This is a genomic window from Bacteriovorax sp. PP10 (genome assembly GCF_035013165.1).
Taxonomy (GTDB): domain Bacteria; phylum Bdellovibrionota; class Bacteriovoracia; order Bacteriovoracales; family Bacteriovoracaceae; genus Bacteriovorax; species Bacteriovorax antarcticus.
The window spans coordinates 403,701-519,043 of the sequence record NZ_JAYGJQ010000001.1; the positions used below are offsets into that span (position 1 = coordinate 403,701).

At 37.9% G+C, this 115,343-nt stretch carries 108 protein-coding genes and 1 tRNA gene (2 of these 109 cut by a window edge); 89 read left to right on the forward strand and 20 right to left on the reverse strand.

Features of this window, described 5'->3' with window-relative positions:
* From rpsQ to SHI21_RS02070, 24 genes are all read left to right on the forward strand, one after another.
* A protein-coding gene (rpsQ, locus tag SHI21_RS01955) for a 30S ribosomal protein S17 (RefSeq protein WP_323574433.1) crosses the window boundary here: on the forward strand, positions 1 to 56 show its end. The gene continues 199 nt to the left of window position 1, outside the view; only the last 56 of its 255 coding nucleotides appear in the window; its start codon lies beyond the left edge, outside the window; it ends in the stop codon at positions 54 to 56.
* Between the two features lie 11 nt (positions 57 to 67).
* Positions 68 to 436 (forward strand): 50S ribosomal protein L14, encoded by a 369-nt coding sequence (gene rplN / locus SHI21_RS01960; protein ID WP_323574434.1) that lies wholly within the window; start codon positions 68 to 70, stop codon positions 434 to 436.
* A gap of 24 nt (positions 437 to 460) precedes the next feature.
* The gene (rplX, locus tag SHI21_RS01965; RefSeq protein WP_323574435.1) at positions 461 to 772 is read left to right on the forward strand and encodes a 50S ribosomal protein L24; all 312 of its coding nucleotides are present in this window, start codon (positions 461 to 463) and stop codon (positions 770 to 772) included.
* Between the two features lie 12 nt (positions 773 to 784).
* On the forward strand, positions 785 to 1,324 hold the full coding sequence (gene rplE, locus SHI21_RS01970) for a 50S ribosomal protein L5 (protein WP_323574436.1): 540 nt from the start codon (positions 785 to 787) through the stop codon (positions 1,322 to 1,324).
* Positions 1,325 to 1,335: 11 nt separating this feature from the next.
* Complete coding sequence (locus tag SHI21_RS01975; protein WP_323574437.1) at positions 1,336 to 1,521, forward strand: type Z 30S ribosomal protein S14; 186 nt, start codon at positions 1,336 to 1,338, stop codon at positions 1,519 to 1,521.
* Between the two features lie 21 nt (positions 1,522 to 1,542).
* Positions 1,543 to 1,926 carry a 30S ribosomal protein S8 gene (gene rpsH, locus SHI21_RS01980; protein WP_323574438.1) on the forward strand — a complete coding sequence of 128 codons (384 nt, stop codon included), beginning with the start codon at positions 1,543 to 1,545 and terminating at the stop codon, positions 1,924 to 1,926.
* Positions 1,927 to 1,937: 11 nt separating this feature from the next.
* Positions 1,938 to 2,480, forward strand: a complete 543-nt coding sequence (gene rplF / locus SHI21_RS01985; protein WP_323574439.1) for a 50S ribosomal protein L6 — start codon at positions 1,938 to 1,940, stop codon at positions 2,478 to 2,480.
* A 28-nt stretch (positions 2,481 to 2,508) separates the two neighbouring features.
* Positions 2,509 to 2,883: a 50S ribosomal protein L18 gene (gene rplR, locus SHI21_RS01990; RefSeq protein ID WP_323574440.1), complete on the forward strand. Its 375-nt coding sequence runs from the start codon at positions 2,509 to 2,511 to the stop codon at positions 2,881 to 2,883.
* Between the two features lie 8 nt (positions 2,884 to 2,891).
* On the forward strand, positions 2,892 to 3,497 hold the full coding sequence (rpsE, locus tag SHI21_RS01995; protein ID WP_323574441.1) for a 30S ribosomal protein S5: 606 nt from the start codon (positions 2,892 to 2,894) through the stop codon (positions 3,495 to 3,497).
* A 12-nt stretch (positions 3,498 to 3,509) separates the two neighbouring features.
* Complete coding sequence (gene rpmD / locus SHI21_RS02000) at positions 3,510 to 3,698, forward strand: 50S ribosomal protein L30 (RefSeq protein WP_323574442.1); 189 nt, start codon at positions 3,510 to 3,512, stop codon at positions 3,696 to 3,698.
* Between the two features lie 30 nt (positions 3,699 to 3,728).
* A complete protein-coding gene (rplO, locus tag SHI21_RS02005) occupies positions 3,729 to 4,181 on the forward strand; it encodes a 50S ribosomal protein L15 (RefSeq protein WP_323574443.1) in 453 nt (150 codons plus the stop codon).
* Positions 4,182 to 4,198: 17 nt separating this feature from the next.
* Complete coding sequence (gene secY, locus SHI21_RS02010; protein ID WP_323574444.1) at positions 4,199 to 5,509, forward strand: preprotein translocase subunit SecY; 1,311 nt, start codon at positions 4,199 to 4,201, stop codon at positions 5,507 to 5,509.
* A gap of 3 nt (positions 5,510 to 5,512) precedes the next feature.
* Complete coding sequence (locus SHI21_RS02015) at positions 5,513 to 6,151, forward strand: adenylate kinase family protein (RefSeq protein WP_323574445.1); 639 nt, start codon at positions 5,513 to 5,515, stop codon at positions 6,149 to 6,151.
* Positions 6,152 to 6,227: 76 nt separating this feature from the next.
* On the forward strand, positions 6,228 to 6,446 hold the full coding sequence (gene infA, locus SHI21_RS02020; RefSeq protein ID WP_102245257.1) for a translation initiation factor IF-1: 219 nt from the start codon (positions 6,228 to 6,230) through the stop codon (positions 6,444 to 6,446).
* A gap of 20 nt (positions 6,447 to 6,466) precedes the next feature.
* Positions 6,467 to 6,583 carry a 50S ribosomal protein L36 gene (gene rpmJ / locus SHI21_RS02025; RefSeq protein WP_102245256.1) on the forward strand — a complete coding sequence of 39 codons (117 nt, stop codon included), beginning with the start codon at positions 6,467 to 6,469 and terminating at the stop codon, positions 6,581 to 6,583.
* Positions 6,584 to 6,592: 9 nt separating this feature from the next.
* Positions 6,593 to 6,976: a 30S ribosomal protein S13 gene (gene rpsM, locus SHI21_RS02030; RefSeq protein WP_323574446.1), complete on the forward strand. Its 384-nt coding sequence runs from the start codon at positions 6,593 to 6,595 to the stop codon at positions 6,974 to 6,976.
* Between the two features lie 13 nt (positions 6,977 to 6,989).
* Complete coding sequence (gene rpsK, locus SHI21_RS02035) at positions 6,990 to 7,373, forward strand: 30S ribosomal protein S11 (protein ID WP_323574447.1); 384 nt, start codon at positions 6,990 to 6,992, stop codon at positions 7,371 to 7,373.
* A 23-nt stretch (positions 7,374 to 7,396) separates the two neighbouring features.
* Complete coding sequence (locus SHI21_RS02040) at positions 7,397 to 8,425, forward strand: DNA-directed RNA polymerase subunit alpha (protein WP_323574448.1); 1,029 nt, start codon at positions 7,397 to 7,399, stop codon at positions 8,423 to 8,425.
* A 23-nt stretch (positions 8,426 to 8,448) separates the two neighbouring features.
* Positions 8,449 to 8,805, forward strand: a complete 357-nt coding sequence (gene rplQ, locus SHI21_RS02045) for a 50S ribosomal protein L17 (RefSeq protein WP_323574449.1) — start codon at positions 8,449 to 8,451, stop codon at positions 8,803 to 8,805.
* A 65-nt stretch (positions 8,806 to 8,870) separates the two neighbouring features.
* Entirely contained in the window at positions 8,871 to 9,464 is a 594-nt protein-coding gene (locus SHI21_RS02050) for a TlpA family protein disulfide reductase (RefSeq protein ID WP_323574450.1), read from the forward strand.
* Between the two features lie 290 nt (positions 9,465 to 9,754).
* The gene (locus SHI21_RS02055) at positions 9,755 to 11,320 is read left to right on the forward strand and encodes a sigma-54 interaction domain-containing protein (protein ID WP_323574451.1); all 1,566 of its coding nucleotides are present in this window, start codon (positions 9,755 to 9,757) and stop codon (positions 11,318 to 11,320) included.
* An 83-nt stretch (positions 11,321 to 11,403) separates the two neighbouring features.
* Positions 11,404 to 12,969, forward strand: a complete 1,566-nt coding sequence (locus tag SHI21_RS02060) for an acyl-CoA carboxylase subunit beta (protein ID WP_323574452.1) — start codon at positions 11,404 to 11,406, stop codon at positions 12,967 to 12,969.
* On the forward strand, positions 12,966 to 14,411 hold the full coding sequence (locus tag SHI21_RS02065) for an acetyl-CoA carboxylase biotin carboxylase subunit (RefSeq protein ID WP_323574453.1): 1,446 nt from the start codon (positions 12,966 to 12,968) through the stop codon (positions 14,409 to 14,411). The genes SHI21_RS02060 and SHI21_RS02065 overlap by 4 nt, the downstream gene beginning before the upstream one ends.
* Positions 14,411 to 14,923 carry a biotin/lipoyl-containing protein gene (locus tag SHI21_RS02070; RefSeq protein WP_323574454.1) on the forward strand — a complete coding sequence of 171 codons (513 nt, stop codon included), beginning with the start codon at positions 14,411 to 14,413 and terminating at the stop codon, positions 14,921 to 14,923. The genes SHI21_RS02065 and SHI21_RS02070 overlap by 1 nt, the downstream gene beginning before the upstream one ends.
* A 50-nt stretch (positions 14,924 to 14,973) precedes the next feature.
* Here SHI21_RS02070 and meaB read toward each other — a convergent pair whose 3' ends face one another.
* Both meaB and scpA read right to left on the reverse strand, forming a co-directional pair.
* Positions 14,974 to 15,942, reverse strand: a complete 969-nt coding sequence (meaB, locus tag SHI21_RS02075; protein ID WP_323574455.1) for a methylmalonyl Co-A mutase-associated GTPase MeaB — start codon at positions 15,940 to 15,942, stop codon at positions 14,974 to 14,976.
* On the reverse strand, positions 15,942 to 18,074 hold the full coding sequence (scpA, locus tag SHI21_RS02080) for a methylmalonyl-CoA mutase (protein WP_323574456.1): 2,133 nt from the start codon (positions 18,072 to 18,074) through the stop codon (positions 15,942 to 15,944). The genes meaB and scpA overlap by 1 nt, the downstream gene beginning before the upstream one ends.
* Positions 18,075 to 18,222: 148 nt before the next feature.
* Here scpA and SHI21_RS02085 point away from each other — a divergent pair, with 148 nt between their 5' ends.
* Genes SHI21_RS02085 through SHI21_RS02095 form a run of 3 tightly spaced genes read left to right on the forward strand, consistent with a single transcriptional unit; the run spans position 18,223 to position 22,207 of the window.
* A complete protein-coding gene (locus tag SHI21_RS02085; protein WP_323574457.1) occupies positions 18,223 to 19,887 on the forward strand; it encodes a carbamoyltransferase C-terminal domain-containing protein in 1,665 nt (554 codons plus the stop codon).
* A 39-nt stretch (positions 19,888 to 19,926) separates the two neighbouring features.
* On the forward strand, positions 19,927 to 21,234 hold the full coding sequence (locus SHI21_RS02090) for a glycosyltransferase family 4 protein (protein ID WP_323574458.1): 1,308 nt from the start codon (positions 19,927 to 19,929) through the stop codon (positions 21,232 to 21,234).
* Positions 21,224 to 22,207, forward strand: coding sequence for a hypothetical protein (locus SHI21_RS02095; RefSeq protein WP_323574459.1), 984 nt, complete (start codon positions 21,224 to 21,226; stop codon positions 22,205 to 22,207). The genes SHI21_RS02090 and SHI21_RS02095 overlap by 11 nt, the downstream gene beginning before the upstream one ends.
* Here the strand turns inward: SHI21_RS02095 and SHI21_RS02100 are convergent.
* Entirely contained in the window at positions 22,172 to 23,512 is a 1,341-nt protein-coding gene (locus SHI21_RS02100; protein ID WP_323574460.1) for a twitch domain-containing radical SAM protein, read from the reverse strand. The genes SHI21_RS02095 and SHI21_RS02100 overlap by 36 nt on opposite strands.
* Positions 23,509 to 24,303, reverse strand: coding sequence for a hypothetical protein (locus tag SHI21_RS02105; protein ID WP_323574461.1), 795 nt, complete (start codon positions 24,301 to 24,303; stop codon positions 23,509 to 23,511). The genes SHI21_RS02100 and SHI21_RS02105 overlap by 4 nt, the downstream gene beginning before the upstream one ends.
* A 448-nt stretch (positions 24,304 to 24,751) precedes the next feature.
* Between SHI21_RS02105 and SHI21_RS02110 the strand changes: the two genes are divergently transcribed.
* The 3 genes from SHI21_RS02110 to SHI21_RS02120 all read left to right on the forward strand — a co-directional run bounded on the left by SHI21_RS02110 (position 24,752) and on the right by SHI21_RS02120 (position 26,906).
* Positions 24,752 to 25,513: an ABC transporter permease gene (locus SHI21_RS02110; RefSeq protein WP_323574462.1), complete on the forward strand. Its 762-nt coding sequence runs from the start codon at positions 24,752 to 24,754 to the stop codon at positions 25,511 to 25,513.
* Entirely contained in the window at positions 25,506 to 26,267 is a 762-nt protein-coding gene (locus SHI21_RS02115; RefSeq protein WP_323574463.1) for an ABC transporter ATP-binding protein, read from the forward strand. Before SHI21_RS02110 ends, SHI21_RS02115 begins: the two co-directional genes overlap by 8 nt.
* Positions 26,268 to 26,369: 102 nt before the next feature.
* Positions 26,370 to 26,906, forward strand: a complete 537-nt coding sequence (locus SHI21_RS02120) for a hypothetical protein (RefSeq protein ID WP_323574464.1) — start codon at positions 26,370 to 26,372, stop codon at positions 26,904 to 26,906.
* Between the two features lie 22 nt (positions 26,907 to 26,928).
* On the opposite strand, the gene SHI21_RS02125 is transcribed toward SHI21_RS02120, so the two are convergent.
* Positions 26,929 to 29,493 carry a M16 family metallopeptidase gene (locus SHI21_RS02125; RefSeq protein ID WP_323574465.1) on the reverse strand — a complete coding sequence of 855 codons (2,565 nt, stop codon included), beginning with the start codon at positions 29,491 to 29,493 and terminating at the stop codon, positions 26,929 to 26,931.
* Positions 29,494 to 29,597: 104 nt separating this feature from the next.
* Between SHI21_RS02125 and SHI21_RS02130 the strand changes: the two genes are divergently transcribed.
* The gene (locus tag SHI21_RS02130; RefSeq protein WP_323574466.1) at positions 29,598 to 30,713 is read left to right on the forward strand and encodes a coproporphyrinogen-III oxidase family protein; all 1,116 of its coding nucleotides are present in this window, start codon (positions 29,598 to 29,600) and stop codon (positions 30,711 to 30,713) included.
* Here SHI21_RS02130 and SHI21_RS02135 read toward each other — a convergent pair.
* The gene (locus tag SHI21_RS02135; protein ID WP_323574467.1) at positions 30,659 to 31,660 is read right to left on the reverse strand and encodes a glycosyltransferase; all 1,002 of its coding nucleotides are present in this window, start codon (positions 31,658 to 31,660) and stop codon (positions 30,659 to 30,661) included. The genes SHI21_RS02130 and SHI21_RS02135 overlap by 55 nt on opposite strands.
* Positions 31,661 to 31,767: 107 nt before the next feature.
* Here SHI21_RS02135 and SHI21_RS02140 point away from each other — a divergent pair, with 107 nt between their 5' ends.
* Both SHI21_RS02140 and SHI21_RS02145 read left to right on the forward strand, forming a co-directional pair.
* Positions 31,768 to 33,195: an ArnT family glycosyltransferase gene (locus SHI21_RS02140; RefSeq protein ID WP_323574468.1), complete on the forward strand. Its 1,428-nt coding sequence runs from the start codon at positions 31,768 to 31,770 to the stop codon at positions 33,193 to 33,195.
* Position 33,196: 1 nt separating this feature from the next.
* On the forward strand, positions 33,197 to 34,423 hold the full coding sequence (locus SHI21_RS02145; RefSeq protein ID WP_323574469.1) for a hypothetical protein: 1,227 nt from the start codon (positions 33,197 to 33,199) through the stop codon (positions 34,421 to 34,423).
* Positions 34,424 to 34,428: 5 nt separating this feature from the next.
* Here SHI21_RS02145 and SHI21_RS02150 read toward each other — a convergent pair whose 3' ends face one another.
* Positions 34,429 to 35,733: a hypothetical protein gene (locus SHI21_RS02150; RefSeq protein ID WP_323574470.1), complete on the reverse strand. Its 1,305-nt coding sequence runs from the start codon at positions 35,731 to 35,733 to the stop codon at positions 34,429 to 34,431.
* Between the two features lie 132 nt (positions 35,734 to 35,865).
* Here SHI21_RS02150 and SHI21_RS02155 point away from each other — a divergent pair, with 132 nt between their 5' ends.
* From SHI21_RS02155 to SHI21_RS02195, 9 genes are all read left to right on the forward strand, one after another.
* On the forward strand, positions 35,866 to 37,407 hold the full coding sequence (locus tag SHI21_RS02155; protein ID WP_323574471.1) for a type II secretion system protein: 1,542 nt from the start codon (positions 35,866 to 35,868) through the stop codon (positions 37,405 to 37,407).
* Complete coding sequence (locus SHI21_RS02160; protein ID WP_323574472.1) at positions 37,407 to 38,651, forward strand: prepilin-type N-terminal cleavage/methylation domain-containing protein; 1,245 nt, start codon at positions 37,407 to 37,409, stop codon at positions 38,649 to 38,651. Before SHI21_RS02155 ends, SHI21_RS02160 begins: the two co-directional genes overlap by 1 nt.
* A 71-nt stretch (positions 38,652 to 38,722) precedes the next feature.
* Positions 38,723 to 39,733: a glycosyltransferase family 2 protein gene (locus SHI21_RS02165; RefSeq protein ID WP_323574473.1), complete on the forward strand. Its 1,011-nt coding sequence runs from the start codon at positions 38,723 to 38,725 to the stop codon at positions 39,731 to 39,733.
* Positions 39,730 to 40,965, forward strand: coding sequence for a glycosyltransferase family 2 protein (locus SHI21_RS02170; protein WP_323574474.1), 1,236 nt, complete (start codon positions 39,730 to 39,732; stop codon positions 40,963 to 40,965). The genes SHI21_RS02165 and SHI21_RS02170 overlap by 4 nt, the downstream gene beginning before the upstream one ends.
* Before the next feature lie 17 nt (positions 40,966 to 40,982).
* Positions 40,983 to 42,335, forward strand: coding sequence for a twitch domain-containing radical SAM protein (locus SHI21_RS02175; RefSeq protein ID WP_323574475.1), 1,353 nt, complete (start codon positions 40,983 to 40,985; stop codon positions 42,333 to 42,335).
* On the forward strand, positions 42,328 to 43,002 hold the full coding sequence (locus SHI21_RS02180) for a hypothetical protein (RefSeq protein WP_323574476.1): 675 nt from the start codon (positions 42,328 to 42,330) through the stop codon (positions 43,000 to 43,002). Before SHI21_RS02175 ends, SHI21_RS02180 begins: the two co-directional genes overlap by 8 nt.
* A 1-nt stretch (position 43,003) precedes the next feature.
* A complete protein-coding gene (locus tag SHI21_RS02185) occupies positions 43,004 to 44,086 on the forward strand; it encodes a radical SAM protein (protein ID WP_323574477.1) in 1,083 nt (360 codons plus the stop codon).
* Complete coding sequence (locus tag SHI21_RS02190) at positions 44,083 to 45,012, forward strand: hypothetical protein (protein ID WP_323574478.1); 930 nt, start codon at positions 44,083 to 44,085, stop codon at positions 45,010 to 45,012. Before SHI21_RS02185 ends, SHI21_RS02190 begins: the two co-directional genes overlap by 4 nt.
* Before the next feature lie 6 nt (positions 45,013 to 45,018).
* Entirely contained in the window at positions 45,019 to 46,260 is a 1,242-nt protein-coding gene (locus SHI21_RS02195) for a hypothetical protein (RefSeq protein WP_323574479.1), read from the forward strand.
* Position 46,261: 1 nt separating this feature from the next.
* Here the strand turns inward: SHI21_RS02195 and SHI21_RS02200 are convergent, their stop codons facing one another.
* The gene (locus SHI21_RS02200) at positions 46,262 to 47,680 is read right to left on the reverse strand and encodes an NAD(P)/FAD-dependent oxidoreductase (protein ID WP_323574480.1); all 1,419 of its coding nucleotides are present in this window, start codon (positions 47,678 to 47,680) and stop codon (positions 46,262 to 46,264) included.
* Between the two features lie 111 nt (positions 47,681 to 47,791).
* Between SHI21_RS02200 and SHI21_RS02205 the strand changes: the two genes are divergently transcribed.
* Positions 47,792 to 49,198 (forward strand): twitch domain-containing radical SAM protein, encoded by a 1,407-nt coding sequence (locus SHI21_RS02205; protein ID WP_323574481.1) that lies wholly within the window; start codon positions 47,792 to 47,794, stop codon positions 49,196 to 49,198.
* On the opposite strand, the gene SHI21_RS02210 is transcribed toward SHI21_RS02205, so the two are convergent.
* Positions 49,181 to 50,458: a glycosyltransferase family A protein gene (locus SHI21_RS02210; RefSeq protein WP_323574482.1), complete on the reverse strand. Its 1,278-nt coding sequence runs from the start codon at positions 50,456 to 50,458 to the stop codon at positions 49,181 to 49,183. The two genes, SHI21_RS02205 and SHI21_RS02210, sit on opposite strands and share 18 nt — an antisense overlap.
* A gap of 98 nt (positions 50,459 to 50,556) precedes the next feature.
* Here SHI21_RS02210 and SHI21_RS02215 point away from each other — a divergent pair, with 98 nt between their 5' ends.
* From SHI21_RS02215 to SHI21_RS02305, 19 genes are all read left to right on the forward strand, one after another.
* Positions 50,557 to 51,588, forward strand: a complete 1,032-nt coding sequence (locus SHI21_RS02215) for a hypothetical protein (protein WP_323574483.1) — start codon at positions 50,557 to 50,559, stop codon at positions 51,586 to 51,588.
* A 174-nt stretch (positions 51,589 to 51,762) separates the two neighbouring features.
* A complete protein-coding gene (locus SHI21_RS02220) occupies positions 51,763 to 52,299 on the forward strand; it encodes a nucleotide exchange factor GrpE (RefSeq protein ID WP_323574484.1) in 537 nt (178 codons plus the stop codon).
* Between the two features lie 34 nt (positions 52,300 to 52,333).
* A complete protein-coding gene (gene dnaK / locus SHI21_RS02225; RefSeq protein WP_323574485.1) occupies positions 52,334 to 54,262 on the forward strand; it encodes a molecular chaperone DnaK in 1,929 nt (642 codons plus the stop codon).
* Positions 54,263 to 54,342: 80 nt separating this feature from the next.
* Positions 54,343 to 55,482 carry a molecular chaperone DnaJ gene (dnaJ, locus tag SHI21_RS02230; RefSeq protein ID WP_323574486.1) on the forward strand — a complete coding sequence of 380 codons (1,140 nt, stop codon included), beginning with the start codon at positions 54,343 to 54,345 and terminating at the stop codon, positions 55,480 to 55,482.
* Positions 55,483 to 55,632: 150 nt separating this feature from the next.
* Positions 55,633 to 57,603, forward strand: a complete 1,971-nt coding sequence (locus tag SHI21_RS02235) for an ABC transporter substrate-binding protein (protein ID WP_323574487.1) — start codon at positions 55,633 to 55,635, stop codon at positions 57,601 to 57,603.
* A 330-nt stretch (positions 57,604 to 57,933) separates the two neighbouring features.
* Complete coding sequence (locus SHI21_RS02240; protein WP_323574488.1) at positions 57,934 to 58,983, forward strand: AMP nucleosidase; 1,050 nt, start codon at positions 57,934 to 57,936, stop codon at positions 58,981 to 58,983.
* A 23-nt stretch (positions 58,984 to 59,006) separates the two neighbouring features.
* Complete coding sequence (locus tag SHI21_RS02245; protein WP_323574489.1) at positions 59,007 to 60,041, forward strand: rod shape-determining protein; 1,035 nt, start codon at positions 59,007 to 59,009, stop codon at positions 60,039 to 60,041.
* Positions 60,042 to 60,059: 18 nt separating this feature from the next.
* On the forward strand, positions 60,060 to 60,941 hold the full coding sequence (locus SHI21_RS02250) for a hypothetical protein (protein WP_323574490.1): 882 nt from the start codon (positions 60,060 to 60,062) through the stop codon (positions 60,939 to 60,941).
* Entirely contained in the window at positions 60,934 to 61,740 is an 807-nt protein-coding gene (locus SHI21_RS02255; protein WP_323574491.1) for a hypothetical protein, read from the forward strand. The genes SHI21_RS02250 and SHI21_RS02255 overlap by 8 nt, the downstream gene beginning before the upstream one ends.
* Positions 61,733 to 62,644 (forward strand): ABC transporter permease, encoded by a 912-nt coding sequence (locus SHI21_RS02260; protein ID WP_323574492.1) that lies wholly within the window; start codon positions 61,733 to 61,735, stop codon positions 62,642 to 62,644. The genes SHI21_RS02255 and SHI21_RS02260 overlap by 8 nt, the downstream gene beginning before the upstream one ends.
* A 1-nt stretch (position 62,645) precedes the next feature.
* A complete protein-coding gene (locus SHI21_RS02265) occupies positions 62,646 to 63,476 on the forward strand; it encodes an ABC transporter permease (RefSeq protein ID WP_323574493.1) in 831 nt (276 codons plus the stop codon).
* Between the two features lie 2 nt (positions 63,477 to 63,478).
* Positions 63,479 to 64,561, forward strand: a complete 1,083-nt coding sequence (gene nagZ / locus SHI21_RS02270; protein WP_323574494.1) for a beta-N-acetylhexosaminidase — start codon at positions 63,479 to 63,481, stop codon at positions 64,559 to 64,561.
* A gap of 98 nt (positions 64,562 to 64,659) precedes the next feature.
* On the forward strand, positions 64,660 to 65,886 hold the full coding sequence (locus tag SHI21_RS02275) for a type II secretion system F family protein (RefSeq protein WP_323574495.1): 1,227 nt from the start codon (positions 64,660 to 64,662) through the stop codon (positions 65,884 to 65,886).
* Positions 65,876 to 66,238, forward strand: coding sequence for a DUF192 domain-containing protein (locus tag SHI21_RS02280; protein WP_323574496.1), 363 nt, complete (start codon positions 65,876 to 65,878; stop codon positions 66,236 to 66,238). The genes SHI21_RS02275 and SHI21_RS02280 overlap by 11 nt, the downstream gene beginning before the upstream one ends.
* Positions 66,226 to 67,800 (forward strand): FHA domain-containing protein, encoded by a 1,575-nt coding sequence (locus SHI21_RS02285; RefSeq protein WP_323574497.1) that lies wholly within the window; start codon positions 66,226 to 66,228, stop codon positions 67,798 to 67,800. Before SHI21_RS02280 ends, SHI21_RS02285 begins: the two co-directional genes overlap by 13 nt.
* A 9-nt stretch (positions 67,801 to 67,809) precedes the next feature.
* Positions 67,810 to 68,877 carry an FHA domain-containing protein gene (locus SHI21_RS02290; RefSeq protein WP_323574498.1) on the forward strand — a complete coding sequence of 356 codons (1,068 nt, stop codon included), beginning with the start codon at positions 67,810 to 67,812 and terminating at the stop codon, positions 68,875 to 68,877.
* Positions 68,831 to 71,116, forward strand: a complete 2,286-nt coding sequence (locus SHI21_RS02295; RefSeq protein ID WP_323574499.1) for an FHA domain-containing protein — start codon at positions 68,831 to 68,833, stop codon at positions 71,114 to 71,116. The genes SHI21_RS02290 and SHI21_RS02295 overlap by 47 nt, the downstream gene beginning before the upstream one ends.
* 3 nt (positions 71,117 to 71,119) lie before the next feature.
* Positions 71,120 to 71,860, forward strand: a complete 741-nt coding sequence (locus SHI21_RS02300) for a PP2C family protein-serine/threonine phosphatase (protein WP_323574500.1) — start codon at positions 71,120 to 71,122, stop codon at positions 71,858 to 71,860.
* An 87-nt stretch (positions 71,861 to 71,947) separates the two neighbouring features.
* The gene (locus SHI21_RS02305) at positions 71,948 to 73,108 is read left to right on the forward strand and encodes a response regulator (protein WP_323574501.1); all 1,161 of its coding nucleotides are present in this window, start codon (positions 71,948 to 71,950) and stop codon (positions 73,106 to 73,108) included.
* On the opposite strand, the gene SHI21_RS02310 is transcribed toward SHI21_RS02305, so the two are convergent.
* Positions 73,105 to 73,815 (reverse strand): biotin--[acetyl-CoA-carboxylase] ligase, encoded by a 711-nt coding sequence (locus SHI21_RS02310; RefSeq protein WP_323574502.1) that lies wholly within the window; start codon positions 73,813 to 73,815, stop codon positions 73,105 to 73,107. The genes SHI21_RS02305 and SHI21_RS02310 overlap by 4 nt on opposite strands.
* Positions 73,816 to 73,895: 80 nt before the next feature.
* Here SHI21_RS02310 and rph point away from each other — a divergent pair, with 80 nt between their 5' ends.
* From rph to SHI21_RS02325, 3 genes are all read left to right on the forward strand, one after another.
* Positions 73,896 to 74,612, forward strand: a complete 717-nt coding sequence (gene rph, locus SHI21_RS02315) for a ribonuclease PH (protein WP_323574503.1) — start codon at positions 73,896 to 73,898, stop codon at positions 74,610 to 74,612.
* Positions 74,612 to 75,196 carry a non-canonical purine NTP pyrophosphatase gene (locus SHI21_RS02320; protein WP_323574504.1) on the forward strand — a complete coding sequence of 195 codons (585 nt, stop codon included), beginning with the start codon at positions 74,612 to 74,614 and terminating at the stop codon, positions 75,194 to 75,196. The genes rph and SHI21_RS02320 overlap by 1 nt, the downstream gene beginning before the upstream one ends.
* 71 nt (positions 75,197 to 75,267) lie before the next feature.
* Positions 75,268 to 75,344 (forward strand) — tRNA-Pro (locus SHI21_RS02325).
* Between the two features lie 52 nt (positions 75,345 to 75,396).
* On the opposite strand, the gene SHI21_RS02330 is transcribed toward SHI21_RS02325, so the two are convergent.
* On the reverse strand, positions 75,397 to 78,090 hold the full coding sequence (locus tag SHI21_RS02330) for an IPT/TIG domain-containing protein (RefSeq protein ID WP_323574505.1): 2,694 nt from the start codon (positions 78,088 to 78,090) through the stop codon (positions 75,397 to 75,399).
* 150 nt (positions 78,091 to 78,240) lie between these two features.
* Here SHI21_RS02330 and SHI21_RS02335 point away from each other — a divergent pair, with 150 nt between their 5' ends.
* The 4 genes from SHI21_RS02335 to SHI21_RS02350 all read left to right on the forward strand — a co-directional run bounded on the left by SHI21_RS02335 (position 78,241) and on the right by SHI21_RS02350 (position 84,166).
* On the forward strand, positions 78,241 to 78,900 hold the full coding sequence (locus SHI21_RS02335) for a fumarylacetoacetate hydrolase family protein (protein ID WP_323574506.1): 660 nt from the start codon (positions 78,241 to 78,243) through the stop codon (positions 78,898 to 78,900).
* Positions 78,901 to 79,070: 170 nt separating this feature from the next.
* A complete protein-coding gene (gene smc, locus SHI21_RS02340) occupies positions 79,071 to 82,745 on the forward strand; it encodes a chromosome segregation protein SMC (RefSeq protein ID WP_323574507.1) in 3,675 nt (1,224 codons plus the stop codon).
* A gap of 150 nt (positions 82,746 to 82,895) precedes the next feature.
* Positions 82,896 to 83,396: a cupin domain-containing protein gene (locus SHI21_RS02345; protein WP_323574508.1), complete on the forward strand. Its 501-nt coding sequence runs from the start codon at positions 82,896 to 82,898 to the stop codon at positions 83,394 to 83,396.
* An 86-nt stretch (positions 83,397 to 83,482) separates the two neighbouring features.
* Positions 83,483 to 84,166: a VOC family protein gene (locus SHI21_RS02350; protein ID WP_323574509.1), complete on the forward strand. Its 684-nt coding sequence runs from the start codon at positions 83,483 to 83,485 to the stop codon at positions 84,164 to 84,166.
* Positions 84,167 to 84,196: 30 nt separating this feature from the next.
* Here SHI21_RS02350 and SHI21_RS02355 read toward each other — a convergent pair whose 3' ends face one another.
* The 4 genes from SHI21_RS02355 to SHI21_RS02370 all read right to left on the reverse strand — a co-directional run bounded on the left by SHI21_RS02355 (position 84,197) and on the right by SHI21_RS02370 (position 88,296).
* Positions 84,197 to 85,219 (reverse strand): SIS domain-containing protein, encoded by a 1,023-nt coding sequence (locus tag SHI21_RS02355; protein ID WP_323574510.1) that lies wholly within the window; start codon positions 85,217 to 85,219, stop codon positions 84,197 to 84,199.
* Entirely contained in the window at positions 85,209 to 86,303 is a 1,095-nt protein-coding gene (nagA, locus tag SHI21_RS02360; RefSeq protein ID WP_323574511.1) for an N-acetylglucosamine-6-phosphate deacetylase, read from the reverse strand. The genes SHI21_RS02355 and nagA overlap by 11 nt, the downstream gene beginning before the upstream one ends.
* A gap of 1 nt (position 86,304) precedes the next feature.
* The gene (locus SHI21_RS02365) at positions 86,305 to 87,213 is read right to left on the reverse strand and encodes a glucosamine kinase nucleotide-binding domain-containing protein (protein WP_323574512.1); all 909 of its coding nucleotides are present in this window, start codon (positions 87,211 to 87,213) and stop codon (positions 86,305 to 86,307) included.
* A 123-nt stretch (positions 87,214 to 87,336) separates the two neighbouring features.
* A complete protein-coding gene (locus SHI21_RS02370) occupies positions 87,337 to 88,296 on the reverse strand; it encodes a hypothetical protein (protein ID WP_323574513.1) in 960 nt (319 codons plus the stop codon).
* 203 nt (positions 88,297 to 88,499) lie between these two features.
* Between SHI21_RS02370 and SHI21_RS02375 the strand changes: the two genes are divergently transcribed.
* On the forward strand, positions 88,500 to 89,114 hold the full coding sequence (locus SHI21_RS02375; protein ID WP_323574514.1) for a LolA family protein: 615 nt from the start codon (positions 88,500 to 88,502) through the stop codon (positions 89,112 to 89,114).
* Here the strand turns inward: SHI21_RS02375 and SHI21_RS02380 are convergent.
* Positions 89,111 to 91,207: a lytic transglycosylase domain-containing protein gene (locus SHI21_RS02380; RefSeq protein ID WP_323574515.1), complete on the reverse strand. Its 2,097-nt coding sequence runs from the start codon at positions 91,205 to 91,207 to the stop codon at positions 89,111 to 89,113. The genes SHI21_RS02375 and SHI21_RS02380 overlap by 4 nt on opposite strands.
* A gap of 86 nt (positions 91,208 to 91,293) precedes the next feature.
* Here SHI21_RS02380 and rimO point away from each other — a divergent pair, with 86 nt between their 5' ends.
* The gene (gene rimO, locus SHI21_RS02385) at positions 91,294 to 92,676 is read left to right on the forward strand and encodes a 30S ribosomal protein S12 methylthiotransferase RimO (protein WP_323574516.1); all 1,383 of its coding nucleotides are present in this window, start codon (positions 91,294 to 91,296) and stop codon (positions 92,674 to 92,676) included.
* On the opposite strand, the gene SHI21_RS02390 is transcribed toward rimO, so the two are convergent.
* Positions 92,673 to 96,116, reverse strand: a complete 3,444-nt coding sequence (locus tag SHI21_RS02390; RefSeq protein ID WP_323574517.1) for a putative Ig domain-containing protein — start codon at positions 96,114 to 96,116, stop codon at positions 92,673 to 92,675. The two genes, rimO and SHI21_RS02390, sit on opposite strands and share 4 nt — an antisense overlap.
* 188 nt (positions 96,117 to 96,304) lie before the next feature.
* Here SHI21_RS02390 and SHI21_RS02395 point away from each other — a divergent pair, with 188 nt between their 5' ends.
* The 3 genes from SHI21_RS02395 (at position 96,305) to SHI21_RS02405 (ending at position 98,732) form a co-directional block, all read left to right on the forward strand.
* Positions 96,305 to 97,651: a sigma-54-dependent transcriptional regulator gene (locus tag SHI21_RS02395; RefSeq protein WP_323574518.1), complete on the forward strand. Its 1,347-nt coding sequence runs from the start codon at positions 96,305 to 96,307 to the stop codon at positions 97,649 to 97,651.
* Positions 97,635 to 97,838: a hypothetical protein gene (locus SHI21_RS02400; RefSeq protein WP_323574519.1), complete on the forward strand. Its 204-nt coding sequence runs from the start codon at positions 97,635 to 97,637 to the stop codon at positions 97,836 to 97,838. The genes SHI21_RS02395 and SHI21_RS02400 overlap by 17 nt, the downstream gene beginning before the upstream one ends.
* Positions 97,839 to 97,907: 69 nt before the next feature.
* Positions 97,908 to 98,732 (forward strand): hypothetical protein, encoded by an 825-nt coding sequence (locus tag SHI21_RS02405; protein WP_323574520.1) that lies wholly within the window; start codon positions 97,908 to 97,910, stop codon positions 98,730 to 98,732.
* Here the strand turns inward: SHI21_RS02405 and SHI21_RS02410 are convergent.
* Positions 98,729 to 99,700, reverse strand: a complete 972-nt coding sequence (locus SHI21_RS02410; RefSeq protein ID WP_323574521.1) for an amino acid--tRNA ligase-related protein — start codon at positions 99,698 to 99,700, stop codon at positions 98,729 to 98,731. The genes SHI21_RS02405 and SHI21_RS02410 overlap by 4 nt on opposite strands.
* A 108-nt stretch (positions 99,701 to 99,808) precedes the next feature.
* On the opposite strand from SHI21_RS02410, the gene ftsY reads away from it, so the two are divergent.
* The 6 genes from ftsY (at position 99,809) to SHI21_RS02440 (ending at position 104,692) form a co-directional block, all read left to right on the forward strand.
* Positions 99,809 to 100,918 (forward strand): signal recognition particle-docking protein FtsY, encoded by a 1,110-nt coding sequence (ftsY, locus tag SHI21_RS02415; protein ID WP_323574522.1) that lies wholly within the window; start codon positions 99,809 to 99,811, stop codon positions 100,916 to 100,918.
* A gap of 69 nt (positions 100,919 to 100,987) precedes the next feature.
* Positions 100,988 to 101,296 carry a hypothetical protein gene (locus tag SHI21_RS02420; RefSeq protein ID WP_323574523.1) on the forward strand — a complete coding sequence of 103 codons (309 nt, stop codon included), beginning with the start codon at positions 100,988 to 100,990 and terminating at the stop codon, positions 101,294 to 101,296.
* Between the two features lie 8 nt (positions 101,297 to 101,304).
* Complete coding sequence (locus SHI21_RS02425; protein WP_323574524.1) at positions 101,305 to 101,868, forward strand: 5-formyltetrahydrofolate cyclo-ligase; 564 nt, start codon at positions 101,305 to 101,307, stop codon at positions 101,866 to 101,868.
* 18 nt (positions 101,869 to 101,886) lie between these two features.
* A complete protein-coding gene (gene rny, locus SHI21_RS02430; RefSeq protein WP_323574525.1) occupies positions 101,887 to 103,446 on the forward strand; it encodes a ribonuclease Y in 1,560 nt (519 codons plus the stop codon).
* Positions 103,447 to 103,511: 65 nt separating this feature from the next.
* Positions 103,512 to 104,195 (forward strand): SDR family NAD(P)-dependent oxidoreductase, encoded by a 684-nt coding sequence (locus tag SHI21_RS02435; RefSeq protein ID WP_323574526.1) that lies wholly within the window; start codon positions 103,512 to 103,514, stop codon positions 104,193 to 104,195.
* Complete coding sequence (locus tag SHI21_RS02440) at positions 104,192 to 104,692, forward strand: hypothetical protein (RefSeq protein WP_323574527.1); 501 nt, start codon at positions 104,192 to 104,194, stop codon at positions 104,690 to 104,692. The genes SHI21_RS02435 and SHI21_RS02440 overlap by 4 nt, the downstream gene beginning before the upstream one ends.
* Here SHI21_RS02440 and SHI21_RS02445 read toward each other — a convergent pair.
* Positions 104,619 to 105,614 (reverse strand): tRNA dihydrouridine synthase, encoded by a 996-nt coding sequence (locus SHI21_RS02445; RefSeq protein WP_323574528.1) that lies wholly within the window; start codon positions 105,612 to 105,614, stop codon positions 104,619 to 104,621. The genes SHI21_RS02440 and SHI21_RS02445 overlap by 74 nt on opposite strands.
* A gap of 42 nt (positions 105,615 to 105,656) precedes the next feature.
* On the opposite strand from SHI21_RS02445, the gene SHI21_RS02450 reads away from it, so the two are divergent.
* From SHI21_RS02450 to SHI21_RS02480, 7 genes are all read left to right on the forward strand, one after another.
* Entirely contained in the window at positions 105,657 to 106,127 is a 471-nt protein-coding gene (locus tag SHI21_RS02450; protein WP_323574529.1) for an NUDIX hydrolase, read from the forward strand.
* Positions 106,106 to 106,885 (forward strand): hypothetical protein, encoded by a 780-nt coding sequence (locus tag SHI21_RS02455; RefSeq protein ID WP_323574530.1) that lies wholly within the window; start codon positions 106,106 to 106,108, stop codon positions 106,883 to 106,885. The genes SHI21_RS02450 and SHI21_RS02455 overlap by 22 nt, the downstream gene beginning before the upstream one ends.
* Entirely contained in the window at positions 106,882 to 107,361 is a 480-nt protein-coding gene (locus SHI21_RS02460; protein WP_323574531.1) for a hypothetical protein, read from the forward strand. The genes SHI21_RS02455 and SHI21_RS02460 overlap by 4 nt, the downstream gene beginning before the upstream one ends.
* Before the next feature lie 193 nt (positions 107,362 to 107,554).
* A complete protein-coding gene (locus SHI21_RS02465; RefSeq protein ID WP_323576255.1) occupies positions 107,555 to 108,823 on the forward strand; it encodes a hemolysin family protein in 1,269 nt (422 codons plus the stop codon).
* Positions 108,824 to 108,832: 9 nt separating this feature from the next.
* Entirely contained in the window at positions 108,833 to 109,813 is a 981-nt protein-coding gene (locus SHI21_RS02470; protein ID WP_323574532.1) for an NAD(P)/FAD-dependent oxidoreductase, read from the forward strand.
* A gap of 122 nt (positions 109,814 to 109,935) precedes the next feature.
* Positions 109,936 to 110,232 (forward strand): hypothetical protein, encoded by a 297-nt coding sequence (locus tag SHI21_RS02475; RefSeq protein ID WP_323574533.1) that lies wholly within the window; start codon positions 109,936 to 109,938, stop codon positions 110,230 to 110,232.
* 127 nt (positions 110,233 to 110,359) lie between these two features.
* Entirely contained in the window at positions 110,360 to 110,920 is a 561-nt protein-coding gene (locus SHI21_RS02480) for a hypothetical protein (RefSeq protein WP_323574534.1), read from the forward strand.
* Here SHI21_RS02480 and SHI21_RS02485 read toward each other — a convergent pair.
* Entirely contained in the window at positions 110,912 to 111,283 is a 372-nt protein-coding gene (locus SHI21_RS02485) for a 2Fe-2S iron-sulfur cluster binding domain-containing protein (RefSeq protein ID WP_323574535.1), read from the reverse strand. The genes SHI21_RS02480 and SHI21_RS02485 overlap by 9 nt on opposite strands.
* 29 nt (positions 111,284 to 111,312) lie before the next feature.
* Between SHI21_RS02485 and SHI21_RS02490 the strand changes: the two genes are divergently transcribed.
* Entirely contained in the window at positions 111,313 to 112,419 is a 1,107-nt protein-coding gene (locus SHI21_RS02490) for a Glu/Leu/Phe/Val family dehydrogenase (RefSeq protein ID WP_323574536.1), read from the forward strand.
* 112 nt (positions 112,420 to 112,531) lie between these two features.
* Positions 112,532 to 115,343, forward strand: the 5' portion of a protein-coding gene (locus tag SHI21_RS02495; protein ID WP_323574537.1) for a beta strand repeat-containing protein. 974 nt of this gene lie beyond the right edge of the window; 2,812 of the gene's 3,786 nt are visible here — the first part of the coding sequence; its start codon is at positions 112,532 to 112,534; its stop codon lies off the right edge, out of view.

Sequence of the window (115,343 nt, forward strand, 5' to 3'; positions counted from 1 at the left end):
TTGAATCGCGTCCATACTCAAAATTAAAAAAATGGGAACTGTTTAAAGTTAACTAAGGGATAAAGTTATGATCCAAATGCAAAGTAATCTAGATGTTGCTGACAACTCTGGAGCTAAAGTAGTTACATGTTTTAAAGTATTAGGTGGCTCTAAGAGAGTTTCAGCTGGTATTGGAGATATTATCGTTGTTGCAGTTCAACAAGCTGTTACTGGCGGTAAGATTAAGAAGGGTGACGTTAAAAAAGCTGTAATCGTACGTACAGTTTACCCAATTAGAAGAGAAGACGGATCATACATCCAATTCGACACTAATAGCGTAGTAATCATCAACAACGCTAATGAGCCTGTTGGGACACGTATTTTTGGGCCAGTAGCAAGAGAGTTAAGAGCAAAAAACTTTACAAAGATTTGTTCGCTAGCTCCAGAAGTTCTTTAATTGATTAAGTAGGTAAAAGAGTTTATGAAAAAGTTAAAAGTAAATGACGAAGTAATCGTAACAACTGGAAAGAGCGCTGGTAAAACTGGTAAGATCCTTTCTCTAAACAGAAAGACAAACAAACTAGTAGTTGAAGGCGTAAACGAAGTTAAGAGATCGATGAAGCCAAGTCAACAAAACCCAGAAGGCGGATTTGTAACGAAGAGTTTACCTCTTCATGCAAGTAACGTTTCACTAATCAGCCCAAAAACAAAAAAACCAACTAAGGTTAAGTTCACGGTTGGAAAAGATAATAAAAAATCTAGAGTTTCTAAAGCGTGTGGCGCTGTAATTTAATAGGGAATTTTTATGAGCAGAATGAAAGACATATATAAAGCAGAAGTTGTACCAGGTCTTGTAAAGAAATTTGGATACACTAACGTACACATGATTCCAAAGATTGAAAAAATCGTTGTTAACTGTGTAACTAAAGACGCAGTATCAAACTCTAAAGTTGTAGATACTATCGTTAACGATCTTGGGGCTATCACTGGACAAAAACCAGTTATCGCTAGAGCAAAAACTTCGATCGCATCATTTAAAGTAAGAGAAGGTATGCCTTTAGGTGCATCTGTTACTCTTCGTGGTGAAAAAATGTATGAATTTCTTGATAGATTAATTTCTATCTCTCTTCCACGTGTAAGAGACTTTAGAGGTGTATCTTCTAAAGGATTCGATGGAAAAGGTAACTACACTCTTGGATTAAAAGAGCAAATTATCTTCCCAGAAATCAACTACGATAAAGTGGATAAGATCAGAGGCTTAGGGATTTCTATCGTTACGACTGCAAAGACGAACGATGAAGGAAGAGAGCTTTTAACATTGATTGGTATGCCTTTTAGAAAATAATGGAGTTATAAATGGCTAGATTAGCTAAAATTATTGCAAATGATAAAAAACCGAAGTTCCAAGTAAGACACAGAAATAGATGCGAAAACTGTGGAAGACCAAGAGCTTTCATTAGAATGTTTAAACTGTGCAGAGTATGCTTCAGAAATCTATCTCTTAAAGGGATGGTTCCTGGTGTAACTAAGTCTAGCTGGTAATTTAGGGATATAGAGGAATATATGATAACAGATCCAATTTCAAACATGCTTACATCTATCAGAAATGGTAACAGTGCTGGTCACGAGAAAGTAGAATTTCCGGCAAGCAAAATTAAAGCTGCTATCTGTAAAGTTTTAAAAGACGAAGGTTATATCAAGTCTTTCAAAATCGTTGCAAAGGCACCAAACGATATCAAAATCAAAGTTGCTCTTAAAGAAGGTGCAATCGTTGGTCTAAGTAGAGTTTCAAGACCTGGATTAAGAAGATATAACAGCTACGATTCATTCGCGAGAGTAATGAGTGGTCTGGGTATTTCAGTTGTTTCTACTTCAAAAGGTGTTATGTCATCTAGAGAAGCTAAGAAAAATAAAGTTGGCGGAGAAGTTCTCTGCAACGTTTGGTAGGAGTTTAAATCATGTCACGTATTGGTAAACATCCAGTAAATATTCCTGAGAAAGTAGAAGTAACTATTAAAGACGGCCTAGTAACTGTAAAAGGTGCAAAAGGTACTCTTACTCATAAGCTTAACAGCAATGTAGTAGTAACAATGGAAGGAAAGTCTATTACGGTAGCACCTAAAGATGAATCTGCAGAAGCAAGATCTCAATGGGGAACAGCTCGTACTCTTGTTAACAACATGGTTGTTGGTGTTAGTACTGGTTTCGTAAAGTCACTTGAATTCACAGGTGTTGGATATAAAGCAGCAGTTAACGGTCAAATGTTAAACCTAAGCTTAGGTTATTCTCACCCTATCGATTTTCCACTTCCTGCAGGAATTACTGCAAAAGTAACGAAAAACCAAATCGATATCGAAGGATCAAATAAAGAATTAGTAGGTCAAGTAGCTGCTAAAGTTAGATCTTTCAGAGAGCCAGAGCCGTACAAAGGTAAAGGTGTTAAGTACACGACTGAGACAATTATTAGAAAGGCTGGTAAGGCCGGCGGTAAAGGTAAGTAATAAATTAATTATCTAGTGGGATTATTATATGAGAAAGCAGTACGGTAAAATAGCAAACAAGAAAAACCAACAAAGACAGAAGAGAAGACTGAGCATTAGAAATAAAATCAGTGGAACTTCTGAAAGACCTCGTATTTGTGCAATGAGATCGAATAAGCACATTACTGTTCAAGTTATTGATGATACAAAATCAGTATCTTTATTCACAGTAAGTACATTCGGTAAATCTGCAGCAGCTGATAGCTGTAATGTCGAAGGTGCAAAAAAGGTTGGGGCTAAAGTTGCTGCGGTAATGAAGTCAAAAAATCTTAGCACTGCTGTATTTGATAGAGCAGGTTATAGATACACAGGTGTGGTAGCTGCACTTGTTCAGAGTATTAGAGAAAGCGGAATCCAGGTTTAGGAGATCATATGTCTGAAGAAATTTCGGTAATTGAAGAATTAGAAACTGAAGGTGGCGATAACAAAAAAGGTCCACGCGGTAAAAGAGGCCAAGGCGCTCCGGCTCCTAAGAAAAAGGCACCTGGTGCAGGAACAGAACTTGAAGAAAGAGTTGTTGCTGTAAATCGTGTAGCTAAAGTTGTAAAGGGTGGTAGAAGATTTTCTTTCTCTGCACTTATGATCGTTGGTGATAAAAAAGGTAAAGTTGGATACGGTTTAGGAAAGGCGAAAGAAGTTCCTGAAGCTATCAGAAAAGCAACTCAAGAAGCTTACAAAAATATGATTACTGTTCCTCTTGATAACGGAACTATCCCACACGAAATCCTTGGGGAATTCGATGCAGGAAAGATTCTTTTCAAGCCAGCTGCAAACGGTACAGGGGTAAAGGCTGCGGGAGCATGTCGTTCAATCCTTGAACTTGCAGGGGTGCATAACATTTTAACTAAGTCTTTACGTGGAAATAACCCACATAACGTAGTTAAGGCAACTTTCAAAGCTCTTAGAGAGTTAAGATCAGTTGAAGCAATTGCAAAAGCTAGAGATAAAGACCCTAAAGGTCTTAGATCGAAAAACTAATTAGGGAATTTTATGGCTAAAACATCAGCAAAAATATCAGTAAAACTTGTTAAAGGACTACCTGGGACAACTAAGGGAGTTCAAGCTAACGTACGCGGATTAGGATTAAGAAAAATCGGTCAAACGGTTGAACTTGAAAATACTCCAAGTGTTAGAGGAATGATCAAAAAGATCATCTACATGTTAGAAATTAAAGAATAGTCATTCGTAAAGAATATAGAGGAATTTGTTATGTTAACTTTAAATAATTTATCGAGCCCAAAAGGTGCTAATAAAAATACAAAAAGACTTGGTCGTGGACAAGCTTCTGGTCAAGGTACTCAAGCTGGTAAAGGACATAAAGGTCAAAAAGCTAGAAAAAGTGGTCACGTAAGATCAGGGTTTGAAGGTAACAACCTTCCTCTATACATGAGACTACCAAAACGTGGATTCAGTAACGTTAGATTTGCGGATCCGTTCGCAGTAGTAACGCTTGAAAACATCGAAACTAAGTTTGCTAAATCTGAAACTGTTAATAGAGAGTCATTGATCGCGAAAGGTCTTCTTTCTGGGATCAATAAATCTCTAAAAATTAAAGTTATCGGCAATATTGCATTGACTAAGGCTCTAAACTTTGAGGAAATTACTAAGTTTTCAAAGAAAGCTTTAGAATCAATCCAAAACAGTTCTGGAACTGTTAAATAGTTTAGGAAAAACTAAAAATGTCGACATCTCAAGGAAAAATAGAGGATCTTAAGAAACGAATATTTTATACATTCCTTCTGCTGCTAGTTTATAGACTAGCAGCACAAGTACCTGTAGCAGGTGTTAACGCTTCGGCTTTAGCATCATACTTCTCTGAAGGTGGCGGAGGTCTTTTCGACCTTGTTAACACTTTCAGCGGTGGTGCATTCAAGAGATTCTCAGTGCTAGCACTTGGGATCATGCCTTATATCACTACATCAATCATCTTCAGCTTATTAGGTGAAGTTGTTCCACAAATCCAAGAAATGCAAGAAGACAGTGAAGGGAATAAGAAGATCCAGAAATGGACTCGTTATGCCTCAGTACTTCTTTGTTGTATTCAAGGTTACGGTATGGCCGCTGTGTTCGAAGGCTTCAGAAGCCCAACAGGTGTTCCACTTATCAATGAACCAGGGATGCTTTTCAGATTAACTACAATGATTACTCTAGCTGGTGGGACAATGTTCCTTCTTTGGTTAGGGGAAAGAATTACTGAATTCGGTCTAGAGAACGGTGTTTCACTTATTATCTTTACAGGGATTGCAGTAGAGCTTCCAGCTGAATTCTTCCAAAAAGTAACTCTATTTAGAAATGGAGAACTTTCAGGGTGGAACTTGGCGATCGGTGTAGCGATCATTATTGTCTCTCTTTATATTGTTTCTTATATTGAAAGTGCGTTTAGAAATATTCCAGTTCAATATGCTAAAAAAGTAGTTAATAACAAAGTGTATGGTGGAGCTCAGAATCTTCCATTAAGACTAGATACTGGTGGGGTAATGCCTCCAATTCTTGCTTCTTCACTTTTAGCGGCTCCGGCGACTTTAGCGAACTTTGTTCCAGCTACTAGTCCACTTAAGCCATATGTTGATACGATTCACCAATCGTTAATGCCAGGACAACTTCTGTTTAACCTAGTATTTGCATTGTTGATTTTTTACATGTCATTTTTCTATGCTCCAATTCAGTTTAAAACTAAAAAAGTTGCTGAAATGCTTCAGAAGAATAACGCTTTTATTCCAGGGATTAGACCAGGGGATAAGACTAAAGATTATTTAGACTTTGTTTTAAATAGAGTGACATTTTTCGGTGCAATGTTCTTGATCGTGGTTTGTATTCTTCCATCGGTTATCACTGGAAGCCATAGTAGATTTGAAGGGACTTCTCTTTTGATCATGGTTTCAGTTGCGATGAGAGTTATGCTAAACGTTCAAACATTTATGTATTCTGATAAGTACGAGACCGCCTTTAAGAGTAAAGGAAAATACAACGGTCCAAATAGAAGGTTTTAGATAATGAAACCTCATTTGATCATCCTTGGAGCTCCAGGTTCTGGAAAAGGAACGCAGGCGGCGAAATTAATCGATAAAGGCTTTAAGCACGTATCGACAGGTGATCTTTTAAGAAGTGAAATTGCAAAAGGTAGTGAACTAGGCCAGAAAGTTTCGGGAATTATATCTCGAGGTGATTTGGTAGACGATAAAACCGTAATGGCCCTCCTAAAAGCTAATTGTGACGTAGACAAAGTTAGCTATATTTTTGATGGGTTCCCACGTAATATTGCACAGGCAGAAATGCTTGAGGCTGAACTGCTACAGGGAAGAAAAACCTTAGCTGTTTATTTTAAAATTGACTTGAGCATCCTTATTTCACGAGTTGTTAACAGAAGAACTTGTAGCAATTGTGGGGAGATTTATAATCTTCAAACAAAAGCTCCGAAAGTTGCAGATGTTTGCGATAAGTGTGGTTCGGTTGGAACTCTTAAGCAGAGAAAAGATGATACTGAAGAAGTAGTCTCGAATCGCTTACAGATTTTCAAAGACACAGTTGATCCAATGTTAGCTTTTTATAAATCAAAAGGCGTATTGGTAGAGATTGATGCATCAATGCAAGAAAAAGAAGTCTTTAGTGCACTTGAAAAAGTAATTAGTTAACAAATTAGAATAGCCTAAAAATATAGAACTTGCATAATGGGATTATTTTAGGATATACAACCTGTTTTAGGGGAATATGAGCGATAAAGATATCATTGAAGTGGAAGGCGAAGTTACTGAACTTTTACCTAACACAAAATTTCGTGTGAAATTACCTAATGGGCATATTATTATTGCTCACATTAGCGGGAAGATGCGCATGCACTTTATCAAAATTTTGCCTGGAGATAAGGTTCTAGTTGAAATTAGTAAGTACGATTTAACTAAAGGTAGAATTACTTACAGAAGTAAGTAGTAAGTTGTAGCGGGGATGTTATGAAAGTTAGAGCTTCGGTAAAAGTAATCTGTAAAGATTGCAAAGTTATTAAAAGAAAAGGTGTATTAAGAGTTGTTTGTAAAGCAAGTCCAAAGCATAAACAGAGACAAGGTTAAGAGGAATATATGGCAAGAATTTTAGGGGTAGACATTCCAAGAAACAAAGCAATGAAAATCGCACTTCAATCTCTTTACGGAGTTGGACCAAAAGTAGCGATGGACGTTTTAACTGCAGCTGGTATCAGCCCAGATAAAAGTTCAAATGATATTTCTGAAGAAGAAGTTCAAACAATCAGAAAGCACCTTGAAGAAGGTCACGTGGTTGAAGGGGATCTTCGTCGTGAAATCGGCCTTAACATTAAAAGACTAAAGGATATGGCATGCTATAGAGGCGTTCGTCATAGAAGAAGTCTTCCTGTTAGAGGACAAAGAACGCATACAAACGCAAGAACGAGAAAAGGTCCTGCGGTTGCAATTGCTGGTAAGAAATCGATTAAATCACTTAAATAATTAAGGTAATTTTATGGTAAAAAAAGTTGTTAAGAAAAAAGTAAAAAAGAACGTATCGCACGGGATTTGTCATATCCAAGCGTCTTTCAATAATACAATTGTTACTTTCACTGATCCTCAAGGGAACGCTCTTGCTTGGGCAAGTGCTGGTCAATTAGGATTCAGAGGATCTAAAAAGTCGACTCCGTTCGCTGCTCAAACTGCTTCTCTTGAAGCTGCAAAAAGAGCTGTTGAACATGGATTAAACTCAGTAGAAGTAAGAGTAAAAGGTCCAGGAGCTGGAAGAGAAAATGCTATTAGAGCACTTCTTGGCGCTGGTATCAGAATTATTTCTGTTTCTGACAGAAGCCCTATTCCACACAATGGATGTAGAGCACCTAAGAGAAGAAGAGTTTAATTTCTATTTAAGGAGACTTCAGAATGGATAATTTTACAGCTAAAAACTGGAATAGCATGATTAGACCGGTAGCTCTGGAAGCAGAAAGCGAAAGCCTAAGAAACGATTACGGAAAATTCGTAGCGAAGCCACTTGAGAGAGGTTACGGCCAGACTCTTGGGAACTCTCTAAGACGTGTACTACTTTCTTCTCTTCAGGGAGCAGGAATTGTAGCGATTAGAGTTGAAGGTGTTGAGCATGAATTCGGTACAATCAATAACGTTAAAGAAGAAGTTTCAGAAATCATTCTTAACTTAAAAGAAGTTAGATTTAAAATTTCTGGAAGAGAAGATACTGTTCTAGTTCTTGAGAAATCAGGAGAAGGTCCAGTAAGAGCTTCTGACATCGTAACAAACGCTAACGTAGAAATTCTTAACCCGAATCACGTTATCGCTAACATCTCTTCTGGTGGATCACTTAAAGTTGAACTTAAAGTGGCACGCGGAAAAGGTTATGTTACTGCTGTAGATAACAAAGATGAATATGAGCTACCTGTTGGGTGGATCTATTTAGATACACTTTTCTCGCCTGTTTACCGTGTTAACTACTCTGTTACAAACACTCGTGTTGGTAAGAGAACTGACTTCGATAAACTTACGCTTGAAGTGTGGACGAACTCAGGGATTAACCCTGCTGATTCGATCGCTTTCGCTGCAAAAATCTTAAGAGACCAGTTAGCTGTGTTCTTAACTTTTGAAGACGAAGAGCAAGTTGTTAAACACGATTCTAAACCAATCGCAGTTTCTTCACCTACAAACAATGCGCTTCTTAAGCCAGTATCTGAACTTGAACTTTCAGTTCGTTCAGCAAACTGTTTACAGAATGCTAACATTAAGTATATCTACGAACTAGTTTCGAAGACAGAAGGTGAAATGCTAAGAACTAAGAACTTTGGTAGAAAGTCTTTAAATGAAATTAAAGAAATTCTAACAAGCATGGGTCTTGGACTTGGGATGAAAGTCGACAGTTTAATGAAAGATATGCAAGACGGTAAAACTTTAGGTAAAAACTAAGAAATTAATTATTAGGTGGAATTATGAGACACGGGAATCACAAATATACTTTAGGCGTAAAGCCAGCTCACAGAGTAGCAATCATTAAAAACCTTGCTATCGAAGTATTCGAGCACGGAAAAATTAAGACAACTCATGCTAGATGTATGGCCCTAAGATCATATGTTGAAAAGCTAATCACACTTGCAAAAGTTGATACAGTTCACAACAGAAGAATTGCATACTCTAAATTGAACTCTGATAAAGCAGTAACATTCTTATTCAATGATGTTGCTCCAAAGTTCAAAACTAGAAATGGTGGATACACTAGAGTTATCAAAATCGCTGAAGGGCGTGTTGGTGATAACGCTAAGATGAGTTACTTCGCTTTAGTTGAATAGTTAGATCGATTTTTAAATATTAAAGCCTCCTTTACGGGAGGCTTTTTTTTGCCTATTTTTTCAATATGAAATTAAATTTTTTCCAAAAGATTCTTCTGATTGCAGCTCTGTTAGGGCTTACTTTTTTATATGGTAGCTATGAGAGAAAGGTGTTCTACGGAAGTAGTGCTGATAACTCTGCGCCGGTTTTAAAAGTGCTTCCGGAATTTAATGTGACCAATGTAAGCTCGATGGCCGTTATTAAGTCTAATGACTTTTTAGCTGGGTCTACGGGAGTGTTTGTTCATATCTGGGGGACGTGGTGTGCGCCTTGTGAGAAGGAGATGCCGGAGTTTTTATCTTATGCTGCTAAAGTACAGGATTCTGGGGTTAAGTTTCTTTTGATCGCGGTTAACGATGAAGAGATGAAGATTAAGAAGTTTCTGACTCGATTTCCGAATATTCCAAAGAATGTGACTTTTGCTATCGATAAAGAAAATAGAGTAATGGACCAATTGGGTACACTAAAGGTTCCGGAGACGTTTCTCTTTAATAGTACGGGGAAACATATTAATAAATTTATTGGGCCCCAGGATTGGTTGGCCGAATCGTACGTTACCCGTCTAAGTTTTTGGCTAAATGACCAAAAAGTCGAAGAACGTAAAATAGAAACACACTGATAGTCGAAAAAGATTGTCGAAAAAATGCGCAACATTTTTACTAGTTTAAGTTAAATAAAGAGGCGAATTGCCTTTTTTAAGAGATCTGGCAATCCAGCGGACTACTTTTGTAGCATTTTTATTCGCTTAAGATTCCGAAAGTCTGAACTGTCTTTTTTTAATAGATGGGTAAATCCTTTACCTGTTAATTCTTTTATCAATTTATTTAAGATTTTCGTGAAAGTGCCGAAAAGTTTTACAACTTAGATGTTTTTATACTGAAACATCGAAACTCGATTTAGGAGAGTTGTATGATTAATTGGCAAGACATGGGAAAACTTCACGTTATTTCTAAACTAGAAGGAATTCTAGGGAAGTGGTTTGATGTGGAAATGTTTTATACAGATGCTCACGGAAAACTTTGGTCAGATCATACGAGTAAAACTCACGCATTCAAAAGTCATTTCATGAAAGTTCAGATGCAAGCAGCATATGGGCATGACTTCTTAGCAGAAGATATTGAGAAAGTTGTTGAAGCGATGGCATCTGGTAAAGATGAGATCGTGGTTTATGAATCATATTTCAAGAACGTAAAGGGAGTTGCTTTTCCTGTAAAGATGGAAGGGGAATTTGCTGGAGCGGTGTTTGTTTATCCATTCGTTTTGGATACGGCAACGTCTGGAGATATTGAAGCACTTAAGGCGCAAATGATTGAGTGTGGATCGACACCGGCGGACGCAGCTTCTGCATGTGAGAAGATTAAGAAGATGTGGCCTCGTGAATTAGATTACGTAAAAGAACTTACAGGATTAGTAGCGGAAGAGATGGTTTCATTTCATGATGAGATCACGAAACGTGAAGAGCATATTCATGCACTATCATCTGAAGTTGGTGAGAAATACAGATACCATGCGATGATTGGTAAATCGAAGAAGATGCAACAAATTTATTCTCTTCTTGAGAAGATTTCTTCATCTGAATCGTCTGTACTTATTCAAGGGGAAAACGGGACTGGTAAGGAGCTTGTTGCTAAGGCCATCCACTTTTATTCTCCAAGAAAAGATAAAATGTTTTTAGCTGTTAACTGCTCAGCGTTTAACGATAACCTTCTTGACTCGGAATTATTCGGGCATATGAAAGGGTCGTTTACTGGAGCGGTGAAAGATAAGAAAGGTCTATTTGAAACGGCTAACGGTGGGACACTGTTCCTGGATGAGATCGGGGATACAACTCTATCAATGCAGGTTAAGTTACTACGCGTTCTTCAGGAAGGGACTTATCTTCCGGTAGGAGCGACGGCGCCTAAGAAAGTTGACGTGAGAATTGTTGCGGCAACGAATAAGAATCTTAAAGAGATGATGGCGAAAGGTGAGTTCAGAGAAGATTTATATTACAGAATTAACGTAATCAACGTTGGTCTTCCACCTCTTCGTGACCGTGGAGAAGACGTTCCAGTACTTATGGATTTCTTCCTTAAGAAGCGATGTGATGAGTCAGGAAAAGCGTTAAAAACTTTTGCTAAAAAATGTATGGAAAAAATGTTGGATTATCCATGGCCAGGGAACGTTCGTGAGCTAGAAAACGAAGTTGAAAGACTTGTGGTTTTAGCTGGGGACGAGAAAATGATTGGGCCGGAAAATCTTTCACCGCGAATCATTGATTGGGGAGCTTCGGCAGAACCAGCGTTCAAAGGCGTTGATACTGAAGGGACTTTAAGAGAAGCGCTTGAGCAGTTAGAGATTATGATGATCCGTGAAGGATTGAAGCGCTGCAATTTCAATAAATCTAAGTTAGCTAAAGAGCTAGATATCTCTAGAGCGAGCTTAATTATGAAAGTAGATAAGTACGGACTTGATAAGAGAGTTAAGGCCGCGTAAATTTTAAGTATTTTTTGACGCAGTATAAGTAGCCTCCTAAGGAATGACAGTATAAAATGCCGTCTTCTTTAGGAGGTTTTTTTATGTCTCAGACCCAAACCCTGGAAGGGAAGCGCGAGCTATTGCTTAAACTCAGACAAGAATCTGAAGTAGGTGGTGGTGAAGCCAGAATCAAAAAACAACATGAACAAGGTAAGTTCACGGCGAGAGAAAGAATTGAGCGTCTGGTAGATCCAGGTTCATTTCTTGAATTCGATCGTTTTGTTATTAGTAAAACAGCGGCCATGGGAAAAGGAGAGTCTTTTCTTGGTGACGGTGTTGTTACTGGTGTAGCAACAATCAACGGACAAAAAATCGCATTATATTCTCAAGACTTCACATGTTTTGGTGGATCTCTTGGAGCGGCACACGCTAAGAAAATTTGTAAGATCATGGATTTCGCTCTTGAAAATAGAATTCCAATGATCGGTATGAATGATTCAGGTGGAGCTCGTATTCAAGAAGGTGTTGAAGGGCTAGCGGGATACGGAGAAATTTTCTACAGAAACGTAAAGTGCTCTGGAGTTATTCCTCAAATCTCATTAATCTTGGGGCCATGTGCTGGTGGAGCGGTTTATTCTCCTGCTCTAACAGATTTCATTTTCATGGTTGATAAATCTTCATACATGTTCGTTACTGGTCCAGATGTTATCAAGACTGTAACTCACGAAGAAGTAACAAAAGATCAATTAGGTGGAGCTACTGCTCACTCTGAAAAATCTGGTGTAGCTCAATTTAAAGTTGCAAGCGAAGATGAATGTTTCGAAAGAGTGCGCGAGCTTCTTTCTTATATTCCTTCAGCTAACTTTACGAAAGCGACTCCAAAATACACGTCGGATACAATTTATCGCGACAACGTAAAAATTAAAGAAACTGTTCCTGCTAATCCGAAAAAACCATACGACATGAAAGAAATCATCTTCGACATCGTTGATGACTCTCAATTCTTAGAAGTTCATAAAGACTACGCTAAGAACATTATCGTAGGGTTTGCTTCAATTGGTGGAATTAAGATCGGGATCGTTGCTAATCAGCCTGCTGTATTAGCTGGGGTACTTGATATTTCTTCTTCTGAAAAAGCTGCAAGATTCGTTAGATTCTGTGACGCTTTTGATATTCCTATTTTAACTTTAGTAGACGTTCCAGGATTCCTTCCAGGAACTAACCAAGAGTTTGGTGGGATCATTAAGCACGGATCAAAACTTCTTTATGCTTACTCTGAAGCAACTGTTCCTCTTATCTCAATCATCACTCGTAAATCTTACGGTGGTGCTTACCTGGTTATGGCATCTAAGCACATTAAGACTGACGTAAACCTGGCTTACCCAACTGCAGAAATTGCGGTTATGGGAGCTGAAGGTGCAGTTAACATTATTAATCGTGCTGATATGGAAGGATTAACTGGAAAAGCTTTCGACGATAAAAAAGCTCAGTTGATTGCTGATTATGAAGAGAAGTTTGCTAATCCTTATAGAGCGGCTGAACTTGGATTCATGGATGCAATTATTCTTCCGGAAGAAACTCGCAAGAGAGTTTATGAGTATTTGGTTGCTCTTAAAAATAAGAAGCAAGAAAAGCCGAAACGTAAACACGGGAACATCCAACTATGAGTAAGATTACTTCAGGAAACAAAAGAATTCTTATCATTAACCGTGGAGAGATTGCCGCTCGTATCGCAAAAGCGTGTCGCGAGTTAGGTCACACTGCTGTGGGAGTTTGGACGGATAATGAAGTTCAAGCAAAACACTTAGAAGTTTGTGATGAATGGGTACGTCTTCCAGGTTCTACTAATGCTGAGACTTATTTAAATATTCCAAATATTTTAGAAGTTTGTAAAAAATACCAAATTGATGGTGTTCACCCAGGATACGGATTCTTATCAGAGAACACTGAGTTTTCTCAGGCGCTAGTTGATAATGGAATCGTTTGGATTGGACCGCACCCAGAAGCTGTAAGAGTAATGGGTGATAAAGCTGTTTCAAAAGAATTTGCTAAGAAAGTTGGGATGCCGGTTGTTCCGGGTTCTACTGGGCCAGTAAAAACTATTGAAGAAGCCATCAAGATTGCTAACGAAATTAAATATCCTATTCTACTAAAAGCTGTTGCTGGTGGTGGTGGACGTGGGATGCGTACATGTTTCAATGAGCAAGACGTTAGAAATAACTTCGAAGCTGTTGGAAGAGAAGCTGCATCTGCATTTAAAAACGGTGATCTTCTTGTTGAGAAGTTCATTGTTAATCCACACCATATTGAAGTTCAGATTTTAGCTGATAGAAAAGGCAACGTATTTCACTTTTTCGAAAGAGAATGCTCGATTCAACGTCGCCACCAGAAGATCGTAGAAGAAGCACCGTCGCCATTCATTGGTGATGATGAAGAACTACGTCAGAGAGTTTGTAATTCGGCCGTAAAATTAGCTAAAGCTATTAATTACGATTCAGCAGGAACTGTTGAATTAATTATGGGTGAAGATAAAGAATTTTACTTCTTAGAGATGAACACTCGTATTCAGGTAGAGCATCCGATTACTGAAGAAATCACGGGAATCGATTTGATCGTATGTATGATCCAGTCTGCTTTCGGTGAAGATCTTGGGATTCCTTCACAGGAATGGATTAAGAGAACAGGTCACGCGATTGAATGTCGTATCTGTGCTGAAGATCCAATCACAATGCTTCCAGCTCCAGGAACTGTAACAGGTTGTGAAACGAACTTCCCTCAAGGAACTCGTTTTGATAACTGTCTTTATAAAGGTCTTCAAGTAACTCCAGACTTCGATCCAATGGTTGGAAAGCTGGTTGTTAAAGGGATTTTAAGAGAAGTTGCAATCAGAAAAATGAGAGCTGCTCTTGATGGATTACTTCTGGAAGGGTTGAAGACTAACATTCCTCTTCATAAAGTTATTATGAGAAATGAAGTTTTCATTAACGGTAAATATTCAACTAACTTCATTGCAACTGAGAAACCTCAAGAGCAAGTTGTTACTGATATGAACTTCACTTCAATCTACAAGCAAATTGCCGGGATTGAAGCTAGAAGAATGGGGTTATAATGAGAACGTATTTAATTGATAACGATAAGAATGAATATATCGTAGATTTAACGAAAACAATCACTCACTCTGCTGAGATGGTTGAATTCGAATTCAGAACGATTAAGGATCAAAAAGAACTTAACAAAGAAACGATCTTTGTTAGAAAACTTGCTGATCAATACTTTGCATCTACTGATGGAACTAGATGGAATAAGCTAGCTCGTCAGGATTCACCGGGGATTATGCTAAACGTGGATAGAGTTTTTAAACTTTACCGCGGTTATAAGCCTTCTTCGCTTGGTGGTGGAGATGAAGGTGGACTATTTACTCAAATGCCTGGAAAAGTTGTTAAAATCGACTGTAAAGTTGGTGACAAAGTTTCTAAGGGACAAGCACTGTTAATTTTAGAAGCTATGAAAATGGAAAACGAAATTAAGTGTGGAACTGATGGGATTGTTAAAGCTATTCACGTTAAGGTCGGAGACGCTCTTGATAATGGTGTTTTAATGATTGAAGTTGAAGCTGAGTAATTAGATTTTGATAATTTTGTTTTAATTAAAGGCTCCTTCGGGAGCCTTTTTTATTTTTCTTTGAATAAAATAGTGTCGACTAGTTTATGAGCAGCTTTTAGTGGTGACGTTTTTGATGTGGCCACGTCTTTTTCTAAATCAGCTTTTTGTTTTTTGAATTCTAGTTTTGAATTAATTTTTAATTCGATGAGTTCATGGATTAGTTTATTGAACCAGTCCTTGTTTTGATCTGAGCGCTTCTCTTTTATCTGATCTACGATATTAGAAGTATTTTTATACTCAGTCAGGATGTCGTAGATTTCGCTGATTCCAATCTTTTCGACAGATGAGCTTGTTACAACTTTGGGTTTCCATAGGGAAACTGATGTTAATAATTCAAGAGCGCCTGAGTATTGTTGAACAGCGGCCTTTGCCATCTGTTTCATATTTCCGTCTGCTTTATTGACGATGATGAGGTCTGCGAGTTCGAGAATTCCGCGTTTGATTCCTTGAAGTTCGTCTCCGGCATTTGGAAGCATAAGAATGGCGAAAAAATCGACCATACTATGGACTTCGTATTCTGATTGTCCGACACCGACAGTTTCGATGAGGATGAAATCAAATCCAGCTGCTTCACATAGAAGAGCAGCTTCTCTGGTTTTATGTGAAACTCCGCCAAGGGATCCTGATGTAGGAGAGGGGCGGATGAATGCGTTTGGTTCTTGAGAGAGTTTTTCCATGCGTGTTTTATCACCCATGATGCTTCCACCGTTTATTGGTGAACTTGGGTCTACAGCAAGAACTGCGACCTTGTGGCCTTTTGCGATTAGGAATTGTCCGAAGGCCTCGATGAAGCTTGATTTACCTACACCTGGGACACCTGTGATGCCGAGACGGAAGCTCTTACCTGTGTGAGGTAAGGCCTGATCTAATAATTCACTCGCTTCGATTCGATCACTATCTTTTGTTGATTCAAGAAGTGTGATGGCCTTTGCTAAGGTTCTTCTATCGCCTTTAATAAGATTGTTGATGTCGATCATTATTTTTTATCCGTAAGGTTAGCTTCGATTGCTGCTAGAACATCTCTTGCTGCAACTGGGATAACTGTTCCTGGTCCGAAAATTCCTTTTACGCCTGCTTTTGTAAGGAAGTCGTAATCTGTTTTTGGAATAACTCCACCAGCAACTACGATGATATCGTCAGCGCCTAGTTTTTTTAGTTCTGCCATTAATTCAGGAATTAACGTTTTATGTCCTGCTGCTTGAGATGAAACTCCGACAACGTGAACGTCGTTTTCTACAGCTTGTTTTGCAACTTCTGCTGGTGTTGAAAATAGAGGAGCAAGGTCGATGTCGAAACCTACGTCAGCAAAAGCTGTCGCGATAACTTTAGCTCCGCGGTCGTGTCCATCTTGTCCCATTTTAGCAACGAGCATTCTTGGTCTGCGTCCGTGTCTTTCAACAAATGATTTAATGTCTTCAGTGATTTTCATCCAGTTCTCATCCTTTTCAAAAGATTTACCATATACGCCTGTTACTGTTTGCGAGTTAGCATTGTAGCGGCCCCATACTCTTTCAAGTGCGTATGTGATTTCTCCGATGCTGGCGCGAAGTCTTGCTGCTTTGATCGCTAGATCTAGTCCGTTACCGTTTCCAGTTCTTGCGTAGTCAGTTAGGTCTTCCAGAGCTTGCATAACTGCATGGTCATCTCTGTGAGTGCGTAAGTGATTTAGTCGCTCAATTTGTGAATCACGAACAGCATGATTATCGATTTCTAATGTTTCAATTGAGTCTTCTGTTTGAAGACGGTGCTTGTTTACACCAACGATAACATCTAAACCTTTATCAATTCTTGCTTGTTTAATGGCTGCTGATTTTTCAATGTTAAGTTTTGGAAGACCAGTCTCGATAGCTTTTGCCATTCCACCAGCTTGTTCCACTTCGGCCATGATTTCTTCAGCACGATTAATCATCTCTTGAGTAAGAGACTCCATCATGTACGAACCACCCCAAGGATCAACTACATTTGTGATGTGAGTTTCTTCCTGGATAATGATTTGAGTGTTGCGGGCAATTCTAGCAGAAAATTCTGTTGGAAGAGCGATGGCTTCATCAAAAGCATTAGTGTGAAGAGATTGGGTTCCACCAAAAACTGCGGCCATAGCTTCAATCGTTGTTCTGATAACGTTGTTGTATGGGTCTTGCTCTGTTAGTGACCAACCAGATGTCTGGCAGTGAGTGCGGAGCATTTTTGAGTCTTCTTTTGTTGGATTGTATTTTGAAACAACTTTATTCCATAGGAATCGAGCAGCTCTAAGTTTTGCAATTTCCATGTAGAAGTTCATTCCGATACCGAAGAAGAATGAAAGTCTTGGAGCGAAGTCGTCGATGTTCATTCCAGACTTGATTGCTGTTTCGATATACTCTTTTCCATCGGCGATTGTGTAAGCAAGCTCAAGAGCTGCGTCTGCTCCGGCCTCTTGCATATGATAACCCGAGATAGAAATTGAATTGAATTTTGGCATATTCTTCGCTGTGTAGCTGAAGATATCTGCGATTGCTCGCATTGATGGAGCTGGTGGGAAGATGTAAGTATTTCTTACCATGAACTCTTTTAAGATATCGTTTTGGATTGTTCCAGAAAGTTTATCTTGAGTTACACCTTGCTCTTCTGCTGCAACGATATAGTTTGCGAGAATTGGAAGGACGGCCCCATTCATTGTCATTGAAACTGAAACTTTATCTAATGGAATTCCATCAAAAAGAATTTTCATATCTTCAACAGAATCGATAGCAACACCAGCTTTACCAACGTCACCAGAAACTCTTGGGTGATCTGAATCATATCCTCTGTGAGTCGCTAAATCGAAAGCAACAGAAACACCTTGTGCTCCGGCAGCTAAAGCTTTGCGGTAAAAGTTGTTTGATTCTTCTGCAGTTGAAAATCCTGCGTACTGTCTGATTGTCCAAGGACGTCCAGCGTACATTGTTGCTTTTGGGCCACGGATGAATGGCTCAATTCCAGGCATTGTATCTGTGTATTGTAATTTCTCTATATCTGCTTTTGAGTAGAAAGCTTTAACAGGAATTCCTTCCGGAGAGTTCCATGTTAGGTCAGAAGGCTTTTTGCCTTTTGTTTCTTTTTCTACGAGTTTTTCCCAATCTTTCAGCATAGTGCTTCCTTAAAAATTTGATTACAACTTACTCTACCAAATAGTTAGCAGGCCGTGAAATATTACTCGATTCAATGACGTCATGGCCCATTTCACTTCTTAGTTTTTTAGTTTATAGTTAATATTCATCAAAGCTAAGGCGTAAATTATGCAGAATGACGACTCAAAGAAAGACAATTTGCAGTTTTTGGGCCTTGGAAAAACAAAGTTTAATTCATCGATCTGCTTGATTGATGAAAACAGTACCGAACTCATACTTACCGAAAGACTCAATAGAAAAAAGAACTCTGGTTTATGGCCGGAATTACCTCTGAAATCAGTTTATTCAAGATTAAATATTCAAACATTAAAGATGGCCGAAAATAGAGATGTGCATAGGCCTTCTACTATTGAGGACATTCAAAATACTCTATTTCCTTTTTATGATTATCTTCAGAAAAACGAATTGGGGATTTTTACAAAACATTTTAATCCTGATCTTCCTTATGTTCCTCATCATCTTTGTCATGCTTATGCGGCACTGACGCTTTCACCTTTTGAAAAGTCGGTGATTGTTGTTATGGATGGAGCAGGGACTGATGTTGGTGGTGGAGAGTTTGAAGAGTGTACAGTTTACTTGCAGAATGGTGTGAATCTCACTCAAGTGTTTCAGCAGTTAGTGCGGTTTACGACAAATTCAACTCGTAGTTTTGCCAATAGAATTGGTGGGAGTTATGAGACGGCGTCTGAATTTATTTTTAATTCACCTAACTCTTCTGGAAAAGTTATGGGGCTTGCTTCATTTGGTACGCCGATGGAGTATGAAGAGCATTTACAGTTTCAAGAGAATTTAAATTGGGATTATTCTTTTAAAGGAAAGAGTAAAAAGGATTGGGAGGATTTAGATCATACGCTGTTTAAAAACATAGCGGCTTCGGTTCAGCAGAAACTGGAAAGTGATTATGATAAAATCATTCAATTGATAAAAATGAAGTATCCGGATTATGAGAATTTAATTCTTACTGGTGGATGTGCACTCAACTGTACTAATAATGCCAAATTAATGTACCAAAAACTATTCAGCAAAATTTTTGTTCCTCCATTTCCTGGAGATGAATGTATTGGATTTGGTCTTGCTCATTATTTAAAGTATCAAAATAATCGAGGTAGCTGGATGCCAGTTCCTTTTGAGAATCAGTCTGCCTATTTTGGCGCGAAGGCCTCTATTCCACAAGATGCTGCTATTGAAAGAGAATTTCCTCTGGATCGTTTTGAAATTAAGAAGTGTAACGACATCATTGAAGAAACAGCTAGGCTACTTAATGAAAAATATATCGTGGCCTGGTTTCAAGGAAGAAGTGAATCTGGACCTCGTGCATTGGGAAATAGGAGTATTTTAGCTCGCCCGGATGTAGCTGGGCTCAAAGATAAATTGAATCAAAGTATCAAATTCAGGGAAAGTTTTAGACCTTATGGATGTTCAATTATCCAGGAAAAGGCCCATGTTTATTTTGATATAGATCAAAATTTCAATAATCCCTACATGTCTTTTGCAATTAAGGTTCGTGATGAGCATGCTGAACTACTTAAGGAAGTCAGCCATATTGATGGAACTTCCCGAATGCAAACGGTAAAAATTGGGCAGAATGAAAAATTTTATAAACTTCTTGAGAGATTTGGACAAAAGTCAGGACTGCCATGTCTCTTGAATACTTCGTTGAATGTCATGGATGAGCCTATTGTGGAAACTATTCAGGATGTCAGACGTTTTATGGAAAATACGCCTACGGACTATCTCGTCATAAATGACTATCTGATTAAAAGAAAATCCTAATTTTTGCCAGAAAGTTTTTACTAGGTCATAATTTCTTTAATGAAATATCAAAAGATCTTACTCATTTCTAAGGACGAAATCTCTGCGTGGGAGAGCTGTAAGCATATTACCAGCAATCTTGCTGAGAGCTATTTTCAGGCCTTCAAAGATCAGGAAGTTGTCACTTTAAAAGTGGCGGAAGATCTTTCACTTTTTCAAGCCTACGCACATGCTGAAGACATTAAAAAAAATAAGTTCGATCTGATTGTATGGCTGGATCATAAGCCTAATGCGGCCTTAATGGTTGAGGCCTTGGATATAACTTTTGCTCAGTATGAATATGAGCAAAAACCTAAATTCCTTGTTCACCTGTTTGGTGATTTTGTTCTGGATTGTAATGGGTGGGAAGCGGTTGAGAAATCTATTCAAAGATACCCTGTGCATTTTATTGCTGCTTCAGAACGACAAAAAAAATTAGTGGAAACATTCTGTGTAACTAGTTCATCTGTATGTTCCGTTATTCCGTTTCCAGTTAGTGAGCAAAAATTTAATGTGGATAACCTTGTTGGTAATCGCAAAGAATATCGTGAAAAATTAAATGCTGTAGATGATTTTGTTATCATTTACACTGGCAGAATTTCTTATCAAAAAAATGTAGATAAACTTATAAAGATTTTTAAAAGTCTGGAGAGTGCTTTAAATAAAAAGGCCCAGCTTTGGATCATTGGACCATGGGACGATATTCTTTTGCCATACGCTGGTATTGAAGGCCTACCTGGATCATATTATTTACAATTTAGTAGTGCGAATCCACTAACTGAAGCTGATAATCAAAAAATAAAATTTATCGGTCAGTTAAATTCAAGTGAACTACTAAAAGCGTATCATGCTGCTGATTTATTTATGAGCTTGAGTACGTTTAACGATGAAGATTATGGAATGTCAGTGGCAGAGTCTCTTGCTACTGGACTACCATGTTTATTAAGTGACTGGGCAGGGTTTGCATCCTTTAAGACTTATTCAAAAGATGTAGATCTGGTTAAAGTTGAATTAACTAATGATGGTCCACAACTCAATATTGATGAGGCCAGAAAAAAGCTAATGAAAACTCTTTTGATGTCTGAAAGTAATCTTGAAAAGAGAGCACAGACTTCTAAAGAAGCTTTTACTGAACTGTCGGTTGGTGCTTGTAGTGAAAAAATAAAACGTACTGTGAATGACATTAATTTTTCAGGGTTTGAAAAATTTGACCCTGTCTTTTATAAGATGTGTGCTCTTTTTAAAGTGAATCCACTAGCGCCTTTTAGAGCAAAAGTGGCCCAGTTCTTAGATATATATAAGGAGATTTATAAAGCTTATGTCTCTTGAAAAGATCCATGAATTAATTGAAAAGAATAAAACGTCTTCTATTTTTTCTTATGAAAAAATATGGACGCATCCGACTCCTATGCATAGGAAGTTTTGGACCTATCTTCTGCCTGATTCACACGCTTATCATTCTACGATTAATCCTATTTTTAGTTTTGAGCTGGAAGAAGGAAACTTTAAAGGGTTTCGGATTTTTCCTCTACTTTCGCTTAGAGATGGCGTTTATCCGTTGATGAAGTATTTTGCGGTTAATCCAGTTCCTCATGAAATTGATCCGGTTCTAATCGTTGATTCAAAGTTTTCGATGCTGGTTCCAAAGGCCTGGAGAGAGAAGGTTGTGTTGAGAGATCTTTTTGTGAATGAAAAGATTCTGGATATTCAAGCAAAAGAATTATTACTTCTGATTTCTCCTGATAAAGATTCAACACCTAAAGAAGTATTTGAAAAAGAGATGGATAGAGTCGCTTCTCAAATGTCAGCATTTGATAATGTAACAGTCCTGTTATCTAGCTGTGCGTTTTTAGGAGAAGAAGGTCACAACGAAGATTTTTCGTGGGGACATAAACTTCTGAAAATTGTTTTCGATAAACTTTCTGGAAAAAACATCAATATTATTGATTATAAAGAATTCCTAAAAAAGAATGTTTCTGAACTTAAGTTTCATTTTTTAAATCCTCTACAGTTTTATTTTTCAGATTCATCGCTCCTGCATGATCTTCTAAGGAGGGGAGCACTTCCTCTTGAAAAAATCGGCGAGAAGAAAGAAGGGGATTTATATGTTAATATTTCTATGAAACATGGATTCGTTTTGCATAAGAATTTTTCTGAAGATGAAATTGTAATGACTGAGACTCTTAAAGAGAAAATTTTTAAGGGAAGTATTTATGCTAGTAGCGAAGAGAACTTACTATCTACTAAAGAGTTTAAAGACTGGACCTTATTTGTTGCCCAAAGAATAAATCTTCTTCCATAAGTAACTTTTCATGCATGATCTATAGAATTTTTTATGGCCGGGAAATAAGGCCGAAAAATTTGACTTAAATCTCTTATCAAATTCATTTATAAAAGTGTAGAAATCAGCCTGATAGACAAATTTGAACGGATCAGCAGTTTTAGTGTTAACCCAGCTGACAATTCTGTCGTACTTATTGATCTCGTATTGTGAAAACTGCTTTAGTGTTTTCATATATTCTAAATCATCATTCATTTTACTTTTAAGTGAGTCGTCCGCAAGATTTGCGCGTAAGTATTCTGGCTCTTTTAGGTAAGAAATATCCAGAGTGATTCTTTTACCGGCATTCTTTTGTTCAACAATCCAGTCGAGTAGATCCTTAAATGAAGTAATTGATAGAATGTTATAGGTACACATTAAAATAATTTCGGATTCTGGTAATGAGTCAGTAATTAGTGAGATATTAGCTTTAAATTTATTTAAATCGAGCCCTTTGCGAATATAAGATGCTTGATCGTCGAAACCATCAAGGCTGGTATAAATTGAAAAAGCTTTGATCGCCTTGTGTGCGAATAAAACTTTTACCTGTGATATTAATTTTTGTAATTGGGTTGAGGAATAACTTAAATTAGTATTTATTGCAAGAGAGAGATTGGGAGCTGGATGATCTATTAAATAATCCAGAACTTTAAAAGTCTCTTTAGATAGAAGAGGTTCTCCACCAGTAATTCGGAAAACTCTTAAAGTCTTGACCATCTCTGGAAACCATAACCAGAAAGCTGTTACATAGGGATTATTTTCTTTAATGGCCTTTTCTCTGGGCATACGATGTTGATTAGAAGTCACCGGATATGGACCAAATTTTTGCATTTCGCTTTCAATGGACGAGCTAACATCGGCCATGCAGTAAGCACAATTTAAATTGCAATCTGAGCTGAAAATAACTTCGACATAAGTTGGAGATATTTTTTTATCCCATGGTGACTTGAGGGTTTCATCTAAGAGATCATAGGCCCAATTATCGGTAGATTTAATAAATCTGTCAGACAAGTGATCGCCTGCTGTGTCTTCAATTTTCCAACAATAGTCACACTCTGGTGGACGAATACCATCGAGCATTAATTTTCTTTGGAGCATTTTGAAGTGTGTATTATGAAGAGCAGATGGGTCTTTAATAATTTCTTCAACAGGAATTTTGTGTCTCATTGGATGATGACAACTGTGGGTATAACCACGACTCAGGTCAATTGTAACCTGATACCACTTTGCCAAGCAGAATCCATTAGGCGCATTTTTAATTGAATCAAGTTTCTGTTTGTTAATCATTCTTCAAGTAGACCTAATTGTTTTGCAAGACTTTGACTGTGATTGCTAAATTCTTCACTAGCAAGCGTATCAAGTCCACCTATTAGTCTTTTTAGGTGTTCCTGTAAGTTAGTAAAATCGACTGAGCCCTGATAACTGTAGCATCCCCATAGTTCCCACAAAACAGTTTTTTCTAATATATTTTTCTCATTGAGATCAAGAGGTCTATTCATTTTTAGATAACAGAGTTTGTTATAAAAAAGGGCGTAGATAACAGCAGGGAAGTCTATTTCAAGGGGAGCTTCTTCAAGTTCCATCAGTTTTATATAATGTTTTTTGAATTCGACCTGATCGACACCTAATAAAGATCCTAAATCGTCTATAAGATCCATGAATGGTTTTGGAGGCCCAAGTTCAATTTGCTCCATGTAATAAGCTGTTTTTTTTGGTCTTTCTTTTTTGAACCAATTAGCGACCAGGAATTTATGAAGAAAAATAATTTTTTCATAATGATCTGGTTTTTTAATGAGTTCGTATTTTTCGATAAGAAACGGATCTCTTCCTAGTTCGTATGTATTGACACACTCCAAGAGAGGCTGCTTAAGATCTTCGCTATAAATTAAGAGTTCACCAATAATAGGAAAAAACCTGCGGAAGACAGAGTGAGTATAGCTGATTTCTTTTATGAGATGCTTTTTAGACTTTTCAAAGACGATAGTGATGTCGATATCACTTTTTAAAAATTTCCAATAATCAAAACAGAACGAGTTCCTGTACCAGATGTCTTTTATCTCTGGATGGCTCGCTTTCACAATAATTTTGTAAAAGAGATAACAAGAATAATAGATTACTTTCTGAAAAAATCTCATTATCTAATTTAACTCTATTATATTCGCTCTTTCCAATGATAAAATTTCATAAAACAATGGGCTTGTCACGGTGAGTAGTTATGGAGACCAAATACAGAGTCGTCTCTGGTTCGATGGAGCCATTAATTCAGATTGGAGCGGAGCTGATACTTGAAAGTGTCAAACTTGAGGACCTTAAGAGGTTTGATATTTTGGTATTTAAAGAAACTCCGGTTTATATGTGTCACTATGTCTGGCATGTGAATAAAACCTTTAATAAGGGAGACATTATAACCCGTAGCTTAAAAGAAGGGCATTGTGATGATGCGTTCGGCTTCGACAAAGTTTTAGGCAGAGTTGTTAACTATAAAATTGGATTTTTTACGAAGTGTAGAATACTTCTTGGTTTGACATGAGTTATTTAAGAAAAATTTTAACATTAACTTATTATCAGATGAGATCCAGGTATCGTAAAACGCTTGCTGGATTTATCTGGGTTATCGCTAATCCGATTATCAATTTTTCAGTTCAGGCACTGGTTTTCAAACTTATATTAAAAATTAACATTGATCAGTATCCTGCCTTTTTATTGTCGGGTCTTCTACCTTGGTTTTTTATTTCTCAATCTGTAACTGCCTTGTCGGGAAGTTTAGTTGGATCCAGAGATTTACTATTAGGATTTAAGATCAGTCCTATGGATATTATTGCCAGTCAGGTTTTAGATAATTTTGTTAACTACATCGTTGCGGCCTTATTCCTTATTATTACGCTTATGACTTTTGGTTTGGTGAAAATTTCAGGGCTTCAAGTTTTGTTGTTTTTTGCAAATTCTTTAGTGCTTTTGCCTTTTGTTTTTATTATTACTGGCATCGTAAGTTTTCTGCATGTCTTTTACAGGGACGTTCAGTTTGTTACCAGCTTTGTGATGAATATTGCCTTTTTCCTAACGCCCATTTTTTATACAATCCAATACGTGAACCCTGAGTATCAATGGATTTATAATCTGAATATTTTTTATCCTATCGTGGCCTTATTTCAAGATTCATTTCATAGCTTAAATCTTAGGGCGTGGGCGAAAGATCTTGTGATAACAGTAGGGATAATTATTACTTGTAGTGGCATTTTAAAATTATTAATGACAAAAAAAATGAAGGATTTTTACATCAATGTCTAAAGATCTCATTTTAAAATTGAACGATTTTACGATTTCATATGAGCCTACTTATCATCGCTCCAGAACGGTGCGTGACTTTTTTGTTGAAGTCGTAAAAAATCCTTTTCATTATTTTTTTACCCATGCAGATCGTATGGTTGTTTTGAGAAAAGTTAACCTTGATATTAAAAAAGGCGATGTCATCGGTATTCTGGGAACGAATGGAGTGGGGAAAACTTCTTTGTGTCGTTATTTATCAGGGATTATTAAGCATCATAACGTTGAAATTTATGGCGAGACCAGGGCCTTATTTGATGGGAATGTGGCCATTTATCCTGACCTGACTGGAAGAGAAAATGCCATTGTTCTGGTTGAGTTGCTTTATAGCGAGTTATCAGTAAATGATAAAAAAGAGCTTATCGAAGAGGCCATTCATTTCAGTGAACTTCATGAACATATTGATACGCCAGTGAAAAACTATAGCCGCGGGATGAAGGCGAGGCTTTTTTTATCGCTTTTAACTTTCAGAGGAACGGATCTTTTGGTCATTGATGAAGCATTTGGTGGTACAGACCAATTCTTCAGCGAGAAGCTTGAAAAGAGAATTCAGCAGCTTATTTCAAAGTGTGGGGCAGTGGCGATTGTTAGTCACAGTACCGAAGAAATCAAAAAATATTGTAATCGAATCATAGTCTTACACGATAAACAGATTGCTTTTGATGGGTCTACATCAGACGGAATTAAGTTTTATAACTCCCTAAGAATCCCCCTTTAAAATTGAAGGAAATAAATTCCTTATATCGAAGCATATTACTCATGTAGTAATATTTAATATGGTTTGTTTTTTAAGAACAAACTGACGAGGAGGAATCAGGCCATGTCTCAAGGTTCAAAATTGATTCTAGATGCTAATTTACAAGCATTTTTCTACGAGCATCTTCAGGATTTTAACAATCGATCACTCGCACCACTTCCAACTGAAACCATTTTTTATTCCAGTCAGGTGATGGATAACTTTGGTAACTCTGAGAAATTCTTTGAACAGGTTAACGGCAAGGCCCGTGAAAAAATACTTGGGATTAAACTCATGGAGTCTTCTCAGTATCCTCGCGAAATGCAAAAAACGATTTTGAAAGATATCGCAGAGATGTCACTTTTAATTTGTGGGTATTTTTACGATTCACTAAATAAGAAGATTATCGATGTGAGATATTACGAAGATGTTGGCAGGATTGCTTATTCAAAGCTGAACTCATTTTGTCCGAATGCTTATGATGTTCCATCGTTTTATCACAAGATGGCCTCTCATTTTTCAGATGTTACTTTGCTGATGAGTTTAGTGTCTAAGAAATATTCTGCTGATAGTGATCCGGCAATGCCGTGGTTGATTTTAAAAGACAGGAAAGTCTCGTAAGACTTTCCTGTAATGACTTTAATTAGTTTGATCGACCTACAACAACAGTATTCCATTTTTTAGACAGAACAGTCTTGATGTTCTTTTGGAAAACAGAGTAGCTTAGGTTTTCAATTTCTTTGTTTCCTTCGTGGTAGTAGTTCAGACCTTGGGCCTGAAGGACTGGTACAGAGTAAACACTTGCGAAATCTTCGTTAGTTTGAACATTGATCAGGTTTTGTCCTTTGATCATATTTTTAATTCTATCGAAGTCTTCTTCTGGTAATCCTTCTTTTTTAATTCTTTCAATGATGTCCTTAATGGCAGCGATCGCTGGATTTACTTTATCAAATCCTGAGGCCATGTAGATCCCGAAGTATCCACCTTCAATGGCAGCGAAGTGAACTGGCTGAGCTGAGTAACATAGACCTTGGCGGTCACGTACTTCAACAAAGAGTTCTGACGACTGTCCTGAAAGGTGAGTCGTTAACATCTTTAAGTAAAGGTTCTCTGGTGTTCCCATTTTTCCACACGGAATTCCGTAGAAGATCTGAGTTTGTTCACGGTCGAACTTAATGAATCTCTCTACACCAACAGTTGATGTATATTTTTTGAAGTTTAGCTTTTGCGATTTTCTTGTTGGAAGTTTATCAAAAAGAACTTTTAGAGTTCCCAAGACTTCAGGAAGATCAGCATCACCACAATAAGTAAGAACGATTTCTTTCGTTTTCAGGTTCTTCTTATGAGTATCAATAAGAGATTTCTGAGTAATCGCTTTTAAAGTCTTCTCTGTTCCAATTGGGCTTAGAGCGTATGGGTGAGTCCCGAAGAATAATCTTTGAACTTCTTTAAAGCATTGCTTAACAGGATCTTCTTTTTGATTAACAAGAGCTCTTTGAGCAAGTTGTTTTTCATGAGTTAAGAATTTTGCTGGCATGTCTGGAGAAGTGAAAGCTCCTTCGAAGTGTGGGAATAGATCCTGGAAGTTGTCACTTAATCCGTGCATTAAAAGACCATAAGCATTTTTTCCAGAGAATCCAGAGATGCTTGATGATTTTTCTTCAAGGGCCTTTTTGATTTTATCGTAGCTAATTTTATTGTGACCTTTTGTAAGCATTGAGCTTAGTAAATGGTAAGCACCGTTATTTTTAGCTGTTTCTTCAGTAATACCACCGCGAAGGTAGGCCTGAAGAACGAAAGTCGGAGTCATTTTATTCTGACGATAAATTAACGAAACACCTGGCTTAATTGTAATTAATTGAACCTGCTGATCGTATTTAGATTTTTCAATCTTGTGCTTAGTTTTTGATTCACCAGTCAGATTTGTTTTTAGAGCTTTCATTTTCTTTTGGAAAGCTTCTAGTTCCTTCTTCGCTTTTTTAGCATCAGCTTCTTTTGGTAGCTGCATGCTGATGTGAACGTCTTTAGAGAAAATTTTCTTTAAAGATTGGTTAACAGCATTTGAAGAAGTTCCTTTGATTCTTTCGATGAATTCTTCTTCACACTTGATGTCACCGTTTTGAGCGTAGCTGTGACCTAGTGAGAATGCGAAAGACTCAATAGACTCCATTTCGTAAATTTTAGACGAAAGGTACTGGTTTTTAATTTTAGCGATTTCTTCTGAGCTCAATCCATTCTCGATTGCTTCAGTAATTGTAACTAAGAACTTTTTAAGAAGTTCTGTCATGTTTTTGTGAGGGAATACTAAGCGGATAAAGTGAGCTCCACCTTTTGCCATAAACATTGTTGATGCTGAGGCCACGTTTGCCAGAGATTTATCCAGAACAAGTGAATCATATAACCTTGAAGTTTCACCGAAGCCAAGACAGTTGATTGCAAGATCTTCACTAGCAGCTTCTTTTTCAGAATAAGTAGGAGACTTGATAACCATAGTTAAAGTGGCCATCCCAACTTCTTTTTGGTGAACGTCTACAGTTGCAGATTTTTTTAGTTCGAAATCTGGAAATGTACTTTCAGGCCCTGATGGAAGTTTGTAGCCTTCAATTGTATTAACAATTGGAGTTTTATCAGTTAAATCACCAGCAACGATTAAAAGTGCATTTGAAAGGTTGTAGAAATTTTTTCTGAAGAAATGGAGTTGTTCGCGCGTGAAGTTTTTAATTGTGTCTTCGCGACCTAGGATCTGGTGAGCGTAAGCTCCGCTGAAAGCTGAGTTTTGAAGTTTAGCAAAAGCGAACTGGCTCGGGCTATCAATAGATCTTCTGTACTCTTCGAAAACTACATTTCGCTCAGGAATTAGATCTTCTTGTTTAAAAAGTGGATTTGAAACCATGTCTAAAAGAATGTTGATTGAATCAGCAAGCTTTATGTTTGGAGTGTTGATGTAGTAACAAGTGTAATCAAATGATGTGAATGCATTAATTTCACCACCAAAAGTTTCTACTTCGTGAGCGATTTTTGCTCCCGGTCTTGTTTCTGTTCCCTTAAAGAACATGTGTTCTAAAAAGTGAGCAATACCTTCGTGATCTTTTTTCTCAAGAGCACTACCTGCGCGAAACCAAATTTGTACAGTTCCGGCCGTTGAGCCTGGAGAATGAACAAAAAGAGTTTTTAGTTTATTTTGAAGCGTGGACATCTCGTATTGCATAATAATTCCTTTAAACTTTTATTCTAGAACGAAACATCTTATTATAATCCCTAATGGAAGGCATCTCCTAATAGAATTTCTCTATAAACTGGAAGTAATGTTTAATGTCTAAGCGAATTCAATCACTCTATCTGCATTTCCCGTTCTGCAGACATTTATGTAACTATTGCGATTTTTATAAAAAAGTTCCGAAAGATAGTGCGCTGGAGATTGATGAATTTCACTCTTACATGAAGGCCGCGATGATTGAGCACGAAAACCTGATGAAAATGAACGGTTGTTCGTGGGGGCCATTGAAGACACTTTATATTGGAGGGGGAACTCCTTCTTTATGGGGTGAAGCAGGAAGTACATTTTTAAAGAATCTGCTGCAGGAATACAAAATTGAACTAGCTCCTGATTGTGAATTTACACTGGAAGTTAATCCTGGAAGCTGGACTGTTGAAAGTCTTGATAGCTGGGAAGCGATTGGTGTGAATCGTTATTCTTTGGGGATTCAGTCCTTAAATGGGCATTCGATTAAATATCTGGATCGCGTTCATACTCTGGAAGATGTTTTTGAGACTTTGGAGTATTTCAATAAAAAGAAAGTGAATTATTCAATGGATTTCATGCTTGGACTTCCATATTCGAAGGAAACAAGCCGTGATGTTATTGATGAGCTTGAAAGAGCACTTAAGTATAATCCGAAACATTTCAGTGTTTATATTTTAACGGTTAAAGATAACTATACTCATTATGCTCATCTTCCCAATGAAGAGTGGATTGAAAAAGAGTATATGCAGGTTGCAGACTTTTTGAAGTCTAAAGGCTTCTTGCATTATGAGGTTTCTAACTTTGCTCTGCCTGGATATGAATCAAAACATAATTTGAATTACTGGAAGTCGGAGTCTGTGGCTGCCGTTGGCCCATCTGCGACTGGGTTTTATTCTGAGAGTCGAGTTCGTTATAAGTGGAAAACGAAAGAAGCGAAGGTTGAGATTGAAAATCTTGATGAAGAAGCTTTTAAGTTAGAGAAGATTTATATGGCGATGAGATCTTCGGAAGGACTAGCTCCGGAGTTATTTCAGGGCAAACCTGGTTATGACCAATTGATTGAGAAATGGAAGAATGCCGCTTACGTTGAAGTGAATCCTGCTGGCCATGTGTATGTAACGAGTAAAGGTTACTTGCTGCTAGATTCTTTGATGAGTGACTTATTTTCTCTTAAGTTGCTATAGAACATTGGATAAAATTTCCAAATACCTTTGATTAAACCTATTGAATAGGTTCCCAAGATAAAATAGTGAAGAAAGATGTACCTGAAGCTGAAAGCTTTATATGTCACTACGTAGTAAAGGGCCACAAGTGCGGTGTAAACGATGAAAGCGTTTGTTAAAATACTTTGAGGGTGGAAAGTCATCCAGCATAAAAGCCCTAACCACAATAATGGAAGTAGATAGAAAGCTTCCTTCTTTTGTGGAAGAAGTGCGATGTTTTGAATTCTGCATTCACCGCTTTTAATAATGGCCGAACCCAAGCTCTCTAAGTTGTTTTTTCGTTGATGATAAACAAATAAGTGAGGCGAGTGGTGAAGGACCTTTTCACTATTTTTAAGTTCTTTTAAAAGATAGTTTTCTTCATTTCTAAAAAGTTCAGGATTAAATTGGAAACGCTCTTCTGTAAAAAGTGATTTTTTAAACCACAGGTTGCAAAGAATCAAAGATTTTTCTGAAGTGCTGCTTAAGTATCCGCCACGGATTGTATGTCTCTTGTAAGTCGGACCCATGCATAAAGGTGAAGAGAGAGCTCTGCCTATTGTGCTTTGAAGCGTTGAGGATACTTGAGGAGTTTGATCCGGGCCACCCAGGACGTCCCAATTTTGGGTGAAGTCGACTAGAGAGAAATAGGTTTCTGGAAGAGTGCAGTCGTCATCTAAAAAGAAGACGTACTCGCCACGGGCCTTACTTATACCTAAATTGCGGGCAGCCGATGGAGTGGTCTTGTGGATAAAGTGCAGAGAGAATTTTTTGAAAGTCTGTGAGCACTTTTCCATGTAGGTGCGGTCGCCATTGAAAATAACGATAACTTCGTAAGGATGAGGTGTCAGTGTTCGAGTGATGGACTCGAGGCAGTTGAACAACTCCTTATGTCTGTTATAGGTCACAATAATGATGCTAAATTTCATATCGCTAGATTATGCAAAGTAGGAGGAGATGTCATTTGTAAACTTGCAAAAAATGTCATTAGAGAAGATAATTTTTTATACCGTATAAAGAGTCTTGAAAGGATTTCATGCAACAATTTCTTAAAAATAAAATCGGTCTGAAGAGCTTACTTGTCCTGCTATTTTTTTTAGCGGTCTCGCTGGTTATTTATTATCCGACTTTAAAATCAGATCCTCTTTGGGATGATTGGGTTTTCCTTTTCAGGTCATGGGCGATTAAAAATGTTAGGCCATGGGAATATTGGCTTTTTGGAATTCATCGCAGGTCTTGGCCGGTATTTTTTACGACTTTGAGTTTGATGTATAAGGCCTGGGGAGATAATACCTTTTATTATCACTTAACCAGTGTTGTTCTCCATTCTTGTAATGGATTCTTAATTTATAAAATTTTAAAGAAGCTGGGTGGATCTAATACACTTCTTATTGCTTTGCTCTACTTGGTTCATCCACTTAACTTTTTTACAGTTAGTTGGATTATTCAGCTTAAGACGTTAATGTGCATTTTCTTTTTTCTAATATCGCTAGGACTCTTCCTGGATCATTTGAAAGATGGTTCTAAGTATCGTTATTGGATTTCCGTGTTATTTTTTGGACTATCGTTGCTATCTAAATCGGCATTTGCACCAATTGGATTGATGATGATTTTTTATAAAGATAAGGCCAAGATGGTGCCATATCTTTTGATATGTGTTTATTCGGTTTTGTTAACGGGGTGGGCGACACATATTAAAGGGTTTGTTCAGGACCCACAAGTTACTTCATATTTCATATCACCGGCCGTGGCGGAAGAGAATTTTAGTAAAATAGAAAAAATTGAGCCAATGACGAGAAAACTAGGCCCCCCTCGCAAAAGAGATAAAGATCCTTTTAATGAAGTGGCCTTAAGTTTAAATAATCTCACTAGGTACTCTCTTTACGTTTTTTATCCTTCAGAAAATTTATTGGTTCAGCCGTCAACTCAGATTACTTACTCGTATAAAGAGATATTGTCGGCACTCGTTTTAGTTTTTTTAATAATTTTTTTATTTTTTAGATTCTATGAAACAAAAAAGATTAATTCTCTATTAGGATTAACCTTTTTTCTGATTACATTGCTGCCCTTGTGTGGAGTTTTTTTTATACCAATATTTAGGTATTCAAACTACGTTGAATACTGGTTAAGTGTTCCAATTTTAGGCCTGCTAGTGTGTTTTTCAATGATAAGTTTTCGTCAAGTATATATCAAAGGTCTTTTGATTGTTGCGATATGCTTTTTTACTTATAAAACATCAGCTACTTCAATCAATACACCGGGCCCTGTGAGTATGATTGAAAAATCAATAGAGTCTTATCCAGATAGTATCCTTACAAAATTCATTCTTGCCAGGCATTATACCTTTAAAGGAGAGTATGAAAAATCTAATCAAATTCTCTTGAAGGAAAGGAATAATCCAGAGTTCAAGGTGAATATTATGAAGGATGTTGAAGAGAATTTTAATCTTATGAAGAGTAGATAAAATGAATAATGCAATTTATAAAGATCACTTACTTTACTTAAGTCTTATTGCGGTTTTGGTGTGGATCGGTGGGTGCTTTACCGGAAGTGTAATGAGTTACACGGAATGGGGTGTTCAGTTAAAGGTTTTAGCAGTACCGATTCTTTTAATTAATTCTTATATTATATATTTTCTCATTCTTAACTTTTTTCAGAATAAGTTCATTTCATTTTCAACAGCATTTTTATACTTAGCTTCTTCAAGTCACGTAGATGTTTTTGTTTATCGTATTCAGTTCCAAGTGCTTTTAGCAGAAATGTTTATCCTCTTATTCTTTTATTCTTATCAGGCCAATAAGTGGTGGAGGGCCTTAAGTTTTTTACTAATTGGAATTCTTTTGAATACCAAATTAATTTTTTTAAGTTTTTTATTGTTGAGAAATAAGAAAGTTTCCTTAATGCAAAAAGCACTTTCTATGTCTGCTTCTTTGATTATTTTTTTATATGTAAGCCCATTATTTTTTAAGCAACCAATGTTTTTGCTGTCTCAATTTAAGACAATTCCTTTGATGTTTAAGAATCTTATTGTTCCATTGAATTTCACACTATTGAATATTGCGACAATTACACCATTTCTTAATAAGGTAGATGTAAGTATGTTCGCAATCATTTTGATTGCATGCTTATTTGCTTTAAAGAAGAATGAGATCGCAAGAATTGTTTTTAGCTTTTTACTTGTTTCTTTAGTGGGATCATTTGTCCCTTTTAAGCAGATTTATGAGACGGAAGCATCTTTCTATTATTACTTACCTTCCTTTTACCCTTTAATCTTATTGTCATTTTTGTTATCGATTGCTTTCTTAATGTCTAAGTTAGAAGGTAAGAAAAATATTAATAAAGCAATTGTGATTTTTATTGGATTATATTGGGTTGGATCTACAGTTCTTATCCAAAAGAATTTTCAAAACATTGTAAATGAATGGACTTATTCAATTGGTTTCTTACCTGAGAATTATAATGATGAAGAAGTTCTAAAGCTAAAGTATGCCGAGATCTTGGTGAGTAATGAAAAGTTTGAAAGCGCAAAAGAGTTTATTAATAAGCAAAAGAGTAAATTTCCCAACGAGAGATGGTATCGATTACTTGTAAGCATCGCTGCTCAAAATGGAGATATGGTTGAAGTTGAAAGAATTTATAAAGAATTAAGTAAAAGTCAAACTCCTCTAGTAAATGAAGAGTTTGAAGATTAGATTTTTTAGAAAGTCTTGCAAGCAGGGGTTACCGTCGCAAGTGATTGTACAAAAGTGGTCTCAGTTGTTACACCAGGACATACTTTGTCTTTAGTGATGACTCTGCATCCCAGTGCCGTGTCACCAGATGCCGCAGCACCAGCTGTAGGATCTATGTCAGCGGCGACCTTACCAGCACTGCATGTTTTATTAAGAACAGTGTAGGCTTCACATGTGATCTCCCCACCTTTCGAAATTGTTTTTGTATATTGACCAACAGGACATTGTTTTGGTCTAGGAATACAAGTTGGAACGCCTGAACTTCCAACTGACTTAAACAGTTCATTTGCAGCACAGCTTGGTACACAGTTAGGTTTTATTGTCGCCCCCACCATAACAAACATCTGACCTGAGGCACAGACAGGATCCGTTGTTGAACAAATGAATTTATCATTAGCTTGTAAATCTGATAAAAGTTCCCTTGCGCCACAGTAGGTGCCCGCCGTAACAGCTGTATTTTTTGGATAGTCACATACATATTCTTGTTTTCCAATAGAAGGGTTATCAGCTGTGAGTTTGACTCCAACTAAAACTTCACTATTGCCGCAAGTTTGAGGATTTTGTTCATGTTGGCATTCTAGAAGGCCGTTGGTAACAAGACGTGCGGTAGTTCCTTTACAGGATTCAGTTACTGCATTTGTTACAGTATTAAGCCCTTCATCTGCTTCTGTAAAACAAGTATTAATAATATTGTTAGGATTTCCAGCATTAAAAACTAGATAAAGAGGAAGACGAATAACTTTAGTTTTACCTGTATCGCTTTGTAAATCAGAGCGATCAATAATCGTGTAAGTAACTTTAAGGTAATATAATTTTTCAATAGGTATCTGTGGAGCAGGTAGCGCTGGTTGAGGATTTGCAACAATTTCATAGTGGAGTAACTTTAATGAACCTCTGCCGTAAACAGGTAGAAAGTTAGGTTTATTTGCTGGGCCTGTTGGAATGGCCATCTTTAAAAATTCAATACCTGCTTTTTTTAGTGGATTAGTACCTGCGAGGTTAATTTGACTAATAGTTTTACCTCCGAAAACATCATTCTCTTTTCCCGCAGGAGGAGGCGGAGTATTTATACTTGAACAGACACTTACATCAGAGAGAAAAGAGGCTAAACGTATTTTTTCAGTATTGTCTTCAATCTCTGCGCCACGTTTTATACTCTGATCTTTGGTATTTTTCTCCACATCCATGAAATAGTACGTGTTAGCAATAACAAGAGCGAGTATTGCTAATACTATAGGTAATGAGACACCTTTTTGATCTAATCGAAACATGTTTTTTACTGCTATTGTTTTTAAACCTTATAATTTCTAATGATAATATAAATTATGAAAAAAATAATATTTATTATATAATACAATTAACTATACTACTGTTTTAAGCCGGTTTAAGCACAAGGGTTCTTAATGAAGAATTTTTTAAGAAAATTGACTGGATTTAGCTCCAAGTCACTGGAAAAAGGTTTTTCACTAGCTGAGGTAATGGTCTCTGTCGCTATTTTGGGAATAGTGATCATGGCCACAGTTAGCCAACTTAAGTTGTCATCTAAAAGCGCCACAGATATGGCCGCTGATGCAGAAATTAATAACATTACAAATAAAATTATCTCAGCAATTGGAACAACTTCAGTATGCTCCAAAAACTTTGGCGGGCAAGTTCAAAATGCTTCTTACAATGTACTTGTAGACATAAATTTGGATAAATTAATTGTAAAAGGCGAGATGACTGGACCTGGTGGGGAAGTAAAAGTTCAGAATATCGAAACTAAAATGAGAAGTGATAATGAAATGGTTTTGATTCTATCATTCCAAAAAAAGAGATTTGGAGTGGACATGCTTTTGGGTGGACCAAAAAGAGAAATTCCAATTAATACGATCTTACAAGGGGACAGTGGAACTCCTATCGAATATTGTTTCGCGAACTATGACTTGGTTATAAAGACGGCAGTTCAGCAAGCTTGCAAAGGCACTACAGCTTTTTATAATCCCAATCGTAATCCACCTTATGGAGTATGTGAGCATATCGTTAAGCCTCTTAGTTGTGCTCCTGGAGAATTTTTAAAAAAAGTTACAGCAAATGCATCGAAGCAGATTGAATTTGAGTGTGGAAAAGTGAGTGAAGATTGTCCTGACGGGCAAGCAGTCTCTGGTTTTGATAGCGCTGGAAAGGTTATGTGCGAGACTATTTTTCCATCATGTGCAGCAGGCGAAGTTCTCTTGAAAGTTGGCGGTGCATTCACTTGTAGAAGATTAGATTGTGGGACAGCTACACAACCAGAGTTAAGTGCATTTAGAGGATTTGATGCTAGTGGAACTATTTTGTGCACAAAAATCACGACACCTGGCCCATGCCCGAATGGTCAATATACAACCCAAATTGATAACACTGGTAAGATCTCATGTTCAGCTTCTCCATTCGTTGGAGGAAGTTGTGGTGTAGGTAAATATATTAATGGTGTTAATAATGATGGCTCACTTAAGTGTGATCCATTTATCACTTTACCATTTGACTGTCCTATAGATGAGGCTATTACTGGTATAAAATCAGATGGAACTCCTGACTGTGAAAAAATCAATACAGGTCTCAAGTGCGGAGGTAGTACTAAGACTTACAATGATTGTAGGGCGGCCGGAGGACAAATATATACTGGCGCAAATAGTCACTGTATATTTAATGGGGGCAGTTGCCCTGGAGGCTGGAATAGATGTTCATCTTTTGGGGCACAGTGGGAAGTTGGTTGCAGAGATACTAGTAATACTTTCTATTGTAATCAATGGACGCAATATAGAAGTATTGCTCCATGGCTTGGGAATGGTCCATATGGGGACCAAGGTTCAAGGACAGTTTCTTGCTTAAGTTGGGTAGGGACTCCTGGAACTCAGGGAAGATGTGATGCGTATGCCGGTGTTACTCTAACGACTAGGCAAGACACTATAGGGTGCAAGTAATGAAAAAATTGATTAGAAATAATAAAGGTTTTACATTAGTTGAACTTCTTATTGCTGGCGGTATTGCTGGAGGGATTGCTCTCGTTGCAGTGACTTCGTTAAGAAATACAAGGCAGGCTTCTAACATTACAGTTGTAGCCTCTGAATCTTCAACTTTAAAAAGTTTAATTGCTGCCCAGCTTGTTAATCCTCAAGGATGCAAAAAAACATTTCCAACTGATACGCTTATCGTGAGAAATAATATTCAGATATTTTCTTCTGGTGGAGCAGTAGTAGTTAAACCGGGTTCCACATTTGGACCAGCAAAAGAATTTAGCATTACTGATATTTCTTCATCTTCTGTCCCGGGAAGTAATATTTTAAAGCTAAAAGTGGATTATACACTAAAGGCTAACTTGGATAAGGTTAGTAAAAAAAGGTTATACACATTTACTCTTGATCTCTTTATTAATAAAAATACTGCGGGTGATAAGATTACTGGTTGTTATATAGACATGACAGGTGCAACTAGAAAGGCAGTTGCAGCTAGTTGTAAGGGATACGAGGGACCACCGGAAACACAATCGGGAGCGTCTTATAATGAGAATGATGGATTATATGGAACATGTACTCATGACTTGCCCGAAGTTCGTAATGCTGCTGGAGCAAAAGTTGCTTCAAATCTATGTCCGCCTGGGCAATATTTAAAAAATGTTAAATCTGAATATAATTCAGCTCTTCCGAAAAATACAGTCGTTTTAGAATGTAAAACTTTTTCAGTGGGGCCTTGCCCGGACTGGTCGTATGTAAATAAGGTTAACGGTACAACAGGCGCAGCTGAGTGTGTTTCTCTTGCGCAATTTTACAGTTCAGGGCAAGTACTAACGACTTTAGCTGGTAGAACACCTACTACCTATGTTGGGATTACTCTTAATTGCCCAGATGCTGATCAAGTTTTAAGAAGCATAAGAACCGATGGTTCTCTTGAGTGTATTCCAAAACATATTGAAACAATATGCGCTGCCAATCAGTATGTTTATGACATTCAAAAAATAGATAAAAATACCTTTCAGGGGGTATGCAAGGATTTCGTAAAACTTGCTGGATGCCCGGCCGGAAAATATTTACAAGCAGCTCAAAGTGATGGCTCTCCCGCTGCTGTTGGGGGTTGCGTAGACCAGACTATACCGGCCAGCTGCGGTCCTACTGAGGTAATGATCGGACTAAATGTTAATGGTACTGCTAAGTGTAAAGTGAATAATTAAATATTGAATAGCTCTCTCATTTTGACACTGCCTTTGCTTCTAGGTAATGTAATTTCAGTTGTATTTCACTGGTGAAAATCCTGGCAGGGCATGTGATTCTTTCAATTTCATTTATCATTCCCGCATACAATGCAGAAAAAAATCTTAGAGAATGTTTAAAAGCGATAACTGCTTTAGTATCTTTAGATGATGAAATTATTTTAGTAAATGATGCTTCTTCAGATTCAACTCAAAAAATAGCATCTCAACATAATTGTAAAATTATCAATCTCCAAAAGAATGGTGGGGCAGCTCATGCACGAAACCATGGAGCAAAAATTTCAAGTAAAGATATCCTGGTCTTTATTGATTCAGATGTTTTGATCTCTAAAGAGAACATTGAAAATGTAAGATCATATTTTCAGAATAATGAAAATATTCAAACAATTACGGCAAATGTAGATCTTGAAAATTTACAATTAGGATTTTTTACTGACTTTAAAAACCTTTATATGAATTACATTATCTCAGCAGGAAGTTTATCGGTAAATTATGTCTATGGATCTTTCTGTGCAACGAGAAGCAAGAATTATACTCCATGGCCTGAAGAGATACGACTTACAGAAGATTCATTATGGGGCTATCAACAGAAAAAATCAGGGTTCACGATTCACTCGCTAAGTGAGTTGAAGGTGAAACATCTTAAAGAATATAGTTTGAAAAGCCTTATTCGCAACGACTTCCTTATCTCATCTTTTTTTGCACGTGCTTTTTTAGGTTTTAATCGCTGGAATACTTTATATAGCAAAGAGAGTTTTGGTCATACTTCAAAGCTGCAAAAAATTAGTGTTATTTTATCAATGATTGTATTAATGATTTCTCCTATAGCTCCTTTTTTAAGCTTAGGAATTTTTATACTGTGGTTCGTGATAAATATTAGATTCTTCCAATTCTTATTCCTTCAAAGGGGAGTTTCCTTTTCCCTTAAGTCAATTGCCTGGTATTTCTTCACATCCATTAATTATTTCATCGGTATCTGTCATGGATTTTGCATTTATTTTATGGAAAAAACGAACCTTACCGAAGAAAGAGAAATAGCATGAAATCAGATTTCGTAAGTATTATTGTCCCTGCCTACAATGCACAAAAAACAATTCAGAAATGTATTACATCTCTTACCAATTTAGATTTCCCTAAAGACCAATACGAAATTATCATCGTCGATAATAATTCAACAGATAAGACAGAAGAGATTATTAAAAGTTTCCCTGGAGTCATCTACACAAAAGAAACCACTCAAGGCCGAAGCTACACAAGAAACCATGGCGCAAAAATTTCAAAAGGGAATGTTTTAGCCTTTGTTGATGCAGATGTTTTTTTAGATGCTGGGTGGCTTAAGCACTTGGCAGTAAAATTTAAGAAAGAATCAATTGGTGGCGGTCAGGGAAGAGTTATTCCGGCCGACGATGATGGGCAGGCATCACTTAATAATTTTCGTATTCGTCAGCAGAATGAAGCAACTGATAAAACTAATATCATATTGAGACTTAAATATTTCGAAAGCCCAATGGTAAATTCGGCAGCATGCATTTATCGAAGAGAAGCTTTCGAGCTAGTTGGAGGCTTTGATGTCTTGCTAGAAAGGCATGAGGATATAGACCTGGCAAAACGTGTTTGCGTCTCAGGATATGATCTTGTGGCGGTTCCCGAGTCGCGTGCCTACGTTGAGTACCATGGTGAAGGCTGGTGGTCGTATTTCGTAAGATCTTATAGCGAAGGGTACACCAAACAAAGTTATAACATCAAATGGCGTCAGTTTTTTAATTCGCACCAGATAGAAAAAAATGATTCTTCACCAGTAAATTTAGAAACTCCTGAGGTTAAGACTAAAAAGAAAACTATTAATTTAGATGCAATCAGAATGAACTTCTGGATGGTAAGAGATGAAATATTTTACAATGTTTTGCGCTCACTAATTTATTTCGATTTTTATTATTCTCTAAAGGCCATCAATTCTACTTTTAAATCTGCCGGGAGAGTCTGGGGTATTCTGAAGAATAATTATCCTGGTGAATTTATTCCTAAATATCGTCTGGATTTATTAGATCGATCTTTAGTCGTTAAAGAAAAGTTTGAATTCAACCTCGATGATAATTTCAGCTTCTTTATTCAAGAAGGCGAAATTAAAATTAATGAAAATGTTCGCTTTGTCCTTCAGGATGATGCTGTTCTTTACGCTCTAAATATCAAAAAAAATGAATTTGTAAATTTAGGAAGTATTGAATTACATAAAAAAGTTTTAAACGTAAGAGATCTACTTAATCAGAAAGCATAAGGCACAGGAGAATTATTATGAATAAAAAATTCTGCCCTGTACCCTGGTCTTATGTAGCATTAAAAAATAACGGGGACTTTCGAGTCTGTTGCCATGCCAATGCTTCAGATGAGCGAGGGCTTCTTAGAAAAACTGATCAGACAAAATTCAATATTGCGACAGATTCCATTTCTCATGCCAGACAAAGTCAGCTGATGAGTGAAGTTCGTCTGTCGATGCTAAATAATGAAACTCATTCTACATGCATTAGATGTGACAAAGAAGATCTAGCAGGTATGCACTCGCGTAGGCAGTATGAAAAAGAAAGGGCAGCGAGTGTACTCTCACTAGAGCAGGCGCGCGCGCTGACAAATGCAGATGGTAGTCTGCAATTAGAAAAGACTCCAGTGCGTTTTATGGATTTAAGATTCAGCAATCGCTGTAATTTAAAATGCAGAATGTGCGGACCTACAGATAGTGAGTTTTGGTATGACGACTACGTAAAAGTCTGGCAGCAGACTATGTTTACTGATGGTGGTGAAGAGGTTCAATTAAGCCAGAATTCCAAAGGGAAATGGATAGCAGAAACTCAACAGTATAAATGGGTGGATGAAGATAATTCATGGAGTGAGATTAAGGCCAATCTCTCGGAGCTAGAATATATTTATATTGTTGGTGGAGAGCCGCTTTTAGTTATGGGGCATGTGGAGATTTTAAGAGAGTGTATTGCTCGAAATGTTGCTGGGAATATCACCCTTGAATACAATACAAATCTAACACTGTTGCCGGACGAAGTTTTAGAACTTTGGAAGCATTTCAAGAAAGTGAGAGTTGGTATTAGTATTGATGGAGTAAAAAAGGTTAATGACTATATTCGCTCACCCAGTAAGTGGGAGCAGATTGAATTTAATTTTAAAAAATTAATGGATTATAATCTGAATGATAATTTTGAAGTATGGTTTTCTCTTACTTACCAAGCTTATAATGCTTATCATATAGTTGAGGTATTCGAATGGATTAAGAATGAATTTCTTATGCCTAAAAATTCTTCATTCTATAAAGTTAAATTAAAAACACACCCTCTTCATAAACCAGATCATCTTTCAGTTAAAATCTTGCCTCGTAAAAATAAAGATGAGCTTGCTTTAATTTATAAGAATTATATCCAGAAGCTCGAAGAGGAAAGAAAAGCGTATGTTACGAGCAAGAGATTTAATAAGTTTGTAGATACGACAACGGCTACTTTAAATTCTTTTTTAAGTTTTATGGAAGATGAAGATCTCTCATCTCACTTAGATACCTTTTTGCGATTCACAAAAGATCTAGATAGTATGCGTTCTGAAAATATTAGTACCGTGATACCAGAAATAGGAAAGATGATTCATGGATAATTTAATGAAAGGCATTTGCCATGTATATCCTGAAAATGTTTTCTTGAAGAACTTAAGCAGAACTATCCAGGAATATCCTTCTATCGTAGAAGAAGATTTTCTATCTGCTGGGCAAGTGCATAGCAAGCGTTGGCTAGCAACAGAACTAAAAAAATTATCGCTTGAATTAGGGCTTATTTATCTCACTCCAGGTTGGTATGGATTACTGGCCCAATTTATCAGCGAAGAAAATTTAAATTTTTCAGGGATCAGGTTATTTGATAGAGACCTTAAGGCCGTAGAAGTCTCAGAGTGGATCAACCGTAATCTATTTGTAGACGGATGGAAATTTAAGGCCACATGCTTAAATATCCTTCATATTAACTATGACAGGCATGATTACGTTACGATCAAGGATGGATTTAAAAGCTCCCGTCAGAACGAGTGCCCAGATACTATCATTAATACTGCTTGTGAACATTTGGATTACCAGAAGTGGCTTGAACTGATCCCTGCAGGTAAATTAGTCGTTCTTCAGAATAATGATTTTTTAGAAGGTAATGAGCATACTCATTGCGTGTCATCATTGGAAGAATTTACAGAGAAGTGCGGGCTTTCAGAAGTATATTACTCTGGTGTTCTTAATCTAAATATTTATAATAGGTACATGTTAATAGGAAGAAAATAACATGTTGGACTACAACACAATTGAGACTCTTCATATTGAAGTGACTGATAAGTGCAACGCAAGTTGTCCTCAATGTGCTCGCAATCAATCCGGTGGAAAAGTTAACTCACATCTTCCTTTGGTAGAATTAAGTCTAAACGACATCAAAAAAATTGTTCCAGTAGAATTAATTCATAGATTAAAATCAGCTCTTTTTTGCGGTAACTTTGGTGATCCCATTGTTGCAAAAGAAACTTTGGAAATCTTAGAATACTTCAGAGAGATTAATTCAAATATCAATTTATCGATTAACACTAATGGCTCGGCCAGAGATGTAAGTTGGTGGACTCGTTTAGGTGAGGTCATTCAGAATAAAGGTAATATCAAGTTTGGAATCGATGGCCTTGCAGATACTCATGCACTTTATCGCAAAGGAACAGATTTTCATAAGATCATTCGTAATGCTGAAGCTTTTATAAAAGCAGGTGGGAATGCACATTGGGACTATATTGTATTCAGACATAACGAACATCAAGTTGAAGAAGCAAGGGCCTTAGCTGCTCAATTGGGATTTAAAAAATTTATCGTTAAAAAAACCGGACGTTTCTTTTCAAATTCAAAACTTGAAAAAAAAGATCATCAAGATGTATTGGATGAACAAAACCAACCAATCTATAAAATTCAGCCACCAGTAAATCCTGAGTTTCACAATTCTAGTTTGGCCAGAGAAGAAGGGTTAATTAAGCAATTTGGAAGTATGCAAAGTTATCTCGAGACGACTGATGTTTCTTGTAAGTCGCTTCAAGAAAAAAGCTTATACGTAAGTTCTGAGGGATTAATTTTTCCATGCTGCTGGACTGCGAATCAGATGTATGTCTGGTATGTTCCGGCCGCTTCGACACCATTACATAAATTACTAGATAGTCACGGGGGACCTGAGACTATTAATGCTAAATTTAATTCCTTAGAATCAATACTTGAAAATCCTTTTTTTAAATCCATTCAAGAGAGTTGGTCATGTAAGAGCATAAGTGAAGGGAAACTTCAGGTATGTGCTAAAACTTGTGGAAGCTCATTTGATCAATTCAAGGATCAGTACCTATGAACGTAAAAGATCTGGATATCGTTTTTATCTCTTTTGATGAACCAAATGCTGATGAAAATTTTTTAGACTTAAAAAGGAAATTTCCTCACGCTAAACGTGTTCACGGTGTGGTCGGGTTTGATAAATCACATTTACAGGCTTCGCAAATTGCGGAGACTGATAGCTTTTTTATTGTTGATGGAGATAATAAAGTCACTCACGATTTTGCAGCACTTACATTAGATCACTATGACCCGACTTATGTTTATAGTTGGTCTAGTAAAAATATCATCAACGGTCTGGTGTACGGTAATGGGGGAGTGAAGCTCTGGAATAAAAAGCATTTTGAAAATTTAAACTGCCACGATCAAGGTTTGGTCGACTGGTGTTTTCAAATTCCTTATTTTCAGATGAATGACTGGTACTCATACTGCATGTGCAATTCTTCTCCTTTTCAGGCGTTTCGTGCAGGCTTCAGAGAAGGTGTTAAATTCGGACTTGGCCCTAAGGGAGGAAGAATCGATAACCTTCAGACTTTAGTGCATGCCCTGCCGGAATCGACTCAGAGAAGGCTTTTTACATGGCTTACGGTCGGTGCAGATGTAACCAATGGGCTCTATGCTATATATGGGGCACGCTTAGGATTTTTAAAAGTTGTTTGTGAAAAGGATTTTAATATAGACCTGATTTCAAACTATGCATGGTTTGAAGAAATCTGGAATAAAGAATTCAGTTTTGTTAGAGACGGATATTTTCTTGAGCACTATTCACGCATGGCCTCGGACATTCGTCAGATCTTAGATATACCTATATCTGATCTGGATTCAGTTCAAAGTGAACTGATGAAGAAAGTAATGTTTAATCCCAAAAGAGAAGGGCCAATGTTAAAAAAAGGTCCGGAAGAACAATACAGCATTAACCTTTCTCATTTCAAAAAAGAATACTAATAAAAAATGAATAAACAGACGCTCATTATACTTGTGGCACTTTCTCTTGTAGTCCGAATTGGATTTGCGGCCTCTTATCCCTTAATTGGAGATGAGCTTAATTTCTGGAATTATTTTTACGATTTTCCGGTCTTTGCTGATTTTTGGAAATTCTTCACAGTACATGATACTCAACAGCCACTTTTTTACTTAATCTGGTTTGTTGCATTTAAATCAGACTACTCTCAAACTTTTTTAAGGCTACCTTCAATTCTCGTAGGGCTCGGATCACTTTATTATTGGGCGAAACTATTCCCTTATAAAGATCCAGACAACAGCACTCCTTGGATTCTTTTTTTATTTGCTCCTTTTTTAACGGCCTACACATGCTTTTTTCTACCGTATTCTCTGCTCGTATTATTTTCTCTCTATAGTTTTTATTATTATAGAAAGCTCGAAGAGTCTTTCTCTAAGAAAAACTTATTACATTTTTTATTAGGCTGCTTACTTCTGACATACACGCATTACTACGGGGCCTTATTGGCAGTCGTCTTAAGCTTCCTTTTATTTTTAAAACAAAAAAATTATAAATATAAAAAAGAAATTATTTTTTTAGGTGCAATTCTCGTTGCCTTAGTAATTTGTACTACAGACTTTTTGAATGACTTCAATGCTGTCCATATTTATAGAAACAAGCCAACACTTTTTGATTTGGCCGGGCACGTGAATTTATTAATCGGTGGACGATATATCGCAATGATTTTGTTGGCAGTTTTGGTTGTTGGCAGAAAGAAGATAAATTTTAAAGAAATGCCGTTTGTAGTGTGTTTAGTTGTTTTTCTGATAGCGTACTTAAAATCTATGCTGCTATCTCCTTCGCTAGAAGCACGCTACCTTCTAATCTTAATTTATCCAATTTTTTACATGAGCAAAGGATTCCAATTTAAATTCTCAATTCCGGTTATGGTCGCAACCTGTCTTTTTTCATTTTATGTTTTACAAAAAACTTATGGACCTGAGTTTGTAACCGATTACTCAAAAGTTCCAAGAACATCTAATAAAACAGGATTAATGACGACGATTTGTCCGAAGTTTTATTTCAAAGAAAGTAACTATGTTTGTAGAAGTAATTACGAAAAACCAGACGAATACACATTGGATCTTAATGAGGCTATTGTCAGTGAAAAATTATTACCAATTTTTAATAAGCTTGAACCGACAGGTCAATGTGTTAATTTAGGCAATAGCTTATATAACTGCAAATTTTAAGCTAGAGTTGAATCTCTTCGATATATTCAGCATCCTGGTTAACCTTCCATGGGTTAAATTTCTTCTGTCCAAGATTAATATTTTCACAGGCAAGCATGGCCGTTTTGATAGAGTGATCTTGATTGTTATAGCGGTGCAATCCACTGCGACCAATAGGATGAAGGTTCTCAAATTGATTTAAATATTTTTGAACATTATCCAGTCTTTCTTTGTAGCTTAAGTCATAAATAGGGTAGGCATACGGAGATCTGATGACTTTAAAATCTAGTTCATTTTCAGAGTATTCTAATCCTAAAATTTGTAATTCTTTTTTTGCCAGCGTAAACATTTCATCATCAGAAAGTTTCCAGAAGGTATCATCTCTTTGGCAAAAATACTCGAGTCCGTAACAGACGCAGTCGAGTCCTGGTGTCATATAAGTAGACCAGTTTCCATAATTTTGGATTCGTCCTACTTTAACTCGCTGGTCATGGATATAAATCCAATTGTCAGGAAAATGATTTTTTCCTTTAAACATAATGGCCACGGTAATAAAACTTCTGTAAGTGAAATCATTAACAGCATCGAGAATAGCTTTAGGAGGCTCTGGCACGATCCCTTTAATAAATTCTCTTAATGGAGCTGTACTGATAATATCATCTGCAACTTCACTGATCTGGCCATCCGATAACTTAACGGTCCATTTATTATCTTCTACCTGATTAATTGAAATTACCTTGGTCCCTAAAATAATCTGGCCATTAAGTTTAACAACTTCATCTCTGACTTTTTCCCATAGCATACCAGGACCTAGCTTGGGATAATCAAATTCCTCAATTAGGCTTTTAACATCAGCAGAAGGCAGTCTGAAAAATTGCTGGATAGTTCTTTTAATCAAGGCGTAAATATTCAGATTGTTTATTCGTTGAACGGCCCAATCTGAAGAAATTTCAGAACAGTCTATACCCCATACTTTTTCAGTATAAGATTTAAAAAAGGCTTCATATAATTTTTGACCGAAGTTTGAAATAACCCAATTTTCAAAATTATCTTTTACCTTTGGAGGAAAAAGACGCGTTTTAAAGAAAGACGTCATAAAAGACAATGTTTCAAAAGGATTCAGTTTAAAAATGAGCTCACCGGGATTTAGTGGATATGAAAGAAATTTCTTTTTGTAAAAAATACGGGAAATTCTTTTTCTTCTTAAGAGATCATCTTTTAGAATGTCTTCCCAGAAGTCACTTACGACTTTTTCTTTGGTATAAAAACGATGGCCGCCAATGTCAAATCGAAAACCATTATGAAGAACAGTGCGTGAAAGCCCACCCACATACTCCTTGTCAGATTCATACACCGTAACTAGATGTCCTTCTCTCGCGAGAAGCAGCGCGCTTGTTAGACCTGCCGGTCCGGCACCTATGATGATGACAGTTTTTTTCATTGAAAATTTATCCTTACTTTGTCCGATATACTATATTAATCCCAGTGAATTCGCTACTTGCATGGAATAATTTAAATTGAACTAATTCATGGCCTTGGATAGGATAGGAAAATGCATAATGATATCTCTTCCATTGAAGAATCAATTAAGAAACTCAACGCAGTTTCACCTTCGTTTTGTATGGCCAAGTGGATGCATTCTACGATTCATTTGAATTTAGGGCGAACACATTCGTGTCATTTGCCGAACCATCACAAGATTCCTGTAAATGAAATTACAAAAAATCCCGCGAGCTTGCACAATACATCTTTTAAAAAAGATATAAGAAAAATGATGCTTAAAGGTCAACGTCCAGCTGAATGTCAGACTTGTTGGGACATAGAAGATCTTCCTGAAAAACGCTATAGCGATCGACATTTCAGAGGTCAGGATCAATGGGTAAAGCCTTTCTACGATAAAGTCATTTCCCAAAAATGGGATAAAGATATCAATCCTACTTATCTGGAAGTGAGTTTTAGTTCAACTTGCAATTTTAAGTGCAGTTATTGTGGACCGACCTATTCTACAGCATGGATTCAAGAGGTAGAAGAAAAAGGGCCTTATAAACTTTCTGAACATGAATACCAATCTCTGAGTGAGTTAAGAAAGCAAGGACAGATGCCGATTACCGACAATGTTAATCCATATGTAGAAGCTTTTTGGGAGTGGTGGCCGACACTAAAACACGATTTATTAAATTTTAGAATTACCGGTGGCGAGCCATTATTGAGTGTAGATACTTTTAAAGTGCTATCGATGATTGATGAAGAACCTCTTCCTAAAGTGGAATTGTCTGTAAACTCTAATTTAGGTATTCCTGATAAGCAATTTGAGAAATTTATTGCTCTGACGAAAAGTATTGTTGAGAATAAAAAAGTCAGGCACTTTATCGTTCATACCAGTCTAGATACTTATGGAGCGCAGGCCGAATACATCAGAAATGGTTTAGATTTTAAAAAATTTGAGAACTATGTTGAAAGATATTTAACAGAACTTCCACGTTCTGATATCTCTTTTACCTGTACGTTTAATGCTCTAAGTATCGTTAGTTTTATTAAATACCTTGAGTGGATTATTTCTCTTCGTAAAAGATTTTGTCAGGATGGAAGACATATTTACATGGATATCCCTCACTTAAAATATCCGACATTTCAGTCGTGTGCTGTTTTAACTAATGACTATGCTGATAAGATCAGAAAGATCGTTGAGTTTATGGAGACAAGAGAGCACCCAGTGTATGGGATTAAATCGGCAGAGACTCTTAAGATGAGGCGTATCCTTGACTGGATCGAGTCGAAAAGGCCACAAACACCTCAACAGGAAAAAGAATTAGAACGTAATCAAATTAATTTTTATCTATACTTTAGTCAGCATGACAAAAGACGTGGCACTGATTTCTTAAGAACTTTTTCAGAAATGCATGACTTCTATAAGCACTGCCAAGGCCTTGCTGAACGAGCTTCAGTATCTTCTTTTTAAAAAATCCTCGAGAGCATTAAAAGCATTGTTGTAAGGCACGCGAAGCCCGATGGTATTAAATGGAAAAAAAGTTGTAATACTACAAATGACGATTGAACCAACTATGGGAACTATTCTCCAGACAGTGAAATTAAAACATTTCATAATGAAATGAGAAATCATCCATCCCACGTGTTTGAGAAAGTGAAGAATAGTTTTTGGAGATAAGTAATAGCAGATCTTCCACCAGATATTTGCTTTTACCCAATGATAAATTTCTCTAAATTTTAAGGCAGGTGAATCTTGCATATGAAAAGATTTAGCCTGAGAGTTAGGAAGATAAAGTACCTGGTCAGAGTTAATTTGAAAGAAGGTTTGAAAGGTACATACTAAAATAGCAATAAAGGATAACTGGCCATTTTTTTGTCTCTTCCCATGGCGATAACCTACATGAAAGAAGAAATCATAAAGAGCAAAGTAAAAGCCGGCCATGAAAGTATCCAGTCTGGTCACTAGTGTTGGTTTTAAAAATAATGCAGGATTATGATTGTCCGCGCTCCAGAATATTTCAGGCACAATGATTTCGTGAAAACATCTTCCCATTCCCTGACGTATCGCTTTGTTTATCAAGCTTATTATATTCAAGTGAGTCGAGTGCTCGATATCGAGGGAGTCAGTAAAAAGATATCTGTCGCCAGCAACATGAAGTTTTAAATTAAGCTCTGTTTCGGAGCCTCCAAAAGTAATCTGCTCGTTAAAGTGCAAACGCTTCTCTAAAAGCTCTTTGTTATATAACGTATTTCCACCTACAAGATGAAATCTATTAGTTCCATTTTTTTGATTGCCTTCCTTGAGCCATGAAGTGCAAATGGCATGATAAATGGTATCAATGAGTCTGGTGTGTTCGGGCAAATGATAACTTCCTCCAATCGCAGCAATATTTGGATGTGCAATGGATAAATGATAAAGAGTGCTCAAATGCTGAGGGCTACGAATTAAAACATCGTCATCCAAAAAATAAATTTTTAGTGACTCTGCTTTTTCAATCCCAATATTTCTGGCCGAGTTAACACCGATGCGACCTGCAAAAAAATACTTAATGGGGAAATGAGATTTTTGTCCAAATGATTGAACGAGTTTTTCCAGGAGTGGATCATACAGATTCCCAATAACAAGCACCTCGATCAGAAGACCAGATAAGTCTTGTTTCAACAACGAATCAAGCAAATGTGAGACATCGAGATTGCGGTTGTGAGTAGGAATAACGACAGTCAAATTCATGAGTGAATATTACCCTTGAAGTTCTCTCTCAGTCAAAATGAAGCTTACATTGATTTTCTTTACTCTTTCAGACTAAACTTACCTACCAGGAAAAAATATTGAAATCATTGTTTTTAAATTTTTATAATACTCATGTTCAGGTCGAATCGACTTTTGAAGATGTACTAACTCCTTTAAAAAAAGATTTTTCAAACTTTATTCAGCTGGAAAGACCCGCTCATTTTGATTTCATCCTGCAAATTTTTAATCAAGCACCACCATATTCAATGGTTCCTAACATGGTCGCTACGATGCAAACTCTTAATTCGATTTGCTACGACAATGATGGAATCAGGTATTGTGATTATTACGGCGATGTTTTAGTTATTTTAGATACGAGAACTAACGTAGCTAAGATGTACTCTGAAAATATCTCTAAAGTTCATGAAGTCAGTTACCTGTTAATTCTCTCGAGAGTAGGAAAGTTAATGGACCTTCACGGGTTACATAAACTTCATGCTTTTAGCGTTTCCTATAAAGATCTGGCCATCGTTTGCATGATGCCGATGAAAGGTGGAAAGAGCACGCTCTTAATGGAATTTTTAAAAGATGAGCGCTTTAAAATTATTTCAGACGATATTCCATTGGTGAATCTCGCAGGAGAGATCCTTCCTTTTCCAATCAAGATTGGTCTAAGTGATCTTCCTGGAAATTTAAACGTGGTGAACCCCGAAGTAAATTTCTATACGATGGATCGCGCTCATTATGGAAAAAAACAATTATTATCCCTGAATGGACTTCCTGGAAGAGTTGAATCAACTGAACGCAAATTTAAAAAAGTGATTCTGATCGAAGCTTTTCGCTACAATTCAAAAACGTCTATTTTAAAAGATGCTGATATTTTTAGTACAGGAAAAGGGCTTCTTAAACATGGAGTAATCGGTTTTGGATTGCCGATGGTTATTGAGTATTTTTGGGAAAAAGGGCCAGCAGATTTCCTACGTAAGACTAAAATTTTCTTTTTAAGACTTCTGGCCTTTAGTAGTCTCTTGATTCGCGCTAAAAAAATGAAGCTCTTTTTAGGTAAAAATCCTCATGAAGCGTCTGAAGTTATCGTCAAATACGTCATCAATAACTATGACCGTATCTAGCAATCCGTCATAAAAATAACGAAAAAATATTATTAAGAAAAACCACCTAAGTGGCTAGTATTACGTGCTTCGTGAGGTCTTTTAAAGGAAAATTTAAAGGCCAACATTGACAGTACCCCGTTTGTTCCCACCTTTAGGATTGAAAGAGTTAATCATGAAATAAAGGACGAGCTAATGACAGAAAACACTAACGAAACGGGCACTGAGGAAATTCTAAATGCCGATGGTGAACAGGTAGAAACAGAGAATGTTGAAAACATTGCTCCTAAGGCAAAACAAGAAGAAGACTTCAAAGCAAAATACTATTATTTAGCTGCTGAAATGGACAACATGAAAAGAAGATTCGATCGCGAGAAAGAAAATCTTTTAAAGTTTGGAAATGAAAAACTTCTTTCAAACTTAGTAGGTGTTGTAGATAACTTCGATCTAACAGTTGCCGCTTTAAAAAATGATAATGATGATAAGGTTCAAAATATCGTAAAAGGTATTGATATGATCCGTACGCAACTTTTAGATACATTAAAACAAAACGGACTAACTCAAGTTGAATCTTTAGGGAAAACTTTTGATCCAAACTTCCACGAAGCTGTTGCTCAGGCACCTGCACCAGGGAAAGAAGATCAGGAAATTATCACTGAATACCAACGTGGGTATATTTTAAATGGCCGTCTTTTGAGAGCATCAAAAGTTGTAGTGGCAAATAATAATTAATTTTGATTTCGGATTTAATTTATAAGGAGAATTTATGGGAAAGATTATTGGTATTGACTTAGGGACAACAAACTCGTGTGTAGCTGTTCTGGAAAATGGAACTTACAAAATTATTGCAAACGCTGAAGGGCACAACACAACTCCATCAGTTGTTGGTTTCGCTAATAACGGTGAAGTACTTGTTGGTCAGGTTGCGAGAAGACAATCTGTTACAAACCCTAAGAAAACACTTTTTGGTATTAAAAGACTAATTGGTAGAAAGGCAGACGCTCTAGAAGTTAAAAAGTTCATGGAAGTAGCACCTTTCGAAATCATCGCTAACAAAAACGGTGATGCTTGGGTAAAAGTTGACGGAAAAGAAATGTCACCTCAGGAAGTATCAGCAAAAATTTTAGAAAAACTAAAAAAAGCTGCTGAAGACTACTTAGGACAACCGGTAACTGAAGCTGTTATTACAGTTCCTGCTTACTTCAACGATGCTCAAAGACAAGCAACAAAAGATGCTGGTCGTATCGCAGGCCTTGACGTTAAACGTATTATCAACGAGCCAACTGCTGCTGCTCTTGCATACGGACTAGATTCTAAGAAAGATCAAAACATCGCTGTATTCGACTTAGGTGGTGGTACATTCGATATTTCAATTCTTGAAATTACATCTGACGGTGTATTCGAAGTAAAAGCAACTAACGGGGATACATTCCTTGGTGGGGAAGACTTCGACTACAGAATCATCAACTATCTTGCTGAAGAGTTTAAGAAAGAACACGGTGTTGATTTAAGAAACGATACAATGGCACTTCAAAGATTAAAAGAAGCTGCTGAAAAAGCTAAACACGAACTTTCGAACGTTAACCAAACAGATGTTAACCTTCCGTTCATTACTGCAGACGCTACAGGGCCGAAGCACTTAAACGTAATGATCACGAGAGCGAAATTTGAGCAATTAATTGGTGACCTAATTGAGAAATTAGTAGCTCCATGTAAAACATGTATTAAAGATTCTGGATTATCACTTTCTGAAATCCATGAAGTTGTTCTAGTTGGTGGTGCGATCCGTACTCCATTAGTTCAAGCTAAAGTAAAAGAGATCTTTGGAAAAGAGCCTTCAAAAGGTGTAAACCCGGATGAAGTTGTAGCTGCAGGTGCTGCGATCCAAGGTGGGGTACTAGCTGGTGACGTTAAAGACGTTCTTCTTCTAGACGTAACTCCATTATCACTTGGTATCGAAACTCTTGGTGGTGTTTCTACAAAGATCATCGAAAAGAACACAACGATTCCTACAAAGAAATCGCAAACGTTCTCGACTGCTCAAGATAACCAACCAGCAGTTTCGATTCACGTACTTCAAGGAGAAAGAGAATTTGCTAAGGACAACAAAACTTTAGGTAAATTCGACTTATCTGGAATTTCTCCAGCTCCACGTGGTGTTCCACAAATTGAAGTAACTTTTGATATCGACGCTAACGGTATTGTACACGTATCAGCTTCGGATAAAGCGACTGGAAAATCTCAGGAAATCAGAATCACTGGTGGATCTGGATTAACAGAAGAAGAAATCCAAAGAATGGTAAAAGATGCTGAAGCAAACAGATCTGCTGACCAGGAAAGACGTCAAGTTGTAGACACTCACAACCAACTTGATGGAATGATCTTCGCTTCAGAAAAAATGATTAAAGATGGTGAAGGAAAAATTTCTGCACAATCTAAAACTGAACTTGAAGCTGCAATCGTTGAAGCTAAAACTAAACTTTCTAGCGAATCAATTGATGAGTTAAAAGGTGCAGTTGAAAGACTACAAAACGTATCTCATAAAGTAGCTACAGAAATGTACCAAGCTGCTGGAGGAGCACCAGGTGCAGAAGGAGACGCTCAAGGTAACCCTGGAGCAGGTTCAACTGATGCTGGTGGATCGAACAAAAAGAACGATGACGATGTAGTAGACGCAGACTACAAAGAAGTTTAATCTTGATTTACTAAATTAATTTTACAGACGAAAGGTCTCTCCGTATGGAGGGACCTTTTTCGTAAAGGGCTGAATTACACATGAGCACGAAACGCGACTATTACGAAATCCTTGGAGTACAAAAAAGTACACCCAAAGATGAAATCAAAAAAGCATACCGTAAAATGGCGATGCAATTTCACCCTGATAAAAATCCAGGAAATCCTGAAGCAGAAGCTAAATTTAAAGAAGCATCTGAAGCAGCGGAAGTTTTATTAGATGACGACAAAAAAGCTCGTTACGATCAATTTGGCCATGCCGGTGTAAACGGGCAAGGCGGCGGCGGGCACGGTGGATTCCAAAACGGCGACTTCGGAGACTTCGGCGATATTTTCGGCGACATCTTTGGAGACATGCTTGGTGGAGGAAGAGGACGCGGAAGAGCTGGTGGTGGACGCCGTTCAACGGGAAGACCTGGGGACGATCTGCAAATGGGAATCGATATCGATTTTTCTGAAGCAGCTTTCGGAACTGAAAAAACAATATCACTTACTAAAAATGTAAGATGCGAAACATGTAGCGGATCCGGAGCAAAAGCAGGTTCAAGTCCTACGACTTGTGACTACTGTAATGGCCATGGTGAAGTTCGTCGTCAGCAAGGATTTTTTACTGTTTCATCAACTTGTCCAAAATGTAATGGTTCAGGTCAGATGATTAAAGACCCGTGTGGAACTTGTCACGGTGCTGGTAAGAGAAAGAAGAAAGTAGACCTACAAGTAAAAATCCCAGCGGGTATCGACCAAGGTCAGCGTTTAAAACTTTCTAACGAAGGTGATGCTGGATCTAACGGTGGACCAAATGGAGATCTTTACGTTGTGATTAATATCCGTGCTCATGATATTTTTGAGCGCGATGAATTTGATGTTCATTGTACTGTGCCGATTAGTTTTTCTCAGGCCGCTCTTGGAGCAGAAATGGAAGTGCCAACACTTTCAGGAAAAGTTGCTTTAAAGATTCCTGCAGGAACTCAATCTGGTGTGAAGATGCGCCTTAAAGGAAAAGGGATTCAAAGACTCGGTGGATACGGAGTTGGAGACCAGATCGTTACTGTGCATGTTGAAACACCTACGAAGCTTACTAGTGAGCAGAAAGATTTATTCCATCGTTTAGCGGAAGTGGATGAAAATTCTAATCCGATGAGCAGAGGGTTTTTTGATAAAGTTAAAGACTTGTTCCAATAGTTAGATAGAAGGCCGGGAAACCGGCCTTTTTTATGCCCGAAATCCAATCCCGACAATCTCACTCTAGTTTTTTTACCAATATCATCGCTTTTATTAAACGCCTTCACTTGTTAGAATAGTGGGATCTCAATTTTTATTAGGAACATAAGAATGAAAAGTTTTGTAGTTGTAGGTTTGTTTTTGTTTGTCTCTTCTTGTTCAGGTGTGAGCATGATTACTCCAGACAGGAAAGTGGCAGATAATATTGATACATCTAAATTATATAGACAGGATTTTTTACAAAAAATAAATGCAGCTAAAGAAAAAGTCCGTCAGGGGAAAAGTGATCTTGCGCTAAAAGATCTGGCAGCTATGAAAGAAGCGAATCTTTCGGCACCTGAAAAAGCAACGAGAAAAAATCTTATTGGTGTTATCAATTTCTCGGGAAGAAAATTTGATGTAGCTTCAAAGAATTTCGAAGAAGCATTACTTTCTTCTAAAGAAGACCCAGCACTGGAAGCACAAATCTATCTTAACTTAGGTAGTGCTTACTATAAGATGAATCAAAATGAAAAAGCGTTAGCGACATTGTCACAAGCTAATTATAAAAATCTTCAAGATGGTGAAGCAAAAAAATTCCACCAACTGCACGCACTACTGTCTCAACAATTAGGGAAAAAAGAGCAAAGCCTTTCATCTTTAATTCGTTCTCTGGAAGATAAAAAAACCATCACTGAATTAACAACTGAAGCGAGATACACACAAGCTGAAGATTTATTCATGAAGCTTTCTCCAAGTGAGCGCGTAAGACTGTTGGAAGAATTTGATCAGGAAAAAAATATTGCTGTTCCTTATCTTGCTTACAAAGAAGCAGAAAGATCATTCCGTGAAGGAGATCAGGGCCGTGTGAAGGATTACACAGACTGGATTGAAAAGCGCTACGGCGATAACACTGAAGTTATGACGCTTGTCAGAAGTTTAGGTGTAAGAAATCAGAACAATTCGACGAAAATCGACGTCCGTTACATTGGGGTTGCACTTCCTCTATCGGGCGACTTAAAAGGGCTAGGAGAGCGTGCTCTGGCCGGTATTGATATCGCACTTGAAGACATGTCACAGGATCCGGAGAAAAAATATCGTTTAGAGATTAAAGACACTAAAGGAAATCCAGCTAATGGAGCTTTCGCTGTTAAAGATTTAATCGAAGTAAATAACGTTGCGGCGATTATCGGTGGATTAAACTCGAGTGAAGCAACTAAAGAATATTTAGAAGCAAAAAAATACGGAGTGGTTTTCATTTCGTTATCAAAAGTTCTTCTTCCAAAAGAAGAAAAGAATCATTTGTTAATTGAAATTCCAGGATCAATTGAATCGCAAGTAAGCCTTCTTTTCTCTGATAAAATGCTGGGAAAAATCGGAAAACGTCCGGCAATTTTATATCCAAGAAATGATATTGGTGAAGCTTATGCCAATGAGTTTTGGAGACAATCGAAGAAAAATAATCTTGATATCACGGGACTGATTTCTTTTGATACAAATCAAACAGACTACCGCGATCCAATCAAAAATATTCTAGGAATTAAGTTTAATCGTGAGCGTGAAGAAGAGCTTTCAATTGTTAACGACATTGCTCATTTAGAGAGTAAAAAGAGTATTAAGCGCCTTCAAAACCTTCAACCGCAAGTTGATTTTGACTGGGTATTTGTTCCGGCCCTTCCTCGTGAAACAGTTCAATTGCTTCCGAACTTTAATTACTTTGATGCTTTCAACTTGAGCTACGTAGGAGTTCCAAGCTGGAGATCAGAATTAATGGTGAATGAAGGCTACAGATACGGGAATGTTTTCTTCATGGATGAGTCAATGGGAACAGCTGAAACAGCATTTACTCAAAAATTCTTTGCAAAATTCAAGAAACAGCCGAACTTTGTAGAAACTATTGCCTATGACTCACTAAAGATTTTATCCGAAGTGGTTGAAGGAGATAGTTCATATGAAACACGTCAAGATCTAGATGTGGCCTTATCTAAGAAGGGAAATCTTCAAAGTGAGACAGGTGCATGGAAGCTTCAAGATGATATTTGGATTAAAGATATGGCGACTTTCAAGATCAAAAGAGAAGGTATCGAGCAGGTTTTAAACTAGTTGTATCAATAGCTTGAGTCGATTACTTGATTTTTAAGGTCAAGTAATCGACACTCAAAAACTATTTTTTTGCAGCAGCGATTTTCTTAGCGATTCTTGCTTTTTTCTTTCCCTGAGCAACTTTTCTTTTCATTTTTAGCGCGATTTGTTTTCTACCTTGGCCCATTTTATTCATCCTTTTTGGTCGGTTAATTAATTATAATTTTGATCGTCATATACTATTCAAAACAAGAAGGGAAATCTAGTATTTAATTGTTGTGTACAACCCAGTGAAATGATAAATTTTATTATAAACGATTTAGTTTATTAGAATGGATTCGGAAAATAACGATGGTTGTTAAAAAAAGCACGCAAAAAAAAGCAGTGCAAAAAAATACTACGAAGTCTGCAAAGACCTCAAAATCAAAAAAAGCTGTAAAATCAAAGACTGTGAAAGCAGTTAAGGAAAAAGCAGCGAAAGATATCAAGGTTGTAAAATCTTCAAGCGCTGAAGCAATTATCAATGCCGAAGCAGCAGCAACTTTGAATACACAAGAAAGACGTGAAGTTCTTCACGAGATTAGTGATCTAAAAGAAAAACTTCGTCATAGAAGAATTCATGGAAACGAGGATAAGAAAAAAATCGCTCGCGACATGCTTGAGAGATACACTGGTCACGATATCAAAGATTTTCAAAAACAAATTATTCTTACGAACTTTCACTACTACGTAGAACGTTTTAACGTTCTTCTTCCAGATGCTCACTACACGCAAGGTTCAGCGTTCAAAGCTTCTTCTTCGAAGAAAGCTCAAGTAACGATTATTGAATTTGGTGTTGGTTCAGCAATGGCCGCTCTTATTGGAGAGTTGTTAGCAGTTATCGAACCAAAAGCAGTTTTATTTTTAGGACTTGCTGGCGGTGTTCACCCTTCTCTTGATGTTGGAGACTTCGTTCTTCCAATCGCATCGATCAGAGGTGAAGGTGTTACTCAACATTTCCTTCCAGAACAAGTTCCAGCTCTTCCAACTTTTAAAGTTCAAAAATTTGTTTCTCAAATTTTAGTTGAGCATGGTCTTGAATATCGTACTGGAACAATTCATTCAACGGATTACCGTTTTTGGGAATTCGATGACAGATTCAAATTAAATTTATTAGAACAAAGAGTTCTAGCAGTAGAAATGGAAACGGCAGCACTGTTCGTTTCTTGTTTCGTCAGTAAAGTAAATATCGGAGCTCTTCTTCTCATCTCTGATTGCCCACTGAAAGAAGGTGGTATCAAAACTAAGCAATCGGCAAAAGCGGTCTTTAGGAAATTTACCGATGTTCATATAGAATTAGGTATCGAAGCTATGGCCGATATTGCGGAGAGAGGCGAGGCTATCCGTCACTATCAATGGTAAAAACTTATTAAGGAATATGGACAATGTTTAAAAGAGTTTTAGACTGGTTTTCAAATGATTTGGCAATCGACTTAGGTACGGCCAATACTTTGGTTTATGCAAAAGATAGAGGGATCATTGTTAATGAACCTTCTGTAGTTGCAGTTCACCAGGGACCTAAAGGGCAAAACAGAGTTTTAGCTGTAGGGAAAGAAGCTAAAGATATGCTGGGAAGAACTCCTGGATCTATCAAAGCAATCAGACCAGTTAAAGACGGGGTTATCGCAGACTTCGAAGTTACACAAGCGATGATCAGATACTTCATTCAAAAATCACTTACAGGTTCAAAGCTTATTAAGCCAAGAATCGTTATTTGTATCCCTTTCGGAATCACACAAGTAGAAAAACGCGCAGTAAAAGAATCAGCTGAACAAGCTGGAGCTCGCGAAGTTTATCTAATTGAAGAGCCAATGGCAGCAGCGATCGGAGCAGGTCTTCCAATCACTGAACCATCAGGGAACATGATCGTTGATATCGGTGGTGGTACAACTGAAGTTGCGGTTATCTCTCTTGGAGGTATCGTTTACTCTAAATCAGTTCGTGTTGCTGGTGATAAATTCGATGAAGCTATCGCTTCATACATCAAGAAAAAATACTCTCTTCTTATTGGAGAAAGAACTGCTGAAGCAATCAAGATTGCAATCGGTAATGCTTATCCATTCGATGATGAAGTTAAAACTTACGAAGTAAAAGGACGCGACCTAATTGCTGGTGCTCCAAAAATTATCGAAGTGACGAGTGACGAAATCAGAGATGCTCTTGCAGATCCTGTTTCAGAAGTTGTTGAAGCAATTAAAATTTCATTAGAAAAAACTCCGCCTGAACTAGCTGCTGATATCGTGGATAACGGAATCATTTTAGCTGGTGGTGGTGCTCTTCTAGCTAACCTTGACGTACTAATCAAAGAAAAGACAGGTCTTCCAGTATCAATTGCTGAAGATCCTCTTACTTGTGTAGTTAGAGGTTGTGGAAAAGTTCTAGAGTCTCTAGAGCTTCTAAGACAAGTAACGATTACTTAAGATCAGAGAGAGGCTAGGATGGCTTCAAATTCGCTAAGAGCGAAAATTAACTTTATTAAATTAAATCAAGAAGAGCTATCGGCCAAGATAGCTCTTTTAGTTTCAGATGGATCCAGAATTATATTCTGGAAGACGGCCCCTCGTTATTACGAAGGTAAAGCTGCTTCATTTGAGCTTCGTCAGAAAAAAACCTATTTAACAATCGGTGATTGCAATATCCACTTACGTCTAGTTGGTGAGCGCATCTGTTTTAATTTTACCGTCAATGACATTGATTACTTTCTTCGCGGCCAGGTGATGGAGCAGTTAGAAGATAATCTACAGATGATAGTAGAATTAGAAGAGCATTGTTTCAGAGTGGAAAAGAGAAGTAGAGAAAGACTTCTGACTTATCCAGTGTATGAAGTTTATGCTTATTTAAAATATCAAAAAGCACCTGACACAAATGTTGTGTTCTTTAATAAAAAAGAACAAAAAAACCGCGACTTCTTTTCTGAAATTGATAACATTCAAAAAAATAAAATCAGAGCTCTATCGGATGAACTTCATGTAGAAGATACAGAGGATTTGATCGGCTTTAGAGTTGAGGATATTTCGTCTTCTGGATTGAGCTTTTTTGCCAATACAAAAGAGAAAGAAAATATTCTGGATGCTCTGGAAGAAAATAAATTCTCATTGATGCTGAACTTTGAAATGCAGGTATTTAATCTTGAAGAGGCCCATGTGGTTTATAAGATTAGTTATATCAATTCTCAATTTTCAGGAGTTCCGATGTATAAAATTGGGATCACTTTCAAATCAAGTCCAAGCTTAAAGAGAAAGATTGAAGATATTTCAGGAATCACTGTTGATTTAGTGGATTACCAAAAAGAATTCGAAGAGTTCATAAAAAATGAGTAAGTACCTTGCTGTCGCTCTATTCATGATGACTTTAGTTTCTTGTGCGAGAATGTCTCAGAAAAACCCCAAAGAAATGTTAGTTAATCATGAAGATCAGTTCAATTACACTGATAAAAATGGCCAGTACAGCGTGAAGATTTCATCTGGTCTTGATAAGACGGGGAAAATCTTTTTTACTAAAAGAGTGATGGAACTTCCGAGTCGTCAGAAAGATAAAGCGCTTGAGCAAAGTGTGGTGCTTTCATCAATTGGATCATTAAAAAAGAAGATGATGATTTTGAGACCGAAAGCTTCTCAATACAATGTCTGGTTTGATGGAAAAAAATACACTTCAGAGTTAAAAATCAATACAGCTAAAAAAGCGATTGATGTAAAGATGACCAGCCCTGAGTCTCAGTGGAATGGTACAAAACAAGTTAAATTTCCAAACTCGAGAACTCTTCCATGCTTTTTCTCTCAGGTTATTGAGTGTGCAAAAGTTTCAGGATTTATCAATAAGGCCTCAGACAAACAAACGGGAACAATGAACTTAATGATTATTTGGGAAGGTTATCCTTACCTGAATGAGACTTTCAGTGATTTTCCCAATGAACTATTTTCAGAAGCTCAACTTGAGTTCGATGGAAAAACGAAACAGGCCGAACGTCGCTTCAACCTTAGAGTTGGCGGACAATCAATTTTTTATGTTCTCAATGATAAAGATGTCATGACTAAAATGTTTTGGGTAAGCCAGGGCATCACGATGGTGAGCAAGTCTTCAAAGAATGCTGAGCCGGAAGAGGCAGGCGATTTTGAGTAGAATTGTACAAAAAGCACTTTATGCTTTGATGACAATTTTTGTGGCACTCACAACTATCTTTTTCGTTATCCGCCTTTCTCCAGGAGATCCGATTGAAACGGTTCTGGGACAAAAAGCGACTCAGGAAGAAATCACTAAATTAAAAGCACAACTTGGATTGGATTTACCGGTTGCTACTCAGTATAAAAACTATCTGGTAGGTCTCGTTCATGGTGATTTAGGAAAAACGATCTTTGGAAATAATGATGTTAAAGAACTTCTAAGAGACAGAATGAGGCCAAGTATTTTACTGGCCGCTGTTTCAGTTACACTTGCTGCCTTCATAGGTATTTTCCTTGGCATGTGGGCCGGTTATAGAAAGAATAAAAACTTTGATAAATTCTCCAGACTGATTTCCTTGTTTGCACTTTCATTTCCAATCTTTTCACTAGCTCCCTTAATGGTGCTCCTTTTTTCCATTAAGTTAAATTTGTTACCCGTATCTGAATGGACTTCATTCAAACATATGATTCTTCCAGTGATAACTCTAGTTATTCCACTAGGTGCAATTGTCATGAGAGTGACCCGAAATAAATATCTTGAAGAGGCCAATTCACAATGGGTAATGGTGACGAGATCGAAAGGGCTAAGTGATATTTCAATCCTCGTGAGAATTTTAAAAGTCTGCTTACCTACTATTTTAAATGTCGTTTCAATTCAGCTTTCAGTGGTTATCGCTGGAACGATGATTACAGAAACAATTTTTGATATTCCTGGGATGGGTTCTCTTTTATTTGATGGAATCCAAAATCGCGATTATCCAATCGTTCAAGGTGTTATTGTTTATTCAACTGTCATGTACATGGTGATCTACTTCTTAATTGATTACATCAATGAAAAGTTAGACCCAAGAACTCAGAGTTAGTATGGGTAAATTTACCAAAGAAATGAAATGGGGACTGAGCATTTTATCACTTTATGTGGTGTGGGCACTGTCGTGGTTTGTTTATAGATACACTATTAAAGGGACAATCTTTAAACCTTACATCCCCGAACTGGATATGAAAGTTGAACTTGCTTTGCCTTTTACTAAAGGTCTCACACTCGGAGCGGACCTCTTAGGAAGATCTCTTTTAGAAGTTTTATCTGCAGGATTAACATACTCTCTGAGTTTGTCTTTAATTGTAACCATTGCAACAGCATCAATTGGAATCTTGATGGGCTATATGGCCGTCAAAGCTCCAAGCTGGTTTAAACTCATTTTCGATATGGCGATCAATTTGGTTTTTATTTTTCCAAGCATCTTAATTGCGATCATGATCATGGCCGTCACTGGGCAATCAATGAAGGGATTAATTTTTGCGATGATCATCACCGGCTGGCCCGGATATGCCAAGATTGCTCGAGGAGAGTCTAAACGAGTTTTGTCTTTAACGTATGTTGAAGGTGCAAGAGCGATTGGTATTGGAGAAATCAGATTATTCTTTACGGTTATTATTCCAGCAATTTTACCAGTAATGATTGTTAATATGGTTTTGGGAATAAGTGGTGTTATAATTAGTGAAGCAGCATTAGGATTTTTAGGATTAGGCGGAAGTCCGTACTCTTGGGGAGCGATGCTCTCGGCGGCCAAAACAGTTCTGCTCGAAGCTCCGCATATTGCGATGATTTTGAGTTTAACAATGGCCGGATTAATTATTGGATTAAATTTATTAGGAGATGGGTTGAGAGATTATCTCGATCCAAATAAAGGTTAAGTATGAATCAATTAGGACAATTAGTTTTTACAGGACTTTCAGGTTTAACTCTTACGGATGAAGAAAAAAAGTTCATCGAAAAAGAAGATATCGGTGGAGTTATTTTCTTTTCAAAAAACTACGAATCACCAGCTCAGTTAGCTGAGTTAGTTAATAGCATTCAAAATCTTAGAAAAGAGTATCCACTTTTTATCTGTACTGACCACGAAGGTGGAAGAGTTGTAAGATTTAAAACTCAGTTTACTCAATTTCCTCCAATGTTAGAGATCGCAAAACTTGATTCACCAAAGCTGGTGTTTGATGTGGCAACGATCATGGCAGAAGAGCTTTTAGCTTGTGGAGTAAACCTAAATTTAGCTCCTGTTTGTGACATCTGGAATAATGATCAAAATAAAGTTATCTGGGATAGAGCATTCGGAAAAGATCACGAAACAGTTTCAAAATTCATCTCCAGTATGATCAGAGGATTTGAAACAAACCATTTAATGTCTTGTGCAAAACACTTTCCAGGACATGGAAATACACTAAAAGATTCTCACTACGATCTTCCAATCGTAAAAAAATCTCTTGAAGATATCAGAAATGAAGAACTTCAACCTTTCATTAAAGCAGTGAAGGCAAGAGTTGATATGATCATGATGGCCCACATAATTGTGGAAGACATCGATCCTGAATTGCCATGTTCACTTTCCCCCAAAGCTCACGCAATTCTAAGAAATGAATTAAAATACAAAGGACTTATTCTTTCAGACGATATGCAAATGGGAGCGATCACTGCTCACCGTGGAACAGGTGAAGCTGCCATGATGGCCATTCGTGCAGGGAGTGATTTAGTCGAGTATAGAGATATGGCCGAAGCTCAATTAGGTCTTGAAGGACTTAAAAAAGCTCAAAAAGATAAAACAATCAAAGCAGCTGAGTTCCAAGACAGGTTAACTCGTATTGAAGAAGCGAAAAAAGCTTACTTCACAGAATACAAACCAATCTATATCCCGGATTTGGAAAAAAAGTTTAACCGCAAACAGAATCAGCAATTCGTAGAAGATTTAAAAAAGAAAATCGCCGAGTTTAATAGCAGAGCTTAGTTCTCTGCTATTAATCCTACGGGACAATATTTCCACATCATAGAGCACTCATCGAGTTTTTCATTTATCTGATATCATTAAGTTATGATGGAGATAGAATGAAGAAAGTCTTGTTATGCATAGGCTTGATCCTTTCGATATTTACTAGCGTCAATGTATTTGCTCAGTCGTACGAAGGTATGACTGAAAACAAAATGATTGAACTATACAAGCAGTCCTGCGAAACAGAGCAGTTCGCGAACTGCTATCAACTCGGTCTTATCTATCAAAAATATCCAGAAACAGTTTTTGAAAAAAGTGAAGAAGGCGCTCCTAAAAAAACAGGTGCTGTTCTCGCAAAAGAATATTTTAGAAAAGCTTGTTCTGGAAATGAGAAAGAAGCCTGTAAAGAATTAGATGGAAAAAAAGTTTATGAAGGAGCTTCGCTACTTTATTACTTCGGATTAATTCTCGTGGGTCTTGCCGTATTCTTGATTTCAAAAACAATTTTTCAGGATGAAGATCAGTTTCAGGCGCAGGAAAAACTTGAAGACAGCAAGACTCAAGTCGATGAGATCGCCAAACACGGAATTATCCTTAGATACTCAAGACCATTTTTTAAACGTTACTTTAGTCCAATTGTCTCGGGGATGAAGAGTAAAAAAACGTTCAAAGAAAAATACCGCAGGAAACTTGCGGCCGCAGGTCTTACAAATATTTTAACACCTGAAGATTTTTTCGCTTTCAAGCTTTTCCTTATTGTAGGGTTTCCGATTCTCTTTATGGTGATCAGAACTTTCCTTGAAGAGACGTGGCCACTTCAATTTATTCCATTAATTGCTCTCGTAGGATTTTTCTACCCGGACTTTTGGATTAAAGGAAAAATTGAAAAAAGACAAAAAGAAGTTATTCGAGCAATGCCATTTTGCGTGGATATGCTTGCCCTTTCAGTTGAAGCGGGACTGGACTTTATTGCGGCAATGGCAAAAGTTATTGAGAAGGCGAAGGCCAATGCTTTAACGGAAGAATTTGAGATTCTTATTCGCGAAATTAAGATTGGAGCAAGTCGTGCGGAAGCATTGAGAAACCTTGCCTGGCGAATTGACCTTATTCAAATTTCATCTTTTTCGGCAACATTAATTGCAGCGGATTCAGTCGGGGCCTCTATTGGACCGATCTTAAAAGCGCTGGCGACAGAAATTCGTCAGAAGAAATCTTCTGAAGTTGAAAAGGCCGGAGCGACTGCGGCCACTAAAATTTTATTTCCAATGCTCTTTTTGATTGTTCCTTCAGTTTTAATGATCGTTTTCGCACCGATCGTTCTGGAGGTCATAAATGGAAAATAAAATTTATAAGTTAACTCATCAGGATGGTTCTGTGATTTGTCAGAAGATGACGGCAGCAACCAATATGTTTTCCAGAATGCTGGGCCTGATGTTTTCATCTGGGTTACCGGAGAGTTGTGATGGATTTTTAATCACTCCATGTAATTCGATCCATACTTTTTTTATGCGTTACTCATTAGATATTTTGTTTATTGATAAAAATTTTAAAATAGTAAAAGCGATTTATGGTCTGGCCCCCTGGAGAATGACCTGGGTTTATTTTAAATCCAGACATGTTTTGGAAATGAAAGCAGGGACAATGAAAAAAGGGCTGAATGCCGGAGATAGTTTAGAGGCCATATGTATAAATTAGTAGTTGTCGGTGGAAAATTAAGAGGACAAGAGTTCATCCTAAAAGATGGAGAGAACGTTTTAGGTAGAGACTCTGCCTGCGATGTGCATTTTCCAGTTGAAGGAGTTTCAAAAAGACACATGAGCATCACTGTTGCTGATGATGTTGTTTATATTACCGATTTAGGAAGTGCTAACGGTACCTTCTTAAACGGAAGAATTATTAAAAAAGCGACGACTAAGACGGGAGATAAAGTAGGTCTTCCGAATTCGATTCTGCAAGTTGTGTATGTTCAGGAAAAAATCGTTGTTGTTAAAAAGAAAGTAGCTTCTCAAGTTCTTAGAGAAGAATCAATCGACGAGATGTTAAATGGAGGAACTCCTCCTGATAATATCGTTGGGAAGATTTTCTGGTTATTCAAATATAAATTGATGCCAGTTATTCATGGTGTGAACCAGGAATATGAATGGCGTATTCTTCTGGCCATTTTTACGGCCGCTTTCGCTCTTATCACAATTACTTTAACGATTGGCCCGGTTCTTCAGGATTCAAAAAACGTTTTAATGAACGAGATTAGAATCCGCGGGACTCACTATGCTGATGAGATCAGCCGTACCAATACCAAAGCTCTTGAGCAAAAAGCATTAGAGAGAGTTGATACATCTTTCCTTGATGGTGACAGTCAGGATGGGGTTGAGTCTTATGAGTTATTCGATTTAGATGGAAGGGTGTTAAGACCTATTTCAAGATTAAATGAATATACAAGTGATCCTGTGTCTATCCAGATTAAAGAATGGTTCTCTAAAAATAAGAACATCAAAGATGCAAGAATTCTCATGCTCGAAGGTGGGAAGATCGGTATTGGAAAGCAGATTTTTATCTACGATCCAAAAACGGGAACTCAGGAATCAGTTGGTATCATTGCCATTAAGTTTGCACCGACCACTCTGACAGCTGAGGCATCAAAGAGTACAAGACTTTATCTTGAATCTTTAATCACATCACTCTTGGTGGGAATTCTATTCTTTGGAATTGTTTATTACTTGACGTTGAGACCAATTGAAGAATTGCGTTTTCAAATTGAAGAAGGCTTAAGAGGAAGAAGAAGAAGTGTGGAAAGTAAGCTTCTCTTTGAAGAGCTTGGGCCGGTAAGAAATGCAATCAATACAGGGTTACAGAGAATTCGTGAACTTCAACGTGATGAAAGTGACGTTGATCCAAATGATATTGAAGGTGATGACTCTTACGTCAATACACTTCTGGAATTTATGAATGGGGCACAAGGGCCGGTTATTGTTTTAAACTCATCAAAAAATCTGGTGAAGATTAACACTCCTGCTGAAGATGTTTGCGGGATCAGACAGAACATGTCGGCCGGCATGAACATTTTAGATATTACTAAAGAGCGCGGTTTCGCTGCAACGTTAATTGAATTATGTGACAACTCTGCAAATAACTCGGGGTCAGCACAATCAGGGAATTATGAACTTCAAGGGAAGGCATACATTATCTGGGTTAATTCAATGATGGGTAAAGATGGATTTGCTAAAGGGTTTTATATTTCATTCGTACTAGATAATTAATAGGAAAAGATGGCAGCAAACGTAAGAGTAACGACAGAGCTAAAGAGTCCAAGTGAAGTTGGCGTGCACTATCGTTTACTTTGCATGACAGGACCCAATAAAGGAAATGTTTATTACCTGACAGGTAAGCGTGTTGTTATCGGCCGTGGTGAGACTGCCGACATTCAGATTGTAGATGCTAAGATTTCTCGTGAGCATGGTGAATTATCGTTTTCAGAAAATGCTTATACGATCACTGATCTTGGAGCGCAAAACGGAATCATCGTTAACGATACTAAGATTAAGCAAAAGAAGCTTAATGATGGTGAGAAGATTGTTATTGGGCAGACAGTGTTTAAGTACAATGTCATCAATGTGGCCCAGTCAATGGAAATGCTGATTGCTGAGGCCACGCCTGATTCGGCCATGGCCAAAGAAATTAAAAGAGGAGTGAAGGTAAAAGTTCCTCTGAAGAATCTTAAAAATGAAGTTGAAGAAAATTATAAAATAGATAAACCGGTTAACGCGAATGCGACCAGCAAATCGAAATTTTTAATTTTTGGTATTATTTTGATCGCCATCGTTTTTATCTTCCTAGGCGGAGATGACAAGCCGGCAGCGACAGTGAAAGCAACTGGAAAGGTCAATCCGACAGATCTGGAAATTTTTAATGAATCAGTTATTGTGAAGGCCACGGCCGATGACCCTGAAACAAAGAAAAAACTGGACGCTTTAATTCACAGTGGAAGAAGAGAGTTCAGGGAAGGAAATTATTTTAGAGCAATGGAAGAGTTCCGTCTGGCACTTCTGATAAGCCCGAATAACGGACAAGCAAGTTTTTATTTATCTAAGGCAAAACAAAGATTAGATGACGAGATCAAAAAGAACTTTGAAAAAGGGGCGCAGGAGCAGGATGCAAAAAAATACCAATCTGCCATCGTTTCTTTTTGTAGTGTAGTACAATTAATTAAAGAGTATCCGGATGACGAAAGATACAAGACTGCGATGACTAATCTCAGTGCAATTGAGTCAGCTTTAGGAATGGAAAAAGGTGAAATTAAGTGTTTCGAAGAGAAATCAGCCAATTCAGGAAATTGATTTAGGCAAAGACGTTCTCGCGCATGACTATTCAGAAACCATTTTTTTGATCGGAAGATCAAAGGACTGCCATATTGTCCTCGATGATAAAAAAATCTCGAGAGAACACGCACGTATTATTCATAGAAGTGGGAAATGGTTTATTGAAAAAACCAACCCTGAAAATGCCTGCCAGATTAACGGTGAAGAGTTTACTCGCCATGAACTAGAAAAAAATGATGTGTTCACGGCCGAAGGCTTCAGTGTCACTGTTTTATCAGATGTATCAGAAGCCCCGGTGGAAAGTTCAATTTCTACAGATCAGGTTGTGGTACAACAATCAGCTGGTAACAAAACAAATACTGCCATTATTCCACCAGATCCGAAACCGGCGACGCGCTCAAACGCAACGTCGACAGATTTAAATATTTCAGCGGCCAATCTTGAAGAAAGTGTTGAAGATGACCAGAACGCCACGAAAGAAATCAATCTGGAAAATGTTCAAGGCGAGCAGGAATACTCAAATAATGATGACCTGAATTTTGCGGATTCTTCAGAGGTCGACTTATCATCAGGTGATTTATCAGAAGGTGAATCTCTTATTGATCAAAATACCGATGCTGATTTTGTTATCGATGGAGGCGAGCTTCCAGTCGAAGACGAAAATGCTTACTCTTTAGAAAATATTGATAGCGGCAATGATGATGAAAGCACAAAAGTCATGCAGTCGTTCGCCTCTGTTTACCTGGAACTTTTTGGTGATACGGCCCCATACGACAGATACATTATTGAAAAGGATCAAGTCTTTATCGGACGTGACCCGGCGAAATGCCAGATTGTTTTAAATGACTCTGAAGTTTCTACTGTCCATGCTGTTATTACAAAAAATAATATCATGCTGACTTTAGAAGATTTAAATTCTTCAAACGGAACCATCTTTAAAGGTGACCGTATCAATAAAGTTATGTTGGGCCACAATGACGAATTCGTTATTGGTGGAGTGACATTTACGATAAAAATTCGTTCTGAATTCTTAAAGGATGAAAGTTCGACTTTAATGGCCGTTGATGAAAATCAAACGGTGGAAGTTGAAGAAATTGTCGAAGTTCAAGCAGAAGAAGGCGAACACTTAGATGCTCTTGGTGGGACGGTTTCTGACGGGCCTCAAGAAAAATCTCTTATTAAAAGAATTTGGAAAGATGAAGCAAAAAGAAAGAGACTGATTATTGGTGCAGTCGTGCTTGTTGGTCTTTGGGTTTTCCTTGATGAAGGTGAAACGCCACAACCTAAAAAAGCTCCTACTAAAAAAGCATTAGTCAAAAAGCCTATTGGTAATCTTTCTCAAAAGAAATTAACAGATGAGCAAAGGCAATCGTTTTCGGCCTTATATGAAATTGGAAAAGATCATTATAACCACGGACGTTATAGAGAAGCTCTTAATGAACTTCAAAAGATTGCTGCCGTTGATCCGAATTTCAATTCAAACCTTCAGCCTTTAATTTCTTTTTCAAAAGAAGGATTAAAGAAGATCGAAGAGGAAGAAAAGAAACGTCAGGCAGATATCGCTTCAGCAGAGAGAAAAGCAAAAGTTAAAGCTTATATTGAAGAAGCACGCCAATATGTTAAAGACCGCAGGGTCGATATGGCCAATAAGACTTTTAACGAGATCACTCAGCTTGAACCGGAAAATCTTGAAGTTACCAGAATGAAAATGGAGCTTGAAGACTGGCAAAAAGAAAAACAAAGAAAAGAGCTGGAAGAAGCTCAGAAGAAAAAAGAACGTGAAGATAAGGTTGATAAATTAAAACCAGGAAGAACACTTTACCTTCAAAAAGAATGGTTTAGAGCTATCAGTAAACTGGAAGATTTCCTTCGTATCAAAGATATGGATGATGATCTTACGACTGAGGCCACTGAGATGTTGAAAGTTTCACGAGATGAATTGAATTCAGCCGTGGCCCCATTAATTGGAAAAGCGAAATCCCTTTTAGAAGGCCAGGACTTAAAAGGTGCTTATGAAGTTTACCAACAAATTTTAAGAATTGAGCCTTCAAATGCTGAATCTCTTAATCAGGTTGGGGATATCAGAGAGCAGTTGGCCAATAGAGCGAGAAAGATTTATCGCGAGGCCATCATTGCTGAGTCGTTGAGTTTATTCCAGGATGCCAAAGAGAAATTCCAGGAAGTTCAGCAGATTTCACCGGTGGATAGTGATTACTATAAAAAAGCATCTGAAAAACTTCGCGATTATTTGGATTAATTTATGATTGAACTAAAAAGTTATGGAATGCAATCGCACCAAGGCCCACATTTAAATTTAAATGAGGATCTGGTTGATGCTGACCTGGTTAATAATTTATTTATGCTGGTTGATGGTTTTGGTGGATCGAATATCGGTGACCGTGCGGCCATGATGATCAGAGATACTTTAAAGCGTTCATATACTAAAATCGCTGTAGACCCGGAAGCAACCCTTCCATTTTTTTATAGCCATAAATATCTGATCGAAGGAAATGCTTTGATCAATGCTTTTCAAACAGCTCACCAGAACGTGAACAGAGACAATGAGAAAAAGAGTTTGGATAACCGCGGAGGAGGCTCTGTCATTGCAGCAGCTGTGGCCGAGAATATACTTACTTTAGTTTCAACCGGGAACTGCGTAGCTTATCTTTATCGTAAAGGTCATATGAGCATTGAAGTCCTTCCGGATTCACTGGCCAGTCTGAGCCGAGATTCATATCAGTCTTATCTACATTCAGTTCCGATGAGTGGTATTGGTCTCTTTGAGGACCTTCACTACAATGTGAGAGAGTTAAAAGTCACTGAAGGTGATGTTTTGATCATGCTTACTGACGGAGCTTACTCAAGACTAAACATGGAAGAGATAAAATATATTGTAGAAACCAATCTTGAAAGTGAACTCGATGCAATTAAAGAGTTGTTTCGACTTTCAAATGATCGAGGCAATCTCGATAATCAATCAGCAGTCATCTTACAATTTTAATAAGAGACTAGATTAGTCTGGTAACTTATGAAATTTAACATTGATTAAGAAGCTGATTTAGTTGAGAATAGTTTAAAGAGGATGAAAATGACATCAAGAGTTTTAGTCGCAGACGACAGTTTAACGATTCAAAAAGTTATCGGGATTACACTTGCTAATAGTGGATACGAGCTGGTTGAGTGCGTGAATGAAGAAGAGCTGTTTAGAAAAATTGAGTCTAATCACTTTGATCTTATCCTTTTAGATTTTAATCTTTCAGATTCTAGATCTGGTTATGAATTATCAAAACAAATTAACAACGTTATGCCAGGAGCAGCGATCATCGTTATGCTTGGTACGTTTGATTCTATTGATGAAGGACAATTCGCTTCATGTGGTATTTCAGATAAAATCGTAAAGCCATTTGAAAGCAGCAAGTTCATTAAAAAGTGCCGCGACCTTCTTGAAGGAGTTCGCCCGACACCGGTTTCCTTATCAGAAAAGAAATCTTTCGATGAACCAGCAACTGATTTTTCTGCAACAAACTCAAGTGATGACCTGGACCTTTGGACAGTTGATGCTCCGGCCATGAAACATACAATGGATTATGAGCCAACTGAACCGGCCTATGGCCACGAAACAAAAAGCCTTGATCCGCTTTCAAGTGAAATTGAAGGATGGGGTTTTGCTCAGCCAAATAACCTTGAAGATAAATTCCAAAAATCTTTCCCACCAGTAATTGAAGAATCGGAAAATGTTCTTGATAGACTTCAGTCTTCTTCAACATTCATGCTTGAAGAAAACGAAACAGTGGATCACGATGAAACAGATCCATCGTTTGAAGTTCCTGTAGATTTAAAAAGAAATTTATTAACTGAAATTGACGAAGAGATTTCAGCAGAGGCCTTCTGGGCCGTAGATGAAATTGTTCCGGTTAAAGCAGAAGAGTACACAGACATTGTTGAAACAAACCTTGATGAAGTAACAGCTGACTTAACAGAAACAGTGCAAGCATTCAAAGAAAGTGAAAAAGCTGCAACGAAAGTTGTTCCAGCAACTCACCACGAAGACGCCGATACCATTATTCACATGGATCAGGACGAGCTTGTGGAAAAACTAAAAATATCTCTGCGTCCAATGATCGAAGAAATGGTGAGAGAGTTCTGTCGCCAGTCTGCTGAGAAAGTGGCGTGGGAAGTTATCCCTGATCTTGCAGAGAACTTGATTAGAAAAGAAATCAAAGATATCTCTGATTCAGTTCAACACTAATTTAAAATTTTAAGCGAGCTTGCGAGAAATGATCTGACTTCATTGTCGATTTCGACAAGGGCTTCGCCATTTTTTCCAATCCCCATGAATTTTCCAGTGTAATCATCACCGTCATCATCAACATTCACCATTTTTTCAATGTGAATGCAGGCATTGTAAAAGCGAGCTTGCAGGTCAGCTGTATCAGAAATACGATGTTTTAAAATGAATTGATAAAGTTTCGCAGGAATATCTTTTTGATCAGAGGCCTGTAATGAAATTGCATCGGAAACATTTCCCAGACCATGTTTGTAGTGGGCCGGAGCATCGGTGACTGGAAGGCTTCCCAGATTAAGTCCAAGTCCTGCAATAACAGTTTCAGTATTAATGTATTGAGCGATTATCCCACCACATTTTTTACCTTCAGTTGTTAATAAATCATTAGGCCATTTCAGTTTAATAGAAATGTTGTATTCAGATTTTAAAAATTCAATTGCAAGAACTCCAATTTCAATCGGAGTAAGAGTGGGAACAGGATTGGGCTTCATCGTGAAACTCATCGCTAAACTATTTGCGTATGAATCCCATTGACTGCCTTTTCTTCCAATACCAAGTGTTTGTTCAGATGTTGTAATCAGGATTTCATCATCATGAGTCTTTAATTCAACCAAATTATCGCGAAGATAAATTTGAGTAGAGTGAATGGTACTAAAATGCGTATGGTACATTGATATTTAATGTTTATTTCGCTTAAAATAGCGTAACTATAATTCTGAATTTCTAGCTAACCTAACTCAAAGGAAAAATAATGTCATCTTTTGCCCACATTATTGAACGTAACGAACCACGAAATATTAAGTACACAGTAAATCCTAACCCTTATGCCAAAGGCTCAGTTATTGTCGAGTGCGGTAATACTAAAGTTTACGTTACAGTAACTGTAGAAGAAGGCGTTCCTCCATTCTTAAAAGGAAAGGGAGAAGGCTGGTTGACTGCTGAATACTCAATGCTTCCATCGGCAACTCACTCAAGAAATAGAAGAGAGAGAAATGGAGCAAGTGGTAGAACTCAAGAAATTCAAAGACTCATTGGTCGCGCATTAAGATCAATTGTTGATATGAAAAAATTAGGTGAGCGCACAGTTCAAATCGACTGCGATGTTATCGTTGCTGATGGTGGAACTCGTACAACTTCAATCTCTGGAGCTTACGTTGCTTTAAGCCTCGCTGTTAAAAAATTAATGGCCGATGGATTACTGAAAGAAAGCCCGATCATCGAACAACTTGCTGCTATCAGTGTTGGTATCAACACGAATGGAAAAGCGATTGCTGATTTAAATTACGAAGAAGACTCTACTTGTGAAACAGATATGAACGTCGTGATGACTCGCTCTGGGAAATTCGTAGAAATCCAGGGAACAGCAGAGAAAAATCCATTCTCACACGATCAAATGATGGCCCTTATGGAATGTGCAAAAAACTCTCTTGATGTAGTTTTTGCAAAACAATCTGAGGTTTTAGCTTAATGATTGAATTAACCTTAGCTTCAAGTAATGCACACAAGGCCGAAGAGTTTTCTGAACTCTTCGATCCAAAATTAATTAGCGTGAAACCTGCTCCATCGAAAATCGATGTCGTAGAAGACGGTGAAACATATTTTGAAAACGCACTCCTTAAAGCAAAAGCTTATTACGATAAATTTAAAGTCCCGGTCATCGCTGATGATTCGGGATTAAATGTAGCTGCTCTTCCAGACGAATTAGGACTTCATTCAGCTCGCTTTGGTGGAGATGGTTTAACAGATCGCGACCGCGCTGAACTGCTTTTAAAGAAGCTCGATGGCGTCGCTAATCGCGAAGCTTACTTCAGCTGCGTTTTATGCGTGTACTTTAACGACAAAGAAATTTTCTATTTCGAAGGCCGCATGGCCGGCGTGGTTGGTTATACGTATCGCGGCTCAACAGGTTTTGGTTATGACCCGGTTTTCATCCCTACTGAAAAGATGGAAGAAGGGCTTACTGTCGCGGAACTACATGAATGGAAGCAAAAGAATTCACATAGATCAGTGGCCGTAGGTTTTGCTCAAAAATTCCTGGGTCAAAGAATTTAGAAAAAGTCTTTGCCAATTAGTCTTTCGTGCCATATATATTGTAGCCTATCTTTTATGATTTTCTTTATTGTCGGAGCGTAGCGCAGTTTGGTAGCGCATCTGCTTTGGGAGCAGAGGGTCGGAGGTTCGAATCCTCTCGCTCCGACCATTTAGAAATCATTATCTTAAAAAAATCTCATTACATTTAAAGAACAAAAAAATTAAGGCGAAATCTTAATTGGAAAAAATAATGTTCGTGAACTTTGATAGTCTGAAATGAAAACACTTTCTTCAAAACAACTTACGCCATAAGGCAGATTAAAATTTCCAGCATTCGCATTTTTTCCAGAGTAAGCAAGAATTCCCGTTAAACTATCTTGCCCGATAATTACATCGGGACTTGGATTATTTGATATAGGTATTTGATTAAAAACCAGTAGCCTACTATTTCCAGTATCGCTAACGATTAATCTTCCTGAGTCTGTGACACAAACTCCTCGGGCCAGGTTTAAAGCAGAAGCTGATCCACTAGTAAAATCATTATGACCAATAACTACATCGGCAGGGGCCTGATTCACAGAAGGAATTGAGTTCCAGATTAAAACGCGATTATTAAATTGATCTGCAATAATCAATTTCCCCAAGTGTATCTTAACAAAAAAGGGCATATACAATGAACAACGATTTATTCCCGCGACGTTGTCACATGTTGCAGTGTTTGGCCCATTGTTAGATGTATTTGAAATAAAATCAGGCTGCCCTAAAACAACATCGGCAGGAGCTTGATTCGTCGATGGGAATGAATTCCAAATAAGAACTCGTTGGTTTGAAAAGTCAGTGACAATTAGATTTGTTCCATCTGATGCCAGCCCTATCGGTTCAAAGAGACTACATTTATTAATTCCTAAACTACTTCCACATAGAGCGGTGTTAGGCCCATTGTTAGGGGTATTAGATGTGAAGTTAGGTTGCCCTAAAACAATATCCGCTGGCTGCTGATTATAAGCAGGAATAGAATTCCAGATGAGTACTCGATTATTTGAAAAATCTGCAACTGCTATCTTGTTACCAACTCGGATTGCACCCATTGGTGAACTTAAACTACAAGCGTTGGCTCCTATGACTCCTCCACAAGGAGCAGTGTTAGGTCCATTGTTGGGCAGACCAACAACTGAGTCAGGTTGACCTAGTGTAATTCTGTGAGAGTCATCATCGAGTGTAGTCGGGAGTCCTGTTTCAAGGAGAACGCGATTATTGTATCGATCGACGATTACAGTGTAAGTTCCATCGTAAAAAGCTTCTGATGTCCTAAAGAGATCATTGGATGCCGAACCAAATTTACCGGGCATTGTTTCTGAAAATGTTTTATGGCCTAAGATTAAATCAGCAGTTGAAAAGCTTGAGAGAGAGCTAAATCTTAAAACTCTGCTGTTGTAACGATCAGCTACCCATAATTTATTATTATAGAGTTGAACAGATTGAGGCAAATTTAACGATGAGTTTGATGGATATCTTGCACCTTTGTGAACAAGTTTAGCAGTAAAAGAATCTTGTCCTAGGACGATATCCGCTGGTGTTTGATTAGTTGTTGGAAATGAACTCCAACCTAAGATACGGTGATTTGTATAATCGGCGACAAATAAATTTGTACCATCTGTATCAATATCTAAAGGTGTATTGAAAGAGCAAGAATTGACTCCAGCAACTCCACCACAAGGGACTGTTGCCGGGCCTGAAGTAGATGCAGTTGTAAAACTGGCCTGTCCTAAAACAATATTAGCAGGAGTTCCATGAGTAAGTGGGATACTGTTAAAGATTAAAACACGATTGTTTCCGGCATCGGACATGAGTAGTTTTCCACCAGAATATGTAAAATATAGAGGCTTGGAGAATGAACAAGCATTTCTTCCCGCGGCTCCACAACCAGCACTTAATGGCCCATTGTTAGCAGTAGAGCTTACAAAATTTGGCTGACCAACAACACTATCGGCCGGTTGTTGATTAGAAGTCGGCCATCCATTCCAAATAAGTAGACGACTATTTTCTTGATCTAAAACTATAAATTTATCTTCGACGAAATGGACTTGAGAAGGTTTGTTCAATGAACATGCATTGGTACCAACGACATTTCCACAAGCAGGAGTATTGGGGCCATTATTAATAGCATTGGATGCAAAATCAGGCTGACCTAAGACTAAGTCTGCAGGTTGAGCGTTAGTTGTTGGAAACGTATTCCAAATTAAGACGCGGTTGTTGAAAGTATCACTGATAACAAGTTTTACTCCATCAGACCAAACGCTTCTTGCATTATTAAGGGATGATTTTGAAAGAGTTGGATAATTAATGGCCGTTGTAAATTCAGTTGGCTGACCTAAGATGATATCAGGAGAAGTATAGGGAGAAGTAGGGATAGTATTCCAGATGAGAACCCTATTATAGGAAAAATCACTGACGAAAAATTTTCCTCCCATAACTTTAACAAATGTAGGTTGAGAGAATGTTCGTGAGCGATACAGGTCTCCGCTTTTTGAGTCGGGTTGTCCTAAAACCAAAGAATATGTAAGAGCGTCTTTGGCAGTTAAGCTTGCTTTTTTTCCAATTAAATTTACATCGGCCAGCGCAGCTATTCCGCCGTTGGAAGGAGGTGTGCATGTGATTTCATTGTTAGAAATATGATTCAGATTTGAGCAGGTCTGATCATTGATTGTTATAGATTGAACATCATTGAGTTCTGTTCCAGTAATATTAATCGAGTCTCCGCCATTCGCATTTACATACTCAGGGAATATTTTAGTGACTGCTATCGCTGATTTATTTCTCAGAGAAGGAATGGTGATTTGTGATACGGGGATGCATGACTGTAAGCAGACAAAAATAAAAAGACTATAAACTATTTTTTGAGCGGAAATCATCATAATATCGTTCTCATGTACTCCAATCTCTATCGGGTTTCATTTGGAAAGTTTGAGTATTTGACTTAGATAAAAAACGATATTTTAGATGTTTGGCCCTAAAGTGGTTCAAAAATAAACAAGTTTTGCAAGAATTAAACAAGGACATAGTAAATGGCACAAAAAAAGATTCCAGGAACAGATTTAAACGTTCAAAACATTTTTTGTATTGGAAGAAATTACGTCGAACACGCTAAGGAATTAAATAATCCGGTTCCAGCGTCTCCTGTTGTTTTTACAAAACCTACATCATCAATTTGTTACGATGGTGAAAATCTTATTATTCCTGCTCAGTCTCAAAGAGTGGATCATGAAGTAGAAATTGTTGTTGTAATAGGTAAAACTGGAAAAAATATTCCAGAATCCAGTGCCGTTGATTATATTTCTCATATCGGAATTGGCCTGGATTTCACTGCTCGTGATCTTCAGGACAAAGCAAAAGAGAAGTCACTTCCATGGAGTATCGCCAAGGGATTTGATACTTTTGCGGCCATCAGCTCTTTTGTTCCTTTCAAGGGTGACGCGGAAACGTTAAAGAATCTCACTTTCCAGTTGGAAGTAAATGGCGAAATCAGACAAAAAGGTGATGCAAAGAACATGATCTTTCCTATACCTACGATCGTGTCATATCTGTCTTCAATTTTCACTCTCACAGAGGGAGATTTGATTTTTACCGGAACTCCTGAGGGGGTAGGGATAGTCAAAGCTGGTGAAATTTTAAAGGCGACTTTAACAAATGGGCCAACGCTTTCGCTGGGTGTCCAAAACGCTTAAGATTCCTGCAAAATTACGCTATGCTTTTTTAGCTTAAAAATACTCATTTTCCCTCTCAAAAATGGCTTCTTACATTGTCTTAACTTGGCATTTTTGTCGTGTACTAACTTATGCATTTATGACACATTAATTGCCACACACATAACAACACACAGCAAAGGATTACGCTAGTGAAGTTAAAGAGACTAATTCTCCAAGGTTTTAAATCATTTAAAGACCGTACGGTCATTCATTTCGATGAAGGTATTACAGGTATCGTTGGTCCCAACGGTTGCGGTAAGTCTAACGTCGTAGATGCATTGTTCTGGGTCATGGGTGAGCAGTCTGCAAAACACTTACGTGGTTCAACCATGAAAGATGTTATCTTTGCAGGATCATCAAAATACACTCCAGCATCATGGGCAGAAGTTTCTCTCGTTTTAGAAAACGATGAAGGGAAACATATTCACATTGGTAATCAAGTTTCTTCTCCATCTGAAATTCAGTTAACGAGAAAGCTTTATAGAAATGGTGAAACTGAATACAGAATCAACGATATTCCATGTCGTCTTCGCGATATTCAAGAAGTATTCATGGATACTGGTGCCGGTGCGAAGTCGTACTCGATTATCGCTCAGGGAGAGATCAACAGACTTGTTCAGGCAAAACCTGAAGAACGTCGTGTAATGATCGAAGAAGTTGCTGGGATTACAAAATTCAAAGTAAGAAAAAAAGAATCACTTAAAAAAATCGAAGCGACTGAGCAAAACTTAGCTCGTCTAAACGATCTTCAACAAGAAATTGAAAAGAACCTTAAGGCCCTTGAGAAACAAGCTGAAAAAGCTGAGCGCGCTCGCGACCTTAAAGAAAAAGTTCAACGTTACGATCTTGTTGTTCATTCACATAAAGAATTCGACCTTCTTAAAAATTACAAAGAAGGAAAAGCAATCGTTGATGAGCGTTCAGAAGAAATCGACTCAATGGCAGCTAGAAAGTCTGTTATCGAAATCGGTCTTGAAGAAGAGCGTTTCAGAAAAGATGAAGAAACTGAAAAAATCAATGAACTACAAAAAGAATACAACATCATTTCTAAAGAGCTAGCAGCTGCTGAAGAAAGATTGGTTTACCTATGTAAAACTCAATCTGAAAAAGAAAAGCTAATCGAAACTCGTGAAAAAGAAATTGATGGAATCAACCACGAGCTTGTAGGCCGTCTTGAAAAACTTGCTAACCTTACGACTGAGTTACACACTTGGGAGAAAAAAGGTGAAGAAGACAATGACTTCTCTCTACTTGAAGAAAAAGTTGAACACCTAAAAGAAGAAATGGAATTTAAGGTTCAAAGTTTTAATGACCTTAAAGACGAAATCGATTCTGAAAAAGACGCCTACAATAAAATTGATCAGGAACTTTTCAGAAACACATCTCGTCTTGAAGAATACTCAAATCAACTTCAGGATTTAACAAAAGAAATTGAAGCTCTTGAAGCTCAATACTCTGGAGTTAACACTCAGATCGTTGCTGAGAGAGACGCTGTTGCTGTTGCTGAGAAATCGGCATCAGAATTAAAAGAAAAAGAATTAGCACTTCGTGAGACTATCGATGCAGCTAACATTACTGTTCGTGAACTTGAAGTGAACTATGCAGCTAAGTCTAAAACTTTAATCCAAACAGATTCAAAGCTTCAGTCTCTAGTTGAAATCAACCGTTCACTTGAAGGTAAGAAAGATGGTATCTCTGCATTCCTAAAAGATCATGCAGAAGGATTCTCTCTTCTTGGAACACTTATTAAGTGTGACGAAAAATACACGAAAGCAGTTCAATCACTTCTTTCTGAATTCCTTGAAACTTTAGTTGCTACAGCTGATGCTGATAGTGATCTGTTTACATGGATTGAATCAAACTCAAAAAATCTTGATTACCTGAAAATGGTAAACTCAGAAAAATTATCTAGTGAAACAGTATCACGTTTAAAAATCTCTCTTGGAGACTCTCTGGTTTCTCTAAGTGAAGTTCTTGAACTTGAGCCATCACTAAAAAATAAAATGTCATCTTTCCTTGATGGATACTTTATTGCTGAATCAGTACCAACTGAAGTAATGGAGTCTTTATCTGCTGATATCCGCTTCAAAGCGATTGCAGATATCAATGGAACAAGAAAGCTTGCTAACATCGGTGGAGCTAAGCTTGTATCGATTCAAACAGCTACTGATGAAGCTCAAGGCTTCATTGCTAGAAACAATCAAATCGAAGAACTTAAAATCATCGTAGCAACTCTTCAGACTGAAGTTTCAGAACTTGAAACTAAATCAGTTACTGAAAGAGAAGCTCTTGAAGCTAAAAAAGGAGAGTTTGATACTCTTCGCGATCAGGCCGCTGAAGCTCGCGCTCAATACTCAGCTAAGAAATCATCTATTGATGCAAAATTAGCGAGCTTTGAATCAGGTTTCACACGTCTTGAAATCTTAAAAAATAGAAAGAACGAAATCTCAAAATCTCGTCTTGATATGATCGAGTCTGAAGAGACTTTATCTAAAAAGAAAGAAGACATGTCTTCTGAACTTGAAGATAAGATGGCGCGCTTTGATGAACTTCAAGAAGAAGTAGAAATCCAAAAATCTTCTTTTGAAGAAGAAAGATCAGCACTTCTAACGAAACAAGTTGAAGCAAGATCATTCGAATCAACACTTAAGAGCTTAAACTCTCAGATCGACGACTTAAACGGTCAGATCGAGCGTTTAAATCAACGTCTTGAATCAAGCAATGGTTTAGTTGCAACTTACAATACAGAAATCGATCAAATCATCTCTGAGCTTGAGCAGCTTGAAGCTTCTAACAAAGAAACTTCAACAACTCTAAGTGATAAAGAAGATGTTCTTAACTTAATCAAGGACAGCCTTGGTCAGCTTCTTCTTTCGATGAAAGACAGAGAAGATGAAGTTAAAGACATCAACACGAAGATGAACAAGAACCAAAAAGAAATTACTGAATACGAAGTACGTCTTTCTCAATACATTATTGAAGAAGAGCAAAACGTTCGTAACATTTTTGAAAAATACCAGATTGATCTTCGTCACGTACTTGGTAACTTCCTTTCTTATGAAGAAAATGACTACCAGGAACTTAAAGACATCAGTTCAATGTTCTGGATGGAAACTGAAGAAGGCCTTAAAGAAATCGACCGTAAAGACTTCGACTTCAGCCGTCGTTACGGACAAGATCTTAAAGAATGTGGTGAGAAACTTAAAAACTACAAACAAGAATTTGGCCGCTTAGGGGATATTAACTGGCAAGCAATTGAAGATTACGATCGTCAAAAGCTTCGTGCAGACTTCCTTAAAATTCAGGAAACTGAACTTAAGTCTTCTCTTGAAGACCTACAAAAAGCGATCGCACACATTGATGAAAAATCTAAAGCACGCTTCCAGGCAGCTTACGATGAAGTTAACGTTCGCTTCCAAAAAGTATTCCCGATTATTTTCGGTGGTGGATCTGCAGACCTTAAGATTGTTGGAGATATCAACGACGCTGAATGCGGTATTGATATCGTTGCTCAACCTCCTGGTAAGAAAATGCAGAACATTAACCTTATGTCAGGTGGTGAAAAGGCCATGACTGCCGTAAGTTTAATTTTCTCAATCTTCCTGGTTAAGCCATCTCCTTTCTGTCTTCTGGATGAGGTTGATGCTCCTCTTGATGATGCTAACGTTGGACGTTTCAACGAGCTTCTAAGAGAAATGAGTAGTGACTCTCAGTTCATTCTGATCACTCACAATAAGAAGACTATGGAACTTAACGACACTCTTTACGGGGTGACGATGCAAGAGCCAGGGGTTTCTAAAGCTGTTTCAGTACAACTTCACTAATCGACACAAAAACTATGAAAGGCCCCTTTATGGGGCCTTTTTTTTTGAGCCATTGTTAATGATCAAACATCGAAGAATCATTTAGTAATACATACGATCGACTTCAATTAATAAAATTAAAGGCCCAATAAGCATATCCCTTGGAGTTTTATGAAGAGACCAGATTTTATCGGAAACTATAAAGACCTGATGAACGAGAAGGATCCGAACTCTGAAATGAAGCAGAGTAGGGCCTCTATTGGTAAAAAGCTCGGTCTTACTAAGATTGGAATTCATATTGAGATTTTGGAACCAGGTGAAAGGACCTCGTGGCCACATGCAAAAAGTAGCGAAGAAGAATTCGCTTACGTCCTTGAAGGATATCCTGATGTCTGGATAAATGGATTTTTACATCCTCTAGTTACCGGAGACTTTGTTGCTTTTCCGTCAGGAACGGGGATTGCTCACACTTTTTTGAATAACACGGACAAAAATGTATTATTATTAGTTGGTGGAGAAGCGACTAAGAAAGAAAACCAATATAGCTACGCTCTTCATCAAGAAGAAAACGAAAAGAGAAAGGCGATTGGCGAGTACTGGGAAGAGTGTCCAAAACAAGAATTAGGACCTCACGATGGTCTGGCCCGCAAAAATACGAAGGTTATAGAATAAATGCATTTTCCATTCAAGGTAGAAGGGTTTATCTTTCTCCTTGGATATTTGTCATGAAGACAATATTTAAAATACGGAATTAGATCATGAAGAAAAATAAACTCTGGTTTAGAAGAAAGACATACGGATGGGGATGGACGCCAATTACCTGGGAAGGATGGCTAGTCACATTTATCGTTTTAGTAATCCCTCTATGTATCAGACTTACTGCTAAAGCTTTAGATGTTGAAAGAGCAACTCAATATTTTTACACATGGGCATCAGTTCCCATGTTGCTTATGGCCCTTGTCCTAATTTGCTTTCGTTACGGTGAAAAACCTAAGTGGCAATGGGGATTAAAAAGAACGAAGATTGCTCACATTGACCTGGTTGTTTCAAACTATAAAGATAGTGTGCGCTTTTACGACTTAATTTTAATTAGCCTTGGCTGGGAAAAATTAGTGAGTCGTCTTGAATACACTTCATACACAGATGGAACGCTAAAAATTATTATTATGCCAGCTCAAGGTGTAGAAAAATTTAAATCTCCAAAGACTTTAGCATTTTATGCTGAGACTAAAGAGATCGTGGATGATTTTTACCGTGAAGTTATGTTGAAAAATAATATGTCTGCTTTTAATGGGACGGGAGCAGTAGGAGATAATAACTATTACTCTGTTCAGCTTGCAGGCCCTGATCAAGTGATTATTGAAGTTATGTATTCGCCATTTTACTGCGATAAAGAATTCGCCTTAAACAATCTAGACAATAATTTTAATCCATATGCTTAAAAAAAAAGGCTCCTTAAAGGAGCCTTTTTTTTAATTTGTCTTCGTCACTTTCGAAAGATGGCGAGGCTCATCAGGGTTAAGCCCAAGAGACTTTGAAAGCTCTTCAATCATTAAATAAAACGACTGAGCTGCACTTAAAATATCTAATTCTTCAGAGTGAGCTGAATGAATCAATAAGTCTTTTTCTTTAACAAATGATGGTGCTGCCAAGATAACTTTAGCCCCTCTTGCTCTCATATCCTGAGCAAGTTCAAGCATCGAATGCAGAGCTGGTCCTCTGTTGGCAAATACAATTAAAGGATAACCATTTTCAATTAAGGCCTGAGGCCCATGCTTAATTTCAGCAGCACTAAAAGCTTCTGCTTGAATTGAACAAGTTTCTTTAAATTTAAGAGAGGCTTCAAGTGCCAGCGGCAATCCAAATCCACGACCTACAACCATAATGCGTTTTGCATTTTTTAGTGTCTCAATCGCTGAAGTCCAATCACATGCTTGTGCTTTTTTTAGATCTTCAGGGAGTCTATCAAGACCTTCAAGAAGAGCAGTATCGTTTTTCCAAGAAGCAACCAGATGAGCAGAGGCAGAAAGAGAAGCGATAAAACTTTTCGTTGCGGCCACTGATTTTTCTGCACCAGCATGTAGAGGCACAGTCCATTTCGCAGCACTTGCCAGCGGTGAAGAAGTATCATTCACCAAAGCTAAACTACCTAAGCTATGTTCAGTAAAATACTTTAGAGGATTCACCACATCCGGGCTTTGGCCCGATTGAGAAATAGCAATTCCAATAGAGCGTCTTACATCAAGTTCAGTTTTATAAAGAGTAAGAATTGACATTGAAAGCGACGTTGGAAGTTTACCCAATTTTGCCATCGTTAAATAATTTAAATATTGAGCAGCATGATCCGAGCTTCCACGAGCAATACTCACAATAGAGTAGGGATCAATCGCATTTAATTCTTTAGCAATGTTTTGAAGTAATGATTTGTTCTCTTGAACTTGTTTGTACATTACGTCCGCAGCTTCTAGAGCTTCTGTTCTCATTTTAGAAATCACATTCATCTCCTTCAATGATGACAGTTTTAATTTTATGTTCGCTATTGAGTATTACAAAGTCCGCAAATTTTCCGACAGCAATACTTCCACGTTCTTTCACACCAATTAGTTCAGCTGCGATAGTTGAAAGTTTTCTTGATATTTCTTCAGGAGCTAATCCTAAAGTTAAAAGATTTCTAAAAGCTTGATCCATCGTTAATGCACTTCCAGCAAGAGTTCCATCAGCAAGACGAACTCCACCTAAGCATTTATGCACGGTATGACTTCCCAATTTATAATCACCATCAGGCATACCTGTCGCGGCCGTTGAGTCAGTCACAAAATATAAATCAGGAATACATCGTAGTGCTGCTTTAATTGCCCCAGGATGAACGTGTTCTAAATCAGGAATAAGTTCAGCATACTGAGCGTGAGCAAGTGCCGCTCCGGCCATTCCTGGAGCTCTATGATGAAAGCTCGACATGGCATTAAAGAGGTGAGTAAAGCTCTTCGCCCCTTGGTTAAGTGCCGTCACTCCTTCTTCATATGTTCCATTCGTGTGACCAATCTGAACGACGATTCCCATTTTCTTTAATTCAGGAATTAATTCCAGGTGATTAAAAACTTCAGGAGCGAGTGTAATGACTTTTATCGGAACAATATTATTTAAATGATTAATCTCTTTTAAGGTAGCTTCTCTAGTGAAATTTGGTTGAGCACCAAGTTTTTCAGAGCTGATGAAAGGGCCTTCCAGGTGCACACCTAAAATACGAGATTGGTTTTTCCCTCTCGATGAATAAGTTTCTTTCATCGCCAAGAATGATTTTTCTAAATCTTCAAATGGAGCTGTCATTGTTGTAGCAAGAAAACTAGTTGTTCCAAAACGAGCATGAGTTGAAGCAATCGTTGTAATTGCTGAACCAGCTTCCATAATATCTGATCCACCACCACCATGAACATGCAGATCAATAAAGCCTGCAACTAAAAGTGGAAGAGATTTATCAGCAGGGCCCAATACATTAATCTTTTGAACTTTATCAGTATAAGAAATTTCAGCTGAGACAACTTTTGAATCAGAAAGAATATTAGCTTTGATTGTTTTCATGTTATGCATTCTTTGAAACAAGCAATAAGGCACCGATCGTAGAATCACCTTGAGCTGTTTGATTTCTTGATTTTGTACTCTCTGGGAGATAAGGAATAAGTGCTTCGCCTAATCGTCCGCAGATCGATAAAGGCAATTCACCATTGGGATCCAAGGCCTTTGCCATCATGTCAATTTCTAGACCAGCAGCGATTAATAAATTCTTAGCATCGATATCAGTAGCAGCAGATTGAAAAACTAAAGGAGCAAGTTGCGCAAAACTATTTTGACCAGCATTTCCCAGCCAGTTTAAAAATTGAGCAGGCTCTTTCCCGCAGAACTTTAAAACATGTTCGCTTAAAGTCGAAGGAGGTCTTCTTCCATCAATAGTTTTTTGAGTAATCGCCGCGGCCTTTAATCCAAGCCAGGCCCCACTTGCTTCATCTCCAGCGGGAAACCCCCAACCAGAAACATCTCTTCTTATACCATCCTTCGTTAAAACCATCCCCACGCTTCCAGTTCCAACAGCAACGATAGCACCAGGATTTCCTCCATGAGCGCCAAGCAGAGTTGTAAAACCATCAGTATCGACAATGATATTTTTGAATCCAGGATTTCTCATATAGAATTCGTTTTTCCAGATGATGTTGTTCGCACCTGATAAGCCAAATCCAATCGCACATTCAGAAAGCATCGGCACAGGAATATTTCCGTAATGAAAAGCACGTGCAAGAGTATCGAGAACCGCTCTCCATGCTTTTTCAATTCCCTGACCTAAGGCCGAAGGATCACCTTGAGCACTCGCTAGAATTTTTAATTTTTTATCTGTCACAATAATGCGAGTTCCGCTTCCACCACCATCAACACCGACAAGGTATTTAATAGTGTAGTCTTCAGCAATGGTTGCGCTCACGGGTGATTTTATATTCATGAATAAATTTTATGAGGAGTCTGCATTTGAGTCAATGAAGAGCAAAGCGGGAGAGTAAAAGCGGATTAGTTGAGAAAGACAGTCAGGAGATTGAAATAAACAATCTCCTGACGATATTAAAACTTATTCGTTAACAGTGATAGATTCGCTAGCAGACATTTTCGGAAGGCTTGGGTTGATTGAATTCTCTGTACTTGTAAGAACATTGATATCAACTTTCAACACATGCTTTCTTTTTGCGTTAATTCCGCCAAACAATTTTGCAAGGCTAATTCTTACTGTTCCGTATTCATCACTCGTCTTTTCAAATGTGTATTCACCCGGAGCAAGATTTCTGTTGATTAGAGTTTCATCACCTTTAAGGAGTTTTCTTCTTTCAACAAAAAGCTTCAATGAGAAGTTTGGATTCTTAGTTAAGTCACCAGTTCTAAAAACTAAAGTTTGACCTTCTAGTCTCATTTCACCAATACCACCTCTAACTGGAGCAGTAACAGTTTTAGTATCTAGAAGACTGATATTGAATTTACGATCCTGAATAACAGTTTGGTCTTCACGAGACTCAGTTGCAGAACGAGAAGCAATAACGATGAACTCAGAGCAGTTTGCATATGAGCTGAAGTTTCCGCCTTCAAGCCTGAAATCAATATTACAAGTTTGTTGTGGTAACGAAGATCCAGCTGGAACATTTGGAAGTTTTACATTTACTAACGCCTTTACGTAGTTGCTAAACACTTCGTAAGGAACAGCTACCGTTTGGTAACAAGTATAAGACTCTTGTCTGTACTGAGCTTCCTGGTAACACTGAGTGATCCAACGAGTGTCACAAATCTGTCTTCCGTTTGGTCCTGGCCAGCAGCTCGTGATTGGCTCTTGACGACAAACCTGACGGTATCCAGCGAACACTGTTCTCCAACATGTGTTAGCAACAGTTTCATTTCTGTATTCAGTTCTTGTTTGAACAGTGTTCAGTGTGAAATTTTCAACTGATTGTTGTCCATTGATTGGTAGTGAGTATCCATCGATAGTCGATGCGTGAGCATTGAATCCTGCGATTAGGGCCAGTGCAAGCATTAATGATTTCATGTGCGTCTCCTCGGGAGTTTGAATTGCTCCTCTTTATAGTAAAAAAGTAGGATTTAAGTCAATCCAAGAAGCGTAAGTATGAGCAATTTACATGATTTAAGCTTAGACGTGGGCCATATTTAAGCTAATTTGACCGTGAGAGAATTGAGCTTTGATGGATTTTACTGCATTATGTTTATGTAACCACGAAGGAGACTTTCAAAATGAAGAAAATTTTATTCCCGATCGCTATTATATTATTGAGTTCTACTGCGGCCTTTGCTGAGTTTTTACCACAATCTTTTTCATCGAAATTCGAACAAGAGTACATTAGTACCCTTAAAGGAAAAACGAAAAAAGGGAATGGAACGATTGAGTACAAATACCCAGGACAAATCCGCTTCGAAACAAACACTCCAAGCACAGTGATCTTCGTAAGTAACGGCGTAAAAGCTTGGTACTACCGTGCTCCTTTTATTGAAGGTGAGCAGGGGGAAGTGACAGAATCTTCTGCTAAAGAAGGTGCCACAATCTATATCAAATTTTTCGACTCACTAAAAAATGGATTAGTTTCTAACGAATATTATGATGTAAAAAAAGGTGAGCCAGCAACGATTGTGTTCAAACCAAAAACAGCAAAAGAATTGGGCATTAAAGAATCAATGTTATATTTCAAAAATAAGACAAGCCAGAAGTTTGAAGATTTGGAAGCTATCAATCTAGTTTTTGCAGATGGAAAGAACTCGAAATTGAAGTTTGTTGATTTAAAAGTTAATCCTGCAATGGCCGGCGACAGATTTAATTTTACTGCACCGGCAAACACTAAAAAAACGAATTAGTTATAAGGTCGTGCGAAGAAATCTTCAGGAATGAGGATTTCTTCCGTTGCCATGATTCTCTTATAAGTCATGTAATTTCTAAAAACCAGCTTGATGTAATTTCTAGTTTCTTCATAGGGAATCATCTCAATAAACTCTAAGTAATCACCATTAAATCTTTCTTTTTCCCACACTGCAATTGCCGCCGTACTTGCATTATAAGCAGCAACGTTCTGAGCAAATTTACCTTTATACATTTTATTAAGTTCAGCTAAAAGTGCTACACCCATCTCAACGTTTGGATCTGGGTTATAAAGATCATTAAAGTCTTTATAAGGAATTCCATACTTTTTAGAAAGCTCACTCGCTTTTTCTGGAATCATTTGCATTAGCCCAAAAGCATCGGCCCAAGATCTGACGTTCGGATTAAAAGCAGACTCTTGTCTCGTGATTGCGTATGGCAAAGCAGGAGGTAAGTGATACTTGTCCGAGTACTTCGTAAAAATACTTTGATAAGGAGTTGGGAAAACAACCGAGATATGTTTTTTCGTCAGTTCATCTCTCATTTTCATTGGGAAATTGTAAATCTGAACCATCCCACCTTGATACCATCCCGTCTGGGCATATAAAGACATAGCTCTTTCTCTTTCAGCAATTGTTTTAAATTGAGAGTTGATCTCTTTTAAAACTTTAGTTGAGAAAATCTTCTCATCCATTGCAATTAACCAATCAAGAATTAAGTTTCCGATAGGATCAGTGATGATGGCACTTGGAGGAATTGGAGTTAATGGAGTTTTACTTTCCATTGCAGAAACTAGTCCATAATAACCAAAAGTATCGTTAGCAGCTGTTGCTTCAAATAATTCTTTGGCTTCATCAGGTTTATCTAATTTAGTTAAAGCGCGAGCTTTCCAAAAGTTTAGTTTGTTAAAGAAGTTTGGATTAGATGACTTCTTTACGAAACGATCAACGTCAGACACAACATCAGCATATCTCTTAATAAGATATTTATTCCAAACCAATGCCCACTGAATATTTTCCTGTTGATCAAGGCTCGTTACTTTATACTGAGAAGCTTTTTCAAATTTAGCTAAAGCTTCAACATTTTCTTTACTCTCTACATGAAGAGACCCATAAACCCAATAAACTGTCGCCATTTGATTGGCATTTCCAATTTTTCTCTCAATGATATCTTCGAGAAGCAATCTTGCTTCAGCATTCATATGCTCCGTCCAAACTGCACGAGCGTAGTTCAATTTAGCATCAACCCAAGCTTCCTGAAGTTTAGTATCATCCGGTGCATCTTCTAATAATTGTCTTAAAAATAATTCCATCTCTCCCGTTTTTTCCAGGAAAGCTTTTAAGTTGCGAGCAACCTTAAAAGACATACGGTAAGAATTATAAGTTTTAATTTTTTCATCAAGAGTGAATTCCTCACTGTTGATAATATCAAGATACATATCGCGAGCTTTTTCAAACTGACGGTTCGTTTCGAAGTCACGGGCCACGCTGTACATATTTTCGCGAGTCACTTCTTTTGAATAAAGAGGTGAGACTTCAACTAACTTTAGAAAATACTTTGTTTCATCTATCGGAAGATTTAATCTCTGAGCAATCGCGATCGCATTTTGTAAAAGTTTAACCTTCTCTGATTGGACAGCTTTGTAAGCAACAAGCTCATACGAAAACTGTGCAATGAACTCATCCATCTTCAGCTTTTCAGCATGAACTAACGAAGATTCAAAATAAGACTCTTTTAAAAAATTCGCGATAATCGTTTCTTTCCAAATCGACTTCAATTGTCTTTCAGAGAACGTGCAATCATTCAAAGTGTGAACTAAAGCTGTTTGATTGAGTGGGAAATCGCGGTTGTCCGCCAGGTCACTAAAGAGTTTGCAGGCTTCCTTTTTATCTCCAAGGGACTCGGCCTTCATTGCTTTTAAGTAGTCTTTTGCGGCCTCTTCAGAGAGATCCACAGCCTCAATGTCGCGCGATCCTTGGCTTACCTGGCCCTTAATGGCACTTAAGCGCTCATAACTTGGCGTAGGGATAGGATGTATCGGTTTTGACGAGCATCCTGAGAGCAGGAGCATGATAAACAGTATTTTTTTCATAGGGCCCTTTAAGCTTTGATTATTTAACTAATTTGTACTATCTAGTCAGTCCTAGCTTTATTATTTTGCATTTAATTGGGACCACTGTGGAACTTACAACTAAACTTTTTAACGATAAAACAGTCTTCTTTACATCTCTTGGTTGTTCAAAAAACCTAGTAGATTCACAAGTAATGTTAGGATACTTAGGTCTTGATGGCTACTCTGTCGCAGAAGAGCCAAGCGACGCAGAAGTCATTATTGTTAACACTTGTTCATTCATTGAAGCATCGAAAAAAGAATCAGTAGATACAATCCTCGAAATGGCCGACTTTAAAGATCCAGAAATTGGTCGCTGCAAGGCACTTGTTATTTCTGGATGTATGGCACAAAGATACGCACAACAATTAGAAGAATCTATTCCAGAAGCAGATCTAATCATCGGAACAGGTGAGTACAACAAGATCACACTTCTTCTTCGCGCAATGGAAGACGGAAAACTAGAAAAAAAATCTTTCGTAGAAATCCCAATGTTCATTCACACTGAATATGACCCACGTTTAAACACTTCGCCGTTTTATACGGCGTGGTTGAAAATATCTGAAGGCTGCAATCGTAATTGTACTTTTTGTATTATTCCGAAGCTTAGAGGAAAACTGAGATCGAGATCGGTTGAGTCACTCGTAAATGAAGCTAAGAATTTAGCATCTACAGGGGTACGAGAGCTTAACCTCATCTCTCAGGATCTTTCAGACTACGGTGTAGATCTGGATGAGAATAACAAACTTGCTAATCTTCTTACTGGACTTGAACAAGTCGAAGGAATTGATTGGTTAAGATTATTCTACTTTTACCCAGATGAATTAACTGATGAAGTTATCGAGAAGATGGCGACGTCAGAAAAAATCTGTAAATATCTTGATATGCCAGTTCAACATTTTTCTACAAACGTTTTAAAACGTATGAACAGAAAAATCACTGGTGAAATTATCCACGAAAGAATTGCTCGTATAAGAAACAGAATTCCTGAGATCGTTCTTAGAACGTCTATCATCGTAGGTTTCCCTGGGGAAACTGAAGAAGACTTCGAAGCACTTCTAGAAGGAATCAAAACGGCGCGCTTTAATCACCTTGGTATCTTCAGATACTCAGATGAAGAAGGAACACCGGCATTCAAACTACAACCAAAAGTTCCTCAAGACATCATTGAAGAGCGCTTCGACAGACTGTATGAAACGCAAAGAGAGATCGTTAGAGAGCTTAACGGTGAGTTCTTAGGGAAAGTCATCCCAGTTCTAATTGAAGGTGAGCACGAAGAAACTGAGCTTCTAATCGAAGGTCGTCACTTTGGGCAAGCGCCGGATATCGACGGTAAGGTTATCATTAACGATTTAAACGGCAGAAAGATTGAAGTCGGTGATCTCGTTTATGTCGAGATCACCGAAGTTTTAGATTATGATTTAGTTGGTAAAGTGACTTCAATTAACTAGAGGCTACCCTCTGGGAATTGAAATTCTGCAGCATCAGGGTAGACCATTGTCGGCACAGCTGCTTTAGTTGCAGGTAGTGCGTAGACAGGTGCTGTGGCACAAGCACTATAATCTGGAGCATTTTCTGGTCTAAAATATGGAGCTGTAGATTCAGAAAAGTTATCATTCCAATCAGCAAAATCGTTAACAGGATTTACGACCGTTCCACCCGTTGCACGCATTAGTATTGGTGACAGTGCAAGGTCTGGCGATTCCTTATCAATTTCATGCTGTAATTTAAATTTCTGATTCCAGTCTCTCACAACGATGTTAGCAGTAGCGACAGATTCTTGGGCAGCATCAAGACAGCTTACTTGATAGTAAGGGAAGGCTCCGTCAAATGGCCCATACTTACTGTTAATCTTAACTACCTTATAAGGTTTAACAGTTCTGGCATTGTTCGCAGTTATAAAGCTTCCGCGTGGAAAACCGTTAATCATGAGGCGAGATGAACCATAGTAAGTTGTATCAGTTCCAGGAGTATAAAATGCTCCTCTTGTATCCAAAATCGTGAATAAAGTTGAGAGAGTTACATAGCTCAGACTGATGTTATCATCAACATCGGCTGCAGAGGCACTACATTTAGAACCTGATCCACCTGCTTCTGTAAAAAGGTTATTCACAATTCTTAGATTCGTAATATCACCTTTAGTAATCGGTGCTGTAAAATCCCAAGTCTTGCTAAACCCTGTGTCACTATTTGTAATAGTTCCTCTCATACCACTTTTAATAGCAGTATCTTCGAGAACATCTCTAATAGGTCCATCTAAGCAATTTGTAGCTTTACCACCACATGATATAACACTCGTACTGCTGAAAGATTCAATGGCCGTTGCCGTGGGATCGTATTTGTAAGTGTGAACAGTAATGCTTCCTTCATCACAGTTTGGACCACCTTCTAAAGAATAATTTCCATCACAATCTAGGTCTGCTGTAATCTCTCTATCAGAAGGAGTTACTACGTTTGAATTTTCCCATCTTACAACTGTCGCATTAGTCATTTTTGGTGACCATTTCCAAAATTGATAAGGAGTAATGGATACGAACTTACATACACCCGGTCCGATTGAAGCTTTAAGCTTCATACCAAAAGAGTGGATATCCTGTTCTTCTCCATCCATAAAACATCTAATGTCACGATGTCCGCGTTCGTTAAAAATATCAGCAGCATTAACTCGACATGAATTCGAGTTTTGGTAATCTCCAACTCTGTGAAGCTTGTATGAAGGTGCTCCTGATGTCTCAGATAAAGTAAAATAATCTCTAACTTCAAATCTTATATTTACCTTTGATTCGCTTAATAAGTTTTTAGCTGTGATGACATAGTCATCGTTAGCTGATCTTACAAGAGGTATACCAGAGAGAAGGCCAGTTGTTGGACTTAATGACATTCCCAGAGGTAGAGTTGGTTCTATTGAATAAGTTATCCCAGATCCAGTTACCAGGTTTGCCTTATATTCTGAGTACACACCTCTTTCAGCAGCATAATAGTTATCGTAAGCAATATCCCCAGCAGTAGACCCAATCGTAGCAGTTACACCTGCACCAGTTGAGCGCTCATCAAATTTTAAAACATCTGCATGGCGAAGATTTCTAGAAGCGATATCTGTAAGATTGATTGATCTAAAAAGATTACTTATGTAGATAGAAGTCGGGCTCGCTTGTTCGTAAACATACCCTGCAGCTCGTGCACCTGTAGATAAAGCGTCCAGACCTGCTAGGTTAGGAGTCCCGGCCAATAATCTCACTTTTAACGTTTCAGCATCAATTTCAACAATTGAATTACCTAAAATTAAATCACCTGTTTTAACGGCAGCTGTATCTGTAGCTGTCACATAAACTCGATCAGAAAAAATTGGAAGGGCCGTATTGTTATGAGCATACATAGTGCTAGTTGCAGCTAGTCCGCCAGCAGGAATACTCACAGGCGCAGATAATGTAACGGCTGCATTGAAATTAATTGGAGTAGTAAGTATTGTACCAATCATGGCATTAAACGTTTTACCAAGATCGATTTGATCATTTTTAGCGAAAGAGCCATCAATCGTTGCAATTTCTAATTGTAATGTCGATGGAATCATTTTTGTAATAATCCCATGTACTGATTTTGGTACAGGTGTTGCGCTAAGAGGTGAAACAATTGAATCACCTTCTCTTAAATAGCTATAAGTTAATGCTCCTACAGTGAGTACCTGTTTCTTAGTAAGGGACAGTTGAGCAGGAGGATCGATAATTTCTAATTGAAGTTGATAAGAAGCAGATCCGAGAGCATTCGATGCAGTGATTTGATAAGTTTTCATAGCAACTGGCACTGTCGAGTATCCTGAAATTTTACCAGTTATTGCATCTAAAGTAAGACCAGTTGGAAGTTTAGGTGAAACAGTAAACTCTAAATAATTTCTTTTAGATGTTACTTCGTTTACATTGACTCCTGTATTTGCAAAAGTTAATGGTTGCAACGAAGGTGCAACTGCAGGTGCTACGCTGTATGTTGGCAAAATATTTCTAACTTCTGTAATTCTCGCTAATGCTTGTGAGTAAGTAGTGTCGTTATCAATATCGTCATTAACTCTGAAATAGTATTTCGGGTTTGATGGATCTGTATCCGGTTGGTAGTCAAAGTTTGCATCAGTGAAATTTGTTACGTTTCCTTGATAATCATAATTTCTTTTATTATTCACCCCAACAATATTGTTAGTTAGATCAAGAGTTTCAACAGTTGCATAAATAGAATTTTTACCAATATAAGAAGGTGATTCTCCATCGTCAGTTCTTAGGTCTCCGCTAAGAGAACTAAATGCCGTTAAGCTACCTGTAACTTTTAAAAGTACTTTTGAGCTTTGACTGTATAATAACTTAGTAGGCTTCGCTAAAATTTGAAGTTTAATAGCTCTAGTGAGAGTAGTAATGCCAGAGTCTTTATTCAAAAATTTTACAGTGACGACAAAATCTTTTTTTGCTTTTTGGACAAGGTTAAGTTTCGTTGTATCAATATAAACCTGACTTGGTGTCCCTGCAATCGCACAAGTCTTAGTATCAATACTAAGACCAGGAGGAAGTGTAGGAGTAACAGTACACGTTTGAATTAAACTTTCTCTTGTTATCTGACTCGCAAATGAGTTGTCTCCGAATATTTCAAATCCACCAGCAACACCAGCTTCAAGAACGAGATCGTTTGATCCGGGATAGCTGAAGCTTGTCGCATCTACAAGATCAGGAAGTGAAATGACACCGCCAGAACCATCGGGAACTCCCGTAGGTATTTCTTCACCATCGTCAGACGCTACTATGGCCTTCTTCGGTGGATCTTTTTTGAACTTGGTTAAGCTGTCAGGCATACAACCCGTCAAAACTAGAGTGGTAAAAAGTGCGACTATGAGTTTTGTATTAAACGTTTTCATACTTCTATTATCGTTAGAATTTGATAAATATTTAGTAATAGCGAATAACAAAATGATTTCCATCGGTTACTCAATTCCGACGATAAAAATCAACCATTTGAGTGTGTACTTTTAGAGGCAGTAGGGAATATTTATAGGACTTCCCGAGAGTTATTGAACCGTACACTGATTTTATCTATCATGACCCTATGAAAGACAAAAAACTCAATATATTGCTGGTGGAAGACGATCTGTTATCGAGGCTTAGCTTAAAAAGCCGGCTTGAAAACTATGCAGTCGTAACGGAAGCAGTGACTTCTTTAGAAGCTATTTCTCTTTCAGAGGCCTTAAGCTTTGATTTAGCTTTTGTTGACTTAGATCTTGAAGCGGAACTTGCAGGACTAAATGTCGTTCGTGCCTTAAAATCAAAAAATATTCATACGATTGTTCTTAGTGGTAGAGAAGATGATGCTGTCATTGAAGAGGCCTATACTTTAGGTTGTCACGATTTCTTATCTAAGCCATTTACCAAATCAGCAATCGATGCGGTTTTAGGTAAATTTAAAAATACAAAACATGACCTGACAAAAAGATTGCAGGAAGTTTTATTAACTGAAGATCAAAGTTTGAATTCTCAGTTGAAAGTAATCGAGCAAGCTCTGTATGGAGATCACCCGGTTTTAATTACAGGGGAGACGGGAACGGGAAAAACTTTTTTAGCAAAATTTATTCATGAGCTAGTGGGAAGTGAAAAACCATTTATTCATTTAAATTGTTCTGAAGTTTCGGAAAGCTTAATTGAGTCTGAGTTATTCGGACATGAAAAAGGTGCTTTTACGGGAGCGCTTAAGAGCAAAAAAGGTCTTTTAGAACTAGCTGACGGCGGAGTTTTATTTCTTGATGAGGTCGCAACTTTAACTTTACCTGTTCAAAAGAAATTACTAAAAGCGATCGAAGAAAAAACATTTTATCCAGTGGGATCTGAAAAGAGTATCTCGTCAAATTTCAGACTGGTAAGTGCGACTTGTGAAAATTTAAAAGCAAAAGTGAAGAACGGAGAGTTCAGAGAAGACTTCTTATACAGACTAGAAGGATTCAATGTTCATTTGAAATCATTAAGAGAAAGAAAAGGGGACATCAATAACCTGATTAACTTTTTCTTGAAGAAAAACAAGAGAAGAATCGTTTTAACTGGTGAAGCTCGTCAGGAGCTTTTGACTTACAGCTGGCCGGGAAATATTCGTGAACTACAAAAAGTTATCGAAGTTCTAAGAAGCAGTGAAAAAGGTATTGTTGAGAAATCAGATTTAGCTGATTTATTAAAGAAGACTGAAGCTTCAGAAGAAATTTCAGCGATCAATTTTGATAAAGTGAAGAGCATGGGACTAAACGCTTACCTGGAAATGATTGAATCTCATATCCTTGAGCAGGTTCTTAGTGAAAATAACGATAAAGTTAGAAAGACCATGGCCGACTTGAAGCTTTCTAATAATGCTTTTTATAGAATCGTGACTAATATTAAGGCCAGAGGGATGAATAATGTCGAAGTTCGATAATACGACTGAGGCCAACCTCACTCACGACATTAATGCCACTCTTTCATCGCTTTTGAGTGCGCTTGAACTGGTAAACGACGAATGGAAAACAAATCCGGAATTAGTTGATAAAATCCTTCCACTAACGACGCAAAAATTAGACTTATTGAGAGAGCAATTGCTCCTTTATCGTAACTCCCAGAACTAAATTTCCATCTATTAAAAATCCTAATCACAGCTAGACTAGATTCATCCAATACTTCCCGGAGGAGTCTTTTTGAGATTAGCAGCGATTTTTATTTTAGCACTTTCCATTCACCTGGCCTTTGCTCAAGAAGCAAAATCTCAGACTGCTGCTCATGAAAAATCTCTGATTGAAAAGATGCGCCCGCAGTTAATGAGCATTTTAGGGGAAGAGTGGACTGTTAAGTTGATTGGTGTGGATAAATCTATTCCAGTAGATGAAGTGCCAATGCCTAAAATTCCAAAAGTGGAAGACGATGCGAAGTCGGTTGCTATCTATGATAAAAAGGCAGACAAAATTGTTTTAAAATTAACACCAGAACAAGATCAAAAATACAACTACGCTTACATCAAAGAAGTGTACGAAGCGACGAGACAGACAAAACCAAATGATGATGAAATTGGAAAGATGATGAACGTACTTGCGCAAGGTGGGACGCGCGAAGGTGTTTATCGTTCGATGGTGCTAGATTCAGTTTATGGTGGAATGGAAAACTGGGATAAGCCGGTTAAGAGTGTAACCGCTGACTTCGCTGTGTATTTCTACGGAAAATATTTTGATAAAAAAATCGTAAAGAAAAGTTTTGAAGGGATGAGTATCTATACACTAAAAAGATTAGTGGCAGAGAAAGCTTTAGAAGTGGCGGATGCTTTTGGTGACGATCGTGATGGATTAGAGAGATGGTATGCCATCATGTCAGCTGATCTTGCGACGAGATTCCCGCAAATCTGGACGAATGCTACTAGACGTAAAACTTCTGCTCTTGAGCATAAAACTTGGGCCAGCAAAGTGCCGGTTCAACATATTAAATCAGAATTAGTGATTAAGATTCACTCTGCTTTAAACTCGATGATCTAATCCCAGAAAGGATTTTCAATTCCCGTTAAAACTTTTAGGAGTCTTTCAACTCCCAGAGCAATTCCAGATGATTCTGGGAGACCTTTTTCTAAGGCATTGTAGAGAACTGTTGGTTCTGGAAGTTTATATCCGTAAAGTTTTTCTTTTTCTTCTACTTGAAAGGCAAATCGTTCTTTTTGAATTTTCAAATCGCGAAGTTCGTTAAAGCAGTTACAAAGCTCAACACCTTTTGCATAAATTTCAAAACGCTCGCACACTCTTGGATCACTTTCTTTTAAAGTAGAAAGAGCGCTTAGGTGATTTGGGAATTCATATAAAAGTAAATAAGGATAATGAGCAAGATGAGGCTCGATCTTATTCAGGAATAATAAAAAGTAATAATCGTCCCATGAGAGTTCTTCACCCATCGTCGGAAGTGGAACGTCTTTAAAATCTTTTTCAATTAATTCTTTCAAATCCTTCTTATCTAGAAAGTTTAAAATATCAACATTGAGCATGTCAGAGAAAATTTCTTGAATCGTTGCTCTTTGAAAATTTGTTTTTAGTAAGTCTTGATCAACGGGAAGATTTTTTTCATTAAGAGAGTTTAGTGAAAATTTAAATAACTCTTCACAGTCATCCATGATTTTTGTGTAATGAGCTTTTGTTCTATACCACTCCAGCATTAAAAACTGTGGGCGGTGGTTAGAGGCATAAGGCTCATCTCTAAAAGCGTAACCAATGGTGAAGATGTCTTCAAAGCCCATCGAAAGTAATTCTTTCATGTGAAATTCAGGCGAAGTGTTTAAGTACCACGGACTAAACCTTAAAGTGTTAGCGTGACCGACCTGAAATGGGTGGATGTGAGTTTCCATTCCCGGGTTCTGCACCATCGGAGGTGGCATAACGTCGAGAAATCCCTGTCTGGAAAAAAATTGTCTTATCGCCCAAAGAAGTTGGAATTGGGCCTGTAATTTAACCTTACGCATATAATGCTTTTATATGCCAAATCCCTTGCTGTGCAAATTGAAAATATTGTAATTTTCATCTATCTTTTGGGCTCTCGAAGACTTAAACGCAATATTGCAAGGATTCTCATGGATTGGTTATATATTTTAGTTCCGCTTGTTATTATCATCGTCGCTTTTTTAGCTTTCAAAAAGAAGCCCAAAGCAGCACCTCCAAAAATCGAAACAGCAGAAAAAGTAGAAGTTGCTCACCGTCCAGAACTTCAAGAAGTTGTAAAAGAAGCAGTCGCTCCAGTTAAAAAAGAAGTTTCTTTTAGCGAGAGATTAAAACTTGGTTTAAGTAGATCGCGCTCAGAAGTTTGGGGAAAATTATCTGGATTATTCTCAGGGCCAGGCCTTGATGAAAATACAATCGATTCAATTGAAGAGCTTCTTTACAGTGCCGATATCGGGACTGCTACAGTGGGAGAATTGATTGAAGAAGTAAAAAAGAAAACCAAAGAAGGGAACTTAACTGAGAACTCTTTTAAAACTTTCTTATTCGATTTCTTAAAAAATAAAATGGCACCAGTTCAGGAAAAAGTTGATCACTCACTTTATACTTTCGATAGCTCGGCTCCAAAAACTACAAAAGTAATCATGGTTGTTGGAGTTAACGGGGCCGGAAAAACGACGACGATTGGTAAGCTGGCAACTAAGCTTCGCGCTCAAGGTGCGACAGTGGTTGTTGGTGCATGTGATACTTTTAGAGCAGCGGCCGTTGATCAACTTCAGGTTTGGTGTGACCGTGCTGGGGCAACAATGATCAGAGCGAAGGAAGGGGCGAACCCATCTGGAGTAGGTTATGACGCTCTTCAAGCAGCAGTAAATGCCAATGCGGACTATTGTATTCTCGACACAGCAGGACGTTTACATACTAAAGAAAACTTAATGGATGAGCTTGCTAAGAGTAAAAACGTACTAAAGAAAATTGATCCAACAGCACCTCATCAAATTCTGTTGGTGATTGACGCTATCACTGGGCAAAATGCTCTTCGTCAGGCCGAAGAATTCCATAAAACACTTGGCCTAACTGGCTTAATCTTCACAAAATGTGATGGGTCTTCGAAAGCTGGTAGTGCGGTTACTATTGTAGAGCAACTCAAACTTCCTATCGCTTACATTGGCGTTGGTGAAAGTGCTGAGGACTTAGATGTGTTCAACGTTGATGATTACCTGCACGCTCTATTGGGAAGCTAGTCGGTTCTTACACTATCGTGCAAGGCATTTTGTTTGACGAAAATTCGTCTATCGTTTACTCTTAATACAATGAATAACGAAAGAGAAATTCAAGAAGTTTTTGAAGTATTAGGCTATAAAATCAAGCTCAAACAAGATGAGAAGCTTGAAGGGATTAGTCCTACTGATATCGTCGGATTTGTCCAATCTGAGGCAGCTAAAATATTTAGACAGTCACCGCAGTTAGCACCACACCAGGTTGCTGTTCTGCTTGCCTTGCAATTTGCAGGTGAAAAACTGGCCATGGAAAAAGAGTATCGCGAAAATATCAATCAACTGAGGTCTACCGCAGTTGATGCTCTTCAATACATCGAAGAAGTTTCTCCCACGACCCGTTAAGAGTTTTTTTGGGAACGAAAGCAGATCTGAGAAAAAATTTGAAGTCGAGGTTGGCTTCATTATCGGATCAAGATTACTTAGAGCTAAGTCTCAAGGTGTCTGTGCTTCTCAAACATCTCTTAAACGATCTACACGTTATTCAACAACATTTAGTGATTGGAGTTTTTGCTCCCATTGAAAAAGAGCCCAAGTGGTTTTTAGACATGGAAGATGAATTAGAAAAACTCACAGCGTATCCCGCATACGCGAAAGATAGAATGGTTTTTCGTTTAGCTCCGCGAGCTGAACTTGAAATCACTCAAGACTTTGGAGTGGGGATTCTTGGACCGAAACTATCGGCGAAAGAAATGACTCCGAAGATTATAATTGTTCCCGGACTTGGATTTACTTCAGACGGAAAACGGTTAGGAAGAGGAAAAGGGTTTTACGACAGATACCTGGAAGAGGCTTCCGTTATTAAAATCGGGATTGGTTTTGAGATGCAAATCGAACAAGACATTCCAACTGATCCTCATGATGTAAAAATGGATTTCGTGGTCACTGACCATCGGATATTGAAAATAAATAGGTAAGTTAAAGGAGTTTTACATATGAACATGTTAGTAATCTTGGCAGCCGTTCTGTTTGCCATCATCGGAGTCGTAATCGGCTACGTGGTAAAGAACGCCCAAGTACAAAAAGATATTAAAGAGAAAGAAGGTAAGGGAAACGACATCGTCGAAAAAGCTAAGAAGCATGCTGACGAAGTTAAGTACAAGGCCCGTCAGGAAGCAAAAGAGATCGCTCGCGAAGAAAAAGAAAAGTCTGACCGTGAAATCGCTAACCGCACTAACGAAATCAAAAATCAAGAACGTGAAATGGCGAAAAAAGACGCCACTCTAGATCGCAAGATTGAAGAGCACGAAAAAGAAGTAAAGGTTCTTAAAGAAAAAGAAATCCAATATGAAGTTGCAAAAAAACTTCACGAAGAAGAATCACAAAGAATCAAAAATAAACAAAATGAATTCAATGAAAAATTAGCTCAGGTTGCTCAGTTAACAAAAGAAGAAGCAAAGAATGAACTTCTTCGCGCTATGGAAGAAGAAGCTCGCGTAGACTTCGGAAAAATCCTAAGACGTATTGAAGAAGAAACGAAAGAAGACGCTGAAGCTAAATCAAAAAGAATCATCGGTATCGCTATCCAGAGATTTGCTGGAGAGTACGTTGGTGAAAAAACTATTGGTTCAGTTGAGCTTCCAAGTGACGACGTTAAAGGTCGCTTAATTGGTCGTGAAGGTCGTAACATTCGTGCATTCGAGCAAATCTGCGGTGTCGATTTAATTATCGATGACACTCCGGAAGTTGTAGTTATCTCTTCATTCAACGTAGTAAGAAAAGAAATCGCAAGAATGGTAATCCAGAAGCTAATCGCCGATGGTCGTATTCACCCAGCTAAGATCGAAGAATTCCATGACAAGTCAAAAGCTGAAATGGAAAGACAGTTAAGAGACCTAGGTGAAAAAGCTCAGATGGAAATCGGAGTTCACGGTATCCACCCTGAAGTATTGAAACTTGTTGGAGCTCTTCAGTGGAGAACTTCATACACTCAAAACCAATATCAACATGCTATTGAGGCCGCATTCGTTTGTGGAGCTATGGCAGCTGAACTTGGACTAAACGTAAAACAAGCTCGTCGTGCAGCACTTCTTCACGATGTAGGTAAAGTAATCGACGCTTCTGCTGAAGGATCACACGCAGTTGTTGGTGCAGACTTCCTGAAAAAATACGGAGAGTCTCCTGATATCGTTCACGCGGTTCGTGCTCACCATGATGATGAAAAACCAGAATCAGTTCTTGCTCACTTAGTAGCAGCTTCAGATGCGCTTTCAGGAGCTCGTCCAGGTGCTAGAAAAGCAATGATGGAATCATACGTATCTCGTCTTACTGATATTGAAGATATCGTAAACTCTTTCGAAGGTGTTTCGAAGTCATACGCAATCTCTGGTGGACGTGAAGTTAGAGTATTCGTAGAAAACGATCGTGTAACGGATGAAGAAACAGTTATGCTATCTCGTGATATCGCTAAGAAGATCGAGGAAGAGATGTCGTACCCAGGTACAATTAAGATTACAGTTCTTCGTGAAACGAAAGCTGTAGGTATTGCAAAATAATTTTAAACATTGAAACGCAACTTCGGTTGCGTTTCTTTTTTCTCTTGAAAATGTAAAAGGCGAACATGGAAGATAAATTCGCACTAATCACCGGCACCTCTTCAGGTCTCGGTTTTGAAATGGCCCAATTCTTATTGGAAGAAGGCTACACTGTGATCGGCGTATCTCGCCGTGGTACTCCTCTTGATCACCCTCAATTCATCGACATTCTTTGTGATATTAAAGACGAAGCTTCAGTCGAAGAAATGTATGAGTTGATCGCTGAACACACAGAAAAACTTCATATGATCGTTTTAAACGCCGGTATTTTTGAAATGTCTCCGTTAGTAGAAACATCAACAAAAGAATTCACGGATCACCTTATGACAAACGTTGTAGGTGCTTTCCACGTTTTAAAACATTCAAATGATTTCTTAGAAGAAGATGAAACACATATCGTCTCAATCTCATCGAGTGCTTCTAAAAAAGGTCTGGCCAACATTTCAGCATTTAGTGCTTCGAAGTTTGCTTTAAATGGAATGATTGAATCATTAAGAGAAGAGTGGGCCCATCTTGGAGTTCGCTTCTCAACACTTATGCCTGGAGCAATCGCTACACCTATTTGGGATGAAGGCGATATGGAATTAGCTCGCGACCAAATGATGAGCACGGATGACTTCATGGAAGTTTTCCAAATGGTCACAAGAAGTCCAAAGCATGTTCAATTTCCGGAAATAGTTTTTCTTCATAAGAAGGGAATTGTTAAATGAAGGTCTGGAATAAACTTTCAGTTTTATCAAAGTACTACATAATTTCATTTGCTAACTTAGCAGTCTGTTTCGGAATCGTTTCTCTAATCGATAGCAATTTTGTTGATCAGATTTTCTTTTTAACAGCTTTTGTCTGGCACTTTGCACTTCAGACACCAGGATTAAGAGAAAAAGTTATGACTAATCATCATAAACTTTCATTCCTGGCCGTGATCGTAAGACTTAATCACTATCTTCAGATCTTCATTAACATCAAACGCCTGCCGTACGCTTCGTCGTTTATCAGAGCGATCTCGCCAGTCTTGTTCACACTTTTATTATTCCTTCTGGGTGGACACGGAAACGTGCTCTTTACGCTCATTGGATCGTTTTGTTTTGAAGTCGTATATGTTTACGTGAAGAAGAAAACAGATTTCTTTGGAGTTAGCCCTTTAGCGCATACAAGCGGTCTAAATACTCCGCCAGTGATTCCGAACGTAGAAAAGACCCACGAATAGTTTCGAAATCATCATAATCATCATAAAGATTACGAGAGAAAGATTTAAATCTTTTTAAGATTAAATTATCCTGCCATCCCACTTCACGGTACTCAGCTAGTAGTGCTTCAAAGTAGATTTCAAGGTGATGCTTTCTTTGATACAGCCAATAGGTGTCATCAATGTGGCCGCCTTCATTCACATATTCTTTATAAATTTTAGCAAGCCATGGAGTCTTCATTGCACTTCGACCAAACATAACAGAGTGGCATTTAGTCTCTTTGAAAATCTTTTCGATATCTTCAGCAATCCAGATATCACCATTACCAATCAGAGGAATTTTAACTTCTTCCACAGCTCTTTTAATGTAGCTCCAGTCAGCGACACCCTTATAAAGTTGATCGCGAGTGCGAGCATGCAACGTAATTGCTTCAACACCTTCATCTTGAATCAATTTTAGTGAATCACTAAAGTTAACATCGTCACGATAACCAATTCTCATCTTCACCGTGAAGTGACCTGTGAAGTTTTCACGAATTGTTTTTAAAACAAATTTCAAAGCAGTGTGATTGGATAATAAGTAAGCACCACCATGATGTGAGTTTACTTTTTTAGAAGGACAGCCAAGATTTAAATCCAGGTGATCCATTTTTAATGATTCTAATATTTCTACGACGGCCTTAGTTTGAGCGCGCTCAGTTGTGAGAATTTGAAAAGAGTTCTTCTTTCTCCATTCTTCGCGTTTTAGAATTCTTTCACCGTAATGCTCAATAATCATCTTCTCAGTAATTTTCCCGACCGTCGGCACGCGCAAAAAGTCCGTGAAGAACTGATCCCATTCAGGGAATGTCTTCATCAGAGCGATACGATACGGCTCGTCAGTAATGCCTTCCATGGGTGCGAAGAGCAGCGATTTTTTGGGAAACACGTCGAAATTATTCATTGAGCATGTTAGTATCAGGATCTCATACAAAGGAAAAGTGACTTGAAAAAAAATCTCATCGTTTCTATTGCGATTTTTATAAAAGATATCGGAGCTGAAAGCTTTAAGATGTGGACTCAAGTGCGTCTGGAAGAAGGGCCTTTGTACGGAATGCTGGAATTCCCTGGTGGGAAGATCGAAGTAGGCGAAACTCCAGAAGAGGCCTGCAGAAGAGAAGTCCATGAGGAAGTCGGAGTTCTGCTTCCGACCGATGAAAAATTGGTTTTATTTAAATACCAGGATTACTCAGTCGAGAATAAGAATATTTGTTTATTCGTGTTCCTATCAAAATTCGCTGACTTCGAAGCGGAAAAAGGTGACTGGCACGTCATTAATTACGCAGAGAAATCTGATTATTTACAGGGTAAAATTCCACCGATTAATCATGTTATTATCGACGAATTAGCGGTATATATTAAAAATCAATTTGATGCAGGACTTACAGACTTATTATGGCAACAGCAGCTTCCATGAAAATCATTGCAGACTTTTTTCTTTTATCAGTGGCCTGGTCTTTGGTTTTATTTTCACCAATCGCTTCAGCAAAATTAACAGGTGCTGGATTAATCAAACTTTTAACTAACACAGCAATCGGTGCTTTAGTGATCTCGATGGTTGTTCAAGGAATTTCTGCAGAAGGAATGGGAAGCCTTACTTTTGGTTTAAAAGCAATCGGACTTCTAGGATTCATCTTAATCACAACATTTCACACTGACGATAAATCTCCACTGATGTGGGTGATCTATGGGATTTTATCAGTACTGTTTGCATACTTAATTTGCGGACTGGTAAGCTTCCAGTTAATCCCATCTTTATTTATTATTTCAGCAAGTTTACTTTTAGGCGTGATCACATACGCGATGCTGCTTGGGCATTGGTACCTTGTTGTTCCAAAGCTAAGTGCACATCCATTAAAGATCGCAGCGATCATTACATGGGTTATCCTTGCCATTAAAATTATCTGGAGTGGTTACACTCTTTACTCTCACTACGACTTCTTCGAAGAGCAGACTCAATTAGGTGCAGGATATGCATTTAACTGGATGCTTTTAACAATGAGAGTTTCATTTGGTTATTTAGTGATTCTTGGAATGAGTATCTTCAACTGGAAACTTTTACAGTTAAGATCAATTCAAAGTTCTACTGGTATTTTATACGCGATGACTTTCTTTGTTTTTATTGGCGAGATGGTTTCAACTTATATTTATTTTAATTACGGACTTTTCATATGATGACAGTACTCTTCACATGTAAAAATTGTGGTTCAGCTATTCACGTTTACCCTTCAGTCGACGCTCACAAAATTCAGTGTGATGTTTGTCAGGCCGAGCAGGAAGTGAAATTCGACCACAACCATGAGCAAAGCATTTTAAAAGACTGCCCATCATGCGAACGTAAAGACTTTTACTCTCAAAAAGATTTCAACCGTAAATTAGGTGTAATGCTTTTCGTAGCAGCAGCAGTGATTTCAACAATCATGCTTTATTACGGAATCAATCCGATTTGGTACCTAAGTACGTTCATCGTTTTATACGCACTAGACTTCGTATTGTTCAGAAGGCTGAAGCAGATCGCTATCTGCTACAAATGTCAGACGATTTTCAAAGAAGTAGCGAACATTGACGAAATTCCAGGGTTTAATCACGAAATGAATGATCGCATCATTTATTCGGACCATAACTTCCATGGTAAGCCGCTAGATCATTGATAATTGGTGGGCGTTAGACTTGATCGGAACATTCCTGTATAATAGATAAATTAGATTTTGTTTAATCTTTTACTAACTTAACCAGGACTTCTCCATAAATCCCCCGCTTGAACTCTTTACGTCTTCTTACGAAATCCTTGCTCTATTAATATGTTTCATTGCGGCCGCATTTTTCTCAGCAGCTGAAGCCGCTCTGTTATCAATTGGGGTCGATCGCGCTCGCCAGTTGATCGAGGAAGGTGGATCTAAAGGAAAGGCCATGGCCTTCATGATCCTAAGACCGTCGGAGCTTCTAGCAACCATCCTGGTTGGTAACACTATCGCAAACATTCTGGCAGGTTCGATTACGACTGCTATCACGGCTTCTTATACTGGAAGCAATATCGCTGGTATCGCCCTTGGGGTGACAACAGTTATCATTTTAATTTTCGGAGAGATCATTCCAAAAACTATTGGAAGAAATCACGCTGAAAAATTCTCTGTCATTGTTATTCGTACACTTCAAGTCATGTTCTATTTAATTTATCCGGTGATTAAATCTATCGTATGGTTTATTGGGACAATTCTGGGAGACAACGCTGAAGTCTCAGGAAGAATGGTTACGAAAAACGATATTGAATTCATGATTTCGAAAGCAGAAAAAGAAAGAACGATGGATTCAAAACAAATCGATCTTCTGTCTTCAATTCTTGAATTTCCAATGATCAAAGTTAAAGACATCATGATTTCAAGAGTGAGAGTGAACTATGGACAAGTCCATTGGTCATTCGATGAAATGATGAAATACGCCCGCGAAACTGAAAACTCTAGATACCCTGTGGTTGATGGAGAGTTAGAAAACATCGTAGGGTTTCTTCACGTGAAAGATTTAGCTTTCGTGACTGATGAAGAAAAAAAGAACTTCAAATTAGAGAAACTTTTAAAGCCACCATTCTTCGTTTACGAACACATGAAGATTCAATCGGTCTTCGATCACATGAACAGGAAGAAGGTTCACTTAGCATTAGTTAAGGATGAAAACGGAACTGTGGTAGGAATTGTGACATTAGAAGATATTATCGAAGAAATTTTCGGTGAGATCCATGATGAGCATGATGATGTTGAAGAGATTGAAAAAGGGCTGGAAGAAGCTAATCTTACTGATGGTATCGTTGTAGACGGTGATATCTCTTTAAGAGAACTTTATAACGACTATGATATTAAAGTTCCTCTGAACGATAACTATTCGACGCTAGCTGGCTTTCTTTTAGATATGCTAGGGAATACATTTCCAGAACCAGAACAAATTATTGTCTGGGAAGGTTTATCGTTTAACTTGGAAATCGTAGAAGACAGTGTGATTAAACAAGTTCGTATCAAAGATGTCGGTGGAGAAAAACATATTTTCTCTAAGAAAGAACATGCTGAACGAGTTGAAAAAAATGACATTGAAGCTTCATTGCATCTTCACGAAAAAGACTAGGCAATCAAAATGAAAATTCACGACGTAGCTGTTATAGGTGGTGGTTCTGCTGGGGCCATGGCCGCTTTACGAGTTGTTTTAAACAATGACGAATGTCTTTTTTTCCCCGGTTCACCGAAAGATAAAAAACGCTCACGTGCTTTTTGGGTATCTAAAGTTGAAAATATGCCAGGGCATCTTCAATACAAAAAAGGGATCGAAGAACCAAACAAAGAAAATCTTGATTGGTTAACTACCGGCCCGTTCAAAGAAAAATTCATCTGGAAAAAGAATACTGGTGTAACGAGTATATCAAAAAACGAAGATGGAACTTTCACCCTTGTTGATAATAAAAATGAAACTTACCAAGCTAGATACGTTATCCTTTGCACTGGTGTAATGGACGTTCAGCCCATCATTAACGGAACGATTGAGACAATCTATCCGTACGCCAATATTCAATTAGCAGACTATTGTATGCGTTGTGATGGACATCATGTTCTCGATAAAAAAGTCGCGATCTTTGGTCACAACTCAGCAGCCGTTTGGGTTGGAATTATTTTACATGAACGCTACAACAGTCCGGTTACGATTTTAACGAATGGTGAAATACCTGTGTTTGATGAAGAAGTCACAACACTCATGAAGAGATATAATTTTACAGTGGTAACCGAACCAATCACACAGATTATTGGTGAACCAAAGAATAAAATTTTAAATGGATTTATTTGCGGCGATAAAAAAGTTGAAGCTGATTTTGCTTTCATTTCACTAGGCATGATTGTCTATAACGAATTGGCCAAAATGGTTAACGCAAATCTTGATCAAAGAGGTTTTGTTACCACTGACAACAAGGGAAAATCATCTGTAGAGGGTCTGTATGTTGCCGGCGATCTGCGCGCAAACATGAAGAAACAGATATATACAGCATGGGATATGGCCGTTGATTCAGCGGATGAAATAAATCTATTGATACGTCGAAAAAAGCGAACTGAAACAACACTATTATAGTGGTTCGGTAAACGCATGAAGGGTGTATGGTTAAAGAGTAGAGAGAGTCATTAATAAAAATTCTTTCTATTTGTATAAACAGGGAACTTAAAAAATTCCAGTCAGCCACGGAGGATGACAACATGAAGCCTTTCAATACTGAAGACATGGTTCAAGAAGCGGCATCGGAAATCCAGAGAATCGCTCCTAAAAATTCACAAGTAGACATCGACGTAATTGAAGATCCCGCTGGACACTTTAGTACGCACATCAAGCTCATCACAAAAACTAAAACTTATTTTGCAAAAAAGGATGACATGTTTTTGTATAAAAGTTTTTCAAAAGCAATCAGAGCTATTAAAACTCAAATTGCAAAAAAACGTCATAATCATATTCATAAACAAGTGGGTCTGAAGAGAACTAAGTTCTCAATGCCTTAATCAAAAATTCACCTTTTATCTATAACAAGAGGGTCCCACTGGGGCCCTTTTTTTATTCTCCATATTTTTTATTGACATCATTTGACCTCCTAAGAAATACTTAATGAAATTTAATTCCAGGGAACAAATGAAACTCTTTCTAATATCTATTTTGATAATGGGTCTTTTTGGTTGTGGCGGCGAAATTAAATCAAGCCTTTCGAAAAACACTCCAGGTGCACAACAAGATAAATTAAAAATTAATGTTTTCGAATTAACCTTTCATAGACTGTTAGGATCATGTACTTCTCTGCCGATTTCTCATCGCATGCTTTCATTTGCACCAATCATGATAACTCCAGTTGCTGGAGAGTACTTTATTGGAGCGATGGAAGTTATTCTTGATGAACAAAGTGGAACATATAAGGCCCTTTATCGTGAGTATCCAAACTTAAACAATACTGATCAATCACAATTTCAAATCACACTAAATGGTCATTTTGAAATTATCAAAGCACCTACAGATGCGACTAACGATAAATTGATTATGGAAAACGTTGGAATGATCACACCAACGATACAAGGAAAGACTGTCACTTTTATTTTAGAGTTAGACCAAGAGATCAATAAATCGCTTAGTCAGAACGATGTTCCGGGAAGAGTTGCTCTTGGGAGCACTCCGCTTATAGATGATAATTGTTTACTTTAAAGGAGTGATTTCGACATCACCCAAAACTTTCGCACGACAAGATAATCGTACTGTTTTTCCGGGGTATTCGGCCTGAAGGTGAGTAACCGTATCAGTTTCCACTACGCCCATTGGAGATAAGTTTTCGATTCCTTTAACAACATGGATACGGCAAGAGCCGCATGAGCCCGCTAAACAGCCGTGAGGCAACTGTAAACCCTGACGGTCAAGCTCGTCATAGAGTATCTGACTTAAATTAACTTTATATTCCCTGGGCGCTGATGAACCTTTTTCATTGGCAGGATCTAAATGTACTAACACGGTGGGCATATTTTTTTTATCCTTCAGCGAATAATATCTCCTCAATTGTAAAACACGATGCAAAATTATCCAACTCAAAAGTGAGGAATGAAATGTTTACCTTCGAAAAATTATACTCAATGGGCCATGAGCAAGTTGTCTTCTTCTCAGACCCTTCATGTAACCTAAAAGCAATTATTGCTATTCACAACACAACACTAGGACCTGCTCTTGGTGGAACGAGAATGTGGAATTACGCAACTATTGATGAAGCTATTGAAGATGCTCTACGTTTATCACGTGGAATGACTTACAAAAACGCAATCTCTGGTCTTCACCTTGGTGGTGGTAAAGCGGTTATCATTGGAGATCCTGCAAAGGATAAGTCAGAAGCGCTTTTTAGATCATACGGAAGATTCGTTGAATCACTTAACGGCCGTTACATTACAGCTGAAGACGTGAACACAACTGTTGATGATATGGAATATATCTTCTCTGAAACAAACAACGTAACTGGTGTTGCCGAAATTAACGGTGGATCAGGAAACCCATCTCCTTGGACAGCACGTGGTGTATTCCGTGGAATGGAAGCAAGCTGTTTAAAAGTTTTCGGTGACAGATCTCTTAAAGGAAAAGTTGTTGCTCTTCAAGGTGCTGGTTCTGTAGGAACTCACTTGGGAAGACACCTTTACGAATCAGGAGCGAAAGTTCTTTTCACTGACATGAACGAAGCAAACATTGCTCGTTTTAAAGAAGCAGTACCAAACGCTGAATTCGTAGCTCTTAACGACATCTATGACGTTAAAGCTGATATCTATGCTCCATGTGCTCTTGGTGCAACTATTAACGACCAAACAATCGATAGACTAAAAGTTAAAATCGTTTGTGGTGCTGCTAACAACCAACTTGCAGAAAACCGTCACGGAGATATGTTAAAAGAAAAAAATATTCTTTACGCTCCAGACTACCTAATCAACGCTGGTGGAGTAATGAACGTATCAATCGAATTCGAAGGTTGGAACGCAGAAAAAGCAACGAAGATGGTAGACAAGATTTACGATACAACTCTTAAAATCTTCAAATTATCAGAAGAGCAAAACATTCCAGTTTATAAAGCAACTGACTTAATGGCAGAGCAAAGAATTCAATCGATCAAGAACATCAGAGGTAAATACCTAGGAAATCTTGCTCATAGATTCCCAGGACGTAAATCTAACTAATTTTCTTTTAAATATGGACACCAAACTAACTGTTTTGGTGTCCATTTTTTCCTCTTCCTTCCGCCCTTTGAGAATTCCGACTAATTCCCGCTATAATGATAATTGAGGTCAGATGATCCCGATTAAGTCGTTTATTAAAACATTTTTATTCCTAACTGTTCTGCTTGTAGTGGGATGTGTGGGTAAAACCCAAAGTGATCCTCCTGCAGGATCTCCTGAAGTCGTAAATCGTTTGATCGCCAACAATATCACGCCACCTGATTTTCAATCCCGTAGTCAATCAATCATCACGTTAAGCTATACAAGCGTTGATAATGATCTCGCGACAAGTTGTACGCTTTCACACTTAAGCAACGTCACAGTGACTCAAGCATGCAGCTGTGATGGACTGGGTGTGTGTAATGTTGGTGTGACGGGGATTGCAGCTAATACAGGTGCAGGAAGTTTTTCTTATAACCTGGTTGCTGGTGGTAAAACATCAACTACTGGTAAAGCGAATTTCAATATCACGGCACCTCCGGCCGGAAGTAATGTTCCGCCGACGATTAAGTCAATTGATCCTCAGAGAACATATGAAAATATTCCAACATCGGCCATCTCATTTACCATAGGAGATACTGATTCAGTTGTGGCCTGTTCAGATGTAACAGCAACATCGACAAATACAACTTTGATTCCAGTTGCGAATATTGTGATTACTGGGAGTGCGCCAACTTGTTATGTGACGATTACGCCGGTAGTACACCTGTTAGGGTCAAGTAATATTGTCCTAACGTTAACAGATAAAGGAGCTCCACTTCCAGCGAAGACAGCAACTTCTTCATTTACATTAACTGTCGATCCAGTGAATGATGCTCCAACTATTAGTACAATTACTCCCAAGAACACAGCAGAAGATACCACTCTTTCAGGAGTTGCTTTTACAATTGCAGATATCGATTCAACACTGTCATGTTCGAGTGTCACTGCGGTTTCTTCAAATACGAGTTTAGTTTCTAATAACAATATTACAATTACTGGAACTGCTCCGAACTGTTTCATTGCAATGTCTCCGACTTTAAACCAATCAGGAACAACGAACATTACACTGACAGTAACTGATACTGCTAAAACAGCATCGACAGTTCTGGCATTAACGGTGGATGCTGTAAATGATCCTCCGGTTGTCGCAACGATTGCGACTCAAAACACTATTGAAAATATTGCTAAGGCAGTGAACTTTACTATCACTGATGTAGATTCAAATTTAACTTGTAACGGGAGTGTCGTGGTCACATCTTCTAATACAACATTAGTTCCAAATACCAATGTTGTTTTAACAGGGATTGCACCAAATTGTACGGCAACGATCACACCGGCCAATAACCAATATGGATCAGCAACTTTAACAGTCACTGCTTCGGATAATGGTTTTCCTATGCCGATTCAGACTGCCAGTACATCTTTTAGCTTCTTAGTGGCCCAGGTTAATAAAGCACCAACAATTTCCAGCATCACTAATAAAACGACTAATGAAGACACGGCCATTTCAGGAATTGCCTTTACGATTGCCGACACGGATTCAACAATTTATTGCAATAACGTAACTGGAACCTCATCAAATACTGCAGTTGTTCCCAATGGAAATATTGTTGTGACAGGAACGGCACCCAATTGTACAGCGACGATTACTCCAACGGCGAATGCCTATGGATCAAGCACGATTACTCTGACGTTAAATGATAATGGAACACCAATGCCAGCGATGACAGCGACGTCTGTTTTCAATTTAACGGTGAGTGCAGTCAACGATGTACCGACCATTTCAAGTATTACAAATAAAACAACGAGTGAAGGGGCAGCGATTACGGCAGTGGCCTTTACGATTAACGACAGTGATTCAACTCTTTCTTGTACCAGCAGTGTGACAGTGAGTTCATCAAATACAGCTTTAATTCCCAACGCAAATGTCACTTTTGCGGGAACTGCTCCTAATTGTACTTTAAACATTACTCCGGCAGCAGCTCTAAATGGAAATGCAACATTAACTCTGACTCTGACGGATAATGGAACTCCACTGCCAGCACTGACAGCGACAACTTCATTTGGCGTGACAGTTACACAGGTGAATCATGCTCCGACAATCTCGGCCATCACGACTAAAACAACAAATGAAGATACGGCCTTGACTGGCATTGCCTTTACGATTGCTGACTCTGATTCAACAGTGGCCTGCAGTAACGTAGTAGGGACATCGACCAACACAACACTCGTTCCCAATGTTAATATCGTTATTACTGGAACAGCACCAAACTGTTTAGCGGCGATTACACCAGTTGCCAATGGCAATGGATCATCTGCAATTACACTAACACTGACGGATAATGGAACTCCATTACCAGCACAAACAGCGACTTCTATTTTTACTTTTAATGTAACGGCGGTTAACGACACTCCAACTATTTCAGCCATTACTTCTAAGTCGACTGATGAAGACGTAGCCACTAATGCTATCGCATTTACGATTACAGATATTGATTCAACACTTAACTGTAGTGGTAGTGTTGCGGGAACTTCAACGAACACGACTTTAATTCCCAATGCTAATATCGTCATCAGTGGTACTGCTCCAAACTGTTCAGCAGTCATCACTCCTGACTTAAATCAAAGTGGATCAGCTACGATCACTTTGACATTAACAGATAATGGAACGCCAATGCCTGGACTGACAGCGACAACAGCATTCAGTGTAACAGTGGCAGCAGTTCCGGATCTTTCAGGGACTTTAACTCTTGCTAATAATTTAATTGGAATTGCTTCATCGTATTCAACAAACACTTACGCGCGAACTTTAAAATTCGACGGGCTTTCTTCTGATGAAAGCTTCAGCTCAATTGAAGTATGTCTAGGAACTGCAGCTGGATCTTGTGATGTAAGTTCATGGG

What these genes read in the sequence shown, in the direction of transcription:
- rplN (WP_323574434.1), top strand. Translation starts at nt 68, where the DNA reads ATGATCCAAATGCAAAGTAATCTAGATGTTGCTGACAACTCTGGAGCT.
- rplX (WP_323574435.1), top strand. Translation starts at nt 461, where the DNA reads ATGAAAAAGTTAAAAGTAAATGACGAAGTAATCGTAACAACTGGAAAG.
- rplE (WP_323574436.1), top strand. Translation starts at nt 785, where the DNA reads ATGAGCAGAATGAAAGACATATATAAAGCAGAAGTTGTACCAGGTCTT.
- SHI21_RS01975 (WP_323574437.1), top strand. Translation starts at nt 1,336, where the DNA reads ATGGCTAGATTAGCTAAAATTATTGCAAATGATAAAAAACCGAAGTTC.
- rpsH (WP_323574438.1), top strand. Translation starts at nt 1,543, where the DNA reads ATGATAACAGATCCAATTTCAAACATGCTTACATCTATCAGAAATGGT.
- rplF (WP_323574439.1), top strand. Translation starts at nt 1,938, where the DNA reads ATGTCACGTATTGGTAAACATCCAGTAAATATTCCTGAGAAAGTAGAA.
- rplR (WP_323574440.1), top strand. Translation starts at nt 2,509, where the DNA reads ATGAGAAAGCAGTACGGTAAAATAGCAAACAAGAAAAACCAACAAAGA.
- rpsE (WP_323574441.1), top strand. Translation starts at nt 2,892, where the DNA reads ATGTCTGAAGAAATTTCGGTAATTGAAGAATTAGAAACTGAAGGTGGC.
- rpmD (WP_323574442.1), top strand. Translation starts at nt 3,510, where the DNA reads ATGGCTAAAACATCAGCAAAAATATCAGTAAAACTTGTTAAAGGACTA.
- rplO (WP_323574443.1), top strand. Translation starts at nt 3,729, where the DNA reads ATGTTAACTTTAAATAATTTATCGAGCCCAAAAGGTGCTAATAAAAAT.
- secY (WP_323574444.1), top strand. Translation starts at nt 4,199, where the DNA reads ATGTCGACATCTCAAGGAAAAATAGAGGATCTTAAGAAACGAATATTT.
- SHI21_RS02015 (WP_323574445.1), top strand. Translation starts at nt 5,513, where the DNA reads ATGAAACCTCATTTGATCATCCTTGGAGCTCCAGGTTCTGGAAAAGGA.
- infA (WP_102245257.1), top strand. Translation starts at nt 6,228, where the DNA reads ATGAGCGATAAAGATATCATTGAAGTGGAAGGCGAAGTTACTGAACTT.
- rpmJ (WP_102245256.1), top strand. Translation starts at nt 6,467, where the DNA reads ATGAAAGTTAGAGCTTCGGTAAAAGTAATCTGTAAAGATTGCAAAGTT.
- rpsM (WP_323574446.1), top strand. Translation starts at nt 6,593, where the DNA reads ATGGCAAGAATTTTAGGGGTAGACATTCCAAGAAACAAAGCAATGAAA.
- rpsK (WP_323574447.1), top strand. Translation starts at nt 6,990, where the DNA reads ATGGTAAAAAAAGTTGTTAAGAAAAAAGTAAAAAAGAACGTATCGCAC.
- SHI21_RS02040 (WP_323574448.1), top strand. Translation starts at nt 7,397, where the DNA reads ATGGATAATTTTACAGCTAAAAACTGGAATAGCATGATTAGACCGGTA.
- rplQ (WP_323574449.1), top strand. Translation starts at nt 8,449, where the DNA reads ATGAGACACGGGAATCACAAATATACTTTAGGCGTAAAGCCAGCTCAC.
- SHI21_RS02050 (WP_323574450.1), top strand. Translation starts at nt 8,871, where the DNA reads ATGAAATTAAATTTTTTCCAAAAGATTCTTCTGATTGCAGCTCTGTTA.
- SHI21_RS02055 (WP_323574451.1), top strand. Translation starts at nt 9,755, where the DNA reads ATGATTAATTGGCAAGACATGGGAAAACTTCACGTTATTTCTAAACTA.
- SHI21_RS02060 (WP_323574452.1), top strand. Translation starts at nt 11,404, where the DNA reads ATGTCTCAGACCCAAACCCTGGAAGGGAAGCGCGAGCTATTGCTTAAA.
- SHI21_RS02065 (WP_323574453.1), top strand. Translation starts at nt 12,966, where the DNA reads ATGAGTAAGATTACTTCAGGAAACAAAAGAATTCTTATCATTAACCGT.
- SHI21_RS02070 (WP_323574454.1), top strand. Translation starts at nt 14,411, where the DNA reads ATGAGAACGTATTTAATTGATAACGATAAGAATGAATATATCGTAGAT.
- meaB (WP_323574455.1), bottom strand. Translation starts at nt 15,942, where the DNA reads ATGATCGACATCAACAATCTTATTAAAGGCGATAGAAGAACCTTAGCA.
- scpA (WP_323574456.1), bottom strand. Translation starts at nt 18,074, where the DNA reads ATGCTGAAAGATTGGGAAAAACTCGTAGAAAAAGAAACAAAAGGCAAA.
- SHI21_RS02085 (WP_323574457.1), top strand. Translation starts at nt 18,223, where the DNA reads ATGCAGAATGACGACTCAAAGAAAGACAATTTGCAGTTTTTGGGCCTT.
- SHI21_RS02090 (WP_323574458.1), top strand. Translation starts at nt 19,927, where the DNA reads ATGAAATATCAAAAGATCTTACTCATTTCTAAGGACGAAATCTCTGCG.
- SHI21_RS02095 (WP_323574459.1), top strand. Translation starts at nt 21,224, where the DNA reads ATGTCTCTTGAAAAGATCCATGAATTAATTGAAAAGAATAAAACGTCT.
- SHI21_RS02100 (WP_323574460.1), bottom strand. Translation starts at nt 23,512, where the DNA reads ATGATTAACAAACAGAAACTTGATTCAATTAAAAATGCGCCTAATGGA.
- SHI21_RS02110 (WP_323574462.1), top strand. Translation starts at nt 24,752, where the DNA reads ATGAGTTATTTAAGAAAAATTTTAACATTAACTTATTATCAGATGAGA.
- SHI21_RS02115 (WP_323574463.1), top strand. Translation starts at nt 25,506, where the DNA reads ATGTCTAAAGATCTCATTTTAAAATTGAACGATTTTACGATTTCATAT.
- SHI21_RS02120 (WP_323574464.1), top strand. Translation starts at nt 26,370, where the DNA reads ATGTCTCAAGGTTCAAAATTGATTCTAGATGCTAATTTACAAGCATTT.
- SHI21_RS02125 (WP_323574465.1), bottom strand. Translation starts at nt 29,493, where the DNA reads ATGCAATACGAGATGTCCACGCTTCAAAATAAACTAAAAACTCTTTTT.
- SHI21_RS02130 (WP_323574466.1), top strand. Translation starts at nt 29,598, where the DNA reads ATGTCTAAGCGAATTCAATCACTCTATCTGCATTTCCCGTTCTGCAGA.
- SHI21_RS02135 (WP_323574467.1), bottom strand. Translation starts at nt 31,660, where the DNA reads ATGAAATTTAGCATCATTATTGTGACCTATAACAGACATAAGGAGTTG.
- SHI21_RS02140 (WP_323574468.1), top strand. Translation starts at nt 31,768, where the DNA reads ATGCAACAATTTCTTAAAAATAAAATCGGTCTGAAGAGCTTACTTGTC.
- SHI21_RS02145 (WP_323574469.1), top strand. Translation starts at nt 33,197, where the DNA reads ATGAATAATGCAATTTATAAAGATCACTTACTTTACTTAAGTCTTATT.
- SHI21_RS02150 (WP_323574470.1), bottom strand. Translation starts at nt 35,733, where the DNA reads ATGTTTCGATTAGATCAAAAAGGTGTCTCATTACCTATAGTATTAGCA.
- SHI21_RS02155 (WP_323574471.1), top strand. Translation starts at nt 35,866, where the DNA reads ATGAAGAATTTTTTAAGAAAATTGACTGGATTTAGCTCCAAGTCACTG.
- SHI21_RS02160 (WP_323574472.1), top strand. Translation starts at nt 37,407, where the DNA reads ATGAAAAAATTGATTAGAAATAATAAAGGTTTTACATTAGTTGAACTT.
- SHI21_RS02170 (WP_323574474.1), top strand. Translation starts at nt 39,730, where the DNA reads ATGAAATCAGATTTCGTAAGTATTATTGTCCCTGCCTACAATGCACAA.
- SHI21_RS02175 (WP_323574475.1), top strand. Translation starts at nt 40,983, where the DNA reads ATGAATAAAAAATTCTGCCCTGTACCCTGGTCTTATGTAGCATTAAAA.
- SHI21_RS02180 (WP_323574476.1), top strand. Translation starts at nt 42,328, where the DNA reads ATGGATAATTTAATGAAAGGCATTTGCCATGTATATCCTGAAAATGTT.
- SHI21_RS02185 (WP_323574477.1), top strand. Translation starts at nt 43,004, where the DNA reads ATGTTGGACTACAACACAATTGAGACTCTTCATATTGAAGTGACTGAT.
- SHI21_RS02190 (WP_323574478.1), top strand. Translation starts at nt 44,083, where the DNA reads ATGAACGTAAAAGATCTGGATATCGTTTTTATCTCTTTTGATGAACCA.
- SHI21_RS02195 (WP_323574479.1), top strand. Translation starts at nt 45,019, where the DNA reads ATGAATAAACAGACGCTCATTATACTTGTGGCACTTTCTCTTGTAGTC.
- SHI21_RS02200 (WP_323574480.1), bottom strand. Translation starts at nt 47,680, where the DNA reads ATGAAAAAAACTGTCATCATCATAGGTGCCGGACCGGCAGGTCTAACA.
- SHI21_RS02205 (WP_323574481.1), top strand. Translation starts at nt 47,792, where the DNA reads ATGCATAATGATATCTCTTCCATTGAAGAATCAATTAAGAAACTCAAC.
- SHI21_RS02210 (WP_323574482.1), bottom strand. Translation starts at nt 50,458, where the DNA reads ATGAATTTGACTGTCGTTATTCCTACTCACAACCGCAATCTCGATGTC.
- SHI21_RS02220 (WP_323574484.1), top strand. Translation starts at nt 51,763, where the DNA reads ATGACAGAAAACACTAACGAAACGGGCACTGAGGAAATTCTAAATGCC.
- dnaK (WP_323574485.1), top strand. Translation starts at nt 52,334, where the DNA reads ATGGGAAAGATTATTGGTATTGACTTAGGGACAACAAACTCGTGTGTA.
- dnaJ (WP_323574486.1), top strand. Translation starts at nt 54,343, where the DNA reads ATGAGCACGAAACGCGACTATTACGAAATCCTTGGAGTACAAAAAAGT.
- SHI21_RS02235 (WP_323574487.1), top strand. Translation starts at nt 55,633, where the DNA reads ATGAAAAGTTTTGTAGTTGTAGGTTTGTTTTTGTTTGTCTCTTCTTGT.
- SHI21_RS02240 (WP_323574488.1), top strand. Translation starts at nt 57,934, where the DNA reads ATGGTTGTTAAAAAAAGCACGCAAAAAAAAGCAGTGCAAAAAAATACT.
- SHI21_RS02245 (WP_323574489.1), top strand. Translation starts at nt 59,007, where the DNA reads ATGTTTAAAAGAGTTTTAGACTGGTTTTCAAATGATTTGGCAATCGAC.
- SHI21_RS02250 (WP_323574490.1), top strand. Translation starts at nt 60,060, where the DNA reads ATGGCTTCAAATTCGCTAAGAGCGAAAATTAACTTTATTAAATTAAAT.
- SHI21_RS02255 (WP_323574491.1), top strand. Translation starts at nt 60,934, where the DNA reads ATGAGTAAGTACCTTGCTGTCGCTCTATTCATGATGACTTTAGTTTCT.
- SHI21_RS02265 (WP_323574493.1), top strand. Translation starts at nt 62,646, where the DNA reads ATGGGTAAATTTACCAAAGAAATGAAATGGGGACTGAGCATTTTATCA.
- nagZ (WP_323574494.1), top strand. Translation starts at nt 63,479, where the DNA reads ATGAATCAATTAGGACAATTAGTTTTTACAGGACTTTCAGGTTTAACT.
- SHI21_RS02275 (WP_323574495.1), top strand. Translation starts at nt 64,660, where the DNA reads ATGAAGAAAGTCTTGTTATGCATAGGCTTGATCCTTTCGATATTTACT.
- SHI21_RS02280 (WP_323574496.1), top strand. Translation starts at nt 65,876, where the DNA reads ATGGAAAATAAAATTTATAAGTTAACTCATCAGGATGGTTCTGTGATT.
- SHI21_RS02285 (WP_323574497.1), top strand. Translation starts at nt 66,226, where the DNA reads ATGTATAAATTAGTAGTTGTCGGTGGAAAATTAAGAGGACAAGAGTTC.
- SHI21_RS02290 (WP_323574498.1), top strand. Translation starts at nt 67,810, where the DNA reads ATGGCAGCAAACGTAAGAGTAACGACAGAGCTAAAGAGTCCAAGTGAA.
- SHI21_RS02300 (WP_323574500.1), top strand. Translation starts at nt 71,120, where the DNA reads ATGATTGAACTAAAAAGTTATGGAATGCAATCGCACCAAGGCCCACAT.
- SHI21_RS02305 (WP_323574501.1), top strand. Translation starts at nt 71,948, where the DNA reads ATGACATCAAGAGTTTTAGTCGCAGACGACAGTTTAACGATTCAAAAA.
- SHI21_RS02310 (WP_323574502.1), bottom strand. Translation starts at nt 73,815, where the DNA reads ATGTACCATACGCATTTTAGTACCATTCACTCTACTCAAATTTATCTT.
- rph (WP_323574503.1), top strand. Translation starts at nt 73,896, where the DNA reads ATGTCATCTTTTGCCCACATTATTGAACGTAACGAACCACGAAATATT.
- SHI21_RS02320 (WP_323574504.1), top strand. Translation starts at nt 74,612, where the DNA reads ATGATTGAATTAACCTTAGCTTCAAGTAATGCACACAAGGCCGAAGAG.
- SHI21_RS02330 (WP_323574505.1), bottom strand. Translation starts at nt 78,090, where the DNA reads ATGATGATTTCCGCTCAAAAAATAGTTTATAGTCTTTTTATTTTTGTC.
- SHI21_RS02335 (WP_323574506.1), top strand. Translation starts at nt 78,241, where the DNA reads ATGGCACAAAAAAAGATTCCAGGAACAGATTTAAACGTTCAAAACATT.
- SHI21_RS02345 (WP_323574508.1), top strand. Translation starts at nt 82,896, where the DNA reads ATGAAGAGACCAGATTTTATCGGAAACTATAAAGACCTGATGAACGAG.
- SHI21_RS02350 (WP_323574509.1), top strand. Translation starts at nt 83,483, where the DNA reads ATGAAGAAAAATAAACTCTGGTTTAGAAGAAAGACATACGGATGGGGA.
- nagA (WP_323574511.1), bottom strand. Translation starts at nt 86,303, where the DNA reads ATGAAAACAATCAAAGCTAATATTCTTTCTGATTCAAAAGTTGTCTCA.
- SHI21_RS02365 (WP_323574512.1), bottom strand. Translation starts at nt 87,213, where the DNA reads ATGAATATAAAATCACCCGTGAGCGCAACCATTGCTGAAGACTACACT.
- SHI21_RS02370 (WP_323574513.1), bottom strand. Translation starts at nt 88,296, where the DNA reads ATGAAATCATTAATGCTTGCACTGGCCCTAATCGCAGGATTCAATGCT.
- SHI21_RS02375 (WP_323574514.1), top strand. Translation starts at nt 88,500, where the DNA reads ATGAAGAAAATTTTATTCCCGATCGCTATTATATTATTGAGTTCTACT.
- SHI21_RS02380 (WP_323574515.1), bottom strand. Translation starts at nt 91,207, where the DNA reads ATGAAAAAAATACTGTTTATCATGCTCCTGCTCTCAGGATGCTCGTCA.
- SHI21_RS02390 (WP_323574517.1), bottom strand. Translation starts at nt 96,116, where the DNA reads ATGAAAACGTTTAATACAAAACTCATAGTCGCACTTTTTACCACTCTA.
- SHI21_RS02395 (WP_323574518.1), top strand. Translation starts at nt 96,305, where the DNA reads ATGAAAGACAAAAAACTCAATATATTGCTGGTGGAAGACGATCTGTTA.
- SHI21_RS02400 (WP_323574519.1), top strand. Translation starts at nt 97,635, where the DNA reads ATGTCGAAGTTCGATAATACGACTGAGGCCAACCTCACTCACGACATT.
- SHI21_RS02410 (WP_323574521.1), bottom strand. Translation starts at nt 99,700, where the DNA reads ATGCGTAAGGTTAAATTACAGGCCCAATTCCAACTTCTTTGGGCGATA.
- ftsY (WP_323574522.1), top strand. Translation starts at nt 99,809, where the DNA reads ATGGATTGGTTATATATTTTAGTTCCGCTTGTTATTATCATCGTCGCT.
- SHI21_RS02420 (WP_323574523.1), top strand. Translation starts at nt 100,988, where the DNA reads ATGAATAACGAAAGAGAAATTCAAGAAGTTTTTGAAGTATTAGGCTAT.
- rny (WP_323574525.1), top strand. Translation starts at nt 101,887, where the DNA reads ATGAACATGTTAGTAATCTTGGCAGCCGTTCTGTTTGCCATCATCGGA.
- SHI21_RS02435 (WP_323574526.1), top strand. Translation starts at nt 103,512, where the DNA reads ATGGAAGATAAATTCGCACTAATCACCGGCACCTCTTCAGGTCTCGGT.
- SHI21_RS02440 (WP_323574527.1), top strand. Translation starts at nt 104,192, where the DNA reads ATGAAGGTCTGGAATAAACTTTCAGTTTTATCAAAGTACTACATAATT.
- SHI21_RS02445 (WP_323574528.1), bottom strand. Translation starts at nt 105,614, where the DNA reads ATGAATAATTTCGACGTGTTTCCCAAAAAATCGCTGCTCTTCGCACCC.
- SHI21_RS02455 (WP_323574530.1), top strand. Translation starts at nt 106,106, where the DNA reads ATGGCAACAGCAGCTTCCATGAAAATCATTGCAGACTTTTTTCTTTTA.
- SHI21_RS02460 (WP_323574531.1), top strand. Translation starts at nt 106,882, where the DNA reads ATGATGACAGTACTCTTCACATGTAAAAATTGTGGTTCAGCTATTCAC.
- SHI21_RS02470 (WP_323574532.1), top strand. Translation starts at nt 108,833, where the DNA reads ATGAAAATTCACGACGTAGCTGTTATAGGTGGTGGTTCTGCTGGGGCC.
- SHI21_RS02475 (WP_323574533.1), top strand. Translation starts at nt 109,936, where the DNA reads ATGAAGCCTTTCAATACTGAAGACATGGTTCAAGAAGCGGCATCGGAA.
- SHI21_RS02480 (WP_323574534.1), top strand. Translation starts at nt 110,360, where the DNA reads ATGAAACTCTTTCTAATATCTATTTTGATAATGGGTCTTTTTGGTTGT.
- SHI21_RS02490 (WP_323574536.1), top strand. Translation starts at nt 111,313, where the DNA reads ATGTTTACCTTCGAAAAATTATACTCAATGGGCCATGAGCAAGTTGTC.